Here is a 115,343-nt window from a genome sequence, read left to right as displayed (position 1 = left end):
AGGTTAAGGTGATGCTGCTGCGTAAAGAGCCCAGGTTGAGCTGGTAGTGATCGGCCATCGCCAGTACCTCATTGTCGGAACGACGCTGACGATGGGCTGATCCGGCAAGGCCGATGCGAATCAACGCGAAGCTGGGTCGTTCGTATTTTGCCGGTAGTGGATCAAAGTGGATTTGATGGCAGTGACATCAATTCCACAGACGTCCAGCACCTAAGGTGCCGTACCGCCCCCCCGGCAGCGTTGCTTCAGTTCCTCCAAGTACGCGAGAGCAAGCGGGGAGGCACTGCGTTGACCGTTGCGTCGTGGTCGCTCGCTGGCTGAGTCCGACAGGGGCTTCGGTTTCGGCACGCGGGAAGGCACGCTCGCCGGTTGCGTCGCTTCGGCGCGGGCGGCCCACAGCGTGAACTCTCCTTGGCAGGCGCGCTTGATCAAGCCCATCAGGTAGGCGACCGGCTTTCGGATCTCGCCGCGGGCGCAGCGCACTGCCGCTTCGTTGATGACCGCTTGTTGCTGTTCAGGCTCGAGCTGACGCATCGCCTGGATGGCCATGCGCCGCTCGGTCGGGTTGAGTGGTAAATCCTCGGGCCAACGCGCTCGGCCAAACTCCACCTGCGTCAGTACTGTACTTTTTTTGCTTTTGTCTTTCCGTACTGTACGGCCGCCATCGGCATTCCGAACTACAGCTGCAACTGGCGCATTACCGCAGGGATCGAAATCGGTGGGCGAGGCGCTCGGATTCCGAACGGGGTGGTGCTGGCCGGGTTCGGAATCTTCCAAATCTGTCAGCGGCAACGCTTGCTGTTGTGCCGCAGGAGACGGTGAACTGAGTCTGTCCTTGTCGAACTGCGTGACCTGCGGGTCGGCCTGGATTTCCTCAATCACATGCTGCGCCACATCACGCACCCCTTTGGTGCCATGGGTGAGGTTCTGCTGCAGCAGCGCCGCATAGCCGGCATCCAGCTCCAACTGCTCGGTCGGGGTCAACGGATCGCCGTGTAGCACGTAGACGCAGCCACGCAGGCAACCTTGAGCATCGCGCGAGCGGTCGACCAGGCTGAGCCAGCGGGTGGTCCGCAAGACGTTGAGCGCACGGGCGATGGTTTCTCGCGACGCCTGAGTGCCACAGGGACTGGTCGCCAGGTAAGGCTGCAGGTCCTGATACCGTGGCGTTTTGACCTGGCGCTCGGTGATCAACCAGCGCAGCACCTGCCAGGTGTTGCGCTCCAGTGGTGTCAGCCGACGATCGAGTAGCAATGCTTGCGGCAATGGATTGTTGTCGCCGTAGTAGATCGTACGCAGCGCAGGCTCCGCAGTAGAGGCAGCTCGTTGGGCCTGCGCCGCCTGCCACTCGATACGACGCCGCAGCGCGTCATAGCACTGGCGCACCACATCCTGCCAGTCGACCTGATAGAAGCTCAGCATGGCTTACCTCCGTACAATTCTATTTGCTGCCAGACCAGGGTCAGGCTGACGTGTTGCTCCTCGGCGAGCATCATCATCGTGTCCAGCGGATCGTTGTCTGGATCTTCTGCCCGCAGTTGGCTCCAGCGGTTCCAAACCGCATGTTCTTGCGCTTCGCTGAGCTGAACCGGTCGGCCGCGGTGAGTCTCGATCTTCAGAACGCGGCGACGCTGTGCGGTTTCCGAATGGTCCAGGCCAAAGCAGCGGTACATGATGTTGGAGCTCGCACACAGCTTGAGCGCCCGGTTGATCAGGCGCTCGTTTTGCTCGTCGCGTTCGGCTTGGACGATGAGGCGACGCAGCACGGTGGTGTCGACCTTGACTTCGACCCAGGCGATCGACGAGTGCGCCAAGTGGGACAGAGTGGTCGGCGGCAGCGACTGTAGGACCTCGATGTCTTCGTCGGTCAGGCCCAGGGCTTTGCAGCGCTGCAGGCGGCCATGGCGCAGCTCATGCAGCACCTGATTCAACATGGCGTGGTTCAACAAATTGAAGGTCGTGCTCATGAGGCAGCTCCTCACATTAACGAGTGGACGACAGCGTCAGCTTGATCAGTTGCCGGGCATGGCGGATCAGCGTGAATAGCTGCTCCAGCTGGACGTCGGGTAGTCGCTCAAGGCCAACCGTCAGGGCAGGGCGCTCGGCAAAGGGTAGGTCGTAGGCGCCGATCAATAGCTGACCAAACAGTGCCGCCGGTAGCTGTTGGCGTTGGTTCCAGTTCACCTCATCCTGCAGGCGCAGCAGTGCCGCGAGCAGAAGTTGAATACCAGTGTGCCGCGGGCTGAATCGCTCGCCTTGCTCCGGTGACAGGGTGAACCCTAGGCCGTCCGCATGCGGACTGACCATGGCAGCAGCGTCGGCGTACGCGGCAAGTTTGGCCGCCAGTGCGGCGCAACTTTCCCGCAGGGCGCTGATGTCATCCAGCAAAGGCGGGTGTGATTGAGGCGAGCTTACTGATGCCAGGACGCTCTCCATGTCATCTGGTGGTTTCACCGAAAGCAGCTCGTCACTCAGCGCCTGGCGTATTTCGGGGAGGCGTAGGTCATGTGCCGGCTTGGTGTCGCCGTCGCTGTTTACTTGATCGGGGTTGATCGCTTCATTTCTTTTTTCACAGGCGTCGTTGATGGCAGACGCTGGTCGTGATGACTCGCTTGATGGGTTTTGTGGCGAATTCTGAGGGATTGCAGGTGGAGGAGGCGAGAGACGCTGTTCCTGGTAAATTTCCAGTGCCAGCAGGCGGGGGGTCTGATTCAGGATCGCCGCCATTTTGGCAATCAGCTCGTCCTGCAGCTCGCTCGAATCTAGCTCGGGATTTTCACCGTCGAACCCCGACAGTACTTCCAGCCACAGGAGCGCGAACTGTTGGGCGTCACCGAAATACTGGTTCCAGCTCGATTCCGCGCGGCGCCTCACCGTCATGAGTCGATCGATGGCGGGTTTGCCGAGGCCTGCATACAGCATTTGGGGAATGGCCGGCAGCAGATGTTCGAGGGCGTCGAACATGCGACTGATATGGGGTTGGGAGATCGGGTAGCCACCCTCACTCAAGCGCGTCGAGAGCTCGCGCTGGCTGAGGGATTTATCAGGTTCTTGATACATGTCCTTGAGTCTCGCCACAGCGAGAGCGCGCTCGATGAAGGTGAGCTGGCCGTGGAGATCGCTTTCGGCCAGATGTCCGAGTAAAGCGTGAGATTCAGATTGCCAAGGACGGAACAGGCAATGGATGCGAAAGAAACGCTCCTCACGGGTTTCCTGCCAGAGCTCACCGAGGATGCTCAAGCGCGTGTTGCCGCCGTTTCGGATGATGAAGTGCGGCTCATCCGGGCGGCGGGTGATTGCGGGGGGCTGGTCCAGGCCGCGTTCGCGAATTGAGGCTTTGAGCTCGTTATACAACGGGTTGCGGACCAGGCGTGGGTTGAGCTCGTAGGGGTGCAATTGCTCGAGGCTGACCACCATCGGCGTGTCGCCGATCGGCGCGGCAGTGATTTCACGGCCGTGCTGCTGTGGGAAATGCGCCTGCTGCAGTTGACGGGAGATATCTTCGGAGGTCGGTGGCTTCATCACACATCCTCCGATCAGCCGCGACGGATCAGCCGGCGTTCAGTAGCTGACAGTTGGCCGGGCACCTGCGCGCCTGAGACGAGAAGTTGCGCGGTCCACTGCGGGAACAACTCGATCGCCAAGGCACGCATCACCTCCGCGGCACAAGGGCTGCGGCTGCCGGGCGGAGGGGTGGGCTCGACGCGGTGTACGGGCAGTCCCAGCGAGGCGGCATTGGGGTAGGCCACGCGGTCGGGAATCACCGTGGTGCAGACACTGACATGGGGATCGGACTGGAAGGAGGCTCGCAGGCTCTGCATGATTAAGCGGGTATCGCGGCGGTTGGCGTTGACCTGGTTGAGCAATAGCTTTACCGATGGCAAGACGATCCCTAGGTAGCGATACGGCTCCAACTCCTCAAATAGCCCAAGCGTGCCACGTCGCAATTCGCGCGCGGCGAGCATTTCCGGTGGGACCGGGCACAGGGCGCAATCGGAGGCGAGGATAGCCATTTCCACTACGATGCTGCGTGCGCCTTGGGTATCAACGATGAGCACATCGTACCGATCCTGAAAGGCGGGCAAGAGGTTGCGTAGGCGCAGGCGGCCATCGGGCGCGTGCAACAGTAGGGGGCTGATATGCCCGGCGCGGTCGTTGGACAGGATCAGGTCCAGGTGTTGAATGACTGTGGCAGAGATCACCTGCTCAGGTACCGTGAGCCGCTGCGCAATGAGTTCGTAACTGCCGGCCTCACGGGACTCGCGCAAAGCATAGTAGCTGGACAGCGTCGGTTGGCTGTCCAGGTCCAGCAGCAATACGCGAAGCCCCGAGTCGGCGAGTACACCGCCCAGGTTGGCGGCGACGGTGGTCTTGCCCGCGCCGCCCTTGGTCGAGATCAGCGAGAGGACGTTCATGATTCAGTCCCCGGTGGACAGCCGGTCTTGGACCCACTGTTCGATTTCCAGTGAGTCCCACCCCACGGCGCGGGTGCCGATGCGCCGGCATTGCGGGAACTGACCGGTCTTCATCAGGTTGTAGATGTGCGAACGCTTGAAGCCGGTTTTTTGCTCCACTTCATCGCGGCGCATGATGTGGCGGTCGGCAGGGAGAGGGGTAGCGCTGGTCGGTTGCATGATGTCACTCCGTAGCACCATGTGGTGCGCAGTGGGATGTGACAGTCAGTGAAGGCCTGATGGGGCGAAAAAACATTGTCAGGCAATGGCGACCTTTGCCTGACAATGCGGTGTTAGCCCCGTGTAGCTTGGGCAAAATGCCGGCGCGCGTCGGCAAATCTCCGATCAAGGGTACTTTTGCTCAAGCCAGCAATTCCAGGGAATCGTCGGGTAACCTCCTCTACCAAGGCACTCTGCGACTTGTAGATCGATTGCACCTGGCCGTCCTTCGATTTACCCAAGGTGACCTCCAGCACAGCGCCAACGAGCATGTGGTGCGTAACTTCGGATGCCTCGGAGGGAATGCCCAAGGCCTCGAGACGCGCTGTCATCTCATTGTTGAGCGCTGTAAGCGCCGCCATTTCTTCAGCCCTTGCCGAAAGCTCTTGGCGCATCTTGTCTATCATGCGCTGGGTTGCATCCAGCTCTGCTTGCTGGACTAAGTGCGCATTGAGGCTGACGCATTCCGAATGGTCGGGGTTCTGCGAAAACAAGAACGCGGGCTTTTCGTCAGGGTAGTTGTGGGCAAACCAAACCAGGAGATCGGCACGCCGAATGGACCAATACTCACGATGAGTCTGGTTATCCGCAGAGATCGGGCGACCCAAGCAGGTCGCGGGTAGTTCACCGCTGACGATGGCGTCGTAGATGCACTCGGCGTAGATGTGAAGAAATGGCCATTGCGGAAAATGCTTGAGCAGGCTGCCGGGGTGAGAGAGATCGACGCGCAAAATCTCGTCCTCGTGATCGGCAAGGTCACACCACAGAATCGCGGCATCAATTGGGTGATAAGAGCTTCTGATCGAGATCATGGCACACAGCCTCCTGCTGCGTTCGTCCTAGAATCGCTGGCGGGGGGCTGCTGCTAGGCCCTCTGTCGAGCGAGCCGGGTTCCGAAAGACCTTTTTCGGATCCAATTGTGGTGACAACTCATTGATCGGTTGGTTCGGCACTTAGAAATTGAAGCGGGTTTGAGGACCCGTCAGCGATAGGCGCTTCGTCATAGACCACTGTGCGTCAGTCTTCGTGATGCAAGCCCCAGATTTCATTTCGCATAAGAGGGTTTTTCGGCATTATGACGTTTAAACTCGTGGAAATACTCACTTTCAAGGAGGCATGCTTGCGCAACGCCAAATCGCCAGAAGATGAGCCTGAAAGTGGCGTCAAACGCGGACGTCTACCGCCGCTTTCGATGGTGCGCGCTTTTGAGGCAGTGAGCCGGCTCGGCTCTATGCGCAAGGCTGCGGATGATCTCAATGTCGGCCATACGGTCGTTTCCCGCCATGTTCGAAATCTTGAATCCTGGCTTGGCACGCGGCTTGTGGATGCTGGACCACGAGGCATTCAGCTGACTACGGAAGGCAGGCTTTTTGCCGAGACTGTGGGAATGGCTTTTGACATGATCGCCAAATCGACGGCGGAATTGCGTCCGGCGGTAAGCCGCTCGGTTTTACGAATCTGGTGTGTCCCTGGTCTCGCAACGCGCTGGCTGGCACCGCGTTTCAACCAGCTCCAACTTGCGCTGCCCGGCATTGATTTCGTCATGCGCGCGACCGATCTAGAGCCCGATTTCACGCATTACGACGCCGATGTCGATATCCGTTATTTGGAGGAGCCGAAGGGGAATGTTCGCTGGATTTTGCTGGAAAGGCCCCGGATTTTTCCGGTCGCTAGCCCGGACTGGATCAGCAAGAACGCACCCATCCGCACTCTTGACGATCTCGTGAATCAGCCGTTGATACATGAGGAAAGCCGCGATCAATGGCGACAATGGTTCCATCAGGCTGGCTATGGGCATGAAGTAGTGTTGAACGGGCCGCGGCTCTGGTCAGCCAATCTTACGGTCGACGCGGCCGTAACAGGGCAGGGCATCGCACTCGCGACACGCCTGATTGCCGCTGATGATCTGCGCACCGGGCGGCTGGTCGAGTTGCTTGAAACCGATGTTCGGCTCGGAGGCTATTATTTAGTTGGACCGCGTGAGCGTTGGAATGAAGTGACATTGGCGCGTTTCCGCGCTTGGATGCAGCAGTCTATCGCGGAGACGACGGGTGGCCAGTCAGCTGGTGCGTTAAGTCAACACGGTTGCGCTGAAGAATAGTTTAGCCGTCAGGTAAAAGTTCGGTTTGATACTTGAGTAGATCCAGGTCGAATAGCCTCAAACTGATCTTCCGCTCAACACATGCGCCCATGTTCCTCTTGCCATTGACGCTGGCTCGTCAAAGTTTCGTCCATTCACAAAAATATCTCCCAGTTATTGTCGCAACCGCGCTCATTCACCAACATGCTATGCACGCCCCCATCACAAACGGCCCCGTTGCGAATGACTGGCGGATGACCTTCGACAATCGGCTTGGGGGGGGGGCGCTGTCCGCTAGTTTCGCTGTTTGTGGCAAAGACTTGCCGTTTATGGCGATTTGCTCTGGATAACGATCCGTTCGGAATGTACGAAACTCATGGGGGAGGAATGCCTCCGTACTAGCTATGGAGTGGTGACTTTAAGTCACCACTGGGGAAGTAATAAAGTGCCTGTCTGAGCAGGAAAAACTGTATCAAACTCAGCTCTCAAATGAGTGGGTGCGGGCTGAACATCAAAAACAGCGAAGGGGAAAACCACGTTAGAGCACAGCGATTCTCATGCCATAGCGCGTTATAACCAAGTGCCGCAAGCTAGTCTGGAACGACTGTGTTCCGGACTAATTTCCCAGCCAAAACTTAAATCCAGACCCCGCCAAGTTGCTACTAAGGTGAGTGGGGTCGTCACTTCCTTTCTTGGAGACCCCCATGTCCAATGCCACTGACACACTGTACGCGAGGGATATAGCCCATCACCTTCATAGCTATACCGATGCGCGGATGCACGAAGGTGTCGGTCCGTTGGCAATTGAGCGCGGGGATGGGGTTTTCGTCTATGACACCGAGGGGCGTCGCTATATCGAAGCCATGTCGGGCCTGTGGAGTGCGGCACTTGGCTTCAGCGAGGTGCGACTGGTCGAAGCGGCCATGACGCAGATGCGTAAGCTACCTTTCTACCACACCTTTACTCACAAAACGCATCAGCCTGCCGTGGATCTCGCGGAGAAGCTCATATCGCTGGCGCCGGTGCCGATGAGCAAGGTTTTCTTTACCAACTCCGGTTCTGAGGCCAACGACACGGTGGTGAAAATGGTTCGTTATTACAATAACGCCCGTGGTCTGCCGCTGAAGAAAAAGGTGATATCTCGCATCGGAGCCTACCATGGCGTGACCATCGCTGCGGCGAGCCTAACTGGCTTGCCGAACAATCATCGTGCTTTCGACCTGCCTATGATGGACATAGCGCATGCAATGTGCCCGCATCACTATCGTTTCGGCGAACCCGGCGAGTCGGAGGAGGCATTTTCGGATCGTCTTGCAAAAGGGCTCGAAACCCTCATCCAACGCGAAGGGCCCGATACAGTTGCTGCGTTCATCGGCGAACCTTTGATGGCGGCCGGTGGGGTTATTGTTCCTCCGCGCGGCTACTGGCAAAAGATCCAGGCGGTTTGCCGCAAGTACGATATTTTGTTGGTAGTAGACGAGGTCGTCTGTGGATTTGGCCGCACTGGCAACATGTTCGGCTCGACTACGTTCGGCATCGAGCCAGACATTATGGTGCTGTCTAAACAGTTGACCTCGTCATATCAACCGCTTGCAGCAGTGTTGATCAACGAACGGATTTATCAGGAGATCGCGGGGCAAAGTTCGACCATCGGGACCTTTGGACACGGCTTCACCGCGAGCGGGCACCCAGTGGCTGCGGCAGTGGCGCTGGAGAACATCAAGTTGATTGAAGAGCGACACCTGGTAGAACACGCGGCCGAAATGGGGGCGCGACTGCGAGCTGGCCTTTCGCAATATGCTGACCACCCGTTAATCGGGGAAATCCGAGGTGTCGGCTTCATTGCCGCCGTTGAGCTGGTCGCAGATAAATCGGAGAAAACCCGGTTCGAGCCGCTTCGCCGGGTCGGTAGTTATTTCAATGCTCGCTGCCAAGAGCACGGCATGATTGTCCGCAACATTGGTGACAGCATTGCGTTCTGCCCACCCCTGGTCACTACAGCGGAAGAAGTCGACCTTATCATCAACTGTTTCAGCAAGGCGTTGGAGGATACGCAGCGGTGGCTGGCGCAGGGGCATTGAGTACGGGTACGGCTCGACTTTGATAGGTTTGGCGTCGTATCGCGGACGATCCTGTGAGAGTAGGCAGTGGGCCTGCTAAATGGCTTACAGGCAAGCCCGTTGTAGTATTCACGGAAAATGCCACGACATATACATGTTAGAGCCCTGATTATTCGGGGCTTTTTCGTTGGTGCCTGCCCCGGCTTCGCCTGCACCGGTGGTGTTAATGAAGACCACAGTGACATCTTGGGTAGCAATAGGCGCGCATTACAAATATGCAGCCGATGTCAATTCTGCCGATGGGTCAGAAATCGCTGGATAAGCTTTTGTATTTGTTGAATATTTCCTCGCCTAGTCGCAATGGTCGGGCTCAATGCTCGTGTCGATCACGGGTTGGCAATACCAGCTTCTGCGCCACTTTCAGGCACTGTCTTGCACGGAGCTTTTGAAGCCGTGACCCCAAGCGACGATTAGTTCAGTATGTTGTCAATTCTGGCGTTAGGAATACTCTTTATGGTCAGTTCCAGTTCATCCCAGTCGATGCAAGACTTCAGTCAAAACTTGCGCCTTCTCTGCGGATATTATAAGTCGGTGGCGAAGGTGTGCCGCTCCCTTGATATCAACCGCCAGCAGTTCAACAAATACTTGGGGGCGCAAGCGACTCCCTCGTCCTTTACCCTGCGCAAAATCTGCACTTTTTTTGGGGTGGATGAGGAGGAAATATTCTCCGAGCATGAATCCTTCCGCGCTCTGCTCAGCAGGCAACGCAAGGCGCGAGAGCAGGACAGTGCGGTACCAGCCGATTTTTTCCCGAGCTCCGCGCAGGCGTTGTCGAAGTACCAGGGTTACTACTTTGTCTATTTGATGTCGCCTGCCGCGCCGGGGGAGGTGATCAAGTCGATTACCCGCTTGACCCGCTCCGGCGAAAAGATCCTGAGTAAAACCTACGAGCGGATGAGGCTGGGCGATGACCAGCTGAACAGTTTCGGCATCAATAAATATCGTGGATTCTGCTTTGCCTCATCGGATCTGATTTACATCGTCGAGCGCGAGTACCTCTCGTCCCGGGGCTATATCTGGTCAGCGCTTTATCCCTCCTACCGCAGTCGTTTCCGTTTTCTCAACGGCTTGGTACTCGGCGTTTCGGGTGACAATTTCCGCCGTCCTTTTGGTGCCCATATTGTATTTGAGCACCTAGGCGAGTCGATCGACCTGCGTAACGCTCTCACCAGTTGCAGCTGTTTTCCGATTGATGCCCCTGAGATTCCCGACGAGGTGAGGTCGCGGCTGCTGGTACATCCATCAGAAGGTGAGTTCAACCTCGTCCCTCCGCTGTTTTAGTCATTTTTTAAAATTGACGCTAGGTGACGCTTTGGGGCGTCACCTGGCGTTTTTTTCTTCGCGCTCGCGAAATTGAGCTGGCCGTGCGGCAGATCGATAATGTCATACACCACTCAAATGTCAGTTTCGTTAACGGCCAATCACATCATTCATTCCAGTTGAATGAGTGCCTGTTTTTACAAGTGATCCGCTGCGCCCGCCATAAAAATAAGAGGAACGCCTATGAAATTCAAAAGAACATTGATGGCGGGGTTGATGGCGCTGTCCATTACTGCGCCATTGACCAGTGGTTTGGTGTATGCGGCAAACAATACCTTGGTTGTCGCTGATCGAGCCTCTTTCAAGGATTGGGATCCAGCCTCGGCCTTTTCGGAGGAAGTGCGGGTACTGGGCAATATCTACGAGACACTAGTGGTATATAACGCGCCAGGCAGTGCTGAGGAGTTTTCCCCCGGGCTTGCCACGTCCTGGGAAAGCAGCGACAACGGCAAGACCTGGACCTTCAAGCTGCGGCACGGCGTTAAATTTCATGACGGTTCGGCCTTTAATGCTGCAGCGGTCAAAAAGTCCATTGATTACGTCAAGGAGCTGAAACAGGGCGCTGCATTTGTATGGAAAGGTCTGGATGCCATCGAGGCCCTCGCTGACGATACGGTAGCGCTCAAGTTTAAGAGTCCCACTCCGGCCAATCTGATCGCGGCAGGTCAGTATGCCGCTTACATCATTGCCCCGGCGGCGGTGGAGAAGGGTCATGACTGGATGATGGCTCCCAACGCCATCGGTACCGGTCCCTACAAACTTGGGCAGGTCGAACAGGGCCAGCAAGTGGTGCTTGAGCGATTCGATGGCTACTGGGGAGGTTGGAAAGAAGGGCAATTTGATCGGGTCATCGTGAAGGTCGTGTCCGAAGCCGCCACTCGTACCCAGATGATCAAAAATGGCGAGGCCGGTGTCGCTTGGGATATCCCTCTTGATCAGCTCAAGGTGTTGGGGGAAAACCCCTCCATCAAGGTGAGCACCGCGCCTTCGTGGAAGAACTTTCAATTTTTGATCAATACCCAGAAGTACCCTACGAACAACCTGGCATTTCGTCAGGCGCTGCAGTACCTCTGGGACTATGAAAGTGTCACCAAAGATATTTTGCATGGCTACGGCAGCGTTTCCAAGGGGCCTTTGCCTACCAGTATCTGGGGGCATGCCAGCGTGCCTATGGCCTCTTACGATCTGGATAAAGCCCGACAATTGTTGGAAGCCTCCGGTGTACCTAAGCAGGACTGGAAGGTCTCGATGCAGTACATCAGTGGCATCTATGCAAACGCTGCTGAACTATTCCAGGCGACGGCGTCTCAGGTTGGCGTTGAGGTGGAGTTACTCCCCGGCGAGTGGGGTGTGATCTGGGATAAGGCAAAGAAGCTGGATACCGCTCCCAACATGCAATCTATGGCTTGGTGGCCGACGTATCCGACACCCAGCGATTGGCTTTTCAGTGAGTTCCATACAGAGAAAACCACGCTATTCAATCTGTCTCACTACAGCAACCCAAACTTTGATCAGTTGATCGAAGAGGCGGCGGCGTTAGAAGGCAGTGATCGGGCCAAGTCCACTGAAAAGTACGTGCAGGCCCAGCAGCTACTGGCCAAGGACGCTCCTGCAATCTGGTACGCCGACGTGCAGCAGATACGTGTCTCCCGCAAAGACATCAAGGGTATGGAAAAGAGCCTGAATCCTGCTTATGAGGCGATTCTCTACTACAACTTGAATCGCTGAATGCTGAGTCGTCCTTGATGAAGTGGTACGTGTATTACCTGATTTGCCATGTAAATCGATAACCAGGCAGTTGGTTAATTTGCCTGGTCATTCCCTCAAGGCTTAATCCGCTTTTTGGGCTTTTATGTAGGGTGTAAGAAGTCAGGGTCAAGTTTTTTAGCCACAAGGGGTGTTCCAAATGGCGAAGTATATAACTCAGCGATTGATAGTGATGTTCTTCATTCTTTTGGGAGTGTTGACCATCACCTTCGTTCTGAGTCGAGCTCTTCCGGGTTCCCCGGTAGAAATGATGCTGGGGAACCACCCCACGGTGGAGCAGATTGCCGTCGCACGGGAAAAACTGGGGTTGGATAAGCCTCTGCCGATCCAATACTTCAATTACATCGGCGATCTTCTCCGAGGTGATTTTGGCACTAGTCTGCGCACCGGGCGGCCGGTGGTGGAGGAAGTGGTCAGGCGGGTTGGCGCGACCTTTGAACTGACATTCCTGGCGATGTTCTGGGTGGTGGTGCTAGGGGTGCCGATCGGTGTCATCTCAGCGGCGCGGCAGAACTCAGTGGTCGACAATGCGGCACGAGCGGGGTCCATCGCCGGGACGGCGTTTCCAGTTTTCATCCTGGCCATGGGCTTGCAGTTGCTGTTCTACGGCAAGCTCAACTGGCTGCCCCTGCAAGGACGTATCGATGCTTCCATTCTTCTCGATAGCCCTTTTGAGCGTGTGACAGGCTTTTACCTGATTGACACTCTGCTGGCCGGTAATTTCGTAGCATTGTGGAGCGCCATCAAACACCTGACGCTACCCGTGCTCACCCTGGTCATCGTGACCTTGGCCACTGTCACCCGGATCACCCGCAACATGATGGTGGAGGTGCTATCCGAGGAGTACATCCGTACGGCCGTTTCTTACGGTGTACCCAAGTGGCGTATCCATTACGCCTATGCCCTGAAGGCGACAATGATTCCGCTCCTGACAGTGGTGGGTCTGACCTTCGGTTACCTGCTCGGTGGTGCGGTAGTCGTTGAGTTCATTTTCGATTGGCCCGGCCTGGGCGGCTTCGTGGTGTTTTCGATTGCCCAGAATGATTTCCCCGCTGTCATGGGAGCCACCCTGGTGCTGGCCACGACGTATCTATCGATCAACCTGATCGTTGATCTCTTGTATCACCTTGTTGATCCGAGGTTGCGAGTCCAATGAGTATCCAAGACGTATCCCTGTCCATGCCCTCGCGAGCCCCATCATGGCGTATCAAGGCCTTGGCGTTTGCCAGCGATAACAAGTTGTTTGTATTCGGCGCGCTGTTATTGCTGCTGATCATCCTGGCGGCGGTCTTCGCCCCCTGGCTTGCACCTTATGAACCGAACAAGATTGTCTTTTCCCAGAAATTGCTGGCACCCAACTGGGCACACTGGATGGGCACCGACGAGTTTGGTCGCGACATTCTTTCACGGGTGCTTTATGGCGCACGCACCTCGCTGATCATCGGAGTAAGCGTGACTCTGATTGCGATGCTGATCGGGATTCCGATTGGGCTTGTTTCCGGTTACTTCGGTGGTCGAGTTGATACGCTGTTGATGCGTTTCTCAGATGTGTTTCTGGCCTTTCCGCCGCTGTTGTTGCCGATCGCTATCACCGCTGCGCTGGGATCGGGATTGGCCAACGCCATGTTAGCGCTCGCTGTCTCTTGGTTTCCCTGGTACGCGAGGATCATGCGCGGTGCGGTAGTACGGGTTCGTTCAGAAACCTATATTCATGCAGCCCGTTCCATGGGCGTCAGTCACTGTCGTATCTTGCTTCGCCATGTACTGCCCAATGCCACCACGCCTGTGATCGTGCAGGGCTCCATGGACTTTGGTTACACCATTCTCGCCGCTGCCTCGCTGAGTTTTATCGGGCTGGGGGCCAAGCCGCCCATGATCGAATGGGGGCTGATGGCCGCGGCGTCGCGCTCGCAGTTGCTTGAGAATCCCTGGACGGTGCTGTTTCCCGGAGTGGCGATTTTTGTCCTGGTGCTGGCCGTCAACCTGGTGGGTGACGGGCTGCGCGATGTGCTCGATCCAAAGAAGGGGACGCGCTGATGATCGACGAATCCTTGCAATATTCTGCTATCGAGCGTCTCGCCGCTTCGAATAACCACGCAGCTCAAGACCTGGTGCTGGAAGTGGAAGGGCTGACGGTGTCTTTTCCTGGTTTGTTCAAGACCGTAAAGGCCGTACGCGGCATCGACCTTAAGGTAAGGCGCGGTGAGATCCTCGGGTTGGTGGGGGAGTCGGGCTCGGGCAAGTCTATGACGGCCATGTCTTGCCTTGGATTGATGCCTGAGGCCGCTCGGCTGGAAGGCAGTGTCAAGGTCGCCGGACAACAGGTCAACGGCGCCTCGGCATCGCAGCTGGCGGCTTTGCGTGGCGGTGGCGCGGCGATGATATTCCAGAATCCGATGAAGGCGCTCAACCCGTTCTTCACCATCGGGCGGCAGATGTTCGACGTCATCGGCTGCCATCGTCAACTGAGTAAGGCACAAATCCGCGCCGAGGCGCTGAGCTCGCTGGAAGCGGTGAGCATGCCGGACCCCCCTCTGGCGCTAGCCAAGTACCCGCACCAGATGTCTGGCGGTCAGTTGCAGCGGGTGGTGATTGCCATGGCGCTGGCCTGTCGGCCGAAACTGCTGATCGCCGATGAGCCGACCACGGCGCTGGACGTCACCGTGCAGGCGCAGATCATCACTCTGCTGCGCAAGCTGGCTCGGGAGCAGGACCTGGCGATTCTGTTTATCACCCACAACCTGGGGGTAGTGGCTTCGCTCTGTGACCGGGTGGCGGTGATGTATGCCGGCGAAGTGGTGGAGAGCGGTCCGGTGGGCGAGGTGTTCAAGCGACCTGCACACCCCTACACCCTTAAGTTGATGGGCACCGTGCCCAAGTTGGGGCAGGGACCCCAAGCCCTGGGCTTCATCCCAGGGCAGGTGCCGAACATGGCGGCTCCTCCGGCTGGCTGTGCCTTCAACCCACGTTGTGAACGCGCCACCGGACGTTGCAATTACGCTGCGCCGAGGGTTGTCATCGGCAAGGAGCACTGGGCAGCTTGCCACAACATATTGGTCAAGGTGTGAGGCTTCTTTGAAAGGTAAACGGCTATGAATAACAACAAACAGCCCGCACTGTTGAGCGTCAATCAGTTGCACAAGACCTACGCCAGCCGCGATGGCCTGGTGACGGCCATTGACCACATCAGCCTGGAGGTGCAGGTCGGTGAGACGGTCGCGCTGGTGGGGGAATCCGGTTGTGGCAAAAGTACGGTAGCCGCGACCTTGCTCGGTCTGCTGCCAGCCGATAGTGGGCAAATTCTAGTTGAAGGTCGACCGCTGCCCACTGATGCCAGGGCGCGGGGCAGGAGCTTGAGTATGGTATTCCAGAACCCGTACGCCTCGCTGAACCCGAAAATGACGATCAAGGCGATTGTTGCCGAGCCGCTGAAGGTTGCCTTTGGTTTGCGCGGTAGCGCCTTGCACGCGCGCATTCTCACGCTGCTGGGAAATGTAGGGATGGGCGAGGAGCACATGGAACGCTATCCCCATGAATTCTCCGGTGGCCAGTTGCAGCGTATCGCTATCGCCCGGGCCCTGGCGCTGGAGTCAAAATTGCTGATCCTCGATGAGCCTACGGCGGCGCTCGACGTGTCGGTCCAGGCCCAGGTGTTGCAACTGCTCAAGACGCTGCAGACCGACAATGGCCTGAGCTACCTGTTCATCAGCCACGACCTTGCGACGGTCGAGTATCTGGCGCAGCAGGTACTGGTGATGTACTTGGGGCGCATCGTCGAGGCCGGTCCTGTGGAACAGGTGTTCGGCCGACCGCGTCATCCCTACACTCGTGCGCTGCTCAATTCAGTGCCTTCCGTCGACCCGGAGCGCCGTGACCAGTTGCAAATCCTGAGTGGCGAGATCCCCAGCCCCTTGAACCGGCCTGCCGGGTGCCACTTCGCCCCCCGTTGTCCGCGGGCCAGTGAGCGTTGTCGCCGAGAGGTGCCAGCTGAGACCCTGGATCACGGCCACCGCTTTTCTTGCCACCACCCTCTGAACGATGAGAACTGAACCCCTATGTACAATAAAAAAGACATGACCGCTCCCGGTATTGGTTATCAGGACTTAAGGCTGATGCAGGGCTATCCGCCGTCCCGGGAAAAGCAAGTTGGCCTGCATAATTGGGACAGTCCGCCCTATAACCGCTGGTCGTTCCAACACATGAGCCAGTTGTTTCCGGTGGCCGCTATTCATCGCAGTCCTGGACCGGTCACCGAACTCGAGCGCAACGAACGCTCACTGGACGACGTACATTTCCAGCGGGTCGACGGCGGACAAACCGATCTGGCGACCTTCTTGACCGATAGTTACACCGATGGTTTTTTGGTGCTTCATCAAGGCAAGGTGGTTTCGGAGCAGTATTTCAACGGTATGCAGCCGCACACGTTGCATCTGTTGCAATCGGTATCCAAGACCGTCGTCGGCAGCCTGGTCGGCAGATTGATCGGCCAGGGCAGAATCGATCCCCAAGCGCGTGTCAGCGACTATGTGCCCGAGCTTTCGGCAAGCGGTTATGGCGACGCCCGGGTAAAGGATCTTCTGGATATGCGCACGGGAGTGAGATTTAGGGAGGACTACACCGATCCGGATGCTGAATTCATCCAGTTGGATATCGCCTCGGGTTGGCGTGAACGGGGAGAGCGGGAGTCACCTGACAGCATTTATGGTTTGTTGAAGTCGCTGAGTAAAGACCGTGAACATGGCCAGTTCTTTGAGTATCGCTCAGTGGATACCGACATGTTGGCCTGGGTCTGTGAGCGGGCCTGCGGCGAACGGCTCCCCGTTTTACTGAGCCGGGAAATCTGGTCAAGACTGGGGGCAGAACAAGACGCGAATATCACCCTCGATTGCGTTGGAACTGCATTGGCCGATGGCGGGATGAGCGCCACGCTGCGTGATCTGGCGCGCTTTGCCCAGATGTATCTTCAGGGTGGACATTTCAACGGCCAACAGATTGTTCCAGAGGAGTTTGTGCGTGCATGCGGCCGTGGTTCCACACCGGCTTTTGAAGTCCTCTATGGCTTCTATGTCAAACACTTTCCTGACGCCGCCTATAGCAATCAGTGCTGGGTGCTGGACAGTGAACAGGGTACCTATTCGGCGCGAGGAGTATTTGGGCAGAGTATCTATTGGGATCCGGCTTCTGAAGTGGCAATCGTAAAACTTTCCAGTTGGCCGGACTTTATCAACTCAGAGTGGACGTTGAATACCTTCCGTGCTTGTGCAGCTGTGGTTGAAGAACTGCAACGCAGCTGACGCGGGAGTGTGAATAACCGCGGCTTGTCACGGACCTCCCAGCCTTGGTGAAGAGGTGCCAATTGCAGGCTCGGCATAGTTACACCCAGACCCGGCTGGCCGCCGGCGGCTGACCCTCCTGGCCCTTACCTGGACGCTGTTCGCAGCCTTCGTTCTGGCGGGCCCTACCCCTTTCATCCAGACCGCGCTTTTGCCGTGGCCGGGATAGCTGTTGCCAACAATAAGACCTACAGAAGAGACGGAGCGACTATGAATTTGAATACTACCCGGGCCTTACGCTCATTGACCGCGCTGGCGCTGTTGGGGGCCCTTTCCACCCCAGCGATGGCGATCCAGGTCACCGACAACCTCGATCTCGGCGGTGCCGTCCGGGCGCGTTGGGACTATGACCCGGATCGCGACATCCAGAAATTCAACTTCGACACCGCGATCCTCAGCGCCAAGTACAACTCCGACACCTGGATCGGCGAGGCCCAATACCGTTTCTACGGTCGAGCCTACCCTTACGAGTACACAAAGAATGTCGGTGACGTCCAGTTCGCCGAATTGGCGTGGATCGGCTACAAGTTCAACCCCGACCAGCAGGTCCAAGTCGGCCTGAACCAGCTGCCGTTCGGTTTGCAGCCGTACTTCGGCAGCACGTTCTACCAAACCCTGGGCAGCGTCGTGGGACTGGAAGACGTGGAAGAAGTCGGCGCCAAGTACATCCAGCAAAGCGGCGACTGGAATATTCAGGCCGGTTACTACCTGCGCCCCGCCTGGCAGGGTAAAGGCACTAGCAACGGTGAAACCTACTCCACCGTGGTCTCCGAGGCGGACAGCTATGTCACCGACGGCAGCAACAACCAGGAACGCAACACAGTGGTCCTGCGGGTGGCCAAGGCGCTGGACTTGGGGCCGTGGAAGTCCGAAGTCGGGATCTCCGGCCTGACCTCGTCCCTGGAGAACCGCGACACCAACAACAATGGCCGGCGCAATGCCATGGCGGTGCACTACATCGGCAAGAACGGCCCATGGGGCGTGCAACTGCAAGCCGCGCGACAGCAGATGTCCCCGCGCAACCCCGGCACCGATGAACTGGTGACTTTCGGCAGTTACGACGCCACCTTCAACGTCGCCAGTCGCGGCAACTTGTACGTGGCGGATGTAAGCTATGACGTCAGCGGCAAGTATCTGTTCGATCAGATCAGCGGTGTGAAGCTGTACGCCAACTACAGCGCTTTCGATAAATCTGCGGACGATTTCAAGACCTCGCAACGGATGATTTTCGGCACCTCGTTCTCCCTCAGCAAACTGTGGATCGCCACGGAATGGTTGTACGGCAAGAATGATCCGGTCATCGGTGGCAGTAGCCTCACCCAGAGTCTGGGGGCTGGTGGGAGTAACCAGTGGGAAAACCAGTTGTACATGAACATCGGTTATTACTTCTGATCCGGATTTTTTGGCGGCAGCCCTAACGTCCTCTTCGCGAGCGGGTTCGCTCCCACAGGTTTAGCGCATAACCTTTGGGAGCGAGCCCGCTCGCGAATACCCCAAGCAACACTTGCATCAGCCCCTGCCAGAGGAGTTGTATAGAACAATTACCACTTCAAGAAAAACAATAAACCTGCCCCACATAACAATGGAGGCCGGTGCGGAGTCATCCTTTCATGCGTCAACTGCCCTCGCTCAACATGCTGCGAGTCTTTGAAGAAGTCGCACGGCATTGCAGTTGCAGCCAAGCGGCGTTGGGTCTGAACGTTACCCAAGGCGCGGTCAGCCGTCAGATCAAGCAGCTCGAAGACTACCTCGGTGTAGCCCTGTTCATTCGTACGCCTCGCTATAGCCTGGGCCATGTCGCTGGAGTTGAAACTGCTGATCCTCGATGAGCCTACGGCGGCGCTCGACGTGCCGGTCCAGGTCCAAGTGCTGCAATTGCTCAAGGCGGTGCAGACCGACAATGGCCTGAGTTACCTGTTTATCAGCCACGACCTTACGATGGTCGAGTATAGGAGCAAAGTGAATGTACATTCCCCCTCAGTTTGAAGAGTCTTGGGTTGGCGTTTTGCAAGAAGTCATTATGCGAAATCGCTTGGATCGCTTGTCACTTGTTCGGATGATGGAGTTGACGCCAATCACCTCCGTTTGAATGGAATTGGCGCTGCGCTGCCGGTACATCGATAGTTTCGTCCGATGCGCTTTCCAAGCGGCCTAAAGAATCAAGAACTCCCATCAGGCTAGCTCTCTACGCTAGAAAATTTTGCCCGATATCTTCCGTCTTTATGCGTGAGATCAATTGGAGCCTGAGCAGAGCGAATTAGAGCTTAAGATCTAGCAAACTCTTGGAGGACACCCGTTGTCTTCTCCGCGTCGTGTTTTCCAACGAAAATGTGATCGTGATAGTTCGCGGCCACTAAGTTACAGCTGATACCAGCGTTTCCGAGGACGGTCGCGAACGCTGCCGTTAACCCCATTGTGATCAATCAATCTAAACACTGGTAGCGTGAAAGGCCTTGTCTGATTGATCTGGTTGCAAACGCCAAGGACGCAGCCTTCTCCAGGCTGTCGTGGAGCGCGGGGCCTGCGGGCGCTAAAAAATATGCGGCGGCAAAAACTGAGTGATGTCTGGCAATGGCTTCAACCCAGCTCGTGGTCCGGAAAGGTTGAGGGCGAGTCATTTTTGAATATTGTTTTTTTTAAAGAGAGGAGTCTTGTATTGTTCGATCTTACCGCTGTGGTGAATGTCATGGGGCTGTGCGCGGTGGCAGTCTTTGCCATTTCTGGTGCGCTGAGTGCGGCGCGCCTAAAAATGGATATCCTGGGGTTTATGCTGATTGGAACAGTCACGGGTATCGGGGGCGGCACACTGCGTGATGTGCTGATGGGGAATCTACCTGTTTTCTGGATCAGAGAACCTATCTGGATTGTGATCTGCCTTGTTTCCTCTGCAGCGACCTATTACGTTGCGCCCAGACTGACTTCGCTTACAGGTGCTCTGCTTTGGATGGATGCAATTGGCATTGCATTGTTCGCAGCGGTGGGTACTGAAGTAGCCCTGCTTGCTGAAGCTTCACCGCTGATCGCAATTTGCATGGGTGTTGTGACTGCAACATTTGGCGGAATTGCGCGTGATGTGTTGTGTGGCAGCAATCTGACCCTGATGAATGAAGAACTGTACATCACTACTACCTTGGCAGGTTCTGTCGCCTACTACGGTCTCAGCACCCTAGCCTATTCGTATAGCTACGATTTGCTTGGCGGTTTTATGGTCGCGTTTACGCTGCGTGCCTTGGCGATCCAATTCAACATCAAGCTGCCTAACCGCTATCGAGCAAGCTAATCTCCGTTGCGTCCCGTCCCTGCGGAGCCAAAAGGAATAGCCCCTCAGCCGGTGGCGGTGGACTGAGCAGACTTAAAGGGTGGGGGGCGGTAAAAATCTTGGACTACCTGGAGGTAGTTCATGTATTCATACGAAGACCGCATCCGAGCGGTTAAGCTCTACATCAAGCCGGGGAAGCGCACTGGGGCGACCATTCGCCAGTTGGGTTACCCGACGAAAAACTCTCTGGAAAAAATCTGGTCGACCCTGTGTGCATCTGCCCTGGACGCGAGGATTCTCATCCAGTCGAATGCTGCGTTCTTTGAAATCATGAAAGAACGCAAAGAAGTTTGCTCACGGGCTTGGCTGTTTGGCATCTTCGTTGCGCTCGGATTGGGGGCTGGGACTGCCAGCATCTCGGTCTGCGGGCATCCCGCCAACAGTTGAATTCGCCAGTGTGATGACGTTGGCTAACTGGCTGCTTGTGTTCTATGAGGTGTGTTTTGACTTGGCCGCCCGGATACTGGGGGCGGCATGAAATGTTGGTCAGCGTTAATACCTTCTTCTACCTATCTGGTTGGTTGACCATCGATCGCATCGGAGTTGACCAGCACGCTTTCCAACCATGAACGACAGAGAACGGCCAGGAACGGTCATACGAGTCTATATCCGCTTTTGGCCTTAATAGCTCGGCAGTTTGATGGCGTCAGCTTTCGGTGAAAGGATTTTCCCGAATAAGGTTTTGAACCCCGGTACTGTGGCGATCCTCAACACCGCGTGGCCAATTGCGATGCCAAGTCGCGAATACGGTGATGCCAATCTCGGCGCGAACTTGTGTACGCTTTGCGCCTGAGCGACGTAAGGGCGCATCAGCTTTTCGTAGGCCGCGAACGCGTGGGCGTCGTCGGGGTGACGACTCAGTTCGTCAGCCAGCACGTAAGCGCCGCATAGCCCCAGGCTAGTGCCCATGCCGCTGATGGGCGATGCGCAATATTCTGCATCACCTACTAGCGCGATGTGGCCCTTAAACCAACGGGGCATTCTGACCTGACCCACCGCGTCCAGGTAAAGGTCGCTTGCATTCTCCAGCGCGTCGAGTACGCGAGGTTCACCATTGCACTGTCAGGTTGATTTGCAACCTGACAGTGCAAAACACGCCCATGCCTCCATTAGTTGCTTACGTTTTTCCAGCAGGTCGCCCCTCCTGTACGCTGCTTCGGTCGCATTGCTGATTTTGTGCGCCAGGGCCATCTCTGAAACAATGTTCGCAAAGTGAGTTGTCTCGGCGGCCCAGTCTCTGAAACTTGACCGAAAGCCATGCATGGTTATGGCTTCACCGGCTTCGTTACGCCAGCCTGGGCCGTCGTTCTTCAGCGATATCTCATCCATGCCTCGGATCTTCTGCAGCATGGCCATATTGGAAAGTGGCCTGCCAGCAGTACGACCGGGAAAAAGCAACTCGCCATTGCTTTCTGCCTTGAGACGACGCAGCGTTTCCAGAGCAGCCTTCGATAGCGGCACTCGATGTTGGCGACCGGCTTTCATTCTGGAGGCAGGTATGGTCCATATCTCATCTTTTAGGTCGATCTCGCCCCAACTACCACTTATAACTTCGCTGGTACGCAGGGCGCACAATACAGTTAGCTCAACCGCGATTGAGCTGAGATCCGTGGAAGCTTTGAGAGCGGCCATGAAAGAGGGAAGTTGCTGCCAGGGGAGGGCTGCATGATTCCTGCGGTCTGCCAGCCTTATTCTGGGTAGCAATTTGTCAAGGTGATATTTCAGGCGCAAGGGAAAAGCTATTGGGTTTTGATACGTCGCTGCACGAGTTGAGCTCGGTTATCGTGGCGGAGATAGAAAGAGTGAAATCTACCATCGAACCTGCTGATGCTGACTCAAACCAGTCCTCGTGACCATCGGTCTGACGTCGTCCTTCCACCAACCCTTGAAGGTACGCTCGCCGCGCTTCAGGGGTGATGGTCTTGTAGCTCGGCCAATAGAGCATGGCGATCTGTCAGGCTCATGAGAAAGCGCGCGATACGAAGCGTGGCGTCGATCAGGAGGGTTCGGTGTTACCAAACGGAGTGGCGCGTTCACAGAGGTAGATCAGTCCCCGGAATGCAACTAAACGCGGTTGTCTTCAACCTAAGATGTTGGTATCGAGCAAGCAGCCTACACTCCGGCGGGCCTGAGGCAGTCCAGCGTCCCGCAGGCCAGAGAGATCGAATCCTGGCTTACCAAGTGATTTTGGTTTGAGTAAAAAAAGGCCCTTTGTTGGATGCGCTTTCGCAATTGCAGGGCTGAATTAAGCTTGGCGCGCTGCTAATGCCGAGTAGCTGTTCATCAGATTGCGATAGTTCGGAATGCGCTGGGTCTGAACGTTACCAAGGTGCGGTCAGCCGTCAGATCAAGCAGCTCGAAGACTACCTCGGTGAGCCCTGTTCATTCGCACGCCTCGCTATCGCCCGGGCCCTGGCACTGAAGTCAAAACTGCTGATCCTCGATGAGCCTACGGCGGCGCTCGACGTGTCCCTGAACACCCGCGCCGTGCGTGAGAGCCTTGAGGCGCTCGTGAAGAGGCTCTGGCCGAAACGCTACCGAAGCGCCCATCGCTGACTGATCCTCAAGCCCGCTGGACCGCTGCTCCAGGAGGCCCAGCGTTTTTCGCCTGTTCCGCGAACTATCTGATCGATACCGAGCACGGCGTCATCGTGGATGTGGCCGGGCAGCTAGCGGCAGATCTGGTCGTATCTTGTCTTCCCGTCACTCTTAATCCCTCAGCACAACGTTTACACTTAACTGCTCCGCACCCTCGAAGGAATCTCCCCGGTGAACGTCAACGACGCCAGTTTCGAAGAATTGCTCAACGCTTTGCATGATGGCGTCTACATCACTGATGGCAACGGCAAGACGCTGAAGGTCAATCAAGCCTATGAGCGCCAGACCGGGCTCAGTGGTGCTGATCTCATCGGCCGATCCATGCAGGAGCTGGTGAAGGAGGGCGTTCTTTCGCAATCGGCCACACTGCGTGTATTGCATGAAGGTCGGCCGGTATCGGTGATGCAGAGCCTGAGTCAGGGCAAGAAATTGTTAGTCAGCGCCACGCCGATTCTCGACGCTGAAAACCGGATTTCATATGTTGTCAGTACCGTACGCGACATGACTGAACTGCTGCGCATGAAACACGAGCGCGATGAGTTGCAACAGCTTAAGCAACTGCGCAACAGCACCGCCAAACTTCATGCTGGTCAACGAGACAGCCTCCTGCGTTCTCCGCTTATGGCCGATCAGGAGGTTTCAGGCCGCGCCTTCTCGCTGGCCCGGCAGGTTGCCAGTAGTTCGGTGAAGGTTCTGCTTCAGGGAGAAACCGGTGTCGGAAAAACCCTCGTAGCGCAATTCATCCACAACGCCAGTCCACGTGCCAGTGAACCATTTCTCGCGCTCAACTGCGGTGCACTGCCCGAGAATCTGATTGAAGCCGAGCTGTTTGGCTATGCGCCTGGAGCGTTCACAGGCGCAGGCCCCAAAGGCAAGCGTGGCCTGTTGGAATTGGCACATCACGGAACATTGTTTCTCGATGAAATTGGTGATTTGCCACTGTCGGTGCAGGTCAAGTTACTCAAGGTGATCGAAGAAAATCGATTCATTCCGGTCGGTGGCCTGGAGTTGAAGGAGGTCGATGTGCGCATCATCAGCGCCACCCACCATGACCTCAAGCGCCTGGTGGCAGAAGGTCGTTTTCGGGCTGATCTGTATTACCGGCTCAATGTGGTGCCGATCAACATTCCGGCACTGCGCGAGCGTCGAGAGGAGATTGCGCCGCTGCTGCATTACTACCTCGATAGATTCAATGTCCGTTATGAACGTCAGGTTCAATGGAGTCTCGAAGCCATCGACCTGATGTGCGACTACACTTGGCCCGGCAACATCCGCGAGTTGATCAACATCGTCGAACGGCTGGTGGTGACCAATCAGACCGGGACTATTGAGGCGCTGGACATGCCTGAGGAGATCCTCGACCTCAACCCGCCGAATACCGATGAAAGCCGCTTACCGCTGCGCAAGGTATTGGAAAACGCCGAGCGCAGTGCGATTCGTGCCGCGCTGCGTGTGCACAAGACCACGCGCCTGGCGGCCAAGGCGTTGGGCGTGAGTCAGGCGACCGTGGTGCAGAAGATGAAACGCTGGGAACATTCCGATTAGGATTCTAATCAGCCCTGAATAAACCGATCAGAAAACTAATCGGGACTGACCGCTAAAAACCCCTCTTATTTTCGTGTGACCCGCGTAAAGGCCCACGCTACAAGGCTTTGCGGGTATTGGCACGTCTTTCGCTATCTCATTTGGCACGTCTTCCAATAAAACAACATCCCTGGACGAGCACAATGAACATCTCTGCTTTCAAAATCGCGAACAAGTTGATCACTGGACAAGGCGCTATCGAGCAGCTTGCCACTGAACTGACTCGCCTCAATGTCAAAAAACCGCTGATCGTCACTGACGCTGTTCTGTTGAAATCCGGCACTGTCGATCTGGCGCTGGCGCAACTGGGTGGTCGCTGTTACGGCATTTTCGATCAGGTCAAACCGGAGCCTGAAATTGCCATCGTTGAGGACTGCACCCGCGCCTATCGCGAGGGCAGCCACGACGGGTTGATTGCTGTGGGTGGCGGCAGCGCAATCGACATCGCCAAAGGCGTCGCGGCGTTTGCCGGACATGAAGGCCCGCTGGCCGAACTTTTCGGTGTCGATCTGGTGAAACGCAAAGGCCCCGTGCTGATTGCCATTCCGACTACCGCTGGCACCGGTTCGGAAGTGACCAACGTGGCAATCTTTTCTGACAAGCAAGCGAAGCTGAAGAAAGGCATTGTCAGCGACTACCTGCTGCCTGACGTAGCACTGGTCAGCCCGATCATGACCCTGACTTGTCCACGCAGTGTGACGGCGGCCAGCGGTGTCGACGCGCTGGTGCATGCGGTCGAATCCTACCTTTCGGTGAATGCTTCGCCCATCACTGATGCCATCGCGCTGGGTGCGATCAAGCTGATCGCCAAGGCGCTGCCCAAGACTTATGCCAATCCTTCCAACCTCCAAGCCCGGGAAGACATGGCCACCGCCAGCCTGATGGCCGGCATGGCATTTGGCAACGCAGGGGTAGGCGCAGTGCATGCGCTGGCGTATCCGTTGGGCGGCCGGTTCAACATCGCCCATGGTGTCAGCAATGCCTTGCTGCTGCCGTACGTGATGGAGTGGAACAAGATGGCCTGCGTCGAGCGCTTCCGTGACATCGCCGAAGCCATGGGCGTGCGTGTCGCAGACCTGAACGACAAGGATGCGGCGGATCAGGCTGTCAAAGCCATGGCGGATCTATGTGCCGCTGTGGATATCCCAACCGGTATGCGCAGTTTCAACGTGCCTGAGGATGCCATCCCGGCGATGGCCGAAGAGGCCAGTAAGATCGACCGCTTGATGCGCAACAACCCGCGCAAGTTGACCGCCACCGATATTGAGAAAATCTACCGCGCAGCCTACTGATCCCGAAAAGCCGCGACGCCCCAGCCTGTCGGTTCGGGCGTCTGCCATTACAAGACCAATAAAATAGGTGCACTCAATGTCCAACACTCCTGCGCAACGGAGCGAAAGCCCGTACATCCCGCTGGGTCCTTTCAAGGTTCGGTTGCCGTTTGTTCACTACAGAATCGAGCTTCCGGACTACCTTCAAGGCTTGCTGATGTGTGCCGTGGATCTGGCCGCCATTCCGCTGATGACCGAACTGCTCGGCATGCCATTTGAGGTCGCGCTGGCCGTCGTGATGCTCAACGGCTTGCTTTACCTCGTGCACCATTTGCTCGGTGACCCGACCGTACCTGGCTGGATCACCCCGGCGGTACCCCTGTTGATGGCTTACTGTGCTCAATTTCCAGTGGGCCCGGAGCGTGTCCACGCCTTGATTGCCTTCCAGTTGATGTTGGGGATTTTTTCAATTGCCCTAGGGGCGACCGGGATGGCGAAGAAGGTTGTGGAGTATGTGCCCTCGGCGATCAAATCCGGGATTATCGTCGGTGCCGGCTTGAGTGCGGTGATCGCGGTGTTCCAGGTTGGCGGTAAATTCAATGTGCTGCCCTGGACGATTTCCATTGCGGTCGGCATCGCCTTCTATCTGATCTTCTCCCAGCACTTCAACGAACTGAAGCAGCGTAACCGCTTCTGGTGGAACTTCGCCAAACTGGGGATCTTGCCGATCATTCTGTTGGCGGTGGTGATTGCGCCGCTGTTCGGTGAAGCGCCTTGGCCAACCATTCAGTGGGGCGTCAGCAAACCGGATTTCGCCGGGCTGTGGAGCAACTACACCGTGTTCGGTCTGGGCATGCCGCCACTGTCGATGTTCATCTCCGCGCTGCCGACCATGCTGGCGGTGTACATCATTGTCTTCGGCGATGTGCTTAGTGCGAAATCGCTCCTCGATGAGGCAGAAACTGTCCGCACTGATGAAGTCGTCGACTACAACGCCGATCGCTCTCACCTGATCTTCGGCGCGCGTAATGCGTTCATGAGTATCTTCGGCCCGGATGTCGCCATGTGCGGCCCAAAATGGGCGGCGATGCTGGTGGTGGTGATCGAGCGTTTTAAAGGTGGGCCGAAGGCGATGAAGTCGATCATCGGCGGTGTCGGGTCGTTCCGTTGGGGGACCAACACCGGTCTGCTGTTGTTGCCGGTAGTGACTCTGGTACAGCCGATTCTCGGTGTTGCCCTGTCGCTGACGTTGCTGATTCAGGGTTATGTGAGTGTGCGTCTGGGCATCCTTGAAGCTCGTAGCCAGCGCGACTTGGGTATCGCGGGCGTGATCGGCGCGGTACTGGCGATCAAGGGTGCGAGCTGGGCATTCGGGATTGGCGTTGTGTTGTGTTTGCTGATCTACGGTAAAAACTTCTTCAAAGGCGAGGTGGATGGGACATTTGCCAAGGATCTGAAGGCGGCGGATACCAAGCCGGCCAAAGGTGCGGAGTCGCCCAAGACTACTAAGAAGGTAGCAGAAGAGGCTATGGCTGACTGACAGGCCTGAGTCGCTCAATCTGACACTATTGCGGTGAGCTTCCTCCCACAGGTTTTGTATTGATCACTTCATCTGTGATCAATACTCATACATTTGTGGGAGGAGCCACGGGCTAACTCCAGCCACGCCCCACGAAAGAAAGTTCTCCTTGCCTTCGCCATGCGAGCGATACCTTCCAGGTTAGCGATGGTGGTCAGGTTTCTGCGATCGTGAAGCTGTTAGTGTCAAGTGTGTCGCAGAATATGCGGGGAGGAGGGTATCTCCGACAATTCGCAGTCGTACTTCCACCGAGACGAATAGACAGATACAAGCTGTCGTCTCTATGCTGGCAGCGACTTTATAAAAACAATCAAAAAAAGCCATGAACCGTACTGCTTACTTCTGCTTGCTGCGCAAGTGGCTCGCCCGGCCGCACGGCAGCCTGGTGGCACGCTATACCTTGCTGTCCGTCTTTGTGATGAGCATCGCCCTCATTATGCTGGCAGTGCTCTATGAGCAATTGGCCAAAGATTTGCTCAATCGCTTGACTGGTGAACGTCTGGACGCCCAGGCCTTGTCCACGGCGAACCGCTTGTCATCATTTCTCGATGATCGCTTTTACCAGGTCTCGGCATTGTCCAATCACCCTAACATGCCGGGGTTTATTGCCGATCAGTCCGCCCCCGGCAGTGACGTGGAGTCTTTGCTCAAGATCGAAGCGGATTTTCCGTTTCTGTATGGCGTGTTGTTTTTCGATGAACAGGATCATTTGGTCAACGTGCTGCCGGGGCAAGCCGCCTCTGGTGAGCCCTATTGGACCAGCACTCATTGGTCTATCGCCGGGCTGCCGATCCAGTGGGTCGGTGATATCGAAGTGATCGGGCCATTGCTGGCCGAACCCGGGCGCTCTGGTGGCTTCTTGATCCGCAAGACCATCCGCAATGGTCGCACCGATCACCGCGTGCGCATCGCCTTGCACCTGCGCCTTGCATCGCTCACCGAGTTGCTCGTCAGTGCCGGGATGAGCGGGGTGGTTGCGCCGTTGCTGCGGGTGCCAGGCGGTGCCTTTATCGACCCCACCGGGCGCGCGGTCGAGGCGCCGAGTCAATGGCGTGACGGCCCACAGATAATTCCCGGTTGGCAACTGGTGTTCAGAGTACAGCCTGGGGCCATCCTCAAGCCGTTGAACGATGCACGCTGGTGGTTGTACTGGATAGCTGCTGGTTTTATCGTGTTTATCCTCATAGTGTTTTTTACTCTGTCCCGACAGTTGCGCTCGCGGGTCAGCACCTTGTTACAGGGCGCTCATCAGTTGTCCATGGGCGACCTGAGTTATCGCCTGGCTGAACAGCCCCGTGAAGACGAAATCAACCATGTAGCGCGGGCGTTCAATGTAATGGCAGCACGCTTGGCGGACATGTTGGAAAACACTGTGCGGACGGAAAATCTCGCGGTACTGGGGGCCTTTGCCACGGGCGTGGCCCATGAGGTGCGCAATCCCCTGACAACCATGAAAACTACAGTGCAAGCCTTGCTGCGCCGAGAAGAGGAACCCGAACGACGCCACTTGCTGACCGACCTGGGCAAGGAAATCGACCGCTTGTCCCATGTCACCAGCGATCTGTTGGAATATGGAAGACCTCACCCGGCTCAACCCGAGGTGGTTGCCGTGGCGCCGTTGTTCGAGCAGATCGTCCGGATGGCAGGGCCGGACGACCCGCAATTGCTGTGCGAAACAGAGCCAGGCTTGCAGCTTTACGTCGACCCGGATCAGGTCCGGCAGATCCTGGTCAACCTTTGTTTGAATGCTTTCCAGGCTTGCGACAACCAGAGCCCCGTGCGCCTGTGCGCCAAAGTATGGGGCGGGCAGGTGCGAGTCATGGTCATTGACCAGGGATGCGGTATCTCCGAGGCGGACTTGCAGCGCATCCGCCAACCGTTTTTTACCTCCAAGGCGCGGGGTACCGGGCTGGGGCTGAGCATCAGTCAGCAACTGCTGGAAGCCAACGGTGCGCGCATGGACATTATCAGTACGCTTGGCGTAGGGACTCAGGTGATCCTGGACTTCCCCGCGCCCCCAGGGAGCGAGGCGAAGTAAACCACCGATGTCTGACATTCACGTTTTGATAGTAGATGACGAAGAGGCGCTGGTGCGCTCCCTCAGCTATGCCCTGCGCGGCGAAGGAATGCGCATCAGCACAGCGGGCAGTGGTGAGGCAGCGCTGGAGCTGTTGGCGGGGGAGACCACCGGCATCGATATCGTGCTGCTTGACCTCGGCTTACCGGGCATCGATGGCATGGCCACGTTGGACGGTATACGCCAGCTTCACACCCAACTGCCGGTGATCATGATTTCTGCTCACGGTGATACCCGCGCCGCCGTACAGGCAGTGAAAAGCGGCGCCACTGACTACCTTACAAAACCTTTTGAACTCGACGACCTGCTGGCGACCATCACCAGCACCTTGTCATTGGCCAGATGCGAAGAACCCGCAGTAGCGGTGAGTGATGAACTGGCCGCTGGCCTGCTCGGCCATAGCCCGGCGATGAGCACCTTGCACGCAGCGGTGGGGCGCATTGCCCGTAGTTCCGCGACGCGGATTTTGTTGCTTGGAGAGTCCGGCACGGGGAAGACTTTGGTCGCCCAAGCCCTGCACAACCATAGCGGGCGGGGCGGGCAACCGTTTATCGAGGTCAACTGTGCGGCATTGCCGGAGCAGTTGATCGAGGCAGAGTTGTTTGGTTCGGAAAAAGGCGCGTATACCGGCGCTCACCAAAAGCGTGCCGGGCTGGTCAGTCAGGCAAATGGCGGCACGCTGTTTCTCGATGAGATCGGCGAATTGCCGCTGGCGCTTCAAGCCAAGCTCCTGCATTTTCTTGAGAACGGCAGCTACCGAGCCGTGGGCGCCAGTGCCGCGAGTAGCGCGGATGTGCGGGTGGTGGCGGCGACCAATCGGGATCTGGCTGATGACGTGCAATCGGGACGGTTTCGTGAGGACCTGTTCTATCGCCTGAACGTGATCACACTGGATATTCCTTCACTGCGCGAGCGCGGTGAAGACGTGCTGTTGCTGGCCCAGCATTTCGCTCGGCGCCAGGCTGTGGAGGAAGGGGTCGAACCGATCCGCTTCCTGCCGGACAGCGCCCAGGCATTGGTCCATCACCGCTGGCCGGGGAATGTGCGCGAGCTAAAAAACCTGGTAGAGCGCTTGACCATACTGTCACCGGGGCAGGCGATCAGCGTGGCGATGTTGCCTTCAGCATTGCAAGGCCTGCAGATCGAGCCACTGGTACTGGGCGAGCAGCTCGAGCTCGCCGAGCGTGATCTGGTCACCGATGCTCTGAGCCGCGCATCGGGCCATAAGGGCCTGGCAGCAAGCTTGTTGGGGATTTCCCGGCACGCGCTCAAGCGCCGTCTGCATCGCCTGGGACTGGATCGCTCGACCGAGCGGTAACCGCTCAACAATGCGCGCAGGTTGAGCGCCAAGCGCTCAATGCAATCGTCGCAAATCTCAGTAGCCGCTGCCGAGGCAAGTGGCTGCGATCAATTTCAAGCGCGCTCACCCCGGGCGCCCGGTATGCCTGGAAGACTGTATTTCCAAGCTGGCGGCCGCTATGTGTCCGATCACAGCCACTTGCCTGCAACGGCTACAAGCGTTTCAGCCTTTCTGGCACACCCTTTGCTCTATCCCTCTGGCTAACTAACAAGAGGCGTTGCCAACGCCCTAAAGGATATTTATGTCTCTGCCACGTCCATGGTTTTATTGCTCGCTCACAGTGTGCAGTCTTTTGCTGAGCGTTGTTGCCTCAGCTCAAGTCGGCCGCGTGGAGTTGGGCGCGGCCGCCTCTCAGGCGGACCTGACGATGGGCTGCCTTTACCCGATGACCGAGCGTGCAGCGATCTACGGCCAGGACAGCATCGCCGGGATCCAGATTGCCCTAGGCGAGTTGCAGGCTCAGCGCGAGGCCGGCCAGCAAGGTCCACGTCTGCGCGTGATCATCGATGACGATCAGTCCAAGGCTTCCTATGGCGTAGGCCTGGCGAAAAACTTCATCCACCAGGACGGTGTGCAAGTGCTGTGCGGTATGGTCTCGTCCGGCGTGGGGCTGGCGGTCAGTCAATTGGCCAAGCGCGAGAAAGTACTGATGATCGGCACCGACCATGCGTCCTCGCGCATGACCCTGGAAAACGGCCACCCGTACTATTTCCGCGTCACCAATGACACTTGGACCTCGATGGCCGCTGGTGCCCGCTACCTGCAAGCCCTGCAACAACAAACCGGATGGAAACGCCTGGCGTTCATAGGCCCGGATTACGAATACGGCCACGTTTCACGCGATGACTTGCACGAGGCCTTTACCCAGCTGGGTGTCAAGTTCGAGGACGTCACCGAACTCTGGCCACGCCTGTATGAGCCTGACTACTCCGCCTATATTGCCGCTCTGGAACAAGCTAAACCCGACATCATTGTCTCGGCCCTGTGGGGCGGTGACTTCCAGGCCTTCGTCAAGCAGGCAGCAAGCACCCAGTTGTTCGCCACCTCGCGCCTAGCCAATTTCGACACCGGTGGTAACTACGATTTCCTGGTGTCCTTGGGCGACCAGGCTCTGCCAGGGCTGATCCTGTCGGCACGGCACCATAACAACTGGCCGGATACGCCGCGCAATCGTTCCTTTGTCGAGCGCTTCCAGGCCATCAACGGTCGCTACCCGACCTATGCCGCCGAAGGTGCCTACACCGGTGTCATGGTGTTAGCCAAAGCCTATGAAAAAGCGCTGGGCAGCGTCGACGCCCCGGATTTGATACGTGCCTTGGAAGGCTTGGAAGTTGCCTTGCCAGAAGATCCGCCCGGGTTCGTCTCAAGGATCGATCCGCAAACCCACCAGATCCAGCAGACCCAGGCAATTGGCACTCCGGTGCTCAACAACGATTACCCGCCTGCCAAGGTGATGCTGGGTAATTGGGTGGTGTATTCCGCCCAGGAACTGCAGCAGAACAGCGCAGCCATCAAGCGTCGAATGAGCGCTGAAAGCCCTGACTCGAAAAAGAGTCGTCCCGAGAGTCCCTAGTCAATTCATCAATCGAAAGTGAAAGCACAGATGAACAATTATAAGAAAAACATACTGAAGCACCGTTTGACCCTCGCTATTACCGCTGGCGTGGCCCTGTCCATGGGCTCCTCGGCCATGGCTGCCGAGAACGGTAAGTTTCGTATCGGCGTGGTGACTTTCCTATCGGGCCCAGCAGCGGGGCCGTTCGGTGAGCCGTCCGCGAACGCTGCCAAAGTGCTGGTGGAAGGGCTAAACCAAGGCAAGCTCCCAGCGCCTTACAACACCATTGGTATCAACGGTGCCGAAATCGAGGTGGTGATTATCGACGAAGCGGGCGGCGCGGCTAAACAGGTCGAAGAGTTCCGTAATCTGGTGCAGCGCCAGAAGGTCGATGCAGTGGTGGGCTACATTTCCTCCGGCGACTGCCTGGCCATTGCGCCTGTGGCCGAAGAGCTGGGTGCCATGACCGTGTTTTACGATTGCGGCACTTCTCAGCTGTTCAACGAAGACAAGACCCCGCAGTTTGTGTTCCGCACCGGCCTTGATGCGGCTGTGGACAATATCGGCGCTGCCCGTTATTTGACCAAGGCCCGCCCCGACGCGCAGAAAGTTGCCGGCATTCAGCAGAACTACGCCTTTGGGCAAGACAGCTGGAAAGACTTCACCCATTCCATGGAGCATTTGATGCCCAAGGCTAAGGTGGTCGAGTCGCAGATGCCTAAGGTCTTCCAGGGCCAATACGGTGCCGAGATTTCCGCTCTGTCGGTCAAGCGCCCGGACATAATCCACTCCAGCTTCTGGGGCGGCGACATGGAAGCGCTTGTGTTGCAAGCCAATGCCCGTGGTTTGTTGGAAGACGCCACCGCGGTTTTGACCTGCGGCGAGTCCGCCCTGGACCGCTACAAGGACCAGGCTCCCAACGGCATGGTCATAGGCGGCCGTGGCCCGTTTGGTGCGTTCGCGCCGGATAACGAACTCAATCGCTGGTTCAAGGACAAGTACCAAGTCGCTTACAGCACTGCGCCAACTTACCCGGCGAGCAAAATGGCCCAAGCCATTCTCGGCCTCAAGCACGCAGCGGAAAACGCCAAGGTTGAACCGGGCAAGATCCCCGCGCCGCAGGAAATCGCCAAGGCCTTTAAGGGCGCGACTTTTGAGTCGGTGTCCGGCACGGTGCAAATGGCCCGCGCTGGAGGGCATCAGGCGATGCAGGGCATTTCCTATGGTGAGTACCAATACGACAAGGCGAGCAAGAAGGGCGGCGTGCAAAACGTCATCGCCTTCTCCGGCGAATGCGTGACGCCACCAGACGGCACTGCTGCTCTGGAATGGATCAAGGCTGGCTTCCCCGGTGCCCAGTGTAACTGATCAACCTCGCTTGATTGTTCCGAAGTGGCGGCCCGTTCGGCGTCGCCACCTTTATGCCAAGGTAGGACCTCTATGATGAGTCTTTTCGCGGTGCTGATTGACGGCACCATCTATGCCTCGTGGCTGTTTTTGGTCGCGGCAGGGTTGACGGTGATCTACGGGGTCATGCGGATCCTGAATATGGCCCATGGCAGTTTCTATGCCATTGGCGCTTACACCGCAGCTTCGCTGGTGGGCTGGTATTTCAATAACGGTATTGGCCCGGTCTGGGCCGGTTACCTACTGATGCTTGGCTGTGCCCTGGTGGCAGGGCTGATCGTTGGCCTGATTATCGAGCGCGGGCTGCTCAAGTTTATGTACGGCCGAGACGAAGTGCTGATGGTGATCATCACTTACGCGCTGCTGCTGGTGTTGGAAGACACCATGAAAATAATCTGGGGCGTGAACCCCTATTTTGCCTATCAACCCTATGCCGAAATGGGCCGTAGCGCCTTGGCCGGGCTGAAGGTTTCCAATTACGACCTGATGTTGGTAGGCGTGTCGCTGGTACTTGGACTGGGCTTGTACCTGTGGCTGGAGCGCACCAACCAGGGCAAGGTCCTGCGGGCTGTGATCCACGACCGTGAAGTGGCTATGGCCATGGGTGTCAACGTCAAGCGTATGTTCACCCTGGTCTTTGTGTTGGGCACCATGCTCGGCACCTTGGCCGGTGCCTTGACCGCTCCGGCAATTTCCGTAGCGCCGGGCATCGGCGTGGAAATTATCGTCCTGGCCTTTGCCGTGGTGGTGATCGGTGGCATGGGCAGTATCGAAGGCGCGGCGATAGGCGCCTTGCTAGTAGGGCTGAGCCGTGCGGCGGCGGTGCACTATGCGCCGGAATTCGAACTTTTTGTGATTTACGGCGTCATGGCGCTGGTTCTGGCGGTACGTCCGCAAGGCCTGTTCGGCCGCGTGCTTGCGAGGAAAATCTGATGCGCATGGATAAAACCGAACTGATTCTGCTGGCGGTTGCAGCGTTGCTGGCCGCCGGTGGCTGGATTGCTCCGCAATGGCTGGTGTTTTTGCTGACCATGGCGTTGGCCAAGGCCATGGTAGTGCAAGGCGTGGTGATGCAGATGCGCGCCGGTCTGGTGACCTTTGGCCAGGGCTTGTTCTTCTGCGTTGGCGGCTATGCCGTGGGCATGAGTGGGCATTTCCTAAATATAACCGACCTAGCCGTGTTGCTAGTGATCGGCGTTGGCGTCGCGGTTTTATTGGCGATCATTCTAGGCCTGCTGATGACCCGCTATCGGGAGATTTTCTTCGCCATGCTGTCGTTGGCGTTCTCGATGATCCTCTATGGCGTGCTGGTGAAAAGCTCGGCCTTGGGCAGTACTGACGGCTTCAACGTCAAGGCCTGGACCCTGTTTGGTTGGTCGCCAGCCGCAGGGCAGGGACCGCTGGTTTTGTTCATGATCATCGTTGCCAGTTCGACGGTGCTGGCTGTGTTGCTGCATCGCTATAGCCGCAGCAATGCCGGGATGATGTGTGAAGCAATTCGTGAAAACGAAGTGCGTGTCGAATACCTCGGGCAGTCCCCACGCTGGGTGCTGTACATGAACTACGTATCCGCCGCGGCCGTTTCGGCATTGGGAGGGGGGTTCATGGCCTTGTCCGCCGGGCATATCGACCCGGAAATGGCCTACTGGATCACCTCCGGTGAGTTCGTGTTCATCGCCTTACTCGGCGGCACCGCCCACGTGGCGGCACCCTTTATCGCCGCCATCGTGTTTGCCGTGGTGCGCACTTACGCCATCGAGCTGGTGCCCCATAGCTGGCAGATGATTCTGGGCTTCACTTTGCTGGCGATCATCGTGTTCCTGCCCAAGGGCTTGTGGAGCCTGTTTACCGGTAACGCTAGGAGGGCTAAAGCATGACCTGCATTCTCGAAACCCAAGGTCTGTGCAAGGAGTTCGGCGCCGTCACTGCAGCCAAGGACGTCAATGTGCGGATCAACAAAGGGGAAGTGGTCGGTGTGATCGGCTCCAATGGCGCCGGCAAGACCACTTTCATCAATATGGTCACAGGTTACTTGAAGCCAAGTCGGGGCGAGATCCTGTTCAATAACCAGTCGATCATTGGTCGCACGCCTCGAGCGATTACCCGCTCGGGCATGGCCCGCTCGTTCCAGGTCGCCCAACTGTTTGCGCAATTGAGCGTGCTAGACAACCTGCTGATTGCGGTGGCGGCGGCCGAAAGTCCGTTCCCAGCGCTGCTGGTGCCTATGCGAAGCGCCTCACGGATTGCCCGTGCCGACGCCATTCTTGTCGAGTTCGGCATACCGCAATGGCGTGACACTCTGGTCACTGCGGTGCCGCAAGGGGTGCGCAAACTTATCGACATTGCCATGGCGTTGATTGGTGATCCGCAGATGTTGCTGCTCGACGAGCCCACCAGCGGCGTTAGCGCTGAAGAGAAAACCGCGTTGATGGACACCGTGATGCGCGTCGTTGCCGAGCATCAAGTAACCGTGCTGTTCGTCGAGCATGACATGGACGTGGTACGCCGCTATGTGTCGCGCATTCTCGCGTTTTACAGCGGTGAAGTCCTGGCCGATGGCGCCCCGGAAGAAGTCTTGGCCAATGCGCAGGTGCAGGAGTTTGTCACTGGCGGCGCCAAAGCCCACGACAAGGCGCAAAGGAGTGCTGTGAAATGAGCCTGGAAATTCGCAATCTCAATGTATCGATTGAAGGCATACCGATCCTCAATGACGTGTCGCTGTCCATCGGCCCCGGGCAAATGGTCGGTCTGATCGGCCACAACGGCGCCGGTAAGACCACCTTGATCCGCGCCATCATGGGTTTGTTGCCCGCGGATCGCGGCGAGTTGTTTTTTGGCGGACATGACCTGCGCGCGCAGCCGGTTTTTACCCGCGCCGCAGCGGGTATCAGCTACTTGCCCGAAGACCGTCGCCTGATTCCGTCGCTGACCGTGGAAGAGAACATCATGCTGCCAGTGTGGGCCAACAAACTGGCCGACAGCAAACAGCGTTTGGACTGGGTCTACAGCCTGATTCCAGAGATCGCCCAATTCCGTGACCGCAAGGCGATGCAGTTGTCCGGTGGACAGCAGAAGCTGGTGGCCATGGCCCGGGCACTGATGCCGGGCAACCAACTGTTGATTCTGGACGAACCTTTCGAGGGTGTAGCGCCAGTCCTGTCCCGGCGTTTAAGCGAGGTGATTGCCAAGCTGGGCCAGGAAGGCCTGTGCGTGTTGATCTCCGAATCCGATGACACACATTCTGCCGACCTGGTCGATGCGTTGTTTCGCATCGAGCGCGGCAGCGTGACAGCAGGGTAGGGCAGATGTATGTCGACGTTTAACTTTGAAACCACGCCACGTGTGATCTGTGAGATCGATGGCGCGTTGCGCCTGGGCACCTTATGCCGCGAGCTAAAGGCCGAACGGGTATTGCTGGTCAGCGATCCGGGGTTGTTGCGCGCCGGTTTGCTGGATGCACCCTTGCGAGCCCTGCACGAAGCCGGGGTCGACGCGACACTGTACAGCGATGTGCAGGCCGATCCGCCGTCGGAATCGGTGCAGCACGCGGTGGATGCCGCCCGTAACTGCCGCGCCCAAGCAGTGATCGGCCTGGGCGGTGGCAGCTCCCTGGACACCGCGAAGTTGGTAGCCTTGCTCTGTGGCCGCGAGCAGGCGCTGGAGTCGATCTACGGTATCAACCTGGCCCAAGGCCCGCGTTTGCCATTGATCCAGGTGCCGACCACGGCAGGTACGGGCTCGGAAGTGACTGCGGTAGCGATTGTCACCACTCCCAGCCATGAGAAAAAGGGCGTTGTCAGCCCATTGCTGTATCCGGATATCGCGCTGCTGGATGCCCGACTGACCGTCGGCTTGCCTGCAGCCGTCAGCGCCATGACCGGTATCGATGCCATGGTCCATGCCATCGAGGCCTACACCAGCGTGCACAAGAAGAATGTGCTGTCCGATGACCTGGCAATGCAGGCGTTGCGTCTGCTGGCGGGCAATCTGGATCGGGTCCTGGTGACGCCTGGGGATTTACCGGCCCGCTCCGACATGTTTCTCGGTTCGATGCTAGCAGGCATGGCCTTTGCCAACTCGCCGGTGGCGGCGGTGCATGCCCTGGCTTACCCGTTGGGCGGCCACTTCCATGTGCCCCACGGCTTGAGCAACGCCTTGGTGCTAGTGCCGGTGCTGAACTTCAATCGTCCTGCAGCCGAGGCGCTGTACGCGCAACTGGCGGCGGCGGTGCTGCCAGGGCAGCGCTTTGCCAGCGAGGCGTTGGCCTGTGATGCCTTTATTGAGTTCATGACCCGGTTGGTGGAACGCATGCCGTTTGCCCAGCGGCTACGGGACGTGGGTGTGACTGCCGGCGACCTGGATCGCCTGACCGATGACGCGATGAAGGTCGAACGCCTGCTTATCAATAATCCGCGCCCGGTAACCCGCCAAGATGCCCGCGCCATCTATGCCTCGGTGCTGTAAACAAAAAGGACTGACCGATGAGTTATGAATTCAGAAACGTGCCGCGCATAGTCTGCGAAGCGGGCGCGTTGCACAGCGTGGGCAAGGTGCTCAAGGATCTCGGTGCGCAACGGGTGATGCTGGTGTGCGATCCTGGCATTGTCAGCCTGGGTTTTGCAGTTAAGGCCCAGGCCTCGCTTGAGGTGGCTGGCTGCGCAGTCACAGTGTTCGACCAAGTGGTTCCCGACCCTTCGTCCGCCGTGGTCAAAGAGGCCGCCGAGCAGGCCCGACAATTCAAGGCCGATGGCGTGCTGGGCCTCGGCGGTGGCAGTTCCTTGGACGCCGCCAAACTGGTGGCGTTGCTGATCAACAGCGAACAGCCTTTGGAGGAGTTGTATGGAACCGACAAAGCCCTGGGGCAGCGGGTGCCGCTGGTGTTGGTGCCGACCACGGCAGGCACCGGCTCTGAAGTGACTTGGGTCTCCGTCATCACTGACGAGCAACAGCGCAAGCAAGCGGTGTATTCGTCGCAACTGATGCCGGACGTGGCGGTGCTCGACCCGCAACTGACACTCGGACTGCCGGCCAGGGTCACCGCCGCCACCGGTTTAGATGCCATGGTGCATGCAGTCGAGGCCTACACCAGTCGCACATGCAAGAACCCGATTGCTGATGGCTTGGCCACCGCCGCCTTGGGATTGCTGAGCGCCAACCTGCGCAAAGTATTGGCCAACGGTCAGGACGTGGTGGCGCGTACGGCGATGCTGCAAGGCTCGCTAATGGCGGGCATGGCCTTCGTCAACGCCTCGGTGGCGGCGATTCATGGGTTGGCCTATCCGCTAGGGGCACGCTTTCACATTCCCCACGGCCACGCCAATGCCCTGGTGATGGCGCCGGTACTGCGTTTCAACCTGAGCGCGGCGCAAAGCCAATATGCGGAGCTCGCGACGTACCTGTTGCCGGGCCGCCATTTCGAGCACGAAGCCGAGGCCGCCGAAGCCTTTGTTCAGGCAATTGAAGTGCTGGTGGCCGACAGTGGCCTGGAAACCCGGCTGTCGAAACTGGGAGTGGACGAACCCGCCCTCACGGAAATGGCCAACTCGGTGGTGGTGAACCTGCGTCGCCTGATCGACAGCAATCCCAGGGACATGACCGAGCAGGACGTAGAAGCCCTCTACCGCAGCATCTTCTAACCGACTGACGTGCATCGCCCATTAGCGTGCGGTGCGCCGAAGGGATACGCGCTCTGATTCGACAGTGCGTATCCATTTGTCCCTCCCTTTATTCACCTCGTCTGCCAACGCGGAGGGGAGGGTTTTGTGTGCTTTTTTAACCATGAGTATAAAAATAATGAACTGCTGCAATAAAAACAGCCGCATGTTGGCACCTGTCGTCGGTACCTATGTTTTAGGGCTGGCGCTGGCCGCGTCTGCCTTTCCGGCCGTTGCCGAGGGCTTTCTCGAAAACGCCAAGGCGAACCTTACCTCGCGCAACTTCTACATCAATCGCAACTTTACCAACCCGGCTTACCCGCAGAGCAAGGCCGAGGAGTGGACTCAGAGTTTTATCCTCGACGCCAAGTCCGGCTTCACCCAGGGCACCGTGGGTTTTGGTGTGGACGTGCTGGGGCTGTATGCGCTCAAACTCGATGGTGGTCGCGGTACCGCCAACACCCAGTTGCTGCCAGTGCATGACGATGGCCGTCCAGCCGATGATTTCGGGCGACTGGGCGTGGCGTTGAAGGCTCGGTTGGCAAAAACTGAGCTGAAGGTCGGCGAATGGATGCCGGTACTGCCGATCCTGCGTTCCGATGACGGCCGCGCCCTGCCGCAAACCTTCCGCGGGGGCCAGGTGACTTCCCAGGATATCGACGGTTTGACCCTGTACGGTGGGCAGTTCCGCGGCAACAGTCCACGCAACGACGCGAGCATGGACGATATGTCGATGACCGGGAGGGGCGGGGTTACCTCCGATCGCTTCAACTTTGCCGGGGGCGAGTACAGCTTCAACAGCAAGCAAACCATGATTGGCCTGTGGAATGCCGAGCTCAAGGACATCTACAACCAGCAGTTCATCAACCTGGTGCACAGCCAAACAGTGGGTAGCTGGGTATTGGGCGCCAATCTTGGCTACTTCATCGGCAAGGAGAGCGGCAGCGAGCGGGCAGGGGAGCTGGACAACAAAACCGCCTCCGCCATGTTCTCGGCCAAGTATGGCAGCAGCACCTTTTACCTGGGCTTGCAGAAAGTCAGCGGCGACAACGCCTGGATGCGGGTCAATGGCACCAGCGGCGGCACCCTGGCCAACGACAGCTACAACTCCAGTTACGACAATGCCAAGGAGCGGTCCTGGCAGTTGCGTCACGACTTCAACTTCGTTGGTGTGGGCATTCCCGGGTTGACCCTGATGAACCGCTACATCAGCGGTGAAGACGTACACACCGCGACTGTGAGTGACGGCAAGGAGTGGGGCCGGGAGAGTGAGTTGGCCTATGTGATCCAGAGTGGCAGCCTGAAAAACCTGTCGCTGAAATGGCGCAACAGCACCCTGCGTCGCGATTACAGCAGCCTGGAGTTCGACGAGAACCGTCTGATTATCAACTACCCCTTCTCGGCGCTTTAATACCGCTAAACAGATCGCACGCTACGCCAGCGGCTACAGACTTTTGTAGCCGCCGCTCGTTTGTCATTAAGCGAGCACTTTCATTTCAATGTTTTGTATGTCCTGAGCGGTAAGGACGCAAGGCGCATTTGTCGTGCGCTTCAATAACCACCGTGACTGAAAAGGAAAACATCATGACTACTGCAGTTCCTAGGATGGATGATTTTTTGAAGGACGCTCCTTCTAACTGGGGCAAGTGGGGAGCGGAAGACGAAGTTGGCTCTCTGAATTACCTGACAGCGCAAGAAGTCATGCGCGGGGTTGCGCATATTAAGACGGGAAGCGTGTTTACTTTACAGCGTATGATCGGTGATCCCGCAGGCGATCCGGTTTGGCCAGGCCGTACCCCGGCGGAACGTACTATGGTTCTCGATGAGTCAAGCTGGGACAATGATCATGGCCCATGTTATCCCGGCGGATTGCACTACGCTGATGACAAGATCGACGCGTTCCTGCAAGGCTCCACGCAATATGACGCGCTTGGCCACCTCTGGTACGGCGGGAAAATATGGAACGGCTACGACGCGCGAACAACTGTGGGTGGCCTCGACAAGGCCAGTGTCGCACCTATCGGCGAGCGAGGAGTGGTCGGGCGCGGCGTATTACTGGATATGGCACGGCATCGTGGCAAGCGCATGCTGGATAAAGGTGAGACATTCACTCACATGGATCTTATGGCGTGCGCAGAGGCTCAGGGCCATACGATCGAGCCCCACGATATCCTGATTATCAGGACTAACTTCCTTCAAGCTTTCTATGAGCAGGGCGAGGCGTTTTACGACGGATTCTGCGAGCCAGGCCTTACATATTCGGAGGAGCTTGTTCGATGGTTCCATGACAAGGAAATTCCAAACCTTGTCACCGATACCATCGCCAATGAGGTCACGACAGACCCAGTATCAGGTGTGGCTCTGCCACTACACTGCGCTTTGATGCGTAATCTTGGTATCGCCTTTACGGAGATCTGCGACTTGGAAAAGCTAGCTGAAAGTTGCGCGAAAGACAGGCAGTATACTTTCCTTTATGTGGCAGCCCCGCTGAAAGTACATCGCGCTGCCGGATCACCGGTCAATCCGGTAGTGATCAAGTAGTCGTTTATGCTGGGGCAGGTTTACTCCTGCCTCAGCATATGTGAAAGCCGCCGACTCCTGCCTCAACCTAGTACATTCGCTGGCTCGGTGATAGAAGAATCCATCCGTGGCTGGGTGATCTCTATGGCTCCTTTGTGAGTTTGGCAAGAGTCGAGCCAGGCCACGCGACTTTCATCTAACAACGTTTGCTGCGACCAGCTGGCCGAGTGATTGCTCGAACCCTCGAGCAATTTACCTGGCGATGCAAGTATGTTGCGGCCTACCTCCACCCATGCCTTAGCCGCGAAAGAAAGTTCGCCTTGCCTTCACCATGCGAGTGATACTTTCCAGGTCAGCGATGGTGATCGGATTCCTGCGGTCGTGAAGCTGTTAGCTGTTAGCTGTTAGCTGTTAGCTGTTAGCTGTTAGCTGTTAGCTGTTAGCTGTTAGCTGTTAGCTGTTAGCTGTTGACGCATTTCGACGAAACTCAGCAGGGGGAGGTGCCTGCTCAGGAAGTTGAGCGACTACGCAAAGTGGAGCAGGAGCTTTTGAACGTAGCTTCAGATTGCTGGCCGCGAGTGGTTGGGCCAACACCCCGATACGCTTCATTAGTGGATACCCTGCAGAGGCGGCATTTACCAACACGCATCGGATTTTGCATCGTATTGCCTGTTCACAGGGCTGATGGTGCTCTGTCAACCTTCAAAGAGCGCAGGATTGCGCTGAATCGTTTCCATAAGTGCGTCACCAGTCGTCAAGCCCGACCGGATCATCTCAGCAAATGCCTCCAAGGCAGGCATCGACGTGTTCAATTCCAGGGTATCCCTCATGAACGCTTCCGCGATGGCATCAAGCTCCCCACTCGGCTTCCACTGGCCGCCTAGCTGCTCGAACATATTCAGAACGGCTGCGCCATTGGAGTACTCGTCGATCCCAAATATTTCGCTGAAGACCATGCCCAGCGTGCCTGAGATGTGCGCTTGCTGCCGATTCCAGTTGTTTCGCAATTCCCCCTGCTGTTCGGCGATCTCAAGCTGCTTGCGAATCTTTCCAGGAATGGTGGCAGTGGCTCGTCGATCACTGTAGTAAGCCCGTGTTGACAGCGCCGCCGCATCCCGGGCCACCTTCCACATGATGAACCACATCTGGGCCACGCTGTGTGTGCGCAGACCGTGACGGATGGTGTCCTGGATCTTCGTAAGATCCTCAGGTTCGATCTCTCGGTTATGAAGATCGCACTGATCGATCAGGTACCAGGTGACATCGTCACACGCATAAGCGAGCCAAAGGTTGCTCAGCGCCTCGGAATTGGTGAACTGACGATCCATCATCAGTGTTGGCGCTGATTGAAAACTGACCCACCCTGCCGATTGAAAATTGACCCAGGGCGGATTGCTGATTGTTGCATCAGCAATTGCGGATAAGCTTAGCAGCAGTGTCCCGCTGACAGAGGCACTAAGCCCCACCGCATGCAGGCATGCGGCAGGGTATTGCCAAACCCTCAAGGTACACCCCAGCGGCTACTACGCCTGGCTGGCCGAGTCTCAATCTGCCCGAGCAAAAGAAGATCAACGTCTGCTTGGCTTGATCAAACACGCTTGGCTAGAAAGCGGAGGTGTATACGGCTATCGCAAAATTCACGATGACCTACGAGAACTGGGAGAGGCATGCGGGCAAAATCGAGTCGGACGCTTGATGCAAGGGGAGGGGCTGCGTTCGCAAACGGGCTATCGGTGGCGTCCAGGGTTTTACGGTGGAAAACCAGCAGTGGCCTCGCCCAACCACCTCGCGCGGCAGTCCAAGGTCAGTGAGCCGAACAAGGTCTGGGTGGCAGACATCACTTACATCCGCACCTATGAAGGATGGCTGTACCTGGCGGTAGTGCTGGATCTGTTTTCCTGTCAAGTGATTGGCTGGTCAATGAAGCCCAGGATGTTCGGCGACCTGGCGATCGACGCATTGCTGATGGCCGTGTGGCGCCGCAAGCCACAGCAGCAAGTGATGATTCACTCAGACCAAGGCCGCCCAATTCAGTAGCTCAGATTGGCAAAGCTTCCTGAAGGCCAACAATCTGATCAGCAGCATGAGCCGGCGAGGAAACTGCCATGACAATGCCGTTGCCGAGAGCTTTTTCCAGCTTTTGAAGCGGGAGCGAATCCGACGAAAGATCTACACATCGCGTGAAGAAGCCCGAAGTTATATTTTCGATTACATCGAGATGTTCTATAACCCTAAACGCCGACACAGCAGTGCTATGCAGCTATCTCCTGTAGAGTATGAGAAACGCTATTTCCTGAGCCTGGAGAGTGTCTAGGAAACCATGGGCGATTCACCTTTGATTTCAAAAGCTCGCAAGCCCGATGCGAGTCTCGTTTCCCGCTCCTATTTTGTTGCTGATTAGATTTCAGCCGTTAGATCTCGAAGGATAGTTTCAAGACGCGCTCCCAGTTTGCTCCATGCCTCATTTTTTTCCTTAGCATAGTCATAATGCAGGTAATGCCGACGTACCTTTGAGCCTCCCAGCAAGTGATTCTGACAGCGATCAATGATTTCCAGTGTCACTCCCAGCTCCTGCATCATGGTCGCTCCTGTGCGACGCAAATCATGCGGAGTCCATTCGCCCTTGTTACCTTGGTTTAGAACCAGTGAGTCGTCGTGATGACGCCTAGATAGAGGCTTGCTGCGGTTCTTGAAGCAGCTCTGCCGGTCACCTATCAGCTTGCTGACTGTCTTAGTATCCACATGACTGCCTTCATCCTTGCTTGGAAAGCAGAAGGGGGTGTGACCGGTTTCTTTTCTCAGCCGCTTGAACTGGTTCAATGCGAATGTTGAAAGGAATACATGGTGATCCTGCCGTTTACCCTTATGCCCTTTAGTGGCTTCTGCTGGGACGAACCAGGTGCCTTTTTCCAGATCTACATGTCGCCATTCGGATTTTAGAAGTTCGCCAATGCGACAAAGCGTGCTGAGGCAGATCCAGACTGCGCATTGCACGCGGAGGTTCACAGGGCGGATGCCGGAATATTTTTGGCCAGCGGGCAGCGCAGCATAATCTCGCGCTAGGCGGTTGAAAATCTGCTGCAGCTCTTGGATTTCGCCGCTGGATAAAAGTCGATCGCGCTGCTCCTGATAGTCATGATCGAGGAGTTTGTTGACGTCAACGAGGTCGGCGGGGTTGCCGTCGACCATCAAGGTGCGCCACGGTTTACGTTTCTCGGCCCATCGCAGCATCTGACCTATGTCCTTGCTGCGGATAACTACGGTACGGTTTAGGCCGCGAGCCTTGATCGAGCGCAGGATAGTGAGCAGGTCTTTTTCGGTTATGGTTCGCAATGGTTTGTCGCCGATAGCTGGTAGCACGTCTTTGGAGAAGCTGCGGCGAAGTTCTGCGTTGCCGTCCTGACGAGATACCCCATCGCGCATCCACTCTTCAAAAAGGTCGGTGACAGTTTTGCTCTCTGCAACCCGACGTTCGGCTTCAGCAATGGTTGCGGCGACCGCAGCTTGAGCCTCGATCTTGGCTGCCTTTCGGGCGGCGGCGGGTTCAATGCCTTTAGTAACGCTTGCTCTCACTTCGTCTCGCTCAGCACGAATTTGCGCTAGCGTTTTTTTTGGCCAACTGCCCAGGCGGTGATCACGTTTGGCTCCCCCCATTTTGAACTCATAACGGAACAGTGCTGTAACGCCGCGTACACCAGCACGAACTTTGGCGGTCAGCCCGCCTTCTTCGCGAAGCGTTTTGCCATCGTCGGCGGGGGTGAGTGCTTCTAGTTGCTTCGCTGTGATCTTCGCCAATGTCTACTCCTGGCCAAGGTCGCTCACCTTGGGATTTTGCCCCACTTTTGCCCCACCGAATCGCTTGGCTAGAGGTGGACGCTGGTGGATCGGAATAGATCATAATATAGCCTGTAAGCCCCGTATTTACTAGCTTATAGGTATTCCTTAGTGGGCTATGCTATTCCATGGAAATACACTTAATAAGCGCATGGGGTGCAAGGGGTCGAGTGTTCGAATCACTCCGTCCCGACCATTATTTAGAACGACTAAGCCACCTTCGGGTGGCTTTGTTGTTTCTGCGGTCAGGGACTTTTGGAGGGGCTTGGCCTTTCTTTTCATCCTGATCTTCTCTTCAGAATCGTCAGTATTGCTCCTCCCAAATCAGTGGCAGATACCAATTTTTCCGTCTCGATCAGCTGGCCTAGCTTGTCGCTAGAGTAATGACTGATGATGCTTCCGTTCTTGTGTCCTAGCAGTGCCGCGGTCTTCCTCGGTTACTCCGTGTGCTTCAGATCGTGAAGCGTGATGGAGGCGTGCCCAGGCCAGCAGGGCGTAGGTTTTTCTCCTACGAGAGTTTCGCTCTGATGAGCTTTGATGAAAGGCTCAAGCGCCTGGTCATCAATGTGTGTCGACGTGCCGGGGTAATTTGAAACAAATCGGTATCTATCTGTTTTTACCAGTTAATAATTTATTGGTCGACTTGCTTGGAATACCAGTTGGAACGCAGTGCGTTCTGGATTCCGATGGACGGTGCTTTTGTGAACCTCCCCCAAAAGCGAATTGGGTCCAAATCTATCAAGCAAATGGTCGTACTGTTGATTGTCGCCCCTGCGCGTACGATGTCCCCACTCGCACGTACAGGAGCTCCTGACAACGATGCCGTCAATGATTACCGCGCTGGCTCAGCCGACTCTCGAAGTATTGCGCAGTCTCTTCGTCAGTGCAGTACAGGTAGCAACCCTTCATCCCGCGTGTCATCAGGGTCCGGTACGTATTTTTGATGATCAGGTCTGTTTCTCTATTCGCGAGGGTGGGTTGCTCTTTCATCATTTTTTTCCAGCCGCGAATCGATTTATCGTGCTTGTCGCGCTCATCTGGGGATGTCACGACCTTACCGTCACGTACGACCAGGTCTGGCCCGATGATCACCCCGACGTAGTCGACTTCCAAACCTTGGCAGGTATGAATGCAGCCAACCTGCTCAATGGAGTTCTCAGCGATGATCCATAGGCTGCCATCCTGATCCAGGTTCCATTGGCGTTTGTAGTCACCAATCACGATATCAGCAGCGGTGGGGTCTTTCTTGCTCAGCCAAGGCCAGCAATAGCCCGCGACCACACGAGCTTTGTTCCCGTGGTTTTTCTCGTTGATTGCGTCATGCATCGCCTGAGGTGAGTCGAACACCTTGAACTCGTACTCTTGGGTCTCAAGCGTCGGATTTGCCGTCGAGCGAATGCCTAGCGTGTCATCCAACCATGCAAGGTAACCGTCAGAACCACTGCAGCGAAACTGCGAAGACAGCACGTGTTCTTCAATCACAGCACCCTTGGCTTTCGCATAGGCGCGAATCGCCTGCTTGCTGCCGATATCGCTCAAGGTTACACGCTGGTCCTCATCGATGAAGAAAATGGAGCATTTCGCTGAGTCAATCAGCTCCTTGATCTGGTTCTCCCCAAGGTTTCCATAAAGCCCGCTTTTCTCATTCAGTCGGTGAGCTTCGTCCACGATGAGCGCATCGAATGTGTTGGGCTCAGTGTCGATGAATGCCCCAGAGCCTGAGAAGAAATTCGAGAAATGGCTGCGCTTGATGGTGCCAACCAGTTTGCTTTCGTAGACCTTGCGAGGGGCGGCATTCTTGGAGACGTATTTGCTCATCAGCTTCAATTCGGTGAGCTTAACCAGCAGATTGATAGCCAGAACAGTTTTTCCGGTGCCCGGTCCACCTTCGATGATCATCACCTTGGGTGCTTGGTCCGAGGCCTCGCTTGCCGCCGCGAGCGCCGACTCAAAAATTGCTTTCTGATCGTCAATCAATACGAACTCGGGTTTGCCTTTCATCAACCCCGCGAGGGCTTCGGCTAGCGCCTTGGATGGGCGAATTTTTCCTTCGGACAGCTCGTAAAGCACCTCTTTGTTGTCGCCATGACTTATATGCTTTTTTAGAAAGGTTCTGAGTTTACTGAGCTCTTCTGGGCCTTTCAGAAACAGCGGAGCCTTGCTGATGTGGGGCTCATAGTGGGCTGAATCTATGACCCCGTCGCTGACGTAGTTATGGAGGTAGGCACACGGACGGATTTCGATGCTTTTGTCATACACCGCCTCGTTGAAGCCTTCCAGCAGCGCTGCATAAGACCACACCTGATAGGACGGGTGAATGGTCTCAATGAGGCCGCCACCCAATGCCGTTTTGACGATGGCGTCTTTGGTGGTGGCGTTGGCCTTGCTCCATTGCTTCAACTCAATCAATACGGCTTTTTTTGCCTGGTTTTCGTCGCGACCGGTGAGTAGAAAGTCGATTCGCTTCGACGACTGCGGAATGTGCAATTCAATGGCCAGGCCTGCATCGCTCGGCAGGCCTTCATCTCTAAGGACCTTGGCCATGTACGTTAGAGATCCTTGCCAAGACCTGATTTCCGATGTGCCAACATTCTTTCCAGTAGCTTCCTTGTAATGCCTGAGGATCACCTCCTCAATGTCATCGTTATCGTTGTCTTTAAGAAATTGCTGTTTGGTCGCAGCGTAAACGATCACGGGTTGTCCTTAGGTGCGTGTTGGTCAGAGTCGGTCGTACTTTTTGCTGTTGCTTCTGGCTTTATCCACGGGGTACTTCTGGCCATTCGAGGCGAGTTTTTGTGTCACGGCCTCGTTGAGGTCAATGCCGAGTACGCTGCCCAGACGAACCAGGTACATCAATACGTCCGCCAGTTCGTCCTTGACGGCTTGGCCGTTTTCGGGATCTGTTGCGGCGGAGATAGAGTCGGCATCGCTCATCCATTGGAAAATCTCGCACAGCTCTCCTACCTCGCCCGTGAGAGCCAGGATGAGATTTTTGGGGGAGTGGAACTGCAGCCAGTCGCGATCATCTGCGAACCGCTGGAGCGATGCGGCAAGCTTTCCTACGTCAATCAGGGGGGCGGATGAGTCGTCTGAGTCAATCACGGTGGGCGATCTCTTGGTCAGCGGTTGGGATACTGTTTAGGAAATCCGAATCTGGATTGTAAAAGTTTTTGTTGCTTTCCGAGTATTTTTTGAGTTTTTACCCGTCAGCTACCGATAGGATTGATTACCCACGCTCACTACATACACTCCGCGTGACAGTCGTCTGAATGGTGGACGCTTGGTGCAGTAAGACTTTTCAGCAGCTTTCTGCTGGGGACCGTATGTGAGTGAATATTCCGCAGCAGGGTTATGCGGGGGGTGGCCGTGTTCTCGGAGGGGCAGCACCTGCAAATAGACGTATAGTGATGGAAGATCGTCAGGAGCGTCCAGTTCTGGAGGTGGCACCCCGTGCTAGCTACTAAGCAACCACTGATCAGTGGATGGTTCCGCCACCAATGCCGTAGGCTCTCATTTGATAGTCAGTTACAGCCTGAAACAAAGACTCTGCGACCTGACGTAAATTTTCCACTTCGATTGCAGGTGCCCCAGCATCCATCGCCTCGTGATACCGGCGCATTGCCTCGACTGCCTCAGCATAGGCAGGATGATCGGGCAGTAAAATTTCGGGAGGTTTTGCCATCAATGCTCCGGAGTCAGTGAGTAGAGACGGGTGGCGTGGAGGCTGAAGGCCTCGCGGGTACGTTAAGACCACGGGGGGCACACCTATCCAGGCTTAGGAGCCGAGGCATCCGCCTACTCCCTTTCTATCAACATCCTAAAATGCAGACACAGTAGCTCTCCTGGTCAGAATCGCAGAATGCTGGCTAATTGTCCTCTCGGCTATTAAAATTCTGCACCTAGCGCGCGGCTACGGCGAAAGCAGCTGCGATAGGCAGGATTATGTACGCCATGAACGACGCATAAGGAAGCATTAGGCAGAATGTGGAAAAATAATAACTGGCATACTTATGACGAAGCAAGCGACACCGCGATCATATTTGTTCATGGTTTTTTTTCAAACTCTCATAGTTGCTGGACTAACAAAAAAGCAAAAACATTCTGGCCAGATCTAGTAGTCGAAGATCTGAGAATTCCTCGTGTGTCGATCTACTTGGGTGGATATTATACTAATGTTGATTCGGGGCTCTTGGGCGTCCGCGAGTGCTCCGATCAATTGTTCGATGCCTTGCGTCGAAGAAGCCAAATAGGAGATGCGTCCCCAATCACCTTCCCAAAATTGATCTTTGTGTGCCACAGTTTGGGTGGGATCGTTGTAAGATACATGCTGGAATCCTATAGAGAGCATTTTACAAGCCACAAAATCGGCGTAGCTCTGATGGCGTCACCTTCAATTGGCTCAGATTACGCTGACACATTTGCGAAGATTGCAAGTTTTTACAAAAATAGGGTTGGTAAGCAGTTGCGCATGAATAGCGAGCTGTTAGCTGATTTAGATGGTCGCTTCAAAGTGTTTGTTGAAAGTCGCGAACACGGAACTTTTATGGGAGTGGAGGCGGTCGAGCACGTAGGATTTTTACACCTGCGCTGGCTACCTGGATTCAAGCCGATAGTCCTGGAACAGTCGGCATCGAGATATTTCTCAGGACGACGAATTGTCCCTGATACAAATCACTCGACGATTGTAAAGCCTGGCGACTTAGATCATGGCGGCCATTCGATATTGGTCGATTTTCTGAATAACAAATTCTTCCCTGCAGTTGGCGAGCCGGTCATAACGGAGAAGAAAATTCCTCCCATTAAAAGCGAAAACCACAGTTTTAAATTGACCGTCGGGCAGGGGCCGCTGTTTGATATTTATGATGAAACTTGTGAGCCGTACTATCTTGAGCGAAAAATTGATAAACAGATTGCGGTGGAATTTAGTCTAAACAGTTTCTGGCTGTATGGGGCCTCAGGAACAGGAAAAACTTCAATAGTTAAAAGGCTGCTGGGCGGTGCAGGGGCGAAAGCAGTTGAGATGTGTTTTTCACAATGTACGAATAGCGACTATCGACAGGCTTTTATTGCTGAAATGATAGAAACGTTGCACCTTAGTGATAAAGATGCAGAATCAATGCCGGATCGCACCTTTAATAATTTAAAGCGAATAATATTGGATGGGGTTGGGGCGAATAAATTCCTCTTTATCTATATTGATGAGGTTCCCAGTACTGGCGATCAAGACGGCGCTGAGAAACACCTGTTGCTTCTTATTGAAGAACTACTCACTGCAGTAAAACAGTTGGCAAAGACGAACGCATTTCGTTTAGTCGTTTCTTCTCTGAAAAAACCGAACCTTGACTCGAGCCAGAATCTTTCTAAGCTCAGTGGTTATATGCGATTTATTGAATGCGAAAGGTGGGCGGAAGATGAGCTTGCGGCTTTGATAGATCTAATCACCGATAACTTAGATATGGTCGGGAGTGATGATCTTCCAGATAACTTGATATCTAGTTCTCATGGTTCTCCTCGCTTCATTAAAACGTTTTTGAAATCCAAGATTTCGTACCCTGATAAGAGTGACGCCGAGCTCATTAGTATTTCGTCTCAGGGCTTCCAATTCTAAGGTAGAGAATATGGTTACAAAAAAGATCAAGCCGTATGCTATAGTCCCTCCAGACTTGTATGTTGAGAGGCAAGCAGACATACAGCTGCGCCAGATTATCGAGGATATGGGACGTCCGGGCTACGTTTTAGTATCGCGACAGATGGGTAAAACAAACCTATTGCTGAATGCGAAGAGGGAGATTGACTCTCAAGATGATTTGTTTTCATACCTCGATGTATCGAATTGCTTCTCGGATCTCAGATCATTCTTCAGGAATATAATTGATACTACGATTTTAGCTAGAGATCAACTTTCTGAGGTTTTGCTTGAGGATCTTGCTAGGACGCGTTCTAGTACAGTAAATTTACAGGCGCATAAAGAGCATGAGCTCGAGCTAAAGAAAATACTCGATATACTTCCTGGGAAGCTTGTTATTTGTCTTGACGAAATTGATGCTCTGACGAACGTTGATTACTCTGATAATGTCTTTTCATTGATTAGGAGTATCTACTTTTTTGGCAGGACCCAATTCGCCCAATTCAAAAGATTAACTTACGTACTTTCTGGCGTGGCTGATCCAGCTGAGCTGATTAAAAATAAAGCAATCTCGCCATTCAATATCGGCGAGAAAATTTACCTTGAAGACTTTACGTTCTCTGAAACGAAAAGATTTCTTGAGCAATGTTCCTTGGTGTTGCCTGAGGAAGCCGTCGAAAGAATTTATCACTGGACTTCGGGGAATCCTCGAGTAACGTGGGATGTGTGCTCGGCTGCGGAAACTGAGCTGTCCCAAACTTTGATGCTTGACGAAAATTCGATAGACAAAATTGTCAACACACTATATTTGACTAATTTTGATTTGCCACCATTTGACCACATACGCACCAGAGTTCAGAGTGATAAAGAACTGCGAAATTCGGTTATGGCAATCCATTATAGAAAAACAAAATCGCTTTCAGATAAAGTAAAGGATAAGCTTTATTTGGCCGGGATAAGTACTCCCAAGACGGAAAGCGGCGAGATATCGTTCAAAAATAAAATAATGTCCGAGTCGTTGTCCGAGAAATGGGTGTCAGATATTGAAGGTGAGTTGTTAACAATTGACGAACGCGCCAATGAGAAAATTAAGCTCAAACGCTACGATGAGGCACTCGCCTTATATCGTGAGTCCCTTGCCCAGCATGTAGATCCTGAAAGCTGCTTGGCTGCTCGACTAAATATTGGGTTTTGTCTCATTCAGCTTGGTGATATAGAGTCAGCTATTGTTGAGTACGAGAGTTGCGATACTAATAGTATCGATGACAGATCCCTGCTTAATGCTAAGCTCCACTGGTCAGGTGTCTGTTATATGTTTTCACGCCGTCTAGATGATGCGGCGGCCCAGTTTCGCGCATTGATTGATGGTGCCTCGGGTAACAAAAAGGGTGTTTTCTTCCCAGAAGCTTGCGTTAACCTGGCTAGTGTATTGTTAGCTCAAGCTGATGCGGGAGGCTCTAGTAAAGCTATGCCTGAGGAGATCGAATATCTCCTATTGAACGCAATCGATCATGTTAAGACGGTCACCTCAAGCAGTTCAGCCACCGAAAATCACATTTTGTACTCGGCATATTATCAGCTCAGTAGATACTGCAGCATCGCTAAAAATGTCGATATGGGAAGAAGCTATTTGGATCAGGCTCTAGAGTTCAGTACCTCTGAAGTTAGAAGTACTTTGCTCTATGAGAGAGCGTCGTATGAAAGTGATCCATCCGAGCAGGTAAAATATTATGAGCTTTGCGCTAGGAATATCATAGATAACAAATTGTCACTCACGGGGAATGATATATCTAATCAGTTGATGTTTGGGCATGCAGAATGTTCACCACTTCTTATGGATTTAATACGTCTTGAGAGGCAGTCAGCTGCTGATGAACTGTACCGATACATCTGCTCTATAGAGTCTAAACAAAATTTCAGTGCTTGGGAAGTAATTACTAGTTGCGTTGTTAGTGGCGCATCTGGCAGCGATGTATCCAAACTGCCAGCCTTGACCAGACTTGCATTGAGGTATAAAAGCGCACCAGTCGAGGATCTGCGACAAATACTCACGCTTAGCATATTGGTAACCCCGTCTACTGACTTTGATCAGAACAAAGTTTTATATGATGCCTATCTCTCGCTGTTTAATAAGCTTGAAAGTCCTGCACTGCTTGAGGGCGATTTCAGGATAATTCACGACATCTTCAGTCAATACTTTGTTAGGGGTGAGTACGAGCGTTGTGAAGAGATTATTTCTGCAATGGAGATTCTTTTTGAACAATCTGTCAAGCAGGGGGCGCTTTCTGATCAAGTTATTAATTCTGGAGCGTTAATTCTGCTGCTACTTAGGCTGAGGTTAAATACATCGAGAGGAGATTCAGACTCTCTGCCTAGTCAGTTGATGCCATATTTAGAAAATATAAAAAGTGCGGATAGTTTTTCTTTGTTACATTTTCCGAGTGATTACTCTGAATCATTATCACAAGCTTTCAGAAAGATGGTGCATCCCGATTTCTTTGATCAAGATGCGGTAGGTATTGGTCAGAATGTGATAGTGACCGTCCAGTACAATTCCGGAAAAGTTAAGCAGGGGAAGTTTAAAAAATTCAAGCTGGATATAAGTAAAAATCTGTGTCGGCTAATTTGAATTGCTCAATATGAAGCTTGCTGCGGCGACGTGGTAAGCTTATGAGCTTAATTGTCAGGAAATTCCCTGCTGCGCCAAATTCAAAAAACTAATAGAAGGGTTTAGTGATGGCTATGATCTACTAAGACTTTAGCCATAACTTATCTGTGGAGAGTCCTGAAGATGACCTTTGAAGATTGGATGCGTTATAAGGGGCTATCGCTATCATCGGTGAAAAAATACGATGGTGCAGTGCGCGGGGTAATGTCCGAATGGGCTATAGATAACAAACTTGTCGAAGGGCCTCTGGTCTCGTTGAGTAGTCAGTCTGAGTTTGAAGTAATCGCATCTAAAATACGTGCACTGCCAATATATAAGGAACGAAATGAACGCGGGCATCATATGTATAGTAGTGCTCTAATAAAGTTTTCCGAATATCTCTCAGAAGGGCGCTACGGTGACGTTGAGTCAGACATTGACGATATTTTGTGTGCGGGTGATATTAGTGAGACGGAGAAAATAAATTTGGTTAAATCTAGGATTGGGCAAGGAGTATTTAGGCAGAAGCTTGTTGGCTATTGGGCCTGTTGCGCCATGTCCGGGTTTAAGGATGTTAATTTGCTTGTGGCTTCACATATAAAGCCTTGGAGTGCTTCAAGTAATTCTGAGCGATTAGATCCGTTTAATGGTTTTTTGCTTACTCCAAATTTAGATAAGGCTTTCGATAAGGGGTATATAACTTTGTCGCCGGCTGGTGTTGTAAATATATCACCCCATCTGAAGGATTCAGGAATGCTAGGTATCTCTCCTAATATCCGCGTTTCCTTGGCTCCAGAGCATGAGCCATTTCTTGAATTTCACCGCTCCGTGGTATTTCGTGCCACATGACAAAGTACTTTTGTGTATTCAATGGCTGAGCCCTGCTTCGCCATTGGTTTTAGATGTCGGCAATCTAAAGGCATGGTCAGGTGTGTCTCCGCTTAGCTTAAGTGGAGGGAGATCGCTCCCTAAATTCAGGTATGGAGCGATAGTGTTCAGTCCAACCTATAGATTGAAGTTCCATGTTTTTTTTAAGCGGCGAGTGAGCAACCGCACGGTCAGCAAATAGCAATACCGCGTCGCTTCGCTACGTCGATTAAGGCGGTGTTTAAGAAACCAAGCTACGTGCTTTTTCTGCCAACCCCAAGGAGTCTGTCGCTGCCAGCGTTCTGCAATTTCAGCTTGGATTATTATCGCTTGTCGCAAATGGCGTTGCCTCGTGGCGTGCGAGCCCGTCAACACCGCAGTCAAGAACAGCTCCATGTCGAATGACTTGCTCATGCGCTCCCTCCAATGTAAGCAGCGACCACGTCGATCCGCCCGTGCCCCAGCTCATAGCTGATCTGCCTGCGAGCCTCACGATCAAGAGTCTTATCTACCTTGCAACATTGGCCACCGTTGATTGGTGCGGGGTCTTGGGTGATCTGCTCGTAGCGCTCACATGCGTACGCCGCTCGTAGCTCATGGAAGCCTTTTAAGTTGTGAGCATGCAGGATGTCCCGTGCAGGGCGGATGATTTCTTGCAGAACATTCAGGTAGCTTTCGTTGGGCGCAATCAGGTTGCGACTACCAGCGGGCGACACTTGTGATGCGAACCTAAGCGCTTCGCGATCATAGTCATCTACTCCAACCCAGCGGGGTGCGGAGGCACCGGCGCGTCCCCCCTTGGTACCGTCTTGGATGTTGATCTTGCCAATGTATTGAGCCTCACGACTTAACCGTGGCAGGTCAGCCAGGATGGCCTCACGCAGGCGCATGCCGGTGGCTCGCGCCAACAGAACAATCGCTGCGGCCCGTTGCTGATGATCGCGACAAAGCGCATCGACGATCTGCTTAACCTGTTCGCGGTCTTGGCCTTGCGGAGCCGATTGGCGAACTCCGGTGCGCTGCATTCCCAACGCCTTGCTCGGACTGGGCAATTTCACACACTGATCACCGCGCAGCGCCGCCATTGTCCTGTTAACGCTGGATAGGCGGTTTTGTGCGGTGCTGACAGCAAGGTCACCGCGCCTTACCACGTCGCGCAGGTACGCCGCATACTCCGCCAATACCTTCCGATCAATCTGCCGCGCATCATTGATACCGGGCCCTTGTTCGGAGCGGCACCATCTGACGAATGCCTGCCACCGATCACAGTGTGCCTTCACCGTGCCGTAGTGGCCGCCGCCGAACATGTCTTTCAACGCCTGCGGCCCTGCGTAGCTCAGTTGCCTGCCGTAGCCGAAATTACGGCCATCGCGTCTACCCAGCAATGCCATGTCGAATCACCTCATCGCCTGGTCTCCGATCCTCGCCCCACGTCATCCCGCCAAGAATGTTGAGTGTTATCAGGGATCAAGGCCCCTGCGACCTGTGGGGATGTCCTCTATCGCGGGACTGGCGGCTCCTTACGTCCGGGAGCAAGGGCATCTCATGATCTGGCCTCCTGAACACCGTTACCGGTGGGCGGGTGGAAGCAGCACTGGCTGACGAGACCAGCGCCTGAAGATCCTGAGCCGGGTGAACGCAGCAATGCGATGACCGGGGCATGCCTGACTGTCAGTCAGGTGCAGTCCATTCCTTGGTCTGCGGCACCATCATCTACAGCGCTGTTGCTGGTGACATCGGCGTTTGTCACGCCGATTGTCACGAGGGGGAATGCCGCAAAGCCATGTGCAATCGGGGCTGCAGCAGTGGTAAAAGTGCCCGTCTCTTTCCAGAGGAAAGAGACGGGCACGGGTTGGCGCAAGATTCGGCCAATCGGATAGGTTGCTGCAGGGCAGCGAGGTACGGTGTAGCTGGCGCACGAGCGCCATATGTGTAAGAGCATCCATCACATGGGTAGTGACCGGGCGAGCTGCCGGATGCGAATCGCCCTTGGGGAGAACCACCGCCGGAGCGGCGTGACCTTTAAGGTTCGGGTCACCTGGGGTGCTGTCATCGACAGCCTTTGCACGACCAGTTCTACGCCTGTGGATAAACCCGGTCAAGGGCCGAAATTCAGCGCTCTTGGGGACGTGAAAAGCGGTTATCCACCGGTGGAATTCCGTGGTAAATCCCGGACAACGTCGTGGCTTTTAGCTCTTCAAAATGAGGTCCATCCAAACAGGGCGGCTTTGCAGCCCTGTTTGGATGGACCCGCGCTGAGAAGCGGATAAGCGAGGCTGCTTGCCACGAGTCTTGAACGTTCAGTTGTTACCGCAATTCTTGCGCCTGCACAGTGCTAACGAATCGGCACCACATTCTTGTCTCTGACTTGGCCGTATGCAGAGGCGAGCAGACTGCCGGTGGCGGCTTTCTGGATGTACTCACTCCACCAGGCCATCATCGGTCGACGGCGCTCTATGTAGTCGGCTCGGTTGTAGGCGCTGCGCACCTCATCCTTGTCGACATGCGCCAGTGCGACCTCAATGAGTTCGGGGTCCCACCCATGTTCATTCAAGATGGTGCTGGCCATCGAGCGCATACCGTGGCTGACCAATCGATCCTGAAAGCCCATGCGTTTCAATGCCATGTTGGCGGTCTGGCTATTGGCGTGGGTGCGTGGATTTCTATCGGCCGGGAAGACGTATTCGCGATGGCCGCTGTGAGTCTTCAGTGACTCCAATAGTGCGACAGCATGATCACTCAACGGGATGCTGTGTGGACGGCGCTTCTTCATACGCTCCGGTGGGATAGTCCAGACACGCCTTTCGAAGTCGATGTCTGCCCAGCGAGTAGTCGCCGCCTCGGCGGGGCGAGTCATCGTGTGCAACTGCCATTCGATCAGGCAGCGGGTGGTGCGTTTGATGCTGGCGTTCGCGATCTCCAGCATGAGCTCCGGGAGCTCTTCGGGTGGAAGCGCAGCCATGTTCTCTTTTTTGGGCTTCTTGAAGACTGCCCTGATGCCGCTGAGGGGGTTGGCGAAGATCAGGCCGGAGTTTACGCCGTAGGTCATGATCTCGTTTAGTCGCTGGCTGAGACGCTTGACCGTCTCCAGGCTGCCTTTCGCTTCGATTGGGCGAAGCAATGCGATCACCATCGGAGCGGTGATCTTCGTCAGTGGTGTCGTCTTCAAATCGGGGAACACGTGCAGCGTGAGCGATCGCCAAATGTCCTCGGCGTAGGCCGGGGTGACCGAGTCTTTCTTGAGTTCAAACCAGGCGGTGGCCACGTTCTCGAAGGTGTGTTCGGTTTCCGCGCGTTTGGCTTCATTCAACGTATTGCGCTGCACCTTCGGATCGATGCCTTGAGCGAGCAGCTCGCGGGCTTCGACTGCCTTCTTTCGTGCGTTCGCCAGTGACAGTTCGGGGTAGGTCCCGAAGCCAATGTTGATGCGCTTCTTGGTCACCGGTTCGCGGTAATTGAAATTCCACAGCAACGAGCCGTTGCTGCGTACGCGGAGCTGCAAACCGTCACCGTCCGTGAGGACGTAATCCTTGGACGCGGGTTTGACTCCCTTGAGCTGTCGATCGGAGAGGCGGAGGTTTTGAGCAGGCATGAGATTCTCCTCAGGCACTGATTCGGTATTCCAAAGATTAGCATCGGGTGAGGTGGAATACCGCCTGGAATACCCGAACGGCTGGAACTCAAAAACTCTCAAAAGACCGCAAAAGTGCTGGAGGCCGCGTATTTACTGGATCTCAGGCACAAAAAAAGACGTCCGTGGACGTCTTTTTTTGATCATTTGGTGGAGCCGGGGGGATTTGAACCCCCGTCTCGCCATTGTTCAATATTGGCCTTCGCCGCGAACCATCCACATCCGTGCCATATCGTTTGCCTTGTCAGTGGATCTAGATTTCTGACCAATGGGGCCGCGCAAGTTAGAAAGGTGAGAGCTACGAGCTGGAGTTTCCCCGAACTGGAAAATGCCCCCTATGAAAAGCGAAATCGCTTCCGGTGCTTCTCAAGATAGCGTCGATTGCCTTCACTCAAGGTAGGAATTGATGTGTATTGGTCCAGCCCTAGGATTTTGTGTTCCTCCGCTGCCAAGTCGTCGCTGATCAGCAGTTGTCCATTTTCACCAAAAGAAATCAACCCACAGTCAAAGAGCCGGTCAATGTGGGTAGCAAGTAGCAAACCGTTGTCTGTATCTAGGCGAGCTTTGTTATCAGCAAAGGCCCAAGCCTCGATGTGTGACGCGACCAACAGGCTGGGATTTTTCAGCCCCGTCAACGCACACTTTTGGTCCCAGCGGTCGAGCAAGCGTGATCGGAATGTGCCTTGACCGATGCGAGCCTTTACAAGGGCTTCTCGAGTGGTCGCAGAAGGTGCTTTGCCTTCCGATCCTTCGTCAATGAGTTGGTCTTCGTAGTCAGCGATTACTTCCGTTTGCTCCAGCAGATACAGCGCAGCATCTGCCGGCAACTGAGCCATGTAGATCTGATTCACATTACCTTTGCTATTGAACAGAGTTGGCTCAGTGTTGACATCAAATTGCGCTTGGTAGGTTGGTGCAATGTCGTCGCTGCGTAAGGGCCGCTTGAGGTCGGCGAGCGCAATATCGACTCGGTGCCCTTGGTTACTCCACTCGTTGAACGAGCGGGTAGGGGGGCGCACTGCTTGATAGGCATCTCGTTGGGCCGTAGCAATGGCACGCAGATAGTTGTCGTGGTAGCAGAAAATCAAGTCTCCGGCTCTGACCTTACCGACGTTGTCCCAGTGGCGGCGGGTTTGTTCCTTGCCTGTTTGTGAACGCGAGCTCAACGGGGCCCAGAGAAATTTGCCTTCTTTCGCTTCCTTGTGAGTCGTGCCCAGGTTTACCCAGAAAAATTGCATCTCGCGTCCTTAAAGGCGTGGCATATCGCCAGCGAAGATAGCGCGAGATCCTACAAAACTGAAGGACTAGTCCTACATCGAGTTGTTCGTTTTCCTGTGGCGCAGGAATTCATACCGACGCCCGTGCGTTGCTAGGTCCCAGTCGGCGACGGATTTGCAATCCGTGACATGCAGATTTTCAGAATTTCCCGATTCCCTGTAGTCCATTTCCGAATCATACTTCCGCGGCTTTCAAGCCATTGCGGTGCTTCCACTAGCGCTCTAGTCTCCCCCAGTCGTTGCCAATTCAACGACCGGTTTTGACAGACCGAATTCAAAGTGAATCCGCATGTGCTCGCGTTATGGCGGCTGTACGTGGGGCACCTTCGTGTGCGCCGGGTTTCCTTTGCTTTCTCGGTCTGTCAACCCGCGTATAGCTGCCACCATTTGTTTGACAGCAGGCGTGTGGCGGCTCCCTAAAGCAAAGGAGTTCGCTATGTTAAAAATCGTCCCCGATCCACCCCTAAACCCCAACCAATCCCTCGAAGACATCCTCGTCCAAATCTCCGAATACCTGGTCTGCGCCATGACCGTGGCACAGCAGACTGTCCTGCTTCATTCCAGCTCTCCAGGCCAGGTGCTGACCTTGGCGACCATGCATGAAATCGATCATGCCCGCGCTTTGGTTGAAGTGGCGTTGAGTAAGGTTCAGTTGCGGCATTGATCTGGCGGCAGTAACAGCGGGGTTCCGTGGTCGGGTGCAGGTGGCTGGTCTGGTGTAGGCGAGCGCTTTGCGCTCGATCGCGGGCAGCGCCCGCTCCCACAGATTTATTTAGGGTCGCGCTCTAATTGCGGGGGCGGCTAGGGAGGTTGGGATGGATGAGGGTTCGCGGTCAGGCCTCAAGACGGTCGGCGTCGGCACGTTCGCTGAAGGCGAGGGCGGGGTAGGCGCTGAGCGGTTGTTTCGGGTCGAACCAGGGCACGGTGCGGCGTTCGTGCTGGAGCAGGTTTCGATCATGATGGGCTGTGCGCACCACCTGACGTTGCAAGCCGGCCTTGAGCAGGACGGTACGTCGGCGTGGGCAGCGCATTATCTGGTGGGGATGGCCAAGGCGCTGGTTGAGGATGTGGCCCATGCCATGGTCGTTGAGTCGGGGGCCAGCCGTCCGCTTCAGCCCGGTCATAGTCGGTGAACGGCGCGGCCTGTGGCAGAGGGTCCGCATCAGGCACGCAAAGCGTTGGGGGACTTTCGCGCCTGATGGTCGAACACTTAGCTAAAGGCGCAATTACAGGTGGAAATCGCCCGCGGCCTCCGGCTGGTAAAGCACTTTCCTGATTCCGATTCGGCGGGTCCGGTCAGAAACTCGCCAGTCGATGGCGTCCCCCTCCTGATAGCCGAGGATGGCGGCACCGATGTCGGAGCACACGGAATACTTCCCGGCGCTGCTGTCCGCGTCTTCAGGGTAGACCAGGGCCACTTCGATCTCTTCGTCGTCCAGCTGCAGCAAGGCCCTGGAGTTCATCGTGACGACATTGCGCGGCACCTGCTGCGGCTTGACGACAATGGCTCGCTCAAGCTCATGTTCGAGTTCAACAACGGTCGGGCCTTGCTCGAGCGCGATCAGGCTCTCGAGCCTGGCCTTGTCGATTTCAGTGATGTAGATCTCAGTGGCGTCGGCAACGGTGCCTTCGCGCAAGCACTGGAGATAGCGCCCCGCCGTCATGGAAAATGACTTCAATGTCGGCGTTTCGCTTTCAAGCTGAAAGCCGCTGCGCTGAAAGGCTTTCAGCGAGCGCGCGTTGTCCGGGTGGATCTTGGCGATGAGCTTCTCGGCCCGCATGTCGAGGAAGGCCAGTTTCATGCCTTCGCGGATGGTGCGGGCGCCAAGGTTTCGGCCCCATTTGTCGCTGTCTCCGATAACCAGGACTATCTCGCAATTGGAGCCGGTCTTGATCAGACGGACAAAGCCCACCGGGGCGTCATGCCGGTCATAGGCCATGAAGAATCGGCCGCCTCGGTTGAATAGATGGGTCAGGATCGGCAATTGAGTCCGATCGATGACTTGCTCGATGGAGCGGGAGACATGACGCGAATCGCTCAGGTAGCAGGTAACGCGCTCATCTTCCAACCAATCCATCAGCGTCAGTGCGTGTGTCCGAGTAATTTCCGGGCACAGCGAAATGAAAGGCTTGTTCATCTTCACCACAGTTATTTGTAAAGGATGAAAGCCCTTCATGGCTATGGCCATGACGGTTCTTTCTGCAACCGGCCATTCTAAGACATAACGCGAGTAGATGCCGAACAGCCTGCGCACCTTTCCTCCAGGCAACATTGCTAATGGGCTGTGCGCAAAAGCTGCCGTTGCAAGCAAGCATCGATCAGACCGCGGCAGCAATCAGCTCGATGTTTCTGTCGGCAACATCAATGATGAAGGGCAGCGGCATGGGGGGCTGACGTGCCAATGGATGAAACCTCGAAACCGCCCATTAAAAATAGTCCCCCGACCCACCACAGAGTCCACGATGCGTGAGATCGACAATGCCCGCGCTTTGGTTGTGCCTCAAGGATCACCAAAGATTTTTTGAATCGCATTGTTAACTTTGTCGAGATTGTCCAAGCCCAACGGTTGGGCTGGCGATGCTGCACCTTGTTTTTTATTTTCGCAGCTGCTCCTACAGGCACGAAATGAGTTGGCACACTCATGAAAGCAATCTGGCTTCGCCGAATCATCCAGGTTTGCGCACTGCTGCTCGTGGCACTTCTTCCTTAGATCAAAACAATAAGTACATGGTGCCGCAAGTGCAGAGGTTGCAGAAAATGCTAACAGCAGTAGGCATACCCTGAAAGCCAGCATAGAAACCTCCAGCTATCCATGCGCACTCGCGCAACGAAAAGCCAACTCAAGTAATTAAAGCAGCGTCCTCCGGAATTAATATATTATTTTGTCATCGGGGTGATTTCTAATTGCGATTTGCTTTTTTCTAGCTTTTTATTAGTATGTAAAAGCCAGAAATATTTTCCGTAAATAATCTCGGGAGGTAATGGTGGTATGTTGCGGGCTAGTTAATTGTTTTTAATTTAGTAGCTGGCTGCGGATGATTGAATTGTGAGGGTTGATGGGCGCTGAGCAATAACAAGGTGCTGGCTATGAAATTATTACTGTGTTCTTTATTGTTTTTTGCGAGTGCTCAAGCAGCCGCAGAAACAGCTTTTGAAACTTGCCAGAATGGATGTACTAATATGTTGTTGAACTGCCAGCATAACTGTCAGGTACAACAGCAAAACACACTCCAAAAGTGCCTTGGTATATGCCAGTATGGACATGAGGTATGCTCGAAGAGCTGCTCGAAACAAGCCTCAACAAATCCTCCAGCGAACAAGTCGGACGCTCAGCAGAAAGTGCTTCAGGGTATTGATAATATAAACAATACCATTCAGCAGATTTTCGGTAAGCCTTAGCGTTCACACTGCACACAGAAGCTTCATCTGAAAATGATCAGTTGGGATGGATGAGGATTCGCGGTCAGGGTTCAAGACGGTAAGCGTCGGCACATTCGCTGAAGGCGAGGGCGGGGCAGGCGTTGAGCGGTTGTTTCGGGTCGAGCCAGGGCACGGTACATCGGCGTGGGCGGCGCATGGCCTGCCAGCATCAGCGTAGGGCTGGACCGGTTTTCTGGCAGTGAAAGCCGGTCCAGTGTTGAAGCAGGGGAGCAGTCTGGCGATCAGACCGCTACAGCAACCAGGTCGATGCTTCTGTCTTGAGCATCAATGATGAAGGGCAGCGGCATGGGCTCTGGTGTGTCGATGGATGAAACCTCGAAACCACCCACGACGATGGGCTGTCGCTGTTCCAGTACGATCGATTCTTCCGCCAGCCTTTTGACCATTCTCGCGTGGTTCATTGCGATTTCATTGAGCGTTGACACGTTACATCTCCGATAGCTGAGCAGGCGTCTGGTCGGCGCCCTCAAACGTTAATTTTGGCCGCTGCCGCGTCAGAATTACGTCTTTTCGGGGCCGCTGGGGCGGGCATTGTGCAATAGACACGCCAGTAGGTGTCAAAAAATAGGTGCCGCCATCTCAAAGGCGACGAATGGCGCTGGGGCAGTGATCGTCGACGATGCCGACGAGCATTTTTCGCTGTTTGGGCCATGCTGTTTCTTCTGCGGTTGTGTTCATTCGCGCTGAACCCAGAGGAGCCCATGATGACGATCGAGCGTTCAGACGATGTCGTGACCCTGTTGATCCGCCATCAGGTTCGCGATGCGCAGTATGCGCCGTATGAAGCCTGGCTGCGCCGCACCATCGGTATCGCCAAGGGCTATCCCGGGCATATCGGCATCGATGTGGTGCGCGAGCGCCAGGGCGGCCTGCACCTGTTTACCTGCATTTTGCGTTTTGCCTCCAGCGTCCAGTTACAGACGTGGCTGGATTCTGCCGAGCGTAAGCAACTGGTCGCGGAGGTCAGCCCGTTGCTCGCCGATGGTGACCGTCTGGAGATCAATCGCGAGCGCGAGTTCTGGTTCAACCCGGCCACGGCCGATGCGCCGCCGCCACGCTGGAAGCAAGTCTGTGTGACCTTTCTGGTGATTCTGCCGCTGTCGCTGCTGGTGCCATGGCTGTGGCAACCGGCGTTCCGCAGCTGGCCATGGCTCGGCGGCTATGTGCCGAGCAACGTGGTGATCACCTTGAGCATTGTGTTGCTAGTGGTCTATTGCTTCATGCCGCTGGCGACCCGGGCGTTCGCTGCCTGGCTGAATGCGCGTTGATTGAAAACATCGAGGTTTCCACGCCACTTTCTCAGGGGGTTCCATGTCTGCAGATCTGATTCTGTTCAACGGCCGTATCCACACCGTCGACCGCGATAAGCGCAGCGCCACGGCGGTGGCGATCAAGGACGGGCGCTTCACCGCCGTCGGCAGCGATGCCGAGGCCATGGCCCAGCGCGGTGGTGCCACCCAGCTCATCGACCTTAACCAGCGCACGGTGATTCCCGGTCTCAACGACTCGCACCTGCATCTGATCCGTGGTGGCCTCAATTACAACCTGGAGCTGCGCTGGGAAGGCGTGCCGTCGCTGGCCGATGCCTTGCGCATGCTCAAGGACCAGGCCGAGCGTACGCCGTCGCCGCAGTGGGTGCGGGTGGTCGGCGGCTGGAACGAGTTCCAGTTCGCGGAAAAGCGCATGCCGACCCTTGAGGAGATCAACCGCGCAGCGCCAGACACGCCGGTGTTCGTGCTTCATCTTTACGACCGCGCGCTGCTCAACCGCGCCGCGCTCAAGGCTGTGGGCTACAGCAAGGACACGCCCAACCCGCCTGGCGGCGAAATCCAGCGTGACAGCAAGGGCGAACCGACCGGCATGCTGATTGCCCGCCCCAACGCCACGATTCTCTACGCCACCCTGGCCAAGGGGCCGAAGCTGCCGCTGGAGTATCAGGTCAACTCTACCCGGCAGTTCATGCGCGAGCTCAATCGGCTGGGCCTGACCAGTGCCATTGATGCCGGGGGCGGTTATCAGAATTATCCGGATGATTACGCGGTGATCCAGGAACTGGCCAAGCAGGGGCAGCTGAGTATTCGCATTGCCTACAACCTGTTTACCCAAAAGCCCAAGGAAGAACTGAGCGACTTCAAGAACTGGAGCCAGATCGTCAAACCTGGCGACGGTGACGATTTCTTCCGCCACAACGGCGCGGGAGAGATGCTGGTGTTTTCTGCGGCCGACTTCGAAGACTTCCTCGAACCGCGCCCGGACTTGCCTCAAACCATGGAACAGGAGCTGGAGCCGGTGGTGCGCCACCTGGTCGAGCAGCGCTGGCCGTTCCGCTTGCATGCTACTTACAACGAATCGATCTCGCGCATGCTGGATGTGTTCGAGAAGGTTGACCGCGATATTCCGTTCAACGGATTGCCGTGGTTCTTCGACCATGCCGAAACCATCACCCCGCAGAGCATCGAGCGGGTGCGAGCGCTGGGCGGCGGTATCGCCATTCAGGACCGGATGGCGTTTCAGGGTGAGTATTTTGTCGACCGCTACGGCGCCCAGGCTGCCGAGAAAACCCCGCCGATCCAGCGCATGCTCAGTGAAGGCGTGCCGGTGGGGGCAGGCACCGACGCTACCCGGGTGTCCAGTTACAACCCGTGGACTTCGCTGTACTGGCTGGTCAGCGGCCGGACCGTGGGTGGTATGGCGCTGTATCCGCAAGGCTTGTCGCGGGAGGTCGCGCTGGAGTTGTTTACCCATGGCAGCGCCTGGTTCTCCAGCGAGCAGGGCAAAAAGGGGCAGATCAAGGTGGGGCAGTTGGCTGACCTGGTGGCGTTATCGGCGGACTATTTCAGTGTTGATGAGGAGTCGATCAAGTGGATCGAGTCGGTGCTGACCGTGGTGGGGGGCAAGGTGGTGTATGGCGCCGGCGAGTTCGACAAGCTCGGCCCGCCAGCGTTGCCGGTGCTGCCTGAATGGTCGCCGGTGGCCAAGGTGGCCGGTCATTGGCGACCGGCGGCGCCAGCGCTGCATCAGTGTTTGGGCGCCTGTGCAGTGCACGCCCATAGCCACGAACGTGCGCGTCAGTCTACGGTGCCGGTGAGTGATTACCAGGGCTTCTGGGGGGCCTTGGGTTGCTCGTGTTTTGCCTTTTGATGCGGCTCCGGTGTGGTGACAACTGGCTACCGCTGTAGGAAGCCAGTGTTGCTGGCGATGCCCGGCGTAGCCGGGCCAGGGGCGCTACACACCCATCGCCGGCTGCTGCAATGTGTAATTTGCGCTGCTCGGATGATAGCATGTAGCCACTTTGGTGGAGACCTTGCCGTGGTGCGCACTGTTCCCCGTTTGCTGGGCCTGGCCCTGATCATGCTGCTTGGCTCGTCCAGTGTTCTCGCCGCTAACACCCCGTGCTCGGGGCGCAAGGGCGGCATTGCCGGTTGTGATGGCGAGCTGTTCCTGTGCAACGACGGCTCGATCAGTGGCTCGAAGAAAAGCTGTAGCGCCTACACCGGCGTCAGCCCTGTGCGGCCGGCAGTGCAGCCGCTGCAAGGCGCGAGCAATACCTGTGGTTGCGGAACCGGCACCTTCTGCACCGGAGCACGGGGCGGTGTTTATTGCCTGACGCCGAGCGGGAAGAAGAGTTACCGGCGTCAGTGAAGTAGACTCTCAGTAACTCAATCACCCACTAGATCCGCATCAAGCCGAAGTTGGGAGGGCTGAGCCCTGTAGCATACAGGGCCCAATCTTTAGGCTTCCAGGCCTCAGAACGCCAAGGTGAATCCGGCGTAGAACGTCCGGCTCAGCTCGATGTAGTCACTGTCACGTGCGGCCGCGTCACGGTCGCTGTCGCCAAGGTTTTTCACGCCGTCATTGAGGCTCAACTGCGGGGTCAGTTGATACTGGCTGCCCAGGTTGACCAGGTGATAGGCAGCACTGTCCACGTCCTTGTTGCTGATGGTGTTGCGCAGTACCTGGCTGCCGATGTACTGGTAACCCAGCTGCGCCTGCCAGCGTTGGCTCACTTGCCAGTTCAGGTCGGCGTTGCCGGTATGTTTCGGCACCTGGCGCAGTTCTTCGCCGGTGTCTCGGTCTTCGGCTTCGGTCAGGGTGTAGTTGGCGGTCAGTTTCAGACTGTCGCTCAGCTGGGCGCTGGAGAACAGTTCGACGCCGCGGGTACGGGCGCTGCTGACGTTGTAGTAGGTCAACACCGACGGCATGTGACCGCGACGCCAGCCGTCGGCGAGGATCATGTCTTTGATGTCGTTGTAGAACAGGTTGGCACCAAGTTCGATCCTTTCTCCCTGGTACAGCGTACCGATCTCGTAGGACGTCGCCGTTTCCGGTTTCAGGTCCGGGTTACCGGCGACCACGCAGCGGCCGCGGCAGGCGGCAATCGCGTAACTGGGGTCAGACTGGCTGATGCTTGGTGCCTTGAACGCTTTGCCCACGCCGCCCTTGACCACCCATTCATCGGTCAGTGAATACACCGCATAGGCCCGTGGGCTGAATTCAGAGCCGAACGACTTGTGGTCGTCGAGACGACCGCCCAAGGTCAGGCGCAGGTCGCCCAGGCCGATTTCGTCCTGCAGGTAGAGGGCGCGTTGGAAGTCTGTGGTGCCGCCACTGAGGTTCTGGTTGTGTTCGAGCAGGGTGTGGCGATACTCGGCACCGGCCGTCAGCAGGTGGTTGCCGAGGTCGCCGCTGATTTGCCCGTCAAGGGTCTGGTTACGCTGGCGGACGTCGCCGACCATGCCGCGCAGCTTGGTGGTCAATTGCGAGTCGTCGTTGAGGTTGACCTGTTCGTGGTAGTAGCGCAGCCGGGTGTTGGCGCGTTCCATCTGGGCGTTGTGGGTCAAGCCGAAGGTGTAGCGTTCCATTTCCTGCTGGTTGCGCGGAAAGTTGACGTTGGAGTTGTTCCACACACCGTCGCGCTGGTCGTTGCGAGCGCTGAAATCCAGCTCCAGATCCTGGCTGTCGTCGATCAACCAGATCAGGTTGGACATCAATGCCCAGTTCTGCCGCTGTTCGCGGGCATGGGCACGGTCGTCTGTGGTCATGCTGGATTTCCACGCGGCCTGGTCGCTGCCGTCGAGCACCAGGTTGCCGAGCAGGCGATCCTTGATCAGCGGCCCTGCGGTATAGATGGAGCTGTTGTGAACGTCGCCGCCCTCGCCGGAGGGTGTGTGCTGGTAGCTGTAGCTCAGCGAGCCTTCGGCTTCGTTGCCGGGGCGGCGCAGGATCACGTTGATCACCCCGCCCATGGCGTCGGCGCCATACAGCGACGACATCGGTCCACGGATCACTTCGATGCGTTCCACCGCGCTCAAGGGGATGGCCGACAAGTCGAAGTCGTTGGCGTAGTTGCTGGTCAGGGCATCGCGCGAGTTGATCCGGCGGCCGTTGACCAGCAGCAGGGTGTAGTCGGAGTCCAGGCCACGCATCTTGATCTTGTGGCGGCCGTAGGTGGAAGACGCGGCAATGCTGACACCGGGGACTTTGGCAACCGCTTCGGCAATGTCCAACGCCTGCATCTGTTGTAGTTGCTCGCGATTGATCACGGTGACGCTGGCGGGGGCGGTGAGCTCGCTGTGCTCGGTCTGGCTGGCGGTAATCACCATGTTGTCCAGGTTAAGCGCGCTGCTGTTACTCGGTTCGAGGGCCCAGATTCGTGCGCCGACCTGACGGGCCTTCAGCCCGCTGTTTTGCAACAGGCGGTCCAATGCCTGTTTGACTTCGTATTCACCGTTGAGCGCGGGCGCCTGTTTGCCCGTCAGCAGCGTCGGGTCCAGAGGCAGGGTGATGTCGGCCTGCCGGGCAAATTGGTTGAGGGCATCTTCCAGGGAGGTGGCCGGCAGGTTGTAGCTGTGATCGCGGACTTCGGCCAGCGCGTTCGTGGCTGGCAGGGCCAGTGCGCCCCCGGCCAGGACAGCGTGGAGCACGAGCGCGAGACGGTGTTTACGGTGTTGCATGGACGTGAAGCTCCTTCGACAAATGCGTGTTTTTCTCTTATGTCGAAAGGCGCGCGAAAACCCGTAACAGCCGAGGTAAAAATCTTCAGGCAGGCACGACACGCGCCCAGAGCCGAGACACGCGCAGGGTTTTCACCGGCAGCGAGGCACTGAGCACATCCAGCGTGCGTTCGATATCGTCGAGCTGGAAAACCCCGGAGACGGGCAGCTTGGCAACCTCGCTGGAGCACTGCAGCCAGCCACTGCGATAGCGCGCCAGCTCGTCGATCAACTGCGCCAGGGCAATACGCCGGACGACCAACTGCCCCTGGACCCAGGTGCCCGGGGTCATGCCGGTGTCTGGCACAGGTTGCAGGCTGTCGGCGCCGATCAGCCATTGTTGCCCGGCACCAACGCGGGCCACGGGATGCTGGGCGACTTGTACCTCGGCACTGCCTTCGAGCATGGCCAGACGATGGTGCTGCCCTTGGCGGTGCAGGTCGAAGCGGGCGTCACGGGTGCGTAGCAGCAGGTCAGCACTGTGCACCTGCAACGGAGCAAGACCAGGGGCATGATGAGCCACCTGGACCTGGCCACGTTGCAGCACAATGTGCGACGCCTGCGAGGTGTTTGGCCGGTCGACCGCGCTGTCAGTGTTCAGCCACAGCCGGGTGTGCTCAGCCAGGACAAAACGGCTGCGTTGGCCGACGGCGGTGGTGAAGTCGGTTTTTCTCGATGGCGGCGAATCCAGCAGCACCCAGCTTGCACCTAGCAGGCCCAGCAGTTTAAGGGCATGACGTCTGGATAGCGCGGGGCGCTCGGAACTTTCCAGGGCCTGACGAACAATGCGCGCTTGTGAAGGGGGCAGTGCGAACAGCCCTTCGCTCACCTGTAGCGCTAGCCAGGCTGTCTCGTGACGGGGATTCGCCGCGCGCCAGTGGCTGCAGGCCTGCCAGAGCTCTTCGGGTGCTTCACCGGAGCGCAGACGCACCATCCAGCTGATGGCCTGTTCCAGTTCATCCGCGTTGAAGTTGCTGGCGCTCATGACCACTGAGCCTGAAAGCAGTGACGCATGGCGGTTGCCATGTACTTTTCCACCGAGCTCAGACACACCCCAAGGTGCGCGGCGATGTCGCGGTAGGGCATGCCCTCAAGGCGTGACAGCAGATAGGCAGTGCGCACGTTGGTTGGCAGGCCGTCGAGCAGGGAATCGATACGGATCAGGGTTTCGAGCAGCAGCAGACGCTCTTCGGGTGAGACTTCAAACGCTTCGGGCTGGCTGGCAAGTACCTGTAGATACGCCTGTTCAAGGCGTTGCCGGCGCAGGCGATCGACCATCAAACCCTTGGCCACCGTGGTCAACCAGGCCCTGGGTTGCTGCAGCTCACCGGCGGCGGCAGGGCGGCCAATCAGTTGGAGGAAGGTGTCTTGCATCAGGTCGGCAGCGGTTTCGCCATGCTGCAGACGCTTGCGCAGCCAGTTCAGCAGCCAGGCATGATGATCGGTGTAGAGGTCGTGCAGTTCCTGGCGACGTACAGAGGATAGGGCTAGGGGCACCGAAACTCCTTGGTGCGAGCATGCTAATGAAAACAAGTCTCATTATGAATGTTATTGGCATGCTTTGTCCAAGGCTTGATTCAGGGTGCTCCCACCAGTGTTCTCAGAAGCTCAACCACCCACCAGATAGGCTCCAAATGGAACCTGATGTTTGAGCTTCTTGCAGCTACCGGGAGCGGGCTGATGCCCGGGCGGGCGATCAGCAAACCAGATTCGGCATTTGCCCGGAGGCGGCCAATGGCCGCGGGGGATATCCATCGCATCGAACGCGGGTTGTGGCGCGGCGGAAGTCATTTGAAGTTCTCCGTCAGGTTGCGGCCTTTCAACCCTCTGCGGTTCCGATTCCCGCTCTGCCTGCGCTTGCTCTTTCAGCCCTTGCTGTACCGCTACCCGATCCTGTTCGGCATTGGGTGGGGTACCGGTAATCTGCGCCTGCTGCGCCGCCTGGATCAGTTGCAAATTGCGGTTGCGTAACTGCACGTTGCGACCAACCCGCAGGTTGGAACGCGCCGCCAGCGTTTCAGCCTGCTGGTACTCCCCCTGCTGAAGCCGCAGCACACCGAGGTAGTGCAGCGTTGCGGGATTGTTCGGCTGGATGTGCAGCGCACGCTCCAGCGTGGCCGCGGCCTGGTCCAGCTGGCCCTCTGCATACTGCTGCGAGGCGGTTTCGATCAGGGTGGTGGATGCGTTGTTGCTGTGCGCGGAGGCTCTGCGCTCGGCAGCAACCGAGCAAAGCGATGCGACAGCGCAGAACGCCAGGATCAGGCCTGGCAGAAAACTCTTGGTGGGCATCGGGGGCGGACTCGGCTGAAGCGCTGTTCGGCTGGGGTTGGTTCAGGCGCTTTATAGACTTGGCCGGTAACCTGAAGTTCCCGCTGCTACAGCCTGAGACGCCTGGGGCGTCGTCAGTTCCTTCCTGATGGCGGTGGGGGTGTCTGGCGACGCTGGCGATGTACCGGGTCTACAAGGCCGCGCCTAGCGATCGCGGTTCTGTGACTCGGCGCAGGGTCAACGCTCTTCTTGCTGACGCTGGTCTTGCGCTGTTTGAGCGGTTTTGGACTCTTGAACGCTTGCTGTGCTTGTGTTCGCCTTCTGCTCAAGTGTGTTCTCTGCTTTCAAGGCAATAAAACAGGTAATAAGAAATGAAATGCCGGCTAATGGATGAAAAGCAGCAATGGCGAGCGAAATGGAAACACCCGAGATGATGCAAAACCAATACAGAATGCACTTGATAGGGATATGCCTGGCGTCACCTGGGCGCGGTATGACCGAATAACATCCAAATACAAAAGTAAGCACGGGTACGCTAACGGAGAGCGCCAATAGTGAAAGCCATAGTGTGAACAAAGGCCATGAGTTCAGGCTTTTCAGTTCTGGCAGTAGCTGGATCAATACGGCGAAGTTGATGGCGGCCATGCCCCCCGCTATTGCCGCGCCAGCCTTGTTTATTTCCTCCTTCTCAGCTGAATGCTGCTCCTGATTGTCAGTGCTCATCGCAATGCCTCCCTGTGGTTTTAAACCATCATCCAATAAACACTAGCCAGTCATCGTCAGGGTGTCGAATCAATCTTGCACGCGCTGGTCGCCGGCCAAGCATTTTGCTCAAACCATTCAGGTCGCGATAAAGGCGATATTAAAACTGCAGTATTTGCGATTAGCGGATTTTGGATTGTTATGTTTTTGAAGCACCGGGCGTGCCGTGCTTGTTTAAAATACAACTGTTCTTGAAATATAACTAAGCATGAACTTTAGTGAGGAAGTGGATCCAGAGGACATGTTCGTGAAACCCACTGACGCTCCCCCACTGATCAAGTTGCCTCTCCAGCAATCCGCCGATGCTGCAGCCATGCCGCCGCAGACAATGGCTGCATCGACCAGTCGCAGCGCCAGCGGCGGCCCGGCCAGCACTCTGGATAATGTACGGGTGCTGAAAACCTGGCAATTGGCGCCGGCCGCGCGGGCCAGTGAAGCCCCTCACAGTGAAACCCTGCACGATCCCCACGCACTGCTGGCGCTGGATGCCAACGACGGCACGACCATTTTCATTCGCGCCGATGCCCTGGCCGAGCAGTTGCGCCGTACCCGCCCGGATGTGGTGGACCGAGACGGCGCAGTCGATTTTGCCCGCTTCATTGATATCCAGGGCAAGAACCGTGGCGCCGCGGATTGGGTCTGGCGGCAGGTGAGGCAGTTGGTGCTCGAGGACGATGGCATCACTGATCTGGCGAAGGCGTTGTTCAAGGAGAACGCCACGGATCTTGCGCTCGATTGGGCTGCACAGAAGGGCGCGACGGCACTGATGACTGCCATTGAGAGCCAGCTGGCCGGGCCTCCCGGACTTTACCGCTGGAACGGCGGGGTGTTGACCCCGCAGGATCTGATTGCCAACGATGCCGTGCTGGATGAGCAGTTGCCCATTTTGCTGTTCATCCATGGCACCGGTTCGCACACCATGGGCAGTTTCGGCGAGTTGCCGGGTACAGCCGCCTGGAAAGACCTGCAACTGAAGTTCGGCACGCAGATAGTCGGCCTGGAACATCGTACCTTCTCAGAAAGCCCGATCGACAATGCCTTGCAGGCTGTCGACCGGCTGCCAAAGGGGGCCAAGCTACACGTGGTCAGTCATTCGCGGGGCGGGCTGGTGGCCGACTTGCTGTGCCTGGACCCAAACGATCCAAACCTGCCGCAATGGATCAAGAACTATCGCCGCGCGCCCAGGCCCGACGAGGTCGAGCGGGAAAAACACAACCCGGCGTTAGCCGGGGAGCGCGAGGCCTTTGCAAAGTCTGAACGCGAGAAGCTCGACAAGCTGGTAAAACGGCTCCAGGACAAAAACCTGCGCGTCACCCACTATGTCCGTGTCGCCGCTCCGGCCCGGGGCACTGCGCTGCTGTCTGACAATCTGGATGTATTTCTGTCCTGCCTGCTGAGCCTGGTACGCAAGTTCGCCAGCTGGAGTATTGGCACAGCGGTGGGGGCGGTCGCTACACCGGTAGCCGGAAGCGCCGCCGCGCAGGTTGCGGCCCGTAGCCTGAAACTGCTCGAACGCGTGGTACTGGAAATCGCCGACAAGCGCATGCAGCCGCAGGTGGTGCCGGGGATCGAGGCGATGCTGCCCGAAGCGCCCATGGGCATGCTGCTGGCGCGGGCGGCGCCGCTGCCGAACCTGAAGATGGCCATCGTTGCCGGCGATACCGACGAATCGGCCAGCGGTATTCTGCAACGCATCGGTTATATGTTCGTCAACTGGGCGTTGTTCGACCGCGCCCGTAATGACCTGGTGGTCAATACCGACTCCATGTACGGCGGCTTGTTCGATCACGCCAAGGAGGCGCACGCCATGGCGGTCGAAGGGCCGCAGGTCAATCACTTCCACTATTTTCGCGATACGGTCAGGTACCGCAATCGTCCGCTGCCCAGCAGCCTGAGCGACTGGTTGCTGGACAGGGTATTGGTGGCCAGGGGCGCTGCGCTGCCTGCGAAACGAGGAGAGGGCGATGTCCTGCTGGTCAAGCGGCAGCTGGAAACCAGGCCGCTGGTGTTCTTGCTGCCGGGGATCATGGGTAGCAGCTTGAAGGTTGGCGACGAAACGTTCTGGCTCAACCCGCTGAAGCTTGCCCTGGATGGCCTGGACAGTATTGCCATGCGCGCGTCGAAGGTCAGCAGCAGTGGCCTGATCGAGTCTGCCTATCAGCAGTTGCATGACTACCTTGACGAAACCCATGAGGTCATTGCGTATTCCTACGATTGGCGCAAGTCGCTGCAGGACCTGGGGTCGCAACTGGCTGCGGATTTGCGCAAACAGCTTGGCAAAAAGCCCAAGCGCAACATCCGCCTGCTCGCGCACAGCATGGGTGGGCTGGTGATTCGTGCAGCGTTCAAGCAAGACCCGACACTCTGGAAAGCGCTGGTCGAGCAAGCCGACGGCCTGGTGGTGATGTTGGGCACCCCGAACCATGGCGCTTACTCCATGGTCGAAACCCTGCTTGGACAGTCCGACACCATCCGCATGCTGGCGCGTGTCGATCTGCAGAACAATCTGAAGAAGATTCTGCAAATCGTGGCCGAGTTTCCGGGCGCTCTGCATTTGCTGCCGGCTCCCGGTTTCGAAGATGTCGGCGGCCACGGCCCGGTCGATTTCTATGGTGCTGCGAGCTGGAGTCAGCTGGCGCTGAAGAACGATGACTTCTGGTTCGGCGACGAACTCGGGGCACGTCCTGATTCGGCGTTGCTGCAAAAGGTCCAGCAATCCTGGCAGGCACTTGCCGACAACAGCTGGGTCGATCTGGCGCCCGAGCGGATCAGTTATGTCTACGGTCAAGGCAAAAACACCCCCTGCGGCCTGGACATCAGCGGCGAACAGTTGATGCTGCGCGGCACTGCCCAGGGCGACGGTACAGTGACCTGGCGCTCGGGGAAGCTCACCAACCTGCCTGACAACCGCTGTTGGTACATGCCGGTGGTCCACGGTGAACTGGCCTCTACCAGCCACTATTTTCCCGAGATCGAAAGCTTGTTGCTCAAACGTACGCCAACGCAGCTCAAGCGTCTGCCCGTTAGCCGGGCTGGTGAACGCTCGAGTGCATTGGTGAGCTTTCGCGGTGGGCCGCCAGCCTATCCGGCCGATGCCCAGTTGCTTAGCCAGGTACTCGGGCGCACCAGCAGCCTGGAGCCGAAGCCACAATTGACCACGCTGCAGATCAACGTTCTGGCCATGAACTTGAGTTGCATCCAGGTGCCGCTCATTTGTGGACATTATCGCGGCGACCCGATCTCCGGCGCCGAAGCCGCCATCGATCAGAACCTGGTCAACGGTGCGCTGTCCCAGCGCCAGCGTCTGGGCTTGTACTCGGGTGAGCTGGGCAATGCCACAGTGATACTGGTACCACGCACGGCTGCCGAAGTAAGTCGTGGCACGGGGCGTGGTGCACTGGTTGTCGGCCTTGGGGAAATGGGCGAGCTGACTTCTGAAGTCGTCACCCAGGCGGTGCGCAACGGTGTGTTGCGTTATTTGCTTAATGCGGTGGACCAGTACGCGCAGGTCACCCGCATGGACGATCCTGACAGGCCCGACGCACTGCTGCCGCTGCATATTGCCAGTTTGCTGCTGGGGACCAACTCCAGTGCACAGTTGACCGTGGAAGAATCGATCCGTGCCGTGACACTCGGCGTCCTTCAGGCCAACCGCGAGTATGCTGCTGTGTGTGCGGGGCCCAAGGGGCGCCCGGCGGCGGTGACGCGCCTGGACATTGTCGAAATGTTTGTCGATGCGGCGATCTGCGCCGGTTATACGGTAGCGACCCTGGACCGCGAACTGGCCGGCGAGCTCCAACGCTTGAACAGCCGCCTGGAGGTGGCCCAGGCGGTGCAGTTCGGTGAGGGCGCCAGGCCGCGCCTGAGCGTCACTCCTCCCGGTGACTACTGGCCGCGCCTGCAGGTCAGCAGTGCCGATCATGTCGGCCACGGCAGGGACTCCGGGAACAGGGCTGAGGCCAGGCTCGAGCGCCCGGCGCAACGCTTGAACTACCTGTACATGGGGCAACGCGCCAGGGTCGAGGCGGTGGTCGATCAACGTCAGCCAGGGTTGCTGGAACGCATGGTCGATAGCGCTCTGCGCGGGCCGAACCCTACCCGCTACGACGCGGCGGCGTTCTTCGGCAACAGCCTGTTCCAGTTGATGCTGCCGCTTGGCTTCAAAAGCGCCGTGCGCAAATCGGAAAACCTGATCCTGGTGCTCGATGACAGCAGTGCCAACCTGCCGTGGGAGATGCTGGAGATCGATGGCGTACCGATGATCAAGCATACCCGCCTGGTGCGCCAGTTCATCACGCAGCGGTACCGGCGAGAGGTGGTGCGCACGGACCGGATGAATGCCTGCATTATCGGCAATCCGGATACCCAGGGCTATTTCAAACAGTTCCGGCCCAAGGGCGATGGGCCCTGGCCGGAGCGGCTGGTGGATTTGCCCGGTGCGCTGCGCGAAAGTCAGGCGGTCAGTCGCGTGCTGGATGGTGCGGGATATACCACCTGGAGTCTCGGCAGCGGCGCCAGCGCCGTGGAGGTGTTCGACCAACTGTTCGCCCGGCCTTATCGGGTCCTGGTGATCTGTGCCCATGGTGTATTGCGCAGCAAAGACAGCAACGGCCAGTTGCGCAGCGGCGTGGTGCTGTCGGATGGCTTGCTGCTGACGGCCGCCGAGATCGACCGCATGGAAACCGTACCAGACCTGGTGTTCCTCAGCTGTTGTCACCTGGGCAAACTCTCGGGCACTGAGCCGGGTGGCAACCGCTTGGCGGCGAGCCTGGCGCAAGAGCTGATCAACATGGGCGTGCGTTGCGTGGTAGCGGCCGGTTGGGAGGTCGATGACAGTGCGGCGTGCTGCTTCTCGGAAACCTTTTTCAACCGCTTGGCCATTCACGGTGATCACTTCGCCGAAGCCATCGCCTGTGCGCGTCTGGATACCCTCGAACAGTTTCCCGGCTGCAATACCTGGGGGGCTTACCAGGCCTATGGCGATCCGCTGTTCCAGCTCCGCCTGCTGCCGTCCGGCGACGGCAGCAACAGCTGTTTGCGAGGTTCTCCGGAACTGCTCGACTGGCTCGAAGAGCAGCGGCTGGCGGCCGCCACCCCGAGTTCGACGGCGGCCGCGTCAGGCTTTGCGCAACTGCAGGGGCAGGTGCAAAAGCGCCTTGAGGGCCTGCCGGAAAGCTGGATCAACCAGGCTGAAGTCCAGTACGGGTTGGGGCTGTTGTACAGCGAGTGGGATGAAGCCCGGGCGTTGGCTGAGGCTCGGGCTGCATTGCTGCAGGCCTTGGCGCGTTTCAGCGGGCGGGGGTGTGTGCCCATGACGGCAGTGGAGAAGCTGATCGATGTGGAGATTCGCCAAGCCTACCTGGCGGCAGACCCGGAGCCAGGTTTCGGCACGGCCGATTTCAAGCAAGCCAGCACGTTGATCAAGGCCGCCATCGCGCGTGCGGATCACTTGAGTGAGATGTGTGAGGGCACGCCGGGCGTATTGCTTGCGCGTCGTCAGGTTATGCGCGGACGGGGCCTCAAACGTCAAGCCCATATCGCGTTACTGCAGAGCCTCACCCAGTCAAGGTCCAAGGTACTGGACAAGCTCATCAGCCAGAGTCTTGATGCAGCCAGGCGGGCCTATGCCGTGGGCGAAGACAGGAATGCACCGGACTGGAACCCCTATGCCATGCTGAACCGGATTCAACTTGAGGTGATGTGCATGACGGGAGTGCCATCGCTCGACGATCTCAAGCGCTGCGAAGCCGAAGCACAGTTCCGTTACAAACGATCTTTCGGTGTATTCGATGCGGTCATGAAGGCCGATGTACTGCTGACCCGCTGGCTGATTGACGTCACCTGCGGTAGCGGCTCGGCAGGCCCGCCGACCTGCAACGAACGCACACTCAACGACAGCTACGATGATGCGCTGGCTGGCCAGCGCATTTCGCAGCGCCAGTTCGAGTCGGTCGTGCGCCAGTTGCAGATGATCACCAAGTGGCTGGAGTGGTCTGGCAAAACCGGCGATGCACAAGTGCTGGATAACATCGCCAGGGTCCTGAAGACACGCCGTGGATAAGGTGGCCTTGGCGCATACCGCATACAGACTACACCTTGAACGTCGCCATCAGCCCCTGCTGATGATTGGCCAGGCGGTTCAGCGCCTGGCTGATCTGTGCCGACTCCTCAGCCTGCCCGGACAGCGACTCGGTCACATCACGAATGCTGGCGACGTTGCGGTTCACTTCTTCAGCCACGGCGCTCTGCTCTTCGGCGGCGGAGGCGATCTGCAGGTTCATGTCGGTGATCACCGCCACTGCATCGCCGATCCGCTGCAGGGCCGGCACCGCCTGTTCGGCCTGGGCGACGCTGCCCTGAGCCTGACGATGGCTGCTGTGCATCGAACCAACCACTTCGCGCGTACCTTGTTGCAGGCCTTCGATGACCACGCGGATCTCATCGACCGAGTCCTGGGTGCGTCGGGCCAGGTTGCGCACTTCATCGGCGACCACGGCGAAACCGCGCCCGGCTTCCCCGGCCCGCGCCGCTTCGATGGCGGCATTCAGGGCCAGCAGGTTGGTCTGCTCGGCGATGGAGCGGATCACCTCAAGCACCGAGCCGATCTGTTCGCTACGGCTGGCGAGCTGTTGCACTTCCTCCATGCCGGCGGTCATTTCGCATGCCAGCTGTTCGATCGCGCGGGTAGTGGTGCGGATCAGTTCCAGACCTTCGCGGGTGGCAAGGTCGGCACCGCGTGCCGCTTCGGCGGCTTGCGCGGCGTTGCGTGCAACATCCTGGGCGGTGGCGCTCATTTCCTGCGAGGCGGTGGCGACCTGATCGACTTCGCGGTATTGCTGCTGCATGCCGGCGCTGGTCTGGCTGGCAATCGCCGCCGACTGGTCGGCGGTGCTGCGGGCATCCTGGACCGAAGCTTTGACGTTGGCGATCACCGGTTGCAGCTTGTCGAGAAAACGGTTGAACCAGCCCACCAGTTCACCCAGTTCGTCTTTGCGGGCGTAGTCCAGGCGACGGGTCAGGTCGCCTTCACCGCTGGCGATGTCTTTGAGCATTGCCGCGACCTTGAGGATCGGCCGGGTCACGCCGCGGGCGGTCATCCAGATCACCAGCAAGCCCAGCACGGCGGCGCCAAGGGCCATCAGCAGGCTGGTGAGGTTGGCGTTGTTGTTGTGGGCGTCCAGGCGGGCATTGAGCTCAATGGCCGGCGCCTGCAGGACCTGCTCGGGCACCTCCAGCAACACGCTCCACGGCTGCGCACCGGGCACCGGGGCGAACGACTGGCTGACCTGGAGCGTGCCGTTGTCGGAAAATTCAGCCGCCTTGCCTGCGCGCAGCTGCGCCGACAGGGCGCTGGCCTGCGGGCCGAACACCTCTTCGATCTTTTTGCTCAGTTGGCTGCCATCGCGGCTGTGCCCGGCCAGCAGGCCGGAGGGGCTGACGATGCTGATCTGGCCATTGCCGTCAAACAGCTCCTGACGACCATCCAGGCTCAGCTGTTGCAGGTTGTCGAGGCTGATGTCCAGACCCATTACGCCGATGACTTTGCCGTCCTGCTTGAGCGGGATGGCAATGCTGGTCATCAGTGGCGTACGGTCGCCGACGGTGTCGAAGTAGGGATCGATCACGCAGGTTTCGCCGGTTTCCAGCGGGCAGGTCAGCCAGCGGTTGTAGGCAGAGCCGTTGGTGCCGAGGCTGGTGTCGGCGAGCATCGATTCGGGCATCGCCTCGGACTCCAGCTGGCCGGGTTGCGGTTGAGACCAGTACAGGGAAAAACGTCCGCTTTCGTTGCTGCCCCTGTCAGCTTGATCGATGAACGCGGCGTCCTTGCCATCGAGGGCATCGGGCAGGAACACCAGGTACAGGCCAAGCAGCTCAGGGTTGTCGCCCAGCGCTGTCTTGGCTTGCCGGGTGAGCGCCTGGCGCAGGTTGTCGCCGCCCTGGGCCTTGAGCAGCATCATCAGCTGCGAGACGCCATTGCCATACAGGTAGGCGTCCTTGAAATAGCGTTGAATGCGCACCGCCTGCAACTGGGCATAGGTCTGCAGGCGCAGGCGGGCGTTCTGGTCGAGCATCTGTGTGTTGGCAGTGTTCACCAATGCCGCGCTGCGGCTCGATTGAAACAGCGTTGCCGTCATCAGTAGCGCCACGATGACCAGCAGGCAGAGGCCGGCGAGCAGGGTGATCTTCCATTGGATGAGCAGGCGGCGCAGCAGCATGGTGGCGTCCTTGTAGGTTCAGGGAGGTGAACAGCAAAATCTCGTCGATCGCGCAGGTGGTCGAGCAATGACGACCAGCCGACCAGAAAGCCGACATGCGGGTTTGCCCGTGCGTCTGGAATTATTTTTCTTGGTGTGGTGAAGCATGGGGAAAATATGAAGGGATAGACCATTGTGTCAATTAAAATATGACAAGCTTTGCGTGGTTGCGTCTTTGTCTTACTGGTTTTTTGGCTTTTACCCTATGTTTTGGCGGTTTAAGCGTTTTTTCGATTAAGTCGTCTGTCTATTAAAATAGACATGATTATCGACTTTTATCGGTGTCAGTATCGCTGGGAGCGGGCTCAATCGCTGTTGATCACTTGGTTCCGGCCACCCTTTTTCGCCGTATACAGACGCCGATCGGCAGTGGCTACCAGATCTTCCAGCCCCTGGCAGCCATCGACGCGCAGTTCCGCCACGCCAATCGATACCGTCAGGCGAATTTCCAGTGACGGTGCGCCGGCCAGCAGGGTGCCGGGTTCGGGTACGCACACCGACTGTGCGATGGCGGCGCGCACCTGTTCGGCCACGCGCGTGGCGTCGGCCAGCGACGTGTCAGGCATCAGCACGCAGAACTCCTCACCGCCGTAACGCACCACCAGATCCTGCGGGCGCACCAGTGCCCGGCATAGGGTGGCCAGGTGTTTGATCACCTCGTCACCGGCGCTGTGGCCCCAGTTGTCGTTGATGTGTTTGAAGCGGTCGATGTCGAGCATGCACAAGGCCAGCGGCTGATCCTCGCGCAGGCGCTGCAGCAAACCACCGAAGTCGGACTGCAAGCGTCGGCGGTTGGCCAGTTGGGTCAGGCTATCGACCAGGCCCATCTCGCGCAGTTGTCGGTTCAGGCGCAGTTGGCCTTTGAACAGGCGATCGACAATGTACAGGGTCAGGAACATCAACAGCCCCAGCAGCACCCACACGCCGAGGACCAGCATGTTGACCTGCGCATTGACTGCCGCACGCAGGTCGGCGGTGCTGATGTAGTTGGTCAGCATCAGGTCGATACCCTGCAGCTCGCGGTACTGCAGGTAACCATGGTCGAGCTTTAGCGTACCGTGGTCACGCTGGAACAGCATCGGTACCGACAAGCGTATGTTCGAAGCTGGCAAGGTGGCCAGCCAGTTGCCCTGGTGCGATGTGAACATCTGCGCACTGGAGGCGACCAGGCTGCCCTCGTCATCGATCAGCGCATGCTGTTCATCGTGTGCGGTGGTTTGGTAGAGGTAATTCTGCAGTTTGGTCTGTGGCACGTCGTAGATCAGTGCGCCGCGCATCACCGCATTGAGGTACACCGGGGTGCTCAGCAGGACATGCGGCATGCTGCCAAGATTGCTGCCGGGCGGGGGATAGAAGGCGATGTCGAGGTCTTCAGCATTGGCGCGGTTCAAGTGCATCAGCGGCGAGCTGGTGAATTTGCGCAGGATCGGTTCCAGTTGCTCATCCCTGACCGCCGGGTAGGCGATGACGATGCCGGAGGTGGTCAGCAGCAGGATGCGTGACAAATGGGGCTCGCCTTGAAACTGCGCGGGCAACACCTGGCTCATCGCGTGCGCCAGATGCAAGTCCTCTACCAATTGCTGGGGCTCGCGGCTCAGGCCCGGAATGTTCGCTACCCGGGCATCGCCCAGGGCCCGCACCGGTGCATCGGACTTTGGCACCGGCAGCTCCCAGAGCGGCTGCTGGCTGTTGCGCATCGCTGCGCCAATGGCTTCGTTGCGGCGCATGGCGGGTTGAATGTGGGCTTCGATCAGCAGCCGTTCGGCGATATTGCGCATGAACTGCAGTTGGCTTTTGCCACTGATCAGCACGGCCTCGATGGCCAGCGCCTGCAGGTGCAGATTGTGCTCGCGCTCTTGCAGTTCGCGTTGCAGCAGCTGGTAATACTGGCGACTGGCGACTGGCGACTGGCGACTGGCGACTGGCGACTGGCGACCGGCGACCGGCGAGTGCCAGGCTGATGGCGAAAGCGGCGAGAAAACACAGGATCACCGTGCGCCGCGGGCGTGCGCAGGCCAGGGGCAGAACACGTCGGGGTTGCAGCGTGGCCGGCGGTTGCGACATTGAGGCTTTCCAGTGGGAACTGAGCGGTGATTATAGATCCTGTTGGCCGCTTTGGAGCCTCGATGTGTAGCGCAACGCGCAGTGTTTGCTTGCGTGCTGTCGCCGGGTTGCAACAACACGCAGAGGGTTACTGGAGGGTTTTCAGGTAGGCAATCAGGTTGCGTCGCGCCTGGGCGTCGGCTTGCCCGGCAAACATCATCAGGTTGCCCGGCACCAGGGTGGCCGGGCCCGCCAGCCAACGCTCGAGGTTGGCGTCATCCCAGCGCAGCTGGCTGCCCTTGAGGGCTGGCGAATAGGCAAAGCCCGCAGCCTGGGCGCTGGCGCGACCGGCCACGCCATGCAGGCTCGGGCCCATCAGGTGCTTTGCGGCCTCGGTGCTGTGGCAGAAGCCGCATTGGCCGTTGAACAAGGCCTTGCCCTGGGTGGCGTCACCGTCGGCAAGGCAGAGGGGAGCGGCCAGCAATAGAGCGCAGGCAGTGAGCAGGTGTTTGTCGATCATCGGTGTTCCTGTAAACGAAAGGTCTCCCGCCAGGTGCGCCCTGGCGGGGTTGCAATGGCTTAGAACGGATTGTTCAGGTCAATCCCGGATTTGCCCGGGGCGAGGATGTTGTTCGGGTCCAGGGCGCGCTTGATCGCGTGCTCGAGCTTGCGTTTGACCGGCCCGTAGCTTTGCGCAACACGCTCCTGGAAGGCCGTATTGACCCGGTAGACGGCGTAACCCTGCTGCTCGAATACATCCAGCAGTTCGGCGAAACAGGCGTTGGCGCGCTGGGTTTCCTCGGGGTTGGTGCGGTCGTACAGCACGTCGATGACATGGTGCATGTCGCGCCAGCCGACGATAAATTCACCAACATAGTCCAGGCCATGTTTGTTGAGGACCTTTTTCGCCAGTGCCTGCTGTTTTTCGCACTCGCTGCCGCGCGCCTGGCTGACCGGCGCGAACCACATCGAGCCACCACCGCCACGCCAGTTGTACAGGCCGAACTCCTGCAGGTTGGGCACGCCGGACATCAGCTGCGCGCGGTACTTGAACGGCTGCGTGTCGCCGGCCTCCTGCTCGGTGACGATACGGCCCTTGCCCAGTTGCTTGAGCGCGCCGGTGACGATCTTCCAGTTCACATCGACCTGCTCCTGGGTGCCGTAAAGGGCGGCGTAGACGTTCCAGGCACCGAGGTTTTTGTCTTTCTGGATCTGTTTGAGAATGGCCTCGGAAGTGGCGCCCGGCTCTGTGGTGTAGTCGCTGCGCCGGGTGTTGCAGGTCGATGCTTCCCACAGCACGCCAGCGATCACCACCGAGTTGGGGATGACCTGGGCGATGCGCAACGGGCGAATGAATTCGACGATCTCGGCGATGTCCGATTCGTTCTCGAACTTGATTTCAAACGGCTTGAACACCGGCGGCTTGGGCATCAGCCAGAAACCCATCTTGGTGCAGATACCGTAGTTGGCCTGGGTGAACATGCCATCGAGGGTCGGGCCGTAACCCCACTTGAACACCTGCCAGGCGTTGTCGCCTTTGACCCCGCCCATGCCGGTGCGATAGACGTCGCCATTGGCCAGCACCACTTCCATGCCGCATTGCATGAGGAAGTGTTCGCCGTAGGGGGTGTAGCCGACACCGCGGTCCATGGTGTTGCCCAACGGGCCGGCAATTGCCGAGGGCGCGGAAAACGACAGCATCAGCGGCAGCTTGTGCTCCTGGATGTAGTCGTAGAGCTGCTGGTAAGTCACCCCGGGTTCGACCAGGGCGGTACACAGCTCAGGATCGACGTGAAGGATCTTGTTCATTTTCTTCAGGTCGAGGATCACCTGGCCGCGCTGGCCGGGAGCGGCCGAGCCATAACCGAAGTTACGGCCGGTGGATATGGTCCAGACCGGAATCTTGAACTGGTTGCAGATCTTCACCACGCCTTGCACCTGTTCCACGGTGGTGGCGGTGACAGCGGCGGACGGCGCATGTTCGGCATTGTCCACGGCCATCATGATCTTGTTGTAGGGAATCAGCTGCTCGTCCTTGACCAGGACGTTGTCGTCGCCCAACAGGGCGCGAAACTGCGCAAGGGCTTGCTCGAAACGGGCTGCATCGACGCCGCGAGGCAGCAGAGTATTGGCGGTTGCTTGGCTCATGTGGGAATCCTTCAGACTTCGATCGAGAACGACACGTAGGTGCCGGTCAGTGCCGAGCGGCGGCTGGCAAGCAGCGGCGCCTGGCCAGTGTCGGTGCTGCCGAGAACGGCCAGGGCGTAACCGAGGGTGGCCGCCCATTGGTCGCCGGCCACGCCGCGGTTGGCGCTGGCCAGTTGCAAGGTCGGCGCCGGGCTGTGCAGGCGCTGTTCGTGCAGGCTGAAACCCTGACCGCAGGCGTGCAGTTGCTGGCCCAGTTGCAGGGCACAACCGTGGGAGGCCTGGGCGCTGAGCAGGCGGTGGTGTGATTGCCCGGCGCTGGTGCTGTGCTGGCCCAGCCACTGCACGCGTGCTCCGGCGCTACGCGCCAGGTCGACGATCAGCGCGGCGCTGGCATCGTCGAGCAGGCCGATCAGGCGCTGTGGTTGGCCGCTGCCAAGGCGTTGCTGCAGGTCAAGCAAGACCGCCAGCTCCAGGCCTGCGGGCAGGACCTGCAACGGCGGGGCGAGCGGGCTGGCTTGCAGGCCCTGAACAAAGGCGGAGCGGGCGACCTCGGCGCTGACCAGCGCCAGGCTTGGCGCTTGGGCGTGAGCGGGACGTCCCAGCACGTTGTTGGCCAGGCTCAGGCTGGAACTGCTCAGGGCAACTCCGGCCAGGCCGCCCAGAGCCATGCCCTTGAGCAGCGAACGACGTTCGACATTCATCATCACAGTGCCCTCAAGGTTTGGCCGCAGGCGCAGGGGACGTGGCGATGTAGTCGCCCACCTGTTGCAGGGCGTTGTCGTCGATGAACGAGGCGGGGAAGGCGGGCATGGCGCGAAAGCCGTTGCGCACTACGGCGCTGATGTACGCCGCCGGCAATTGTCGGCCTTTGAGCTGCGGGCCGACCTGGCCTTCATGGCAGTGGCCGCAGACTTTCGCATAGACATTTTCGCCACCTTTCCACACCCCGTCGCCATCGGCGGCAGCAGTGCCGGCCAGCAGGATCAAGGGCAGGGCAAGGCAGGTGGTGACGGTCCGTCGCACAGCCTGGCGGTTGGGCAGTAGGGACATTGCGGACTCCTTATTGTTATGGGATGTAGTTCAGGCAATCAGAATGGGTAATCGCGCGGCTGGTGCTGCACGGTGATCCAGTGGTCGGTAGTGAACTCTTCGATCGCCCAGTCACCGTTGAAACGCCCCAGCCCGGAGTTTTTCTCGCCGCCGAACGGGGCGTTGGGCTCGTCGTTGACCGGGATGTCGTTGATGTGGGTCATGCCGGCATGCAGGCGTTGGGCGAATTGCACAGCACGCTCGAGACTGGCGCTGAACACCGCGCTGGACAGCCCGTATTCGCTGCGGTTGGCCAGTTCCAGGGCATGCTCGGCATCGCGTGCGACCTGGATACCCACCAGCGGGCCGAAGATCTCGTCATGGGCGATGTTCATCTCGGCGCTGACGTTGCCGAACACATGGGGCGGCAGCACATTGCCCTGGGCCTGGCCGCCCAGCAGCAGTTGGGCACCTTCGGCTTGGGCGGTGGCAATCTTGTCTTGCAGGCCCTCAAGCTGGCGGGCGTTGATCACCGGGCCGATCACCGTGCCGGGCAGGTTCGGGTCGCCGCAGGGCAGGGCCTTGACCCGCTCGACAAAGCGTTGGGTGAACGCTTCAAGCAGTGGCTGCTCGACGATGATGCGGTTGACCGCCATGCAGATCTGCCCCTGATGCAGGAACTTGCCCACCACCGCAGCGTGGACCGCCTGTTCCAGGTCGGCATCGGCCAGGACCACGAACGGGCTGTTGCCACCCAGTTCCAGTGCCAGGTGCTTGAGGTGTTCACCGCCGCTGGCAATGCGGCCGATGTTGCGCCCGACCTGGGTCGAGCCGGTAAACGAGATGAACGCAGGCACCGGGTGCTCGACAAAGGCGTCACCGATCTCGGCACCGGCACCCACCACCACGCTTAGCGCACCGGCAGGCAAGCCGGCCTCTTCGAAGATGCGCGCCAGCAGCAGGCCGCCGCTGACCGGGGTGTCGCTGGCCGGTTTGACCACCACGGTGTTGCCCAGGGCCAAGGCCGGTGCCAGCGAGCGGGCGGTCAGGTGCAAGGGGAAGTTCCACGGGCTGATCACCCCGATCACCCCAAGCGGCTTGCGGTATACCCGGCTTTCTTTGCCTGGAATGTTGGAGCTGACAATGCGCCCGTGGACGCGGCTGGGCAGGCTCGCCGACTCCAGGGTAATGGCGCGGGCGGCGCCCCATTCGATCTGGGCCTTGATCCGGGTGCTGCCGGACTCGCGAATGATCCAGTCGATGATTTCTTCACGACGCTCATCGAAGATGCGCACGGCCTCGAGCATCACCTGGCTGCGCGCGGCCGGGGATTGTGCGGCCCAGTCCGGCTGTACCTGGCGGGCACTGCGGTAAGCCGCATCGAGGTCGTCGCGGTTGGCCATGGGAATCTGCAGCAGGGTTTGCTGGTTGAACGGGTCGAGTACCGTCAGCGAGCGCTCGGCGCTGCCAGCACGCCAGTGTCCAGCCAGCGGCTGCAGGTGAAGGTTCTGGTAGGCAGGGCGGGTAGGGGTCATCGGATTCTCTCTTATTGTGTCGAAAAGGGTTCGATGATCAGCCTAGAACAACTATCGTGCCATGTTGGCTTTGCGAGTAAAAATCCAATTAAAACAACTGGTTAGATAATTTTTATGAAGGTGCGTAGAAAACGCTGACGGCAGCAGGTGCGAAAATTTATGCAGAGAAGTCGCCGAATGCAGAAAGCTCGACGCAGGCGACGCCAAGACAAAATCCGGGCGGTAATCGGTCATTTGCGTATCCCGGCGCTATCCTTGGCCTACTGGCCAATTGACCGGGCTGAGGTGGGGGGCATACTGCAAGTCTTACCTTCTGCTTTTGGTATTGCCTATGACATCTACAACACCTGGCAAGCCTGGCCGTGCCGTCGATGAAGACTTTTTCAGACAGGTACTGGGCCGCCACAAAAGTCTGATTGTCGACCGCACCAACCAGTTCGGCGCCACTGGCCTGCCCTCGGCCGAACAACTGGCGCAGTCTGTGGCGTTTGCCCCACAGGACGGCAGTATCTGGCTGTGTGGCCAGCGCATGATGCTGCTGCAAGGTTCGGCCTTCGGCGCTATTCGTCGTGAACTGATCGAGGCGCTGGGCCTGGACAAGGCCCGCGGCCTGCTCACGCGCATTGGCTGGCAGGCGGGCGCGCGCGATGCCGCCCAGGTCAGCGAGCAGTGGCCCGAGGGCGATCACGCCAGCCTCTACAGTGCCGGTCCACGCCTGCACATGCTCGAAGGCATGGTCAATGTCGAGGTCGTGCGCTTTGAGATCGATTCGGGCATCGGCCACTTCTATTCGGAATTTCTCTGGCACAACTCTCTGGAGGTTGATGAGCACATCGCCGCTTATGGTCTTGGAGGGGAGCCGGCGTGCTGGATGGAGATCGGCTATGCCAGTGGCTACGCCTCGTCACTGCTCGGGCGTCTGGTGGTGTTTCGCGAGCTGCAGTGCCGGGCCATGGGCCATCCGGCTTGCCGTATCGTCGGCAAACCGGCCGAGCAGTGGGAGGATATCGATGTCGACCTGGCTTATCTGGACCCTGGCGACTTTCTCAGCCGCAGTACTTATGCCTCGCAGGTCGATACCCGGGTCGCCGAGCTGGAGGTGCCGACCGATGGCAAGCAGCTGGTGGGCATTTCTGCCAGTTTCGTCGCCGCCAGCCAATTGTTGCAGCGCGTGGCGCCGACCCAGGCCACGGTGCTGTTGACCGGTGAGTCGGGCGTGGGCAAGGAATTGTTCGCCCACGCCCTGCACCAGGCCAGTCCTCGCCAGCACATACCGATGGTGGCATTGAACTGCGCGACCTTGCCGGAAAACCTGGTCGAGGCCGAATTGTTCGGTGTCGAACGCGGCGCCTTCACCGGTGCCGAACGTTCGCGGCCCGGGCGTTTCGAGCGGGCCAATGGTGGCACACTGTTTCTCGATGAGATCGCCACCTTGAGTCTGCATGCCCAGAGCAAGATTCTGCGCGCCTTGCAGGAAGGCGAGATCGAGCGGGTCGGCGGCACCTCGTCGATCCAGGTCGATGTGCGGGTGATTGCCGCGACCAACCTCGACCTGCGCAAGGAGGTTGAAGCGGGGCGTTTTCGTGAGGACCTGTTCTATCGCTTGAACGTCTTCCCCATTCACTTGCCACCGCTGCGCGAGCGGCGCGAAGACATACCGTTGCTGATGAGCTATTTCCTGCGCCGCTTCAGCCAGCGCCATGGCCGTCAGTTATTGGGCTTCAGTATGCGTCTGGTCAACGCGCTGTTGACCTATCGTTTCCCCGGCAATATTCGCGAGCTGCAGAACCTGGTGGAGCGTGGGGTGATTGCTGCCAGTGACGGCGAAGTCATCGATGTGGTGCACCTCGCCGAGGCCGGCGCCCCGTTGATTGACTCGGCGATCGGCCTGACTGCCGAAGGGCATTTGGCGCTGGGTAGCGCAGCACCTCGGGCCACCCCCAAGGACACTGAAACAGGGCAAAGCCAGGTGGCAACCGAGGCCCCGGAACTCGCCAGCCTGCAGGCCTTCTTCGCCGGGCAGGAGCGGGTACTGGGCACCTCGCTGGAGGAAATCGAACGGCGCCTGGTGCGTCTGGCGCTGGAGCGCTCGGGCGGCAACGTTACAGCGGCGGCGCAGATGCTCGGTATGAGCCGTGCCCAGGTCAGCTACCGGCTCAAGGGCAGCTGACCCGGATGGCAGAGGCTTAAAGTGCCGTGGTGAATTTGAGCCAGTAAGTCTGGCCCTCGGCACGGTTGCGTACACCGGATTCGTCCTGCCATTTGGCGCTGAACATCCAGCCTTGCTTGCTGCTGTATTGCACGGCGGGGCCGATGGAGAACGAGCGGCCGCGGTTGCCGTCACTGGCCTCGACCAGGGCGGCGGCCGAGCATTCGCCGGCGCTGCACTTGTCGTCGCTGACCTGCTGGTAGGCATGCCCGCCAACCCCCAGCACCCACCCGTTGCCCAGGCCCCAGCCGAGGGTGTAGTCGGCGTGCAGTTCGCGGCCAGACTGATAGTCGGTGGCCTTGTTCTCGAAGTTGTAGTCGTACATCAGGCGCACATCGGCATTCAAGCCGTTGGGGTCCAGGTAGGTCATCGCCAGCACACCTTGTACGGTGTAGTAGTGGTTGCCGAGGTTGATCAGGTCATTTTCGTCATATTCGCTGGCGGTAGGCAGGACGAAGTCGACCCCGGTGGCGATGTGCAGTTTGTCACTGGGGTGAAAGCCGATCACCGGCCCCAGATGGGCATCACCGATACCACGCTTGTGGTCGTGGGGCCCACTGCTGACGTTCAGGCGCATGTCATTGAGGGGCAGCAGGGCGTGAAAGCCCAGGTCGCCGCCGAACACTTTCTGTTCCGTGACCCAGACGTAACGCGGTACCAGGGTGGTGACGCGCAGGTCGATATCGGCGGCCTTGGCACCGCTATTGTCGCGCAGGCTGTCGGCCAGGTAGTTGCCGACGAACAACTGGCCGTAGGTTCCCGGTGGCGGCAGGATACCCATGCCATAGAGTTCGATGCCCATGGGCCAGGAGGAGATGCCGCCTTCGGTGGCTTGGGCCTGCCAGGTGGAGGTGGCCAGCAACAGGCTGGCGGCGAGGTGCAGCGGGGCGCGTTTGAACATGAGAGGGTCAACCTTATTGTTATGGGTGTGGCGCCGTACAGCGCCTACACGGGCCCTATCAAATCCTGTGCCAGTTTTTTATCCCTTGTTTATCAATGGTTTGCTGATTTTGCTCGGCTTTTTTAGTGCTGTGGTGCTGGCGTTTGTTAAGAAATTTCAGCGACTTGTGTAAAAGTCGCAATCAGGACACCCCGGCCTGGCGAAACGCATTCGGCGTCTGCCCGCATAGACGACGGAAAAAACGCGAAAAGTAGGTCGGGTCACTGAAGCCTAGACTGTCCGATAGCTGGCTGATGCTCATGTTGGTGTAGATCAGGTTGCGCCGGGCTTCGAGCAGCAAGCGCTGGTGGATGATCTGCAGCGCGGTCTGCCCGGCGAGTTCGCGGCAAAGATTGTTCAGGTGCACGCTGGAGACGCCCAGGCGATGGGCGAACAGCTCGACCGACAAATGTTCGCGGTAGTGCTGTTCGACCAGTTTGATAAAGCGCGCAAGCAACTGCTGGTTACGCTCGTCTCGGTTGTTCGACAAGGTGTTTTGCTGGCTGCGGCGGCTGATCCAGACCATCAGTGAAGTGACCAGCGAATGCAGCAGCAGCTCGCGTGCCGGGGCGCTGCCTTCGTATTCCTGGTGCAACACCCTGATCAGGGTATGCAATGCACCTCGGTCGGCACCTAGCCGATAGCAACCGGTGGAGGCCAATACGGTGAGGGGTGCACCCAACTGCGCTTCCAGTTGCGCCACTAACGGGGCGCCGAGGGTCAGCACGTAGCCATCGATGTCTTCGGAAAACTGAAAGCCGTGGACGGTCATCGGCGGGATCACCTGTATCGCCGCTTCGCGCACTGTACTGCGCCGGCCTTCAAGCTCGATCACGGCTTGGCCGCGACGTACGTACAACAGCTGAAACAGATCGGCATGGCGGTGCGCTTTGATTTCCCAGTGGTGCAGGCTACTGCGCTTGGGGATCGATTCGCAGTGCAGCAGGTCAGGGGTCGGCCAGGCCTGGCTTTCGCCGTACAGCTTGAACACCGGGATTCTGGGGAGGCTGGATCTTGTCATTTTTGGCCTGTCCGATAATCGAACTGTATTTGTAAAAGTGCAATTCGCTGAAGGAATATCACCTTTTTATCCGGTTTTTGTCAGCAAAAATGCAGGGGTACACAACAACAATAGCTTCCAGGTGCTTGCCTCACTACGCCTGGAGCCCCAAAGAGAGACAAGTATAATGAGAACTCAGGTAGCTATTATTGGTGCCGGCCCCTCCGGCCTTCTGCTTGGTCAGCTGCTGCACAAGGCCGGCATCGACACGGTGATCGTCGAACGCCAGACCCCGGAGTATGTGCTCGGGCGCATCCGTGCCGGTGTGCTCGAACAAGGCACCGTCGATCTACTGCGCGAAGCCGGTGTGTCCGAGCGTATGGACGCTGAAGGCCTGGTGCACGATGGCGTCGAACTGCTGGTGGGCGGCAAACGCATTCGCGTCGACCTCAAGGCGTTGACCGGTGGCAAGACGGTGATGGTCTACGGCCAGACCGAAGTCACCCGTGACCTGATGCACGCTCGCACGCAAAGTGGCGCCCCGATCATTTATGCGGCCGACAATGTTCAACCGCACGAGATGAAAGGCGAGCAGCCCTACGTCACCTTCGAGAAAGACGGCCAGACCCATCGCATCGATTGCGATTACATCGCCGGTTGCGACGGCTTCCACGGTGTGGCGCGCAAGAGCATCCCTGAAGCGGTACTGACCCACTATGAACGCGTCTATCCTTTCGGCTGGCTGGGACTGCTGTCCGACACCCCGCCGGTCAACCATGAACTCATATACGCCCATCACGACCGCGGCTTTGTGCTGTGCAGCCAGCGCTCGTTGACCCGCAGCCGTTATTACCTGCAGGTACCGCTGACCGATCACGTTGATGACTGGTCGGACGAGCGCTTCTGGGCCGAACTCAAGGCGCGTCTGCCGCAGGACGTCGGTGATCGCCTGGTCACAGGACCCGCCTTGGAAAAGAGCATCGCCCCGTTGCGCAGTTATGTGGTCGAGCCGATGCAATACGGCAAGCTGTTCCTGGTTGGCGACGCTGCCCACATCGTCCCGCCCACTGGCGCCAAAGGCCTGAACCTGGCGGCCTCGGATGTCTGCTACTTGTATCGCATTTTGGTGAAAGTCTATCGCGAGGGCCGTACTGACCTGCTTGATAGCTACTCGGAGCTGGCCTTGCGCCGGGTCTGGAAAGGCGAGCGTTTCAGCTGGTTCATGACCAACCTGCTGCATGATTTCGGTGAGCACAAGGATGCCTGGGACCAGAAGATGCAGCAGGCTGACCGTGAGTACTTCTTCAACTCTCACGCCGGGCTGGTCAACATCGCCGAGAACTACGTGGGCCTGCCGTTCGAAGACATCGAATAAGCGAAGGAGGGTGGAGCATGGGTGTGTTCGACTGGAAACACTGGGGAGTACTGCTGGTTGTGGTGGTACTGGTGTTCGGCAGCAAGCGGCTCAAGACCCTGGGCAGTGATCTGGGGGAGTCGATCAAGGGCTTTCGTCGCTCGGTGAACCAGGACGAAGAGCCAACGCCTCCCGCCAAGATCGATAAGGTATGAAATTCATCGCGGGGCAAGCCCGCTCCCACAGGGGGTTATAGCGCTCCGGTGGCGGGCTTGCCCCGCGATGCTGCCTCCAGAATCTTCACCATCGCCGTATAGCCACGCTCACGCGCATGCGCCAACGGCGTCACGCAATCCTTGTCGGCAATGTTCACATCGGCCCCGGCCTTGACCAGCATCTCGACAATCTCCACATGACGCGGCCCGCCGTCGCTGAGCACGATGGCTTCCATCAAGGCCGTCCAGTGCAGGCGATTGAGGTGATTCACGTCGACACCCGCGTCGATCAGGGTGCGCACGTTGTCGACATGGCCACGCTCGGCCGCCGGGATCAGCGCCGTACCGCCATAGCGGTTGGTGCTCTTGAGGTCGGCGCCGTGGGCCAGGGTCAGGCGCAGGATCTGGTTGAAGCCACGCGCACCGGCATACAGGTAAGGGCTGTCGTCGATGTTGTCCTTGGCGTTGACATCGGCCCCGGCCTCGATCAGCACCCGTGCCGCTTCGACCTGGTTGCGATGGGTCGCCAGCAGCAGCGGCGTGCGGCCCAGCTTGTCGCGGGCTTCGCGGTTGGCGCCTTGTTCAAGCAGGCTGCGTACGCGCGCGGCGTCGCCGTTGTCAGCGGCTTCGCGCAGCTGGTTTTCCAGCACGCCGCCTTCGGCGCTGGCGGTGATCGAGGTCATCATGGCCAATAGGAATGCGAAAAAAACGTTGAGGTGTTCCAGGCGCATCCGCTTGTCTCCGTGGGTTGTCCCGTGAATGGGGGCATGATAGAAATCGTGCTCACCATTTAGAAGTTAAATATTTACATGGACATCAGTGTAAAACCGAATAGGTCGTTGTTCGATCTGGACCTGCTTCGGGCCATTGTCGTGGTGGCCGACTGCGGCAGCTTTACCACCGCTGCCGCACGTCTGCATTCCACCCAGTCGACCGTCAGCCAGAAAGTGCGGCGCCTGGAAGACATGGTCGGCCATCGCCTGCTGGTGCGTGGCAATCGCGATGTATTGCCCACCGATGCCGGCCAGACTTTGCTCGGCTACGCCCGTCACATGCTGGCCCTCAATGACCAGATGCTTGAAGCCCTGGCCGGCGCCACCGTGGGTGTGACCGTGCGTTTGGGGGTACCGGAGGATTTTGTCGGTGGGCGCACCACCAATGCCTTGTCGGCGTTCAATCGCAAGTACCAGCAGGTCAAGCTGGAGGTCACCAGCGGCCTGTGCCGTGACCTGAGCCAGAGCTACGACAACGGTGAGCTCGACCTGGTATTGCTCAAACAGCGGCGCAACAGCCGTGAAGGGGTGGCCTGCTGGCCGGAAGAGTTGCAGTGGATCGACAGCGCCAGCACGCCCTCGATCGACCTCGACCCGATTCCACTGGTGACCTTCCCGCCGCGGGGGCTGTACCGCGACGACATGATCAACGCCATCGAAAGCATGGGCCGGCGCTGGCGCATCAGCTTCACCAGCTCGAGCCTCAGTGGCATCCAGGCCGCCGTCGCCGATGGCATGGGCATCAGCCTGCTGCCGCCGCGCGCGGCGACCCGTGAGCATGCGGTGCTGGGTGAGCAGAACGGCCTGCCGATGATCGACAGCTACGAAATCGTCATCGTCCATCGACCGACCGCCGATCCGATGGTCAAGGCGTTGGCGGGGGTGTTGGCGAGTCTGCTGGAAGCCCATGAGGTGTAGTCATTCTTCGGGTGTTTCCTGCTCCGGACGCAGGCCTTGACGCTCCGCCACTGCCCGCAAGGTGCGCAGTGAAACCATGGGCGCATCGATGACGAACTGGTTGGCCAGCCACGAGGGAATGTCGCCAGCCGGATCGGCCTCCAGTTGGTAGGTCACTTCGGTGAGTTGCTCGCCTTTGGGGATCAGGGTCCACAGGCCCTTGAGCTGGCGGACGCGGATCAGTCCCGGTTGCCGTTCAACCTTGCCGGCAACGGCGCTGAGGTGGCGGATCAGCCCGCCATCGTCGCTGCGCTCGGTCTGCACCTTGATCACGATGTCGCGCGGGCTGGCCGGCCAGGGCAGTTCAGTGGTCAGGTACACCCAGGTACTGTCGCCTTCGACATCCAGCAGGCGCATGCTGGCGCAGCCGTACAGCCATTTGCACGCCACCCGCAGGTTCTCTTGCAGGTCACTCAAGGTGCGCACATCGGCCTTGATCAGGGTCACGCCGCGAAAGCGCTGGTACTTCGAACCGGCCACATCATCCAGATACACCTGAATGCCGTCTTCGTCCTTGGCCAGCTGCCAGTTATCCGCCGCCTGGGCAAGGCTGCACAGCAACAGGGCCAGGATTGCGCCGCAGAGGAATCTGGAGTTCATGGGCGCAGGCTCCAAGGCGGGCGGGCGTCAGGTCTCTCCAGCATAGGCCAGCGTCACGGCAACGAAAAAGCCCGCCAGTAACGGCGGGCTTCTTGTGCATCGAGCCTGGGCTTAACGCTGTGGGTTGAGCACCAGATTCATATGACGGTTCACATCTTTGTACAGCAGATAGCGGAACGGGCCTGGACCGCCGGAGTAGCAGGCTTGCGGGCAGAAGGCGCGCAGCCACATGAAGTCACCGGCCTCGACCTCGACCCAGTCCTGGTTCAGGCGGTACACCGCTTTACCTTCCAGCACGTACAGGCCGTGTTCCATGACGTGGGTCTCAGCGAACGGAATCACGCCGCCCGGCTGGAAGGTCACGATGTTGACGTGCATGTCGTGGCGCATGTCGGCCATGTCGACGAAGCGTGTGGTGACCCAGGCGCCGTCGGTGCCCGGCATCGGGATCGGCTCGATGTCCTTCTCGTTGGTGACGAAGGCTTCCGGCAGCGCCAGGCCTTCAACCACCTGGTAGTGCTTGCGGATCCAGTGGAAGGTGACGTTCTTGCCGCTGGTGTTGCGCAGGCTCCAGTCGGCCGCCGGCGGAATGAAGGCGTAGCCGCCTTCTTTCAGGGTGTACGGCTTGCCCTGCAAGGTGATGTCGACTTCGCCTTCGACGACAAACAGCACCGCTTCGGCGTTCTTGTCCAGCTCAGGGCGCTCGCTGCCGCCTTCTGGCGCCAGCTCCACGATGTATTGCGAGAAGGTTTCCGAGAAACCGGTCAGCGGACGGGCGATGACCCACATGCGCATCTTGTCCCAGAACGGCAGGTGGCTGGTGACGATGTCACGCATCACGCCCTTGGGGATCACGGCATAGGCTTCGGTAAACATGGCACGGTCTGTCAGCAGCTCGGTTTGAGCCGGGTGGCCACCGTGAGGGGCGTAGTAAGAAGATTTCGACATGGACAGTCTCGACTTGTTGTTGTGTCCCCGTGCCTGGCAGCGCCGGCCGGCGCTGCGTGGGGATGCATTGACACGATATAGACAAGGTCGTGCTATCCACAAATTAAATGTTGAAATACCCGGTATTTGATTGCTGAATGCTGACAGTGAGCAGGCGACGCAGGGAGCGTGGGGCTGTTCATGCGTGGACTGGCCCGGTCGCAACGGCCTAACATGAACCCTGGTCCCCCTTACCACCCATCGAGGTCACTTGTGAAATACGCCATCGCACTACTCTTGAGCCTGTCCCCGCTGCTGGCCCAGGCGGTCGAAGTCGGCGAGCGCCTGGCGCCCTGGACCCTGCTTGACCAGCATGACCAGGCCTACAGCCTCAACGACCAGACCCGCACCTTGCTGGTGGCACGCAACATGGACGCTGCCAAGCTGGTCAAGGCGGCCTTGGCCGACCGTCCCAAGGGTTACCTGGAAGCCCGCCAGACCGTGTTCGTCGCTGACATTCAACGCATGCCGGCGCTGATTTCCAAGCTCTTCGCCATCCCGGCCATGCGCGACTACAGCTACCGTGTGCTGCTGGACCGCGAGGGCAGTGTGGCTACGCGTTATGCCGGCGCTGAAGACAAGGTGCTGTGGTTGCAGCTGGACAAGGGGCAGGTGGTCAGCCAGCGGGAGTTCGCCACGGCCGAAGAGTTGCGTCAGGCGCTAGAGCAGAATTGATTTCAGCGCGGGGCAATCGGCACATGCAAGGTCGATTTCACCCGCTCCAGCACGACAATGGTGCGAAACCACTTCACGTTCGGGTTGTCATGAAACAGCCGTTGAGCGAGGGCCTGAAACTCGCTCATGTTCGCCACCGTCAGCACCAGCATGAAGTCGGCATCGCCGGTGACGTAGTAGCACTGCTGGATCTCGGGCCCGGAGAAGGCCTGTTTCATCAGCTCAAGGTCTGCCGACTGGGTGCGGTCGGCATGTACCTCGACCATCAAGGTAATCACCTGACCGACCTTTTCCGGATCGACCACTGCTGTGTTGGCCTGAATAAAGCCGGCTGTCTTCAGCCGCTGGATGCGCCGCTGCACGGAGGCTGACGACAGGTGCACCCGCTCGGCCAGTTCCCGCAGCGGCAGGCTGTTGTCCTGCTGCAGGGCGTTGAGCAGGGCAAGGTCGAAATCATCCAGTGCAGGTTTCATGTGCAAAATTTTCTCATTTTCAGGGTGAAAAACGAGGGCACTTATCAAGCGCGACGCAATAAATTATCACCGACCGAACCGCTACGTGAAGGACACCGCAATGCACTCGCCCGCGACCCCGAACGCCACCCTGGGCGTAATGCTCAATGTACTGGCGTCGGTACTGTTTGCCGTGATGTACGCCTATACCCATTTGCTTGAACCCCTGGCTGGCGAAGAAATCTACGGCTGGCGGATTCTCCTGACCGTGCCTTGCCTGACCTTGATGGTGCTCGCCAGCGGCCACTGGCACGAGGTGCGCCGGTTGTTCCAACGACTGCTGCAAGAGCGCTGGTTCTGGGCGCTGCGCCTGTTGTCGGCGGCGTTGCTCGGAGTGCAGTTATGGTTGTTCATGTGGGCGCCGATCAATGGCTACGGCCTTGATGTTTCGCTGGGCTATTTCCTCATGCCACTGACCATGGTGATTCTTGGCCGCCTGGCCTTCAACGACAATATCAGTCGCCTGCAACTGCTGGCCTGTGCGCTGGCGGCGCTGGGCATCATCAACCAGATCGCCATTGCCAAGGCCATCACCTGGCCGGTGCTGGCGGTGGGGCTGGGGTATCCGCTGTACTTCTGGCTGCGCCGGGTCAGCGACAGCAACAACATGGGCGGCCTGTGGTTCGACATGAGTCTGAGCCTGCCGGTCAGCCTGTTTTTCGTGCTCAAGGGCGGGGTAGTGCTGGGCGTCGCGGGCAGTGGCTCAAGCTTGCCGTGGCTGGTCGCCGGGCTAGGGGCGATCAGCGCGTCTGCCCTGGCCTTGCAAGCGCTGTCGGGGCCACGCTTGAACCTGACGCTGTTCGGCCTGTTGATTTACGTCGAACCGATCCTGCTGGTGCTGGCCGCGATCCTACTGGGGGAAACCATCGCCGCGGCGCAGTGGCCCACTTACATCGCCATCTGGCTCGCGGTACTGGTACTGGTGGTGGAAGGCGGCCTGAGCCTGAACAGCAGTCGCCGTGGTTACTCGCCCAGCCGCTGTTCACGCGAAGGCGGGTAGCCGAAGTAGGCGCTGTAGCACTTGCTGAAATGCGAAACCGAGACAAAGCCACAGGCAATCGCCACATCCATCAGCGGCAGGTCGGAGTATTGCAGCAGGCGCCGGCTCTTGGTGATGCGCAGTTCCATGTAATAGCGGCTGGGTGAGGTGCCCAGTTGCGCCTGGAACAGCCGGTCGATCTGGCGGCGCGAGCGACCGCTGTAGGTGGCCAGCTGATCCAGGCTCAGGGTTTCTTCCAGGTTGTTTTCCATCAGTTCGACGATGGTCCGCAGCGGCGCACTCATGGATTTTTTCGAACTGCTGTCGACCCGCCGAAAGCGCGCCCCGGAGAACGCCAGAATCTCCTCGACCCCGGCCGCCAGCGCTTCACCCTGTTGCAGCTTGAGCAGTGCCAGCATCATCTCCAGCGCACCATTGGGGCTGGCCGCGGTCAGGCGGTCGCGGTCGAGGACAAAACTTGCCGGGGTGATGGTGCTTTGCGCACTGCGCTCGGCCAGGCTTGCCCGTTGTTCGGGGTGAATGGTGCAACTGTAGTCGGTCAGTACGCCGGCACGCCCGAGAAAATAGGCGCCGTTCCACAGCCCGCCCAGCGCCAGGCCATGGCTCGCCGCCTCGGTCAACAGGCGGTCCAGCTGCGGATATTTGAGCGGTGTGCGCAAGCCGCCACAGACCACCAGCATATCCAGGTTGTCCAGGGTGTTGCGTTCAAGGCCAGCAGCATAGATCTCCAGCCCCAGGTCGCTGATCACCCGTTCTGCGCCGAGTGACAGCGGGGTGATGACAAACAGGTTGTTCTGCAACAGGTTGGCGGTGACCAGTACATCCATGGCCACGGTGAAACTGGCCATGGAGAAATTCTCCAGCAGCAGGAAGCCGACGCGGTAGGCGGGCGAGGAGGGCGCCTGCGGGTGCCTGAGGTTCAGCATGTTTGTTGTACTGGATTTTTGGCTGAAGTGGCGAGGGGTGGGCAATTTGGGCTCCGCTGGGCATTGATGGGTAAAGCATGCGCTGATGATCATGCCTGACATCCTCGGGGATGCGAATACAGCGCAGGCCCATCTTCGCGCGCCAGCCCCACTTGGGGTAACTGGCTAGCCTCTGGTCGTTGTAGGATCGATCAATCATTGCGGCAAGGCTTGATGTAAAAACGCCGTCACCCGACGCCTGACCCCTACAGCAGAGTCGCGACATGCCTTCATCCCATCTTGACCCGCTGCGCCGGGTGATCGAACAGCTTCAGGTTGCGCCTGCGCCTGAGCCGTGGCAACTGAAGACGCGATCGACCATCGCCGGTCTGCTGGAAATCGGCTTTGACCGTGACAGCGAGCTGTTGCTGGTCGCCTCCAGCTCCGGGCGCAGTGTGATCGACTGCCAAACCGGAGAAAAAGTCGCCCGCGACCGCACCGACAACCTCGGCAGCGACCGCCACCTGGAAACCCGCGGCATCGGCCCGTTGCACGAGCGGGTGATCCGTATGGCTGGCATCAATGGCGGCGGCCTGCCACTGGCCACCGCGGATGGCTGGATGATCGAGGACATCGTTCTGGCCTGGCCCGAGCAGCACCTGTTGCTGGTCGAACCGGGGTCATGGCTGCACGGTGCGCGCTACAACCGGCCAGCGCTGTTCCACAAACTGGGGGTCGAGCTGGAGGTGAGGGCATTCGGGTTTTCCTACACCGGCTTGAGCCTGGTGATTGCCACCGCTGGCGAAGTGATGGTCTACGGACGCTGCGGCAAGTCATTGTCGGCTTGATCCTGCCTGCCGTTTACACACCTCTCATCGTTTTTAACTGCGAAATTTCCCACCTAATGGGAATCCTGTTTCACCCTTTGGGAAAACCCTGTGCACCATGGTCGCAAGGAGCACACATGAACTACAACACCCCCACCGATCGCTTGCTGCAGATCCTCGTCGCCTTGGGCCAGGCCAATGAAGCGCTGTCGGCCAAGGAGCTGAGCCTGCAACTGGAACAGCCCCTGAGTAGCACCTATCGGCACCTGAAAACCCTGCTGCGCTGGGGCCTGGCTGAAGACAACGGTCACGGCCGCTACCTGCCAGGGCCGGCGTGCCTGCAGTTGGCGAACAAGTTCGACCGTGAAGCGCTGCTGGTATCGCAGGCGTTGCCTGAACTCAAGCGCCTGGCCGAGTTGAGCCGGGAAAGCGTTGCGCTGATGGTGCCGAGCAATGGCCAAGCGATATGTATCGAACTGATCGATAGTCCACAACCGCTGCGTTGCTGTTATCAGAAGGGCCTGGCTCAGCCGCTGTTGGTGGGGGCTTCGGCGCGAGTGTTGCTGGCACATCTGGCGCCGGAACGCAGCGAGGCCATCCTGCACGAGCAGGGCGTCGATGCGGACGGCATCGAACGCTATCTGCAGAGTTTCATTGCCATTCGCGACCAGGGCTATGCCGTCAGCCTTGGCGAAATCGACGACGGTATCTGGGGCGTCAGCGCCCCGGTGCTCGACAGCCGCAACCGTTTGCATGGCGCTATCAGCCTGATGGCCCCGGCTTTTCGCGCGCAGCAGAACAGCGAACGCCTGACCCGCTGGACCCGCGAGGTCGCCCTGCGTGTTGGCGCGCGGCTGGACTAAATCAAACTGGAGTACCCGCATGACTGCAACTATCGCCATGCCCCTGTGGCAAGGCCGTATCGACGCTGACGAAGGCTTGTCGGCACTGCGCTGGCACCAGTGGGTGCAGCCCTACAGCAGCGCGCAAGCTCCCGGCACCGCCCTGGTGGGCCTGGCGTGCGACGAAGGTGTCAGCCGCAACCAGGGCCGCAGCGGTGCCCGTCAGGGGCCACCGGCCTTGCGCAAAGCCCTGGCCAACCTGGCCTGGCGTGGCCAGCGTGGTCTTTACGACAGCGGCGACATCGCCTGTGTCGGCACTGACCTGGAAGGCGCGCAGCAGGCTTACGCCGAGCGTGTCAGCCAACTGCTCGACCAGGGCCATCTGCCCCTGGGTTTGGGCGGCGGCCACGAAATTGCCTACGCCAGCTTTCTTGGCCTGGCCGAACACCTGCGCCAGCGCGAGGCGCGCCCGCGTATCGGCATTCTCAATTTTGATGCCCATTTCGACCTGCGCTACGCCGCGCAAAGCAGCTCTGGCACGCCGTTTCGGCAGATCGCCGAATACTGCCAGCAGGCCGGCCTGGACTTCGATTACTGCTGCCTGGGCGTGAGCGAGCTGAACAACACCCAAGCGCTGTTCGACCAGGCCCGGCGCCTGAACGTGCGCTATCGCCTCGACCGGCAGATGCAGCCGTGGGATGTCCCGGCCACCGAGGCCTTTGTCGATGAGTTTTTGAGCGGCATCGATCACTTGTACATGACTGTCTGCCTGGACGTACTGCCCGCCAGCCAGGCGCCCGGCGTGAGTGCGCCGTCGGCCCATGGTGTCGACCTGATGGTGGTCGAGCACCTGGTCCGGCGGGCCAAGGCCAGCGGCAAGCTGCGCATGGCCGACGTTGCCGAGCTCAACCCGGGCCTCGATCAGGACCAGCGCACCGCGCGCATCGGCGCCCGGCTGCTGGCCAGCTTGGTCGACTGAAGCGTTCTCCCCATTAATCCAAGTATAAAAACAAGAGTATTCACCTATGCTGACCCTGCAACTCGATGCATTGACCACTGTCGCCCTGGCACTTGTGCTGCTGGCGCTGGGGGCGCAACTGAAAAAGCACAGCTACTGGCTGCGTCAACTCTGTGTACCGGCCCCGGTGATCGGCGGCTTTGGCTTTGCCCTGGTGGTGTGGCTGCTGCGTAACCAGCAATGGCTGGACATCAAGCTCGACACCGCGATGCAAACCCCGCTGATGGTGGCGTTTTTCACCACGGTCGGTCTGGGCGGCAGCCTTGGCCTGCTGCGTCAGGGCGGCAAGATCCTGTTCGTTTACCTCGGCGCCTGCTGGGGCCTGGCCTTGCTGCAGAACCTGGTGGGTGTCGGTATGGCCGAAATGTTGGGCATCGATCCATTGCTGGGGATCATGGCCGGTGCGGTGTCGCTGGAAGGCGGCTTTGGTGCCGCGGCGGCCTTCGGACCGATTGCCGAGAGCCTCGGTGCCAGTGGTGCGACTACCGCAGCGCTGGCCTCGGCGACCTTTGGTATGGTCGCCGGCGGCTTGCTCGGCAGCCCGGTGGCACGCTTCCTGATTGACCGTAAAAAGCTGGCGGTCAAAGCCGACCAGGTCGACACCCTGCAGGCCCTGGGAAAAGCCAACGAAGCCCCGAGCGTGCCCCTGGATGCCGCCGTGCTGTTGCGTCTGCTGACCTGCATGCTGGTGATCATGGTGCTCGGCTTCTGGATTGGCGATGCCTTGAAAGCGCACGTGGGCATCGTCCTGCCGGTGTATGTCGGTGCAATGTTCGTTGCCATCATCCTGCGTAACCTTAACGACCGCGCGCGTGTTATCGAGATGCCGGATAACGCCGTCAGTACGGTGGGCGACATCAGCCTGGGCATGTTCCTGACCATGGCGATGATGAGCCTGAAGTTCTGGGAGCTGGAGCAACTGGGCCTGCCGTTGCTGGTGATCCTGGTGGTGCAGGTGGTGATCATGGTGTTGTTGTGCATCTTCGTGCTGTTTCGCTTGTTCGGTGGCAATTACGATGCTGCGGTGCTCTGCGCCGGCTACATGGGGCATGGTCTGGGTGCTACGCCCAATGCGGTGGCCAACATGGGTGCCATTTGTGACCACTACAAAGTGTTCTCCTACAAGGCCTTCATCATCGTGCCGCTGTGTGGGGCGGTGCTGATCGATATCGTCGCCTTGCCGTTGATTACCTGGTTCATCAACGCCTTCGCCTGATCGAAAGCTGCCCGTGGTGGATTCACCGGTCCGGCGTTCCGGTGAATCCTACGATTAATATAGGTTGGCCCGGTGATGAGGCTAGAAACACCGCCTGCACGACCACTGACTTGGCGAAAAACGCTTTTCTCCCTTTCGAGTTCCGTCAAGGGAAGGCACAATGCGTGTCCTTTTTTTGGCCGGCCTTGCCGGGGGCCTCGAAATGATCAAAACGCCGTATTACCTCATCGACAAAACCAAGCTGCTGCGCAACATGGAGAAGATCGCCTACGTGCGTGAAAACTCCGGTGCCAAGGCCCTGCTGGCACTCAAGTGCTTCGCTACCTGGTCGGTGTTCGACCTGATGCAGCAGTACATGGACGGCACCACCTCGTCGTCGCTCTACGAACTCAAGCTCGGTCGTCAGAAGTTCGCTGGCGAAGCTCACGCCTACAGCGTGGCTTGGGCCGACGACGAGATCGGCGAGATGGTCGAGAACTGCGACAAGATCATCTTCAACTCCATCGGCCAGCTGCAACGCTTCGCCGCACAGACCGAAGGCACCGTGCGTGGCCTGCGCGTCAACCCGCAAGTGAGCAGCTCCGACTACCTGCTGGCCGACCCGGCGCGCCCGTTCAGCCGTCTGGGTGAGTGGGATCCGGTGAAAGTCGAAGAGGTCATCGAGCAGATCTCCGGCTTCATGTTCCACAACAACTGCGAGAACGATGACTTCGGTCTGTTCGACCAGATGCTCAGCACCATCGAAGAACGCTTCGGCCACCTGCTGCACAAGGTCGAGTGGGTGAGCCTGGGTGGCGGTATCCACTTCACCGGTGAAGACTACGCGTTGGACGCCTTCTGCGCGCGCCTGAAGGCCTTCTCCGAGAAGTACGGCGTACAGGTCTATCTGGAGCCGGGCGAAGCGGCGATCACTCAGAGCGCCTCGCTGGAAGTGACCGTGCTCGACACCCTGTACAACGGCAAGCACCTGGCTGTGGTCGACAGCTCGATCGAAGCGCACATGCTCGACCTGCTGATCTACCGTCTCAACGCCAAGCTGGCGCCAAGCACCGGCGAACACACCTACATGGTGTGCGGCAAGTCGTGCCTGGCCGGCGACATCTTCGGCGAATACCAATTTGATCGTCCGCTGGCCATCGGCGATCGGCTGTCGTTTGTTGACGCAGCAGGTTACACCATGGTCAAGAAAAACTGGTTCAACGGCCTGAAAATGCCGTCCATCGTAGTGAAACAACTCGACGGTACAGTCGAAGTGGTTCGCGAGTTTGGTTTCGAAGACTACTTGTCCAGCCTGTCGTAAGCTGGCAGTAAAGGAGAGATAGATAAATTGAAGAAGAACGTCCTTATCATTGGTGCAGGAGGTGTCGCCAAGGTGGTGGCCCACAAGTGCGCGCAGCACAACGACGAACTCGGTCGTATTGCCATCGCGTCGCGCAACATCTCCAAATGCCAGGCCATCATCGACAGCGTCATTGCCAAGGGCAGCCTCAAGCAGCCCGCTGAAATCAAGGCATTTGCGCTGAACGCTCTGGACGTCGAAGCGACCAAAGCACTGATTCGCGAAACCGAATCGCAGATCGTCATCAACGTCGGCTCCGCCTTCCTCAACATGTCGGTGCTGCGTGCCTGCATCGATACCGGCGCGGCCTACCTGGACACCGCGATCCATGAAGAACCGGGCAAAATCTGCGAAACCCCGCCCTGGTATGGCAACTACGAGTGGAAACACCTCGAGGAATGCCAGCAGAAGAACATCACCGCCATTCTCGGCGTAGGCTTCGACCCGGGTGTGGTCAACGCTTATGCAGCGCTGGCGCAACAACAGTATTTCGACCGCATTGATTCGATCGACATTCTCGACGTCAATGCCGGCTCACATGGCAAGTACTTTGCCACCAACTTCGACCCGGAAATCAACTTCCGCGAATTCACCGGGCAGGTGTGGAGCTGGCAGAACAGCCAGTGGACCAGCAACACCATGTTCGAAGTCAAGCGTACCGACGACCTGCCAGTGGTAGGTTCGCAGAACCTGTACTTGACCGGCCACGATGAAGTGCACTCGCTGTCGAAGAACCTCGACGTGCCGAACGTGCGCTTCTGGATGAGCTTTGGCGAGCACTACATCAATGTGTTCACCGTGCTGAAGAACCTTGGTCTGCTCTCCGAGCAGCCGGTCAAGACCGCTGAAGGCCTGGAAGTGGTGCCGCTCAAAGTGGTCAAGGCCGTGCTGCCTGACCCCTCGTCGCTGGCACCGGGGTACACCGGCAAAACCTGCATCGGTGACCTGGTCAAGGGCACCAAGGATGGCCAGCCACGTGAGATCTTCATCTACAACGTGGCCGACCATGAAGAGGCCTACGCCGAGACCGACAGCCAGGGTATCTCCTACACCGCAGGCGTGCCGCCAGTGGCGGCAGCCTTGCTGGTCGCCCGTGGCGAGTGGGATGTGCAGCGCATGGCCAACGTCGAGGAGCTGCCGGCTGAGCCGTTCCTCAAGGCGCTGGACGTGATGGGCCTGCCGACTCGTATCAAAGACGAGAACGGTGACCGTCCCTGGAACTGACAGATCGGTAGTTCGCAGGTCGTAACCAGGCGGGATTGACGCATTGACTGCGTCAATCCCGTTTTTTGTTTTACCGCACGCCTACAGATGGCGCACCGCGCCCATTGTCACCATGGCCGCGAGCCCCAACAGACAGATGATCGCCACCGCGTAGGCAATCGTGCGCCACGGTTGCCAGCGTGCCAGGTAGCTCACGGTGTGCACCACCCGTGCGGCAGTGAACAGCACCATCAGCCCGACGGTCAGCGCAGCGGGGGGATTGAACACCAGGCAGAGTGCGCCCAGGACAAAGAACAACGGTATGTTCTCAAGGTCATTGGCCCAGGCTTGAGCCGCGCGGCTGACTTGTGGCAGTTCCTGTGGGCTGGCCTGGCGTCCGACAAAGCCGGCGTCCTCGGCATTCTTGAAGGTCATACGGCTGATGCGATAGAAGCCCTGGTAGCAGGAAATCGCCAGCATCTTCACGAAGAGTACGACGACACACAAAGCAAAGACGCTCATAACATCGTGCATGTTCATTCCATTGAAAACGGGTGGGGCGCGATCATCGCCTAAGCCGCAGGGCTGCGTACAGCGTCGTCTTCAGGTGTGGTGAATGTCCCGCTCCCACTGAGCAATGTTAGAAACTGTAATCCACCGTCGCGAAGTACGAGCGCGGCTCTCCCATCAACCACTGCTCGCCACTGTGGGCGGTCGCGGCATAGCGGCGGTCCAGCAGGTTATTCAACTGCAGGCCCAGGCGCACATCCGGCAGCACCTGCCAGCCCAGGTTGGTATCGACCACGGTAAAGCCGGGTACGGTCTGGGTGTTGGCGGTGTTGGCATAACGCTCATCGACATAGCGCAGACCCATGCCGGCCTCTACGCCGTAACCAAACCCTTTGTTCACCCACAGGTTGGCAGTACGTCGCGGTACATTGCTGGGGCGGTTGCCGGCACGCGAAACGGACTGGCCGCCAACAGTCTGGTCAAAGTCATCATATTTGGCGCGCACCACCGAAGCATTAGCCGAGACCTGCCACTGGTTGGCCAGAGCCAGTTCCAGGGTCGCTTCCAGGCCGTCGGAGGTCTGCTGTCCGGCCTGCTGTTTCTGGTGGGTGATCGGATCATCGACCAGCAGTTTCTTTTTGACGATGTGATAGGCCGCCAGGGTCCATTCGCCACGGCCGTCCCAGAACAGTTGCTTGAGGCCGAACTCGGTTTGCCTGGCTTCGGTCAGGTCGAAGTTCTGCTGGCTGGGGCTGAGGGTGAGCAGGTCGCTGACGCCATCTTCGCTGGTGGAATACTGGCCATACAGTGACAGTTCATTGGTCACCGCAAACACCAGCCCGGCACGCCAGTTGCCGCCGTTGAGGCTGCGGTCGGTGCGGCTGTTGTCGACCAGGTTGTCGCGGTCGATATGGTTCTGGTCGCGGCGAACGCCGGTCACCAACGACCAGCGTTCAGACAGCTGGGTACGGTTCTCGGCGAACAGGGCAAAGGTGCGGGTGGTGCTCTGGGTCTGCGCTTGGGTCGGGCTGTTGCTGTGGAAATAGCCGGGTGCCGGGTTCCACGGATCGATGAAGTCGCCACCGATATCGTTGTACGGTGAGTTGCTGTTGATGCCGAAGCGAATGCGGTTGTACTCGGCACCCACCACGGTCTTGCTGGCCAGGCCGAGCAGGCTGTGATCGAAGGTAAAGCTCTGGCGATCGCCGATCTGTTCCTGGTCGTGTTTGATTTCCAGGTAGCTGCCGCGCTGCAGTTGTTCTGTTGTGCTGTCCCAGGTGTAGTCCTCAGCGTTACGCCAGTGGCGGCGGCTCTTGATGTAGTAGAGCTGGTTGCTGGCGCTGATCGAATCGCTGATCGCCCAGTCGGTGTTCAGGCGGGTCCACTCGTCGTGGTAACGCTGCACATCATTTTCAACGTTGTAGTTCTTCTTGCGCAGGCTGTCGCGGTAGTGGCCGTCAATCAGCGGTGTGCCGAAGTAATTCATCGGCTCGGCGTCGCCACGTTCGTGGGCCAGGGTGAAGCTCAGGTCGTCGCTGGCGTCAAAACGCAGGGCGGCGCTCATGGCCAGGTTTTTCGAGTCACCACGATCGACCCAGCCGTTGCTTGCCTGTTGGTTGAGAGTAAGCCGGTAACTCAGACGCTCGCTCAGCGAGCCGCCGCTATCCAGGCCCAGTTGTTGACGATCATAGGAGCCATAGCCCAGGCGCAGCTGGTTGTGGATTTCACCGGCGAAGGGCTTCTTCGGGATCACGTTGATCACCGCGCCTGTGGCGCCTTCAGCATAGAGCACCGAGGCCGGGCCGCGGATGATGTCGATGCGCTCGACCATCCACGGATCGAGCGGAAAGGTCTGGGTGCCGGCACCGGTGTACATCCGCGAGCCATCGAACAGGGTCATCACCGAGCCGTGGCCTTCAAAGCCACGGGCCGAAAGGGCAGTATTGCCGTTGCCCGGTGTGGCCACCGAGGTGATGCCCGGCGAACGGCTGACGGCATCTTGAATCGTGCGATTGTTGCGCCCTTCGATCACCTCGGCACTGAGGCTACTGGTGCTCGCCGGGGTGTCCATGGCGCTGAGGATCAGGCGCGAACCGGCCGGCAGTGGCGTGGCCAGGCTGAGCGGATCGTTGTCGCTGCTGCTGGTGATCGCCGTCGAGGGCAGGGCCAGGGTGCCGGTTTCAGCGGCATGGGTCGGCAAGGAGAATGCCAGGCAGGGCGCCAGGGCATTGGCCGCCAGGGTATGAAGCTTGGAGTAACGGGACATGTCGTTCCACAATTTGCTGGAAGAATGAATCCCGGAGGGAACAACGCATGGAGGAATTGCGCGCGCAGGCGCCCGCAAACCGGCCTGCGCCCGCCCACCGCGGGGTTGCCAAACGAAGCTTCAGGCCGGTCTCCGGGCTTGCGAGGGTCATGAAGGCCTTCACCTTCCCATGCCAGGGCACAGTGGTGTATCGAAGGCTTCGCTCGCTTACCGTTGCGGGGGCAGCGCCGGACTAGTCACCTTGAGTGACGCACCGGCTTCCCGTTTCACCCTGCGCACGGCGGCGCAGGACACCTGAAACTGGCGCGCATCTGAACATTGAAAGTCTTTGCAGTCAATGAGTTGCGCGGTTGGGGGTTAACGTCCGCGCTTGCGCGACACCACCGCCTCGATGTTCTTGCGCCCGATCAGCATCGGCTGCTGGGGTTGCTCCAGCCACTTGTACATCACCAGGCAATCGACCAGCCCCAGGCGTGCATGCCGATAAGCCCGCGGCAAGCGCCCGACCACCTCGAAACCCAGCTTCTGCCACAAGGCCACTGCCACCTCATTGCTCGACACCACCGAGTTGAACTGCATGGCCAGAAATCCCTGTTCGCGGGCCAGGCGTTGCGAGTGCTCGCACATCAACCGGGCCACACCGCGCCCACGTGCGGCGTCGCAGACCATGTAGCCGCAATTGCTCACATGATTGCCTGGGCCGGCAGCATTGGCCTTGAGGTAGTAAGAACCGAGCAGTTGCCCATCTTCCTCTGCCACCAGGGTGTGCAATGGAGACTCCAGCCACAGTTGACGTGCCTGCTCCTGGCTCATGGCCGGGTCAAAGGCATAGGTTTGGCGGGCAGCGACTATGGCCTGAAAGGTCGGCCAGAAGTGATCGAAGTCGGCGGCGGTCATGGGGCGGATGTTGATCATGGCGGTTCCTGACAAGGCGAACCGCGAGTCTGAAAGCGTTAGTGCCAGCATGCAACTGTTTGTGTATGCCCCCCGGTATTCATGGTGCCACGTGGCATCCGAACGCCTCAGAACTTGGAGAAGTTGATCGCATCGACAATGATCGAGCCACCAATACCGGTCAGCGAAAGCAACAATGCCCGCACCAGGGGCTCTTCGGAGTAACGCGAGAACGCACCGATACTGAGCGCAGCGATGCGCGCACGGATCATTTCCAGCTTGTCCTGGTTCAGGTTGTCTTCAGCAGGGCGCAACAAATAATCATCGATACGCTGCAAGGCTATGCGCCGTGCTTTTTCTGCTGCGCGGCGCAACGATATCGCTGAGCTGAGCAGTATCACGGCGGTGAGCAGAAATGAAATGGCAATGCTCGGCGGGGTCGGCCAGTTATCGAAGTAGCTGCTGCGCGAGGCAATCATGATCAACAGGACGACGGTTGGCGCATAGATCAGGCGATTGACTGCCGCCGTGCGCTCGGCGATCAAGGTCATGTCCATCCAGTCGTCGAAGCAGGGGTGCCCGGCGGTTCCGAAGATCTCCTCATGCTTGCTTCGCAGCGGCGCTGGCCAGATACCATGGTGATCGCTCAACTGGCGGATGAAGCGCGTCAGCAACCGGTTAGCGTCCACCACCCAGAACACCAGCAACTGGAAGAATACAAAGGGTAGCAGCCAGCTCCATCGCAACATTGTCGAGGTGCCCCGAACCGGGATCCCCTCCATGGGCCATACCACCATCAGCCCGCTGGTGACCACCAGGAAAAACCAGGTTGCGAGCGCCGCCCGCAACAGGCGCGCAGTGAAGGTGCCGCATTCACAGTGCTCGCGCCAGAAGCGCGAAATGAAAATCAGCGAGCGCTGCTCACCGCTAGCGGGCAGCTGCAGGGCTTGCCGGGACTTGTCGCTGATGTGGGGGATATCGCTTGGCGACAGCGGGAAGGTGACCTTGAACAGCCAATGCCCCGCTTGATTGAGCCAGTGGCGCCATGACCATTTTTTAGTCCGTTGATTGAACAGCGGAAAATGTCGCCACAGTCTTGCCCAGTAAATCGGTGGAAATGGGCTCAGGTGGTATTTTTCACGGATCTCGTTGCGATTGATTTGCAGGTTGCGCCAACCCCAGAGCAGTGCCGAAATTGAGATCAGCGCCGCCAGCAGACGCAAAGCGGCGGTAGGCCAGGCGCTGATACCCTGGAACAGAAACATCGGCTCACCCAGCCCGTTGTTGGTCAAGTCGTGACGAATCTGGTAAGCCCACAGCAAGGCCAGAATGAAGACGACCATCGGTACCAGGATGTACCACCCCGAGGCGTCGAACAAGCTGGCAGCGCCACGTCTTGAAGGGGCTGATGGTGTTCGTCGGATGAGCTCCGCGCAAACAATGCCCAGTAAAATCAGGACGAACGCGATCCACATGAACTCCACCCGCCAGTACAAGATACCGACCAGGGCGGATAGGGTGGACGCGGCATAGAGCGACATGGGCATTCGGTAAACCCATCTGAAGAGCTGCTCCACGGGTTTCTGGTCGGGGGACGGAAGCTGTGCTGACGTGACTGGACCTCTGTAGGTCCACCACCAGCCAAGAGAGAGTGCCAGCACCAGCAATATCAACGACAATGGCCCGGCCTTGAAGAACGACAAGCGCGCAGTAAAGCCTTCGCGCATTGCCGTGGACACTTCGGGGTAGGGCAGTTCCGCGCGGTCCTGCAAGCAGCGCAATGCCATGATGTCTTGCGGCCGCACACGGCTGATCCGGTCTGAGCGCCCTGAATCTGGCGCTGCACAATCCTCCGGTCGCGACCCGCTCAGTCGGCTTGCCAAGGGGATGAAGCCTTTTATTCCCACCTCATAGATACCCGGTGAGAGTAACCCGGACTTGTTGTAGTCGAATTTGGCCCGCTTGGCATCGAAACTTTGCGGCGATTGTGCGGCCAGCACGGCGATGAACACGGCACTCTGCAAGCTGTCGCGAAACGGCGGTACGTCCTGCTGCAGGGCTCGGGTCAGAGTCAGACCATAAGGCGCGGCCAGTACCAGGTTGCGGGTGGTTTCGGCCTGGCCGCGTTGCAACATGCGAGCATCAAGGTCCGTGGAGAAAAACACCTTGTGCGGCATTCGCGACTTCAGCGCTTGCAAGGCCAGCAATTTGTCATAGGTATCGAGCCCCAGTATGCCGATGGCGCCGATGCCATTTTCACCCTTGCGCCGATAGAGCTCGTCTTCATGGGCGATGTGCTCAGCCAGGCGGCGCAGGTAGTCGAGCTGGGAGTTGCCATCGGACTTCTCCAGCGGGCTGGTGTCCAGTTCGAAGCTGTCTTTCTTGCCGTCTTTGCCGCCGGCCTTGTCAGCATTGGCAGCCTCTTCCGGAAGGCGCCCATCCAGGCCGCGCAGGTAGCTGAAACGCAGGACCCATTCATCGACTGCAGCCTTGTCTTTATCGCCTAGGTTGGCGCTTTCGGCTACCTGAGTCTTAAAACTCTCGATCAATGCCCGGCTGTAGAAGCTGTCCCACTCGGAGATCAGTGCGATGCGATTCAAGCGTTGAAAGCCTTTGCGACTGCAATCGTTGCCGACCCGCATGACAGCACCCGGTGCACACTTCAAACCGGTGACGGGGTCGATTCTGCGCAGTTTCAGTTCGTCGAGCAGCAGGGTTGTCATGGTGCGATCGTCGCTGATGGTGCGCAGTAGCTTCAGCGTTTGTTTCGGATACTCTGTTTTTGCTTGTGCCGAGTCCGAGTGGTCCTTGGGCTTTTCGATCCCGCGCAACAGCATCTTTCTATCGGCGGTGGCCAAGGGTGAGTAAATCTCTATGTTGGGTACCTCTATTTTTCCGTACTCCTGGCGGTACATGTCACGCAACACGGTCGAATCGGCAGGCCCGATAACCTTCAGAATATTGTCGTCGAACTGGGTGCAGGACGTGGGCGAGTGCGTTCTGTCAAGGTTGCTGACCTTGCACGACAAGGTCAGGCGCAGTTGCTCAAGCTTTTGCAATGGGGTGGTGCCCAGGTGGTTCTGTTTGAGCCAGAACAAAATGGTGCGAGCGGACGGATGCGCATTGTCGTCCATATCGGTCGGCGGATCGAAAGGGTTGGCGACAAAGATTTCATAGGGCAATTCTGCGCGCCCGCGATTGGCTTTCGCATCATTGGTCGGTGCATCGGCCTGGTCGGCGATCGGAGCGTCCAGCAGGTTGTCTGTCAGGGTCAGGCAACGGATATTCTGTTCGTCCTCGGGCACCATCCGGGCCGTCTTGAAACCGGCGAGCATGGCGTAGCGCATGCGTCGGCGTAGTTCCACTTCTTCGGCGTAGGGCCCGCCTTCGACCAGGGCAACCATGATGTTGGTTGGCTCCGCGCCTGGTGCTTGGGGCGCTGCAGTCGGGGCCTGCGCAGTGGCTGTATCGGCCATTCCGGCCGTGGGGCTGTATGCAGCCAAACGCAATTGTGAGAGTTGCGCCTGGACCTGGTCAGCAGGGGCTGTTGACTTGTCGAACAGCTCAGGGGTGCATTCAGAGCCAACCAGATGGCTCTTGTTGTCTTTGAGTCGTTTGCGGTAGCGCTCCAGTGCATCGAAAGGGTCCTGCCACAGGCGTGCCTCTATCGGCAGCTGTGTCTGGAACTGCGCACCAAAGGGGCGTTGCTCGAGGAACGGGGCACGGGTGAGCGCAAAGGTCGAGACAATCAGGCTAAGAACAATTGCACTGCCAGGCAGCCAGAAGCCGAGGTTGCTCCCCGAGTCATTGCCGTTCATTTCTCTGGCCCTCAGGTGTCGAGCCGACCACCAGGAACAAGGTAAAGAACCCAATCGAGGAGCGCGCTTCGTACTAAAGGGCCTTGGTCATCACTGAAACCCGCCAGCTCATGAGCCTGCTGGCGAGACCGGTTCCAGTCGCTCTGTGACTGCCAGGTACCGGTGCTCCTGATAATTGTAGTTCAGCTGGTCAACTGTCTAGTTTGGGCCCGGATACGGCTGTGAGCGTCACTCACGGGGTACGGTGCAGAACTTCAAGACTTGGTTTCGTCGAAGATCACCCCTTCGCCGTCGCGCTAGGCGTAGTTTTCGCCGTCTACGCAGATGTAGCAGGCGTCGTCGTTCGGCGTGTTCAGGCCCAGGTGGTAGCGGTAGGAGCCGGCATACGGGTCGCGATGGCGTACCAGTTTCGAGCCCGGTGGCAGGGTGGCGAACATCGCCGCTTTGACGCTGCCGATGCCTTGCAACAGTTCGGTGGTGCGCGGGCACAGTTTCATCGCCGAAGGGTGACTATCGCCGTACCATTTCAGATAGAAACGCTTCCAGCCACTTTTGAAGAAGGAGTTGAAACCGACATCGTCGTAGTTCTGTGAGCTTTTGATTTCGCCGACATGCAGCAGTTGCTGAGCCTCGGCGCGGATTTCCTGCCAGTTGTCCTGCAGCGGTTTGAGTTCAGGGAAAGACTCGATCGGTAAGTAGGGTTTGGCCGGGAGCTTGGAGAACAGGTAGAGGAACACGTTCACCGGGGCCAGAAAGCTTGAGTGGTCCCCCAGTTGGCGGGTGATCTTGAACAATCACAACCGGGGGTTGTATGAAATGTTACCGGGTCGGTGCTCGACATTAGTCATAGGCGCAAAGGTTTGCTTGGGGATTCTATACGCCTTTTCGCGGGGCAAGCCCGCACACAGCGGCTACTACTTCCTGGTCACCTTGACCCCGGCCACCAGGCCTTCGATCAGCGTCGGCACCGTGACGTTAGACTGGATGAGACGACGAAAGAAAAGGAGGACAAGACATGACCCAAGACAATCGCGAAACAGGCGAGCCGTTCAAGCGCCTGTTTTTTGCCGTGGACTGCACACCGACGCAGCGTCGGGCCATTGCCCAGTGGCGCTGTGAGCTGGGCGTGGGCGATGCCCGACCGGTGCCGTCGGCAAATTTCCATCTGACGCTGATGTTCCTTGGGACTGCGGGCACGGCACAATTGCCGGCCATCCTTGCAGCGGCTGCGGGGGTGAAGGTACCCGGTGAGCCACTGACCGTGGAGCTCGACCGTCTGGAGGTCTGGCGCCCGGCCAAGGCCCTGGTGCTGGCTCCCAGCCAGACGCCGGTGACCTTGCGGCAGCTGGTCTATGCCTTGCAGCAGGCCCTGTTGCCCCTGGGTTTTGCCGAGGCGCCGAGAGAGTATCGCCCGCACCTGACGCTGTTTCGCGACTTTCACGGCCCGGTACCGGAAGCACCGGAGGCGGCCCAGTTCAGTCTGCGAGCGCGTCACTTCACCTTGTTCGAATCGCGCAGAGGGCGGTACTGGCCGCTGGCGCATTGGCCGTTGCACAGGGATTAGGGGGCGCATGATCGCGGGGCAAGCCCGCTTGTGTCTATGGCCGGAAGTAAACTCTAGGGTGAGAGAGGTGGATGGCAAGCTGTGAGTCCGCGGTGCTTAAAGCACGAGTGGGAGCAAAGCTGCCATCCACCTTTCCACTCTGGCC

General features: G+C 58.1%; 95 protein-coding genes, 8 pseudogenes and 1 riboswitch (1 of these 104 running past the window's edge). Of the genes and pseudogenes, 55 read left to right on the top strand and 48 right to left on the bottom strand.

The genetic code is table 11. The annotated features are described in order from the left end of the window. The 7 genes from C6382_RS00510 to C6382_RS00480 all read right to left on the bottom strand — a co-directional run. Window positions 1–58: the beginning of a PFL_4669 family integrating conjugative element protein gene (locus C6382_RS00510; protein WP_107022623.1), read on the bottom strand. 698 nt of this gene lie to the left of the window's left edge; 58 of the gene's 756 nt are visible here — the first part of the coding sequence; the start codon lies at window positions 56–58; its stop codon lies off the left edge, out of view. Between the two features lie 152 nt (window positions 59–210). Next, window positions 211–1,422 carry an STY4528 family pathogenicity island replication protein gene (locus C6382_RS00505; protein ID WP_107022622.1) on the bottom strand — a complete coding sequence of 404 codons (1,212 nt, stop codon included), beginning with the start codon at window positions 1,420–1,422 and terminating at the stop codon, window positions 211–213. After that, window positions 1,416–1,967 (bottom strand): DUF2857 domain-containing protein, encoded by a 552-nt coding sequence (locus tag C6382_RS00500; RefSeq protein WP_107022621.1) that lies wholly within the window; start codon window positions 1,965–1,967, stop codon window positions 1,416–1,418. The genes C6382_RS00505 and C6382_RS00500 overlap by 7 nt, the downstream gene beginning before the upstream one ends. Before the next feature lie 16 nt (window positions 1,968–1,983). Beyond that, the gene (locus tag C6382_RS00495) at window positions 1,984–3,522 is read right to left on the bottom strand and encodes a ParB family protein (protein ID WP_107022620.1); all 1,539 of its coding nucleotides are present in this window, start codon (window positions 3,520–3,522) and stop codon (window positions 1,984–1,986) included. Window positions 3,523–3,536: 14 nt separating this feature from the next. Beyond that, complete coding sequence (locus C6382_RS00490; protein WP_107022619.1) at window positions 3,537–4,415, bottom strand: ParA family protein; 879 nt, start codon at window positions 4,413–4,415, stop codon at window positions 3,537–3,539. A gap of 3 nt (window positions 4,416–4,418) precedes the next feature. After that, window positions 4,419–4,634 carry an AlpA family transcriptional regulator gene (locus C6382_RS00485; RefSeq protein WP_107022618.1) on the bottom strand — a complete coding sequence of 72 codons (216 nt, stop codon included), beginning with the start codon at window positions 4,632–4,634 and terminating at the stop codon, window positions 4,419–4,421. A gap of 113 nt (window positions 4,635–4,747) precedes the next feature. Further along, entirely contained in the window at window positions 4,748–5,485 is a 738-nt protein-coding gene (locus C6382_RS00480; RefSeq protein ID WP_107022617.1) for a hypothetical protein, read from the bottom strand. A 308-nt stretch (window positions 5,486–5,793) separates the two neighbouring features. Between C6382_RS00480 and C6382_RS00475 the strand changes: the two genes are divergently transcribed. The 14 genes and pseudogenes from C6382_RS00475 to C6382_RS24485 form a co-directional block, all read left to right on the top strand. Beyond that, on the top strand, window positions 5,794–6,774 hold the full coding sequence (locus C6382_RS00475; protein ID WP_218276234.1) for a LysR substrate-binding domain-containing protein: 981 nt from the start codon (window positions 5,794–5,796) through the stop codon (window positions 6,772–6,774). 683 nt (window positions 6,775–7,457) lie between these two features. Continuing rightward, window positions 7,458–8,834: an aspartate aminotransferase family protein gene (locus C6382_RS00470; protein WP_107022616.1), complete on the top strand. Its 1,377-nt coding sequence runs from the start codon at window positions 7,458–7,460 to the stop codon at window positions 8,832–8,834. A gap of 492 nt (window positions 8,835–9,326) precedes the next feature. After that, the gene (locus C6382_RS00465) at window positions 9,327–10,154 is read left to right on the top strand and encodes a helix-turn-helix transcriptional regulator (RefSeq protein ID WP_107022615.1); all 828 of its coding nucleotides are present in this window, start codon (window positions 9,327–9,329) and stop codon (window positions 10,152–10,154) included. Between the two features lie 222 nt (window positions 10,155–10,376). Continuing rightward, window positions 10,377–11,921, top strand: a complete 1,545-nt coding sequence (locus tag C6382_RS00460; RefSeq protein WP_107022614.1) for an ABC transporter substrate-binding protein — start codon at window positions 10,377–10,379, stop codon at window positions 11,919–11,921. Between the two features lie 178 nt (window positions 11,922–12,099). Next, window positions 12,100–13,116, top strand: coding sequence for an ABC transporter permease (locus C6382_RS00455; RefSeq protein WP_107022613.1), 1,017 nt, complete (start codon window positions 12,100–12,102; stop codon window positions 13,114–13,116). Continuing rightward, window positions 13,113–13,997 carry an ABC transporter permease gene (locus C6382_RS00450; protein ID WP_107022612.1) on the top strand — a complete coding sequence of 295 codons (885 nt, stop codon included), beginning with the start codon at window positions 13,113–13,115 and terminating at the stop codon, window positions 13,995–13,997. Before C6382_RS00455 ends, C6382_RS00450 begins: the two co-directional genes overlap by 4 nt. Further along, entirely contained in the window at window positions 13,997–15,028 is a 1,032-nt protein-coding gene (locus C6382_RS00445) for an ABC transporter ATP-binding protein (protein WP_107022611.1), read from the top strand. Before C6382_RS00450 ends, C6382_RS00445 begins: the two co-directional genes overlap by 1 nt. A gap of 24 nt (window positions 15,029–15,052) precedes the next feature. Then, complete coding sequence (locus C6382_RS00440) at window positions 15,053–16,009, top strand: ABC transporter ATP-binding protein (RefSeq protein WP_107022610.1); 957 nt, start codon at window positions 15,053–15,055, stop codon at window positions 16,007–16,009. Between the two features lie 6 nt (window positions 16,010–16,015). Next, entirely contained in the window at window positions 16,016–17,254 is a 1,239-nt protein-coding gene (locus C6382_RS00435) for a serine hydrolase (RefSeq protein ID WP_107022609.1), read from the top strand. Window positions 17,255–17,503: 249 nt separating this feature from the next. After that, on the top strand, window positions 17,504–18,685 hold the full coding sequence (locus C6382_RS00430; RefSeq protein WP_107022608.1) for a hypothetical protein: 1,182 nt from the start codon (window positions 17,504–17,506) through the stop codon (window positions 18,683–18,685). 218 nt (window positions 18,686–18,903) lie between these two features. Next, a pseudogene (locus C6382_RS00425) lies at window positions 18,904–19,074 on the top strand (LysR family transcriptional regulator); the annotation flags it as partial. 13 nt (window positions 19,075–19,087) lie between these two features. After that, window positions 19,088–19,279 (top strand): hypothetical protein, encoded by a 192-nt coding sequence (locus tag C6382_RS00420; protein ID WP_371919541.1) that lies wholly within the window; start codon window positions 19,088–19,090, stop codon window positions 19,277–19,279. A 670-nt stretch (window positions 19,280–19,949) separates the two neighbouring features. After that, window positions 19,950–20,573 (top strand): trimeric intracellular cation channel family protein, encoded by a 624-nt coding sequence (locus C6382_RS00410; protein WP_218276232.1) that lies wholly within the window; start codon window positions 19,950–19,952, stop codon window positions 20,571–20,573. Between the two features lie 120 nt (window positions 20,574–20,693). Beyond that, window positions 20,694–20,813: pseudogene (locus C6382_RS24485) on the top strand (integrase); the annotation flags it as partial. A gap of 420 nt (window positions 20,814–21,233) precedes the next feature. Here C6382_RS24485 and C6382_RS00400 read toward each other — a convergent pair. The 4 genes and pseudogenes from C6382_RS00400 to C6382_RS00385 form a co-directional block, all read right to left on the bottom strand. Further along, a complete protein-coding gene (locus tag C6382_RS00400; RefSeq protein WP_256588865.1) occupies window positions 21,234–21,593 on the bottom strand; it encodes a hypothetical protein in 360 nt (119 codons plus the stop codon). 81 nt (window positions 21,594–21,674) lie between these two features. Continuing rightward, window positions 21,675–22,316 carry a site-specific integrase gene (locus C6382_RS00395; RefSeq protein ID WP_256588911.1) on the bottom strand — a complete coding sequence of 214 codons (642 nt, stop codon included), beginning with the start codon at window positions 22,314–22,316 and terminating at the stop codon, window positions 21,675–21,677. 4 nt (window positions 22,317–22,320) lie between these two features. Continuing rightward, complete coding sequence (locus C6382_RS00390) at window positions 22,321–22,557, bottom strand: TerB N-terminal domain-containing protein (RefSeq protein WP_256588864.1); 237 nt, start codon at window positions 22,555–22,557, stop codon at window positions 22,321–22,323. Window positions 22,558–22,857: 300 nt separating this feature from the next. Continuing rightward, a pseudogene (locus C6382_RS00385) lies at window positions 22,858–22,941 on the bottom strand (hydrolase); the annotation flags it as partial. Between the two features lie 143 nt (window positions 22,942–23,084). Between C6382_RS00385 and C6382_RS00380 the strand changes: the two are divergent. The 16 genes and pseudogenes from C6382_RS00380 to C6382_RS00305 form a co-directional block, all read left to right on the top strand. Further along, window positions 23,085–23,272 (top strand): annotated as a pseudogene (locus C6382_RS00380) (IS5/IS1182 family transposase); the annotation flags it as partial. A 109-nt stretch (window positions 23,273–23,381) separates the two neighbouring features. Next, window positions 23,382–24,755 carry a sigma-54-dependent Fis family transcriptional regulator gene (locus tag C6382_RS00375; RefSeq protein WP_107022605.1) on the top strand — a complete coding sequence of 458 codons (1,374 nt, stop codon included), beginning with the start codon at window positions 23,382–23,384 and terminating at the stop codon, window positions 24,753–24,755. Between the two features lie 182 nt (window positions 24,756–24,937). Further along, window positions 24,938–26,086 (top strand): iron-containing alcohol dehydrogenase, encoded by a 1,149-nt coding sequence (locus C6382_RS00370; RefSeq protein ID WP_107022604.1) that lies wholly within the window; start codon window positions 24,938–24,940, stop codon window positions 26,084–26,086. A 76-nt stretch (window positions 26,087–26,162) separates the two neighbouring features. Then, window positions 26,163–27,605 carry a hypothetical protein gene (locus C6382_RS00365; protein WP_107022603.1) on the top strand — a complete coding sequence of 481 codons (1,443 nt, stop codon included), beginning with the start codon at window positions 26,163–26,165 and terminating at the stop codon, window positions 27,603–27,605. Window positions 27,606–27,966: 361 nt separating this feature from the next. Beyond that, window positions 27,967–29,682 carry a HAMP domain-containing sensor histidine kinase gene (locus C6382_RS00360; protein ID WP_107022602.1) on the top strand — a complete coding sequence of 572 codons (1,716 nt, stop codon included), beginning with the start codon at window positions 27,967–27,969 and terminating at the stop codon, window positions 29,680–29,682. Window positions 29,683–29,689: 7 nt separating this feature from the next. Continuing rightward, window positions 29,690–31,039, top strand: a complete 1,350-nt coding sequence (locus C6382_RS00355; protein ID WP_107022601.1) for a sigma-54 dependent transcriptional regulator — start codon at window positions 29,690–29,692, stop codon at window positions 31,037–31,039. A gap of 409 nt (window positions 31,040–31,448) precedes the next feature. Further along, window positions 31,449–32,654, top strand: a complete 1,206-nt coding sequence (locus C6382_RS00350) for an ABC transporter substrate-binding protein (RefSeq protein WP_256588861.1) — start codon at window positions 31,449–31,451, stop codon at window positions 32,652–32,654. 30 nt (window positions 32,655–32,684) lie between these two features. After that, the gene (locus tag C6382_RS00345; RefSeq protein WP_107022599.1) at window positions 32,685–34,004 is read left to right on the top strand and encodes an ABC transporter substrate-binding protein; all 1,320 of its coding nucleotides are present in this window, start codon (window positions 32,685–32,687) and stop codon (window positions 34,002–34,004) included. 72 nt (window positions 34,005–34,076) lie between these two features. After that, window positions 34,077–34,976 carry a branched-chain amino acid ABC transporter permease gene (locus C6382_RS00340; protein WP_107022598.1) on the top strand — a complete coding sequence of 300 codons (900 nt, stop codon included), beginning with the start codon at window positions 34,077–34,079 and terminating at the stop codon, window positions 34,974–34,976. Next, window positions 34,976–35,920, top strand: a complete 945-nt coding sequence (locus tag C6382_RS00335) for a branched-chain amino acid ABC transporter permease (protein WP_107022597.1) — start codon at window positions 34,976–34,978, stop codon at window positions 35,918–35,920. Before C6382_RS00340 ends, C6382_RS00335 begins: the two co-directional genes overlap by 1 nt. Then, entirely contained in the window at window positions 35,917–36,699 is a 783-nt protein-coding gene (locus C6382_RS00330) for an ABC transporter ATP-binding protein (RefSeq protein ID WP_107022596.1), read from the top strand. Before C6382_RS00335 ends, C6382_RS00330 begins: the two co-directional genes overlap by 4 nt. Then, window positions 36,696–37,343 carry an ATP-binding cassette domain-containing protein gene (locus tag C6382_RS00325; RefSeq protein ID WP_107022595.1) on the top strand — a complete coding sequence of 216 codons (648 nt, stop codon included), beginning with the start codon at window positions 36,696–36,698 and terminating at the stop codon, window positions 37,341–37,343. The genes C6382_RS00330 and C6382_RS00325 overlap by 4 nt, the downstream gene beginning before the upstream one ends. 9 nt (window positions 37,344–37,352) lie before the next feature. Beyond that, entirely contained in the window at window positions 37,353–38,507 is a 1,155-nt protein-coding gene (locus tag C6382_RS00320) for an iron-containing alcohol dehydrogenase (RefSeq protein ID WP_107022594.1), read from the top strand. A 17-nt stretch (window positions 38,508–38,524) separates the two neighbouring features. Continuing rightward, window positions 38,525–39,679 carry an iron-containing alcohol dehydrogenase gene (locus C6382_RS00315; protein WP_107022593.1) on the top strand — a complete coding sequence of 385 codons (1,155 nt, stop codon included), beginning with the start codon at window positions 38,525–38,527 and terminating at the stop codon, window positions 39,677–39,679. 184 nt (window positions 39,680–39,863) lie between these two features. After that, window positions 39,864–41,108 carry an OprD family porin gene (locus C6382_RS00310; protein WP_107023001.1) on the top strand — a complete coding sequence of 415 codons (1,245 nt, stop codon included), beginning with the start codon at window positions 39,864–39,866 and terminating at the stop codon, window positions 41,106–41,108. 173 nt (window positions 41,109–41,281) lie between these two features. Then, entirely contained in the window at window positions 41,282–42,238 is a 957-nt protein-coding gene (locus C6382_RS00305; RefSeq protein ID WP_107022592.1) for a cyclase family protein, read from the top strand. A 674-nt stretch (window positions 42,239–42,912) separates the two neighbouring features. Here the strand turns inward: C6382_RS00305 and C6382_RS00300 are convergent. Further along, window positions 42,913–43,722 carry a hypothetical protein gene (locus C6382_RS00300; protein ID WP_178082719.1) on the bottom strand — a complete coding sequence of 270 codons (810 nt, stop codon included), beginning with the start codon at window positions 43,720–43,722 and terminating at the stop codon, window positions 42,913–42,915. Here C6382_RS00300 and C6382_RS00295 point away from each other — a divergent pair. Then, a pseudogene (locus C6382_RS00295) lies at window positions 43,709–44,531 on the top strand (IS3 family transposase); the annotation flags it as partial. The gene C6382_RS00300 and the pseudogene C6382_RS00295 overlap by 14 nt on opposite strands. Before the next feature lie 83 nt (window positions 44,532–44,614). Here the strand turns inward: C6382_RS00295 and C6382_RS00290 are convergent. The 5 genes and pseudogenes from C6382_RS00290 to C6382_RS00270 all read right to left on the bottom strand — a co-directional run bounded on the left by C6382_RS00290 (window position 44,615) and on the right by C6382_RS00270 (window position 49,733). Beyond that, complete coding sequence (locus C6382_RS00290; protein ID WP_107022590.1) at window positions 44,615–46,012, bottom strand: site-specific integrase; 1,398 nt, start codon at window positions 46,010–46,012, stop codon at window positions 44,615–44,617. A gap of 317 nt (window positions 46,013–46,329) precedes the next feature. Beyond that, window positions 46,330–46,545 (bottom strand): annotated as a pseudogene (locus tag C6382_RS24220) (site-specific integrase); the annotation flags it as partial. 331 nt (window positions 46,546–46,876) lie between these two features. Continuing rightward, on the bottom strand, window positions 46,877–48,745 hold the full coding sequence (locus C6382_RS00280; protein ID WP_107022589.1) for a DUF2075 domain-containing protein: 1,869 nt from the start codon (window positions 48,743–48,745) through the stop codon (window positions 46,877–46,879). 24 nt (window positions 48,746–48,769) lie between these two features. Further along, window positions 48,770–49,153: a nucleotide pyrophosphohydrolase gene (locus C6382_RS00275; protein WP_107022588.1), complete on the bottom strand. Its 384-nt coding sequence runs from the start codon at window positions 49,151–49,153 to the stop codon at window positions 48,770–48,772. 373 nt (window positions 49,154–49,526) lie between these two features. Further along, window positions 49,527–49,733, bottom strand: a complete 207-nt coding sequence (locus C6382_RS00270; protein WP_107022587.1) for a hypothetical protein — start codon at window positions 49,731–49,733, stop codon at window positions 49,527–49,529. Between the two features lie 300 nt (window positions 49,734–50,033). Here C6382_RS00270 and C6382_RS00265 point away from each other — a divergent pair, with 300 nt between their 5' ends. The 3 genes from C6382_RS00265 (at window position 50,034) to C6382_RS00255 (ending at window position 55,173) form a co-directional block, all read left to right on the top strand. After that, window positions 50,034–51,659: an AAA family ATPase gene (locus C6382_RS00265; protein WP_107022586.1), complete on the top strand. Its 1,626-nt coding sequence runs from the start codon at window positions 50,034–50,036 to the stop codon at window positions 51,657–51,659. A 10-nt stretch (window positions 51,660–51,669) separates the two neighbouring features. Next, window positions 51,670–54,306 carry an AAA-like domain-containing protein gene (locus C6382_RS00260; protein ID WP_107022585.1) on the top strand — a complete coding sequence of 879 codons (2,637 nt, stop codon included), beginning with the start codon at window positions 51,670–51,672 and terminating at the stop codon, window positions 54,304–54,306. A 162-nt stretch (window positions 54,307–54,468) separates the two neighbouring features. Beyond that, the gene (locus C6382_RS00255; protein WP_107022584.1) at window positions 54,469–55,173 is read left to right on the top strand and encodes an HNH endonuclease; all 705 of its coding nucleotides are present in this window, start codon (window positions 54,469–54,471) and stop codon (window positions 55,171–55,173) included. A 156-nt stretch (window positions 55,174–55,329) separates the two neighbouring features. Here the strand turns inward: C6382_RS00255 and C6382_RS00250 are convergent, their stop codons facing one another. From C6382_RS00250 to C6382_RS00230, 4 genes are all read right to left on the bottom strand, one after another. Further along, complete coding sequence (locus tag C6382_RS00250) at window positions 55,330–55,605, bottom strand: hypothetical protein (RefSeq protein WP_107022583.1); 276 nt, start codon at window positions 55,603–55,605, stop codon at window positions 55,330–55,332. Next, on the bottom strand, window positions 55,602–56,582 hold the full coding sequence (locus C6382_RS00245; RefSeq protein WP_107022582.1) for an integrase domain-containing protein: 981 nt from the start codon (window positions 56,580–56,582) through the stop codon (window positions 55,602–55,604). Before C6382_RS00245 ends, C6382_RS00250 begins: the two co-directional genes overlap by 4 nt. A gap of 944 nt (window positions 56,583–57,526) precedes the next feature. Then, window positions 57,527–58,783, bottom strand: a complete 1,257-nt coding sequence (locus C6382_RS00235; protein ID WP_051097997.1) for an integrase domain-containing protein — start codon at window positions 58,781–58,783, stop codon at window positions 57,527–57,529. Between the two features lie 374 nt (window positions 58,784–59,157). Further along, entirely contained in the window at window positions 59,158–60,060 is a 903-nt protein-coding gene (locus C6382_RS00230) for an HNH endonuclease (protein ID WP_107022581.1), read from the bottom strand. Window positions 60,061–60,535: 475 nt separating this feature from the next. On the opposite strand from C6382_RS00230, the gene C6382_RS00225 reads away from it, so the two are divergent. Then, window positions 60,536–60,763, top strand: a complete 228-nt coding sequence (locus C6382_RS00225) for a hypothetical protein (RefSeq protein WP_038609710.1) — start codon at window positions 60,536–60,538, stop codon at window positions 60,761–60,763. A 151-nt stretch (window positions 60,764–60,914) separates the two neighbouring features. Further along, the gene (locus C6382_RS00220; RefSeq protein ID WP_107022580.1) at window positions 60,915–61,232 is read left to right on the top strand and encodes a DUF3077 domain-containing protein; all 318 of its coding nucleotides are present in this window, start codon (window positions 60,915–60,917) and stop codon (window positions 61,230–61,232) included. Between the two features lie 93 nt (window positions 61,233–61,325). Here C6382_RS00220 and C6382_RS00215 read toward each other — a convergent pair whose 3' ends face one another. Next, the gene (locus C6382_RS00215; RefSeq protein ID WP_107022579.1) at window positions 61,326–62,288 is read right to left on the bottom strand and encodes a bifunctional GNAT family N-acetyltransferase/nucleoside diphosphate kinase regulator; all 963 of its coding nucleotides are present in this window, start codon (window positions 62,286–62,288) and stop codon (window positions 61,326–61,328) included. Between the two features lie 46 nt (window positions 62,289–62,334). Between C6382_RS00215 and C6382_RS23840 the strand changes: the two genes are divergently transcribed. Next, window positions 62,335–62,625 (top strand): hypothetical protein, encoded by a 291-nt coding sequence (locus tag C6382_RS23840; protein ID WP_146146881.1) that lies wholly within the window; start codon window positions 62,335–62,337, stop codon window positions 62,623–62,625. A gap of 1,137 nt (window positions 62,626–63,762) precedes the next feature. Here C6382_RS23840 and C6382_RS00210 read toward each other — a convergent pair. After that, the gene (locus C6382_RS00210) at window positions 63,763–63,966 is read right to left on the bottom strand and encodes a hypothetical protein (RefSeq protein WP_107022578.1); all 204 of its coding nucleotides are present in this window, start codon (window positions 63,964–63,966) and stop codon (window positions 63,763–63,765) included. 279 nt (window positions 63,967–64,245) lie between these two features. Here C6382_RS00210 and C6382_RS00205 point away from each other — a divergent pair, with 279 nt between their 5' ends. From C6382_RS00205 to C6382_RS00195, 3 genes are all read left to right on the top strand, one after another. After that, window positions 64,246–64,809: an antibiotic biosynthesis monooxygenase gene (locus tag C6382_RS00205; RefSeq protein WP_178082720.1), complete on the top strand. Its 564-nt coding sequence runs from the start codon at window positions 64,246–64,248 to the stop codon at window positions 64,807–64,809. A 43-nt stretch (window positions 64,810–64,852) separates the two neighbouring features. Beyond that, on the top strand, window positions 64,853–66,682 hold the full coding sequence (locus C6382_RS00200) for an amidohydrolase (RefSeq protein ID WP_107022577.1): 1,830 nt from the start codon (window positions 64,853–64,855) through the stop codon (window positions 66,680–66,682). A gap of 210 nt (window positions 66,683–66,892) precedes the next feature. Further along, a complete protein-coding gene (locus C6382_RS00195) occupies window positions 66,893–67,183 on the top strand; it encodes a hypothetical protein (protein WP_107022999.1) in 291 nt (96 codons plus the stop codon). A gap of 104 nt (window positions 67,184–67,287) precedes the next feature. On the opposite strand, the gene C6382_RS00190 is transcribed toward C6382_RS00195, so the two are convergent. The 5 genes from C6382_RS00190 to C6382_RS00170 form a co-directional block, all read right to left on the bottom strand. Continuing rightward, the gene (locus C6382_RS00190) at window positions 67,288–69,495 is read right to left on the bottom strand and encodes a TonB-dependent receptor (RefSeq protein WP_107022576.1); all 2,208 of its coding nucleotides are present in this window, start codon (window positions 69,493–69,495) and stop codon (window positions 67,288–67,290) included. A gap of 85 nt (window positions 69,496–69,580) precedes the next feature. Further along, window positions 69,581–70,519, bottom strand: a complete 939-nt coding sequence (locus C6382_RS00185) for a DUF4880 domain-containing protein (RefSeq protein WP_107022575.1) — start codon at window positions 70,517–70,519, stop codon at window positions 69,581–69,583. Further along, a complete protein-coding gene (locus C6382_RS00180; protein ID WP_107022574.1) occupies window positions 70,516–71,031 on the bottom strand; it encodes a sigma-70 family RNA polymerase sigma factor in 516 nt (171 codons plus the stop codon). Before C6382_RS00180 ends, C6382_RS00185 begins: the two co-directional genes overlap by 4 nt. A 111-nt stretch (window positions 71,032–71,142) precedes the next feature. After that, the gene (locus C6382_RS00175) at window positions 71,143–71,823 is read right to left on the bottom strand and encodes a tetratricopeptide repeat protein (protein WP_107022573.1); all 681 of its coding nucleotides are present in this window, start codon (window positions 71,821–71,823) and stop codon (window positions 71,143–71,145) included. A 216-nt stretch (window positions 71,824–72,039) separates the two neighbouring features. Beyond that, entirely contained in the window at window positions 72,040–72,525 is a 486-nt protein-coding gene (locus C6382_RS00170) for a hypothetical protein (RefSeq protein WP_107022572.1), read from the bottom strand. A gap of 280 nt (window positions 72,526–72,805) precedes the next feature. Between C6382_RS00170 and C6382_RS00165 the strand changes: the two genes are divergently transcribed. Then, window positions 72,806–78,625 (top strand): CHAT domain-containing protein, encoded by a 5,820-nt coding sequence (locus C6382_RS00165; RefSeq protein WP_146146880.1) that lies wholly within the window; start codon window positions 72,806–72,808, stop codon window positions 78,623–78,625. A 28-nt stretch (window positions 78,626–78,653) separates the two neighbouring features. Here C6382_RS00165 and C6382_RS24515 read toward each other — a convergent pair whose 3' ends face one another. From C6382_RS24515 to C6382_RS00155, 3 genes and pseudogenes are all read right to left on the bottom strand, one after another. After that, window positions 78,654–79,409, bottom strand: a complete 756-nt coding sequence (locus C6382_RS24515; RefSeq protein WP_371261999.1) for a methyl-accepting chemotaxis protein — start codon at window positions 79,407–79,409, stop codon at window positions 78,654–78,656. Between the two features lie 102 nt (window positions 79,410–79,511). Continuing rightward, window positions 79,512–80,519, bottom strand: a pseudogene (locus tag C6382_RS24510) (HAMP domain-containing protein); the annotation flags it as partial. A 605-nt stretch (window positions 80,520–81,124) separates the two neighbouring features. Continuing rightward, complete coding sequence (locus tag C6382_RS00155; RefSeq protein ID WP_107022569.1) at window positions 81,125–82,630, bottom strand: diguanylate cyclase; 1,506 nt, start codon at window positions 82,628–82,630, stop codon at window positions 81,125–81,127. Between C6382_RS00155 and C6382_RS23980 the strand changes: the two genes are divergently transcribed. Then, window positions 82,607–82,780, top strand: coding sequence for a hypothetical protein (locus C6382_RS23980; RefSeq protein WP_158262092.1), 174 nt, complete (start codon window positions 82,607–82,609; stop codon window positions 82,778–82,780). The two genes, C6382_RS00155 and C6382_RS23980, sit on opposite strands and share 24 nt — an antisense overlap. 230 nt (window positions 82,781–83,010) lie before the next feature. Here the strand turns inward: C6382_RS23980 and C6382_RS00150 are convergent, their stop codons facing one another. From C6382_RS00150 to C6382_RS00130, 5 genes are read right to left on the bottom strand one after another with little or no spacing between them, the layout of a single operon-like run. Further along, window positions 83,011–83,382 (bottom strand): cytochrome c family protein, encoded by a 372-nt coding sequence (locus C6382_RS00150; protein WP_107022568.1) that lies wholly within the window; start codon window positions 83,380–83,382, stop codon window positions 83,011–83,013. 59 nt (window positions 83,383–83,441) lie between these two features. Continuing rightward, window positions 83,442–85,010 (bottom strand): FAD-binding oxidoreductase, encoded by a 1,569-nt coding sequence (locus tag C6382_RS00145; protein ID WP_107022567.1) that lies wholly within the window; start codon window positions 85,008–85,010, stop codon window positions 83,442–83,444. A gap of 11 nt (window positions 85,011–85,021) precedes the next feature. After that, window positions 85,022–85,714, bottom strand: coding sequence for a hypothetical protein (locus tag C6382_RS00140; protein WP_371919540.1), 693 nt, complete (start codon window positions 85,712–85,714; stop codon window positions 85,022–85,024). Window positions 85,715–85,724: 10 nt separating this feature from the next. Next, window positions 85,725–86,060, bottom strand: coding sequence for a cytochrome c (locus C6382_RS00135; protein WP_107022566.1), 336 nt, complete (start codon window positions 86,058–86,060; stop codon window positions 85,725–85,727). A gap of 38 nt (window positions 86,061–86,098) precedes the next feature. Further along, on the bottom strand, window positions 86,099–87,574 hold the full coding sequence (locus C6382_RS00130) for an aldehyde dehydrogenase family protein (RefSeq protein WP_107022565.1): 1,476 nt from the start codon (window positions 87,572–87,574) through the stop codon (window positions 86,099–86,101). Between the two features lie 331 nt (window positions 87,575–87,905). Here C6382_RS00130 and C6382_RS00125 point away from each other — a divergent pair, with 331 nt between their 5' ends. Beyond that, window positions 87,906–89,744 (top strand): sigma-54-dependent Fis family transcriptional regulator, encoded by a 1,839-nt coding sequence (locus C6382_RS00125; RefSeq protein ID WP_107022564.1) that lies wholly within the window; start codon window positions 87,906–87,908, stop codon window positions 89,742–89,744. A gap of 16 nt (window positions 89,745–89,760) precedes the next feature. On the opposite strand, the gene C6382_RS00120 is transcribed toward C6382_RS00125, so the two are convergent. Both C6382_RS00120 and C6382_RS00115 read right to left on the bottom strand, forming a co-directional pair. After that, a complete protein-coding gene (locus C6382_RS00120; RefSeq protein ID WP_107022563.1) occupies window positions 89,761–90,684 on the bottom strand; it encodes a transporter in 924 nt (307 codons plus the stop codon). Window positions 90,685–90,865: 181 nt separating this feature from the next. Continuing rightward, the gene (locus C6382_RS00115) at window positions 90,866–91,744 is read right to left on the bottom strand and encodes a helix-turn-helix domain-containing protein (RefSeq protein ID WP_107022562.1); all 879 of its coding nucleotides are present in this window, start codon (window positions 91,742–91,744) and stop codon (window positions 90,866–90,868) included. A gap of 166 nt (window positions 91,745–91,910) precedes the next feature. Between C6382_RS00115 and pobA the strand changes: the two genes are divergently transcribed. Then, window positions 91,911–93,098 (top strand): 4-hydroxybenzoate 3-monooxygenase, encoded by a 1,188-nt coding sequence (gene pobA, locus C6382_RS00110; RefSeq protein WP_107022561.1) that lies wholly within the window; start codon window positions 91,911–91,913, stop codon window positions 93,096–93,098. A 17-nt stretch (window positions 93,099–93,115) separates the two neighbouring features. Next, complete coding sequence (gene tatA, locus C6382_RS00105) at window positions 93,116–93,292, top strand: twin-arginine translocase TatA/TatE family subunit (RefSeq protein WP_038609769.1); 177 nt, start codon at window positions 93,116–93,118, stop codon at window positions 93,290–93,292. Window positions 93,293–93,327: 35 nt separating this feature from the next. On the opposite strand, the gene C6382_RS00100 is transcribed toward tatA, so the two are convergent. After that, the gene (locus tag C6382_RS00100; protein ID WP_218276235.1) at window positions 93,328–93,978 is read right to left on the bottom strand and encodes an ankyrin repeat domain-containing protein; all 651 of its coding nucleotides are present in this window, start codon (window positions 93,976–93,978) and stop codon (window positions 93,328–93,330) included. A gap of 123 nt (window positions 93,979–94,101) precedes the next feature. On the opposite strand from C6382_RS00100, the gene C6382_RS00095 reads away from it, so the two are divergent. Next, a complete protein-coding gene (locus C6382_RS00095; RefSeq protein ID WP_107022559.1) occupies window positions 94,102–94,983 on the top strand; it encodes a LysR substrate-binding domain-containing protein in 882 nt (293 codons plus the stop codon). On the opposite strand, the gene C6382_RS00090 is transcribed toward C6382_RS00095, so the two are convergent. After that, window positions 94,984–95,622, bottom strand: a complete 639-nt coding sequence (locus C6382_RS00090; protein ID WP_107022558.1) for an START domain-containing protein — start codon at window positions 95,620–95,622, stop codon at window positions 94,984–94,986. A 111-nt stretch (window positions 95,623–95,733) separates the two neighbouring features. After that, window positions 95,734–96,570, bottom strand: a complete 837-nt coding sequence (locus C6382_RS00085; protein WP_028944847.1) for a bifunctional allantoicase/(S)-ureidoglycine aminohydrolase — start codon at window positions 96,568–96,570, stop codon at window positions 95,734–95,736. Between the two features lie 252 nt (window positions 96,571–96,822). Between C6382_RS00085 and C6382_RS00080 the strand changes: the two genes are divergently transcribed. Beyond that, window positions 96,823–97,284 carry an FAD/FMN-containing dehydrogenase gene (locus tag C6382_RS00080; protein WP_107022557.1) on the top strand — a complete coding sequence of 154 codons (462 nt, stop codon included), beginning with the start codon at window positions 96,823–96,825 and terminating at the stop codon, window positions 97,282–97,284. Between the two features lie 2 nt (window positions 97,285–97,286). Here C6382_RS00080 and C6382_RS00075 read toward each other — a convergent pair whose 3' ends face one another. Beyond that, a complete protein-coding gene (locus tag C6382_RS00075; RefSeq protein ID WP_107022556.1) occupies window positions 97,287–97,757 on the bottom strand; it encodes an Lrp/AsnC family transcriptional regulator in 471 nt (156 codons plus the stop codon). A gap of 100 nt (window positions 97,758–97,857) precedes the next feature. Between C6382_RS00075 and rarD the strand changes: the two genes are divergently transcribed. Next, entirely contained in the window at window positions 97,858–98,796 is a 939-nt protein-coding gene (rarD, locus tag C6382_RS00070) for an EamA family transporter RarD (protein ID WP_107022555.1), read from the top strand. On the opposite strand, the gene C6382_RS00065 is transcribed toward rarD, so the two are convergent. Next, window positions 98,760–99,767, bottom strand: a complete 1,008-nt coding sequence (locus C6382_RS00065; RefSeq protein ID WP_107022997.1) for a GlxA family transcriptional regulator — start codon at window positions 99,765–99,767, stop codon at window positions 98,760–98,762. The genes rarD and C6382_RS00065 overlap by 37 nt on opposite strands. A 218-nt stretch (window positions 99,768–99,985) precedes the next feature. On the opposite strand from C6382_RS00065, the gene C6382_RS00060 reads away from it, so the two are divergent. The 6 genes from C6382_RS00060 to C6382_RS00035 all read left to right on the top strand — a co-directional run bounded on the left by C6382_RS00060 (window position 99,986) and on the right by C6382_RS00035 (window position 106,167). Then, a complete protein-coding gene (locus tag C6382_RS00060) occupies window positions 99,986–100,549 on the top strand; it encodes a hypothetical protein (RefSeq protein ID WP_107022554.1) in 564 nt (187 codons plus the stop codon). 116 nt (window positions 100,550–100,665) lie between these two features. Further along, window positions 100,666–101,391 carry an IclR family transcriptional regulator gene (locus tag C6382_RS00055; protein ID WP_107022553.1) on the top strand — a complete coding sequence of 242 codons (726 nt, stop codon included), beginning with the start codon at window positions 100,666–100,668 and terminating at the stop codon, window positions 101,389–101,391. A 19-nt stretch (window positions 101,392–101,410) separates the two neighbouring features. Further along, entirely contained in the window at window positions 101,411–102,349 is a 939-nt protein-coding gene (gene hutG, locus C6382_RS00050) for a formimidoylglutamase (protein WP_107022552.1), read from the top strand. A gap of 46 nt (window positions 102,350–102,395) precedes the next feature. Beyond that, window positions 102,396–103,604 (top strand): sodium/glutamate symporter, encoded by a 1,209-nt coding sequence (gene gltS / locus C6382_RS00045; protein WP_107022551.1) that lies wholly within the window; start codon window positions 102,396–102,398, stop codon window positions 103,602–103,604. A 202-nt stretch (window positions 103,605–103,806) separates the two neighbouring features. Further along, window positions 103,807–104,904, top strand: coding sequence for a carboxynorspermidine decarboxylase (nspC, locus tag C6382_RS00040; protein WP_107022996.1), 1,098 nt, complete (start codon window positions 103,807–103,809; stop codon window positions 104,902–104,904). A 27-nt stretch (window positions 104,905–104,931) separates the two neighbouring features. Then, window positions 104,932–106,167, top strand: a complete 1,236-nt coding sequence (locus C6382_RS00035; protein ID WP_107022550.1) for a saccharopine dehydrogenase family protein — start codon at window positions 104,932–104,934, stop codon at window positions 106,165–106,167. An 81-nt stretch (window positions 106,168–106,248) separates the two neighbouring features. On the opposite strand, the gene C6382_RS00030 is transcribed toward C6382_RS00035, so the two are convergent. From C6382_RS00030 to C6382_RS00010, 5 genes and pseudogenes are all read right to left on the bottom strand, one after another. Further along, a complete protein-coding gene (locus C6382_RS00030) occupies window positions 106,249–106,680 on the bottom strand; it encodes an MAPEG family protein (protein WP_107022549.1) in 432 nt (143 codons plus the stop codon). Window positions 106,681–106,786: 106 nt separating this feature from the next. Then, window positions 106,787–108,922: a TonB-dependent siderophore receptor gene (locus C6382_RS00025; protein WP_107022548.1), complete on the bottom strand. Its 2,136-nt coding sequence runs from the start codon at window positions 108,920–108,922 to the stop codon at window positions 106,787–106,789. 105 nt (window positions 108,923–109,027) lie between these two features. After that, window positions 109,028–109,235: riboswitch (cobalamin riboswitch) on the bottom strand. Between the two features lie 44 nt (window positions 109,236–109,279). Continuing rightward, window positions 109,280–109,837 (bottom strand): GNAT family N-acetyltransferase, encoded by a 558-nt coding sequence (locus C6382_RS00020; RefSeq protein ID WP_107022547.1) that lies wholly within the window; start codon window positions 109,835–109,837, stop codon window positions 109,280–109,282. A gap of 107 nt (window positions 109,838–109,944) precedes the next feature. Next, window positions 109,945–113,634, bottom strand: a complete 3,690-nt coding sequence (locus C6382_RS00015) for a hypothetical protein (protein ID WP_107022546.1) — start codon at window positions 113,632–113,634, stop codon at window positions 109,945–109,947. Window positions 113,635–113,933: 299 nt separating this feature from the next. Continuing rightward, window positions 113,934–114,422: pseudogene (locus C6382_RS00010) on the bottom strand (aspartyl/asparaginyl beta-hydroxylase domain-containing protein); the annotation flags it as partial. A 227-nt stretch (window positions 114,423–114,649) separates the two neighbouring features. Here C6382_RS00010 and thpR point away from each other — a divergent pair. Then, the gene (gene thpR / locus C6382_RS00005) at window positions 114,650–115,198 is read left to right on the top strand and encodes an RNA 2',3'-cyclic phosphodiesterase (protein WP_107022545.1); all 549 of its coding nucleotides are present in this window, start codon (window positions 114,650–114,652) and stop codon (window positions 115,196–115,198) included. Window positions 115,199–115,343: the final 145 nt, after the last annotated feature.

This window comes from Pseudomonas sp. BBP2017, assembly GCF_003024385.1.
Classification (GTDB): domain Bacteria; phylum Pseudomonadota; class Gammaproteobacteria; order Pseudomonadales; family Pseudomonadaceae; genus Aquipseudomonas.
This window is presented reverse-complemented; position numbering and strand designations above follow the sequence as displayed.

Bases quoted from the DNA above. Each gene is read 5' to 3' on its own strand.
- C6382_RS00505 (WP_107022622.1), bottom strand. From the start codon at position 1,422: ATGCTGAGCTTCTATCAGGTCGACTGGCAGGATGTGGTGCGCCAGTGC.
- C6382_RS00500 (WP_107022621.1), bottom strand. From the start codon at position 1,967: ATGAGCACGACCTTCAATTTGTTGAACCACGCCATGTTGAATCAGGTG.
- C6382_RS00495 (WP_107022620.1), bottom strand. From the start codon at position 3,522: ATGAAGCCACCGACCTCCGAAGATATCTCCCGTCAACTGCAGCAGGCG.
- C6382_RS00490 (WP_107022619.1), bottom strand. From the start codon at position 4,415: ATGAACGTCCTCTCGCTGATCTCGACCAAGGGCGGCGCGGGCAAGACC.
- C6382_RS00485 (WP_107022618.1), bottom strand. From the start codon at position 4,634: ATGCAACCGACCAGCGCTACCCCTCTCCCTGCCGACCGCCACATCATG.
- C6382_RS00480 (WP_107022617.1), bottom strand. From the start codon at position 5,485: ATGATCTCGATCAGAAGCTCTTATCACCCAATTGATGCCGCGATTCTG.
- C6382_RS00470 (WP_107022616.1), top strand. From the start codon at position 7,458: ATGTCCAATGCCACTGACACACTGTACGCGAGGGATATAGCCCATCAC.
- C6382_RS00465 (WP_107022615.1), top strand. From the start codon at position 9,327: ATGGTCAGTTCCAGTTCATCCCAGTCGATGCAAGACTTCAGTCAAAAC.
- C6382_RS00460 (WP_107022614.1), top strand. From the start codon at position 10,377: ATGAAATTCAAAAGAACATTGATGGCGGGGTTGATGGCGCTGTCCATT.
- C6382_RS00455 (WP_107022613.1), top strand. From the start codon at position 12,100: ATGGCGAAGTATATAACTCAGCGATTGATAGTGATGTTCTTCATTCTT.
- C6382_RS00450 (WP_107022612.1), top strand. From the start codon at position 13,113: ATGAGTATCCAAGACGTATCCCTGTCCATGCCCTCGCGAGCCCCATCA.
- C6382_RS00445 (WP_107022611.1), top strand. From the start codon at position 13,997: ATGATCGACGAATCCTTGCAATATTCTGCTATCGAGCGTCTCGCCGCT.
- C6382_RS00440 (WP_107022610.1), top strand. From the start codon at position 15,053: ATGAATAACAACAAACAGCCCGCACTGTTGAGCGTCAATCAGTTGCAC.
- C6382_RS00435 (WP_107022609.1), top strand. From the start codon at position 16,016: ATGTACAATAAAAAAGACATGACCGCTCCCGGTATTGGTTATCAGGAC.
- C6382_RS00430 (WP_107022608.1), top strand. From the start codon at position 17,504: ATGAATTTGAATACTACCCGGGCCTTACGCTCATTGACCGCGCTGGCG.
- C6382_RS00420 (WP_371919541.1), top strand. From the start codon at position 19,088: ATGTCGCTGGAGTTGAAACTGCTGATCCTCGATGAGCCTACGGCGGCG.
- C6382_RS00400 (WP_256588865.1), bottom strand. From the start codon at position 21,593: ATGCCCCGTTGGTTTAAGGGCCACATCGCGCTAGTAGGTGATGCAGAA.
- C6382_RS00390 (WP_256588864.1), bottom strand. From the start codon at position 22,557: ATGCTCTATTGGCCGAGCTACAAGACCATCACCCCTGAAGCGCGGCGA.
- C6382_RS00370 (WP_107022604.1), top strand. From the start codon at position 24,938: ATGAACATCTCTGCTTTCAAAATCGCGAACAAGTTGATCACTGGACAA.
- C6382_RS00365 (WP_107022603.1), top strand. From the start codon at position 26,163: ATGTCCAACACTCCTGCGCAACGGAGCGAAAGCCCGTACATCCCGCTG.
- C6382_RS00360 (WP_107022602.1), top strand. From the start codon at position 27,967: ATGAACCGTACTGCTTACTTCTGCTTGCTGCGCAAGTGGCTCGCCCGG.
- C6382_RS00355 (WP_107022601.1), top strand. From the start codon at position 29,690: ATGTCTGACATTCACGTTTTGATAGTAGATGACGAAGAGGCGCTGGTG.
- C6382_RS00350 (WP_256588861.1), top strand. From the start codon at position 31,449: ATGGGCTGCCTTTACCCGATGACCGAGCGTGCAGCGATCTACGGCCAG.
- C6382_RS00345 (WP_107022599.1), top strand. From the start codon at position 32,685: ATGAACAATTATAAGAAAAACATACTGAAGCACCGTTTGACCCTCGCT.
- C6382_RS00340 (WP_107022598.1), top strand. From the start codon at position 34,077: ATGATGAGTCTTTTCGCGGTGCTGATTGACGGCACCATCTATGCCTCG.
- C6382_RS00335 (WP_107022597.1), top strand. From the start codon at position 34,976: ATGCGCATGGATAAAACCGAACTGATTCTGCTGGCGGTTGCAGCGTTG.
- C6382_RS00330 (WP_107022596.1), top strand. From the start codon at position 35,917: ATGACCTGCATTCTCGAAACCCAAGGTCTGTGCAAGGAGTTCGGCGCC.
- C6382_RS00325 (WP_107022595.1), top strand. From the start codon at position 36,696: ATGAGCCTGGAAATTCGCAATCTCAATGTATCGATTGAAGGCATACCG.
- C6382_RS00320 (WP_107022594.1), top strand. From the start codon at position 37,353: ATGTCGACGTTTAACTTTGAAACCACGCCACGTGTGATCTGTGAGATC.
- C6382_RS00315 (WP_107022593.1), top strand. From the start codon at position 38,525: ATGAGTTATGAATTCAGAAACGTGCCGCGCATAGTCTGCGAAGCGGGC.
- C6382_RS00310 (WP_107023001.1), top strand. From the start codon at position 39,864: ATGTTGGCACCTGTCGTCGGTACCTATGTTTTAGGGCTGGCGCTGGCC.
- C6382_RS00305 (WP_107022592.1), top strand. From the start codon at position 41,282: ATGACTACTGCAGTTCCTAGGATGGATGATTTTTTGAAGGACGCTCCT.
- C6382_RS00270 (WP_107022587.1), bottom strand. From the start codon at position 49,733: ATGGCAAAACCTCCCGAAATTTTACTGCCCGATCATCCTGCCTATGCT.
- C6382_RS00265 (WP_107022586.1), top strand. From the start codon at position 50,034: ATGTGGAAAAATAATAACTGGCATACTTATGACGAAGCAAGCGACACC.
- C6382_RS00260 (WP_107022585.1), top strand. From the start codon at position 51,670: ATGGTTACAAAAAAGATCAAGCCGTATGCTATAGTCCCTCCAGACTTG.
- C6382_RS00255 (WP_107022584.1), top strand. From the start codon at position 54,469: ATGACCTTTGAAGATTGGATGCGTTATAAGGGGCTATCGCTATCATCG.
- C6382_RS00250 (WP_107022583.1), bottom strand. From the start codon at position 55,605: ATGAGCAAGTCATTCGACATGGAGCTGTTCTTGACTGCGGTGTTGACG.
- C6382_RS00245 (WP_107022582.1), bottom strand. From the start codon at position 56,582: ATGGCATTGCTGGGTAGACGCGATGGCCGTAATTTCGGCTACGGCAGG.
- C6382_RS00235 (WP_051097997.1), bottom strand. From the start codon at position 58,783: ATGCCTGCTCAAAACCTCCGCCTCTCCGATCGACAGCTCAAGGGAGTC.
- C6382_RS00230 (WP_107022581.1), bottom strand. From the start codon at position 60,060: ATGCAATTTTTCTGGGTAAACCTGGGCACGACTCACAAGGAAGCGAAA.
- C6382_RS00225 (WP_038609710.1), top strand. From the start codon at position 60,536: ATGTTAAAAATCGTCCCCGATCCACCCCTAAACCCCAACCAATCCCTC.
- C6382_RS00220 (WP_107022580.1), top strand. From the start codon at position 60,915: ATGGATGAGGGTTCGCGGTCAGGCCTCAAGACGGTCGGCGTCGGCACG.
- C6382_RS00215 (WP_107022579.1), bottom strand. From the start codon at position 62,288: ATGGCCATAGCCATGAAGGGCTTTCATCCTTTACAAATAACTGTGGTG.
- C6382_RS23840 (WP_146146881.1), top strand. From the start codon at position 62,335: ATGCCGAACAGCCTGCGCACCTTTCCTCCAGGCAACATTGCTAATGGG.
- C6382_RS00205 (WP_178082720.1), top strand. From the start codon at position 64,246: ATGACGATCGAGCGTTCAGACGATGTCGTGACCCTGTTGATCCGCCAT.
- C6382_RS00200 (WP_107022577.1), top strand. From the start codon at position 64,853: ATGTCTGCAGATCTGATTCTGTTCAACGGCCGTATCCACACCGTCGAC.
- C6382_RS00195 (WP_107022999.1), top strand. From the start codon at position 66,893: ATGCTGCTTGGCTCGTCCAGTGTTCTCGCCGCTAACACCCCGTGCTCG.
- C6382_RS00190 (WP_107022576.1), bottom strand. From the start codon at position 69,495: ATGCAACACCGTAAACACCGTCTCGCGCTCGTGCTCCACGCTGTCCTG.
- C6382_RS00185 (WP_107022575.1), bottom strand. From the start codon at position 70,519: ATGAGCGCCAGCAACTTCAACGCGGATGAACTGGAACAGGCCATCAGC.
- C6382_RS00175 (WP_107022573.1), bottom strand. From the start codon at position 71,823: ATGCCCACCAAGAGTTTTCTGCCAGGCCTGATCCTGGCGTTCTGCGCT.
- C6382_RS00170 (WP_107022572.1), bottom strand. From the start codon at position 72,525: ATGAGCACTGACAATCAGGAGCAGCATTCAGCTGAGAAGGAGGAAATA.
- C6382_RS00165 (WP_146146880.1), top strand. From the start codon at position 72,806: ATGTTCGTGAAACCCACTGACGCTCCCCCACTGATCAAGTTGCCTCTC.
- C6382_RS24515 (WP_371261999.1), bottom strand. From the start codon at position 79,409: ATGCAGCAGCAATACCGCGAAGTCGATCAGGTCGCCACCGCCTCGCAG.
- C6382_RS00150 (WP_107022568.1), bottom strand. From the start codon at position 83,382: ATGATCGACAAACACCTGCTCACTGCCTGCGCTCTATTGCTGGCCGCT.
- C6382_RS00145 (WP_107022567.1), bottom strand. From the start codon at position 85,010: ATGAGCCAAGCAACCGCCAATACTCTGCTGCCTCGCGGCGTCGATGCA.
- C6382_RS00140 (WP_371919540.1), bottom strand. From the start codon at position 85,714: ATGATGAATGTCGAACGTCGTTCGCTGCTCAAGGGCATGGCTCTGGGC.
- C6382_RS00135 (WP_107022566.1), bottom strand. From the start codon at position 86,060: ATGTCCCTACTGCCCAACCGCCAGGCTGTGCGACGGACCGTCACCACC.
- C6382_RS00130 (WP_107022565.1), bottom strand. From the start codon at position 87,574: ATGACCCCTACCCGCCCTGCCTACCAGAACCTTCACCTGCAGCCGCTG.
- C6382_RS00125 (WP_107022564.1), top strand. From the start codon at position 87,906: ATGACATCTACAACACCTGGCAAGCCTGGCCGTGCCGTCGATGAAGAC.
- C6382_RS00120 (WP_107022563.1), bottom strand. From the start codon at position 90,684: ATGTTCAAACGCGCCCCGCTGCACCTCGCCGCCAGCCTGTTGCTGGCC.
- C6382_RS00115 (WP_107022562.1), bottom strand. From the start codon at position 91,744: ATGACAAGATCCAGCCTCCCCAGAATCCCGGTGTTCAAGCTGTACGGC.
- pobA (WP_107022561.1), top strand. From the start codon at position 91,911: ATGAGAACTCAGGTAGCTATTATTGGTGCCGGCCCCTCCGGCCTTCTG.
- tatA (WP_038609769.1), top strand. From the start codon at position 93,116: ATGGGTGTGTTCGACTGGAAACACTGGGGAGTACTGCTGGTTGTGGTG.
- C6382_RS00100 (WP_218276235.1), bottom strand. From the start codon at position 93,978: ATGATGACCTCGATCACCGCCAGCGCCGAAGGCGGCGTGCTGGAAAAC.
- C6382_RS00095 (WP_107022559.1), top strand. From the start codon at position 94,102: ATGGACATCAGTGTAAAACCGAATAGGTCGTTGTTCGATCTGGACCTG.
- C6382_RS00090 (WP_107022558.1), bottom strand. From the start codon at position 95,622: ATGAACTCCAGATTCCTCTGCGGCGCAATCCTGGCCCTGTTGCTGTGC.
- C6382_RS00085 (WP_028944847.1), bottom strand. From the start codon at position 96,570: ATGTCGAAATCTTCTTACTACGCCCCTCACGGTGGCCACCCGGCTCAA.
- C6382_RS00075 (WP_107022556.1), bottom strand. From the start codon at position 97,757: ATGAAACCTGCACTGGATGATTTCGACCTTGCCCTGCTCAACGCCCTG.
- rarD (WP_107022555.1), top strand. From the start codon at position 97,858: ATGCACTCGCCCGCGACCCCGAACGCCACCCTGGGCGTAATGCTCAAT.
- C6382_RS00060 (WP_107022554.1), top strand. From the start codon at position 99,986: ATGCCTTCATCCCATCTTGACCCGCTGCGCCGGGTGATCGAACAGCTT.
- C6382_RS00055 (WP_107022553.1), top strand. From the start codon at position 100,666: ATGAACTACAACACCCCCACCGATCGCTTGCTGCAGATCCTCGTCGCC.
- hutG (WP_107022552.1), top strand. From the start codon at position 101,411: ATGACTGCAACTATCGCCATGCCCCTGTGGCAAGGCCGTATCGACGCT.
- gltS (WP_107022551.1), top strand. From the start codon at position 102,396: ATGCTGACCCTGCAACTCGATGCATTGACCACTGTCGCCCTGGCACTT.
- nspC (WP_107022996.1), top strand. From the start codon at position 103,807: ATGATCAAAACGCCGTATTACCTCATCGACAAAACCAAGCTGCTGCGC.
- C6382_RS00030 (WP_107022549.1), bottom strand. From the start codon at position 106,680: ATGCACGATGTTATGAGCGTCTTTGCTTTGTGTGTCGTCGTACTCTTC.
- C6382_RS00025 (WP_107022548.1), bottom strand. From the start codon at position 108,922: ATGTCCCGTTACTCCAAGCTTCATACCCTGGCGGCCAATGCCCTGGCG.
- C6382_RS00020 (WP_107022547.1), bottom strand. From the start codon at position 109,837: ATGATCAACATCCGCCCCATGACCGCCGCCGACTTCGATCACTTCTGG.
- C6382_RS00015 (WP_107022546.1), bottom strand. From the start codon at position 113,634: ATGAACGGCAATGACTCGGGGAGCAACCTCGGCTTCTGGCTGCCTGGC.
- thpR (WP_107022545.1), top strand. From the start codon at position 114,650: ATGACCCAAGACAATCGCGAAACAGGCGAGCCGTTCAAGCGCCTGTTT.